The organism is Kitasatospora sp. NPDC058115 (genome assembly GCF_042884635.1).
Lineage (GTDB): Bacteria > Actinomycetota > Actinomycetes > Streptomycetales > Streptomycetaceae > Kitasatospora.
Map to the genome: position 1 here is coordinate 172,242 of NZ_JBHVTL010000001.1, position 115,343 is coordinate 287,584.

The 115,343-nt window shown below is 75.5% G+C and carries 72 protein-coding genes (2 of these 72 cut by a window edge); 32 read left to right on the forward strand and 40 right to left on the reverse strand.

The genetic code is table 11. The features are described 5' to 3' along the window. Positions 1–578, forward strand: the 3' portion of a protein-coding gene (locus tag ACFVVL_RS00645) for a M28 family peptidase (RefSeq protein ID WP_387670263.1). 2,614 nt of this gene lie to the left of the window's left edge; only the last 578 of its 3,192 coding nucleotides appear in the window; its start codon lies beyond the left edge, outside the window; the stop codon is at positions 576–578. A 94-nt stretch (positions 579–672) separates the two neighbouring features. Here ACFVVL_RS00645 and ACFVVL_RS00650 read toward each other — a convergent pair whose 3' ends face one another. Continuing rightward, positions 673–1,173: a hypothetical protein gene (locus tag ACFVVL_RS00650; RefSeq protein WP_387670265.1), complete on the reverse strand. Its 501-nt coding sequence runs from the start codon at positions 1,171–1,173 to the stop codon at positions 673–675. Between the two features lie 86 nt (positions 1,174–1,259). Between ACFVVL_RS00650 and ACFVVL_RS00655 the strand changes: the two genes are divergently transcribed. Continuing rightward, positions 1,260–2,576 (forward strand): cytochrome P450, encoded by a 1,317-nt coding sequence (locus tag ACFVVL_RS00655; protein WP_387670266.1) that lies wholly within the window; start codon positions 1,260–1,262, stop codon positions 2,574–2,576. Between the two features lie 36 nt (positions 2,577–2,612). On the opposite strand, the gene ACFVVL_RS00660 is transcribed toward ACFVVL_RS00655, so the two are convergent. Next, positions 2,613–6,176, reverse strand: coding sequence for a tetratricopeptide repeat protein (locus tag ACFVVL_RS00660; RefSeq protein ID WP_387670268.1), 3,564 nt, complete (start codon positions 6,174–6,176; stop codon positions 2,613–2,615). Beyond that, positions 6,173–6,640 (reverse strand): hypothetical protein, encoded by a 468-nt coding sequence (locus tag ACFVVL_RS00665; RefSeq protein ID WP_387670270.1) that lies wholly within the window; start codon positions 6,638–6,640, stop codon positions 6,173–6,175. Before ACFVVL_RS00665 ends, ACFVVL_RS00660 begins: the two co-directional genes overlap by 4 nt. 214 nt (positions 6,641–6,854) lie before the next feature. Here ACFVVL_RS00665 and ACFVVL_RS00670 point away from each other — a divergent pair, with 214 nt between their 5' ends. The 3 genes from ACFVVL_RS00670 to ACFVVL_RS00680 all read left to right on the forward strand — a co-directional run bounded on the left by ACFVVL_RS00670 (position 6,855) and on the right by ACFVVL_RS00680 (position 9,459). Further along, positions 6,855–7,475, forward strand: a complete 621-nt coding sequence (locus tag ACFVVL_RS00670) for a LysE family transporter (RefSeq protein WP_387670272.1) — start codon at positions 6,855–6,857, stop codon at positions 7,473–7,475. A 572-nt stretch (positions 7,476–8,047) separates the two neighbouring features. Beyond that, on the forward strand, positions 8,048–8,668 hold the full coding sequence (locus tag ACFVVL_RS00675; protein ID WP_387670274.1) for a DJ-1/PfpI family protein: 621 nt from the start codon (positions 8,048–8,050) through the stop codon (positions 8,666–8,668). Between the two features lie 347 nt (positions 8,669–9,015). After that, complete coding sequence (locus tag ACFVVL_RS00680) at positions 9,016–9,459, forward strand: hypothetical protein (protein WP_380297372.1); 444 nt, start codon at positions 9,016–9,018, stop codon at positions 9,457–9,459. Between the two features lie 94 nt (positions 9,460–9,553). Here the strand turns inward: ACFVVL_RS00680 and ACFVVL_RS00685 are convergent, their stop codons facing one another. Next, on the reverse strand, positions 9,554–11,062 hold the full coding sequence (locus ACFVVL_RS00685; RefSeq protein WP_387670276.1) for an APC family permease: 1,509 nt from the start codon (positions 11,060–11,062) through the stop codon (positions 9,554–9,556). A gap of 72 nt (positions 11,063–11,134) precedes the next feature. Next, positions 11,135–12,334 (reverse strand): amidohydrolase, encoded by a 1,200-nt coding sequence (locus tag ACFVVL_RS00690; RefSeq protein ID WP_387670278.1) that lies wholly within the window; start codon positions 12,332–12,334, stop codon positions 11,135–11,137. Between the two features lie 160 nt (positions 12,335–12,494). On the opposite strand from ACFVVL_RS00690, the gene ACFVVL_RS00695 reads away from it, so the two are divergent. The 3 genes from ACFVVL_RS00695 to ACFVVL_RS00705 all read left to right on the forward strand — a co-directional run bounded on the left by ACFVVL_RS00695 (position 12,495) and on the right by ACFVVL_RS00705 (position 14,160). Then, positions 12,495–13,151, forward strand: a complete 657-nt coding sequence (locus tag ACFVVL_RS00695) for a GntR family transcriptional regulator (RefSeq protein ID WP_380293572.1) — start codon at positions 12,495–12,497, stop codon at positions 13,149–13,151. A 137-nt stretch (positions 13,152–13,288) separates the two neighbouring features. Next, a complete protein-coding gene (locus tag ACFVVL_RS00700; RefSeq protein WP_380293570.1) occupies positions 13,289–13,726 on the forward strand; it encodes a hypothetical protein in 438 nt (145 codons plus the stop codon). Then, positions 13,723–14,160 carry a hypothetical protein gene (locus ACFVVL_RS00705; RefSeq protein WP_387670281.1) on the forward strand — a complete coding sequence of 146 codons (438 nt, stop codon included), beginning with the start codon at positions 13,723–13,725 and terminating at the stop codon, positions 14,158–14,160. The genes ACFVVL_RS00700 and ACFVVL_RS00705 overlap by 4 nt, the downstream gene beginning before the upstream one ends. Positions 14,161–14,223: 63 nt before the next feature. Here the strand turns inward: ACFVVL_RS00705 and ACFVVL_RS00710 are convergent, their stop codons facing one another. Continuing rightward, entirely contained in the window at positions 14,224–16,419 is a 2,196-nt protein-coding gene (locus ACFVVL_RS00710) for a transglycosylase domain-containing protein (RefSeq protein WP_387670283.1), read from the reverse strand. A 335-nt stretch (positions 16,420–16,754) separates the two neighbouring features. Here ACFVVL_RS00710 and ACFVVL_RS00715 point away from each other — a divergent pair, with 335 nt between their 5' ends. Beyond that, positions 16,755–17,696, forward strand: coding sequence for an ROK family protein (locus ACFVVL_RS00715; protein ID WP_387670285.1), 942 nt, complete (start codon positions 16,755–16,757; stop codon positions 17,694–17,696). A 262-nt stretch (positions 17,697–17,958) separates the two neighbouring features. Here the strand turns inward: ACFVVL_RS00715 and ACFVVL_RS00720 are convergent, their stop codons facing one another. From ACFVVL_RS00720 to ACFVVL_RS00730, 3 genes are all read right to left on the reverse strand, one after another. Then, complete coding sequence (locus ACFVVL_RS00720) at positions 17,959–18,555, reverse strand: acyl-CoA thioesterase (RefSeq protein ID WP_380293562.1); 597 nt, start codon at positions 18,553–18,555, stop codon at positions 17,959–17,961. Further along, positions 18,552–18,857, reverse strand: coding sequence for a hypothetical protein (locus ACFVVL_RS00725; protein WP_380293560.1), 306 nt, complete (start codon positions 18,855–18,857; stop codon positions 18,552–18,554). The genes ACFVVL_RS00720 and ACFVVL_RS00725 overlap by 4 nt, the downstream gene beginning before the upstream one ends. 272 nt (positions 18,858–19,129) lie before the next feature. Continuing rightward, positions 19,130–20,116 carry a DUF6528 family protein gene (locus ACFVVL_RS00730; RefSeq protein ID WP_387670288.1) on the reverse strand — a complete coding sequence of 329 codons (987 nt, stop codon included), beginning with the start codon at positions 20,114–20,116 and terminating at the stop codon, positions 19,130–19,132. Positions 20,117–20,271: 155 nt separating this feature from the next. On the opposite strand from ACFVVL_RS00730, the gene ACFVVL_RS00735 reads away from it, so the two are divergent. Further along, positions 20,272–22,662 carry an excinuclease ABC subunit UvrA gene (locus ACFVVL_RS00735; protein ID WP_387670290.1) on the forward strand — a complete coding sequence of 797 codons (2,391 nt, stop codon included), beginning with the start codon at positions 20,272–20,274 and terminating at the stop codon, positions 22,660–22,662. Positions 22,663–22,742: 80 nt separating this feature from the next. On the opposite strand, the gene ACFVVL_RS00740 is transcribed toward ACFVVL_RS00735, so the two are convergent. Both ACFVVL_RS00740 and ACFVVL_RS00745 read right to left on the reverse strand, forming a co-directional pair. Beyond that, a complete protein-coding gene (locus tag ACFVVL_RS00740) occupies positions 22,743–24,137 on the reverse strand; it encodes an NAD(P)/FAD-dependent oxidoreductase (RefSeq protein WP_387670292.1) in 1,395 nt (464 codons plus the stop codon). Positions 24,138–24,247: 110 nt separating this feature from the next. Then, complete coding sequence (locus tag ACFVVL_RS00745; RefSeq protein WP_387670294.1) at positions 24,248–24,841, reverse strand: hypothetical protein; 594 nt, start codon at positions 24,839–24,841, stop codon at positions 24,248–24,250. A gap of 119 nt (positions 24,842–24,960) precedes the next feature. On the opposite strand from ACFVVL_RS00745, the gene ACFVVL_RS00750 reads away from it, so the two are divergent. From ACFVVL_RS00750 to ACFVVL_RS00790, 9 genes are all read left to right on the forward strand, one after another. After that, the gene (locus ACFVVL_RS00750; RefSeq protein WP_387670296.1) at positions 24,961–25,299 is read left to right on the forward strand and encodes a hypothetical protein; all 339 of its coding nucleotides are present in this window, start codon (positions 24,961–24,963) and stop codon (positions 25,297–25,299) included. Between the two features lie 497 nt (positions 25,300–25,796). Beyond that, positions 25,797–26,765, forward strand: coding sequence for a TauD/TfdA dioxygenase family protein (locus tag ACFVVL_RS00755; protein WP_387670298.1), 969 nt, complete (start codon positions 25,797–25,799; stop codon positions 26,763–26,765). 28 nt (positions 26,766–26,793) lie between these two features. Continuing rightward, positions 26,794–28,017: an ROK family protein gene (locus ACFVVL_RS00760; RefSeq protein ID WP_380293546.1), complete on the forward strand. Its 1,224-nt coding sequence runs from the start codon at positions 26,794–26,796 to the stop codon at positions 28,015–28,017. A gap of 57 nt (positions 28,018–28,074) precedes the next feature. After that, complete coding sequence (locus tag ACFVVL_RS00765; protein ID WP_387670300.1) at positions 28,075–29,658, forward strand: ABC transporter substrate-binding protein; 1,584 nt, start codon at positions 28,075–28,077, stop codon at positions 29,656–29,658. Positions 29,659–29,675: 17 nt separating this feature from the next. Continuing rightward, positions 29,676–30,620, forward strand: a complete 945-nt coding sequence (locus tag ACFVVL_RS00770; RefSeq protein WP_380293542.1) for an ABC transporter permease — start codon at positions 29,676–29,678, stop codon at positions 30,618–30,620. A 3-nt stretch (positions 30,621–30,623) separates the two neighbouring features. After that, positions 30,624–31,490, forward strand: a complete 867-nt coding sequence (locus ACFVVL_RS00775; RefSeq protein WP_380293540.1) for an ABC transporter permease — start codon at positions 30,624–30,626, stop codon at positions 31,488–31,490. Then, entirely contained in the window at positions 31,487–33,109 is a 1,623-nt protein-coding gene (locus ACFVVL_RS00780) for an ABC transporter ATP-binding protein (protein ID WP_387670303.1), read from the forward strand. Before ACFVVL_RS00775 ends, ACFVVL_RS00780 begins: the two co-directional genes overlap by 4 nt. Continuing rightward, positions 33,106–35,442, forward strand: a complete 2,337-nt coding sequence (locus ACFVVL_RS00785; protein ID WP_387670305.1) for an arylsulfatase — start codon at positions 33,106–33,108, stop codon at positions 35,440–35,442. The genes ACFVVL_RS00780 and ACFVVL_RS00785 overlap by 4 nt, the downstream gene beginning before the upstream one ends. Positions 35,443–35,506: 64 nt before the next feature. Continuing rightward, positions 35,507–36,142, forward strand: a complete 636-nt coding sequence (locus tag ACFVVL_RS00790) for a 4'-phosphopantetheinyl transferase (protein ID WP_380293534.1) — start codon at positions 35,507–35,509, stop codon at positions 36,140–36,142. Between the two features lie 199 nt (positions 36,143–36,341). Here ACFVVL_RS00790 and ACFVVL_RS00795 read toward each other — a convergent pair whose 3' ends face one another. Next, positions 36,342–36,899 carry a response regulator transcription factor gene (locus tag ACFVVL_RS00795; RefSeq protein ID WP_387670307.1) on the reverse strand — a complete coding sequence of 186 codons (558 nt, stop codon included), beginning with the start codon at positions 36,897–36,899 and terminating at the stop codon, positions 36,342–36,344. 252 nt (positions 36,900–37,151) lie between these two features. Between ACFVVL_RS00795 and ACFVVL_RS00800 the strand changes: the two genes are divergently transcribed. Further along, positions 37,152–37,739 (forward strand): hypothetical protein, encoded by a 588-nt coding sequence (locus tag ACFVVL_RS00800; RefSeq protein WP_387670309.1) that lies wholly within the window; start codon positions 37,152–37,154, stop codon positions 37,737–37,739. A 21-nt stretch (positions 37,740–37,760) separates the two neighbouring features. After that, complete coding sequence (locus ACFVVL_RS00805; RefSeq protein ID WP_387670311.1) at positions 37,761–39,062, forward strand: sensor histidine kinase; 1,302 nt, start codon at positions 37,761–37,763, stop codon at positions 39,060–39,062. Here ACFVVL_RS00805 and ACFVVL_RS00810 read toward each other — a convergent pair. Beyond that, positions 39,042–40,004 (reverse strand): polysaccharide deacetylase family protein, encoded by a 963-nt coding sequence (locus tag ACFVVL_RS00810; protein WP_387670313.1) that lies wholly within the window; start codon positions 40,002–40,004, stop codon positions 39,042–39,044. The genes ACFVVL_RS00805 and ACFVVL_RS00810 overlap by 21 nt on opposite strands. A gap of 200 nt (positions 40,005–40,204) precedes the next feature. Here ACFVVL_RS00810 and ACFVVL_RS00815 point away from each other — a divergent pair, with 200 nt between their 5' ends. Continuing rightward, complete coding sequence (locus ACFVVL_RS00815; RefSeq protein ID WP_387670315.1) at positions 40,205–41,779, forward strand: CehA/McbA family metallohydrolase; 1,575 nt, start codon at positions 40,205–40,207, stop codon at positions 41,777–41,779. Between the two features lie 209 nt (positions 41,780–41,988). Beyond that, on the forward strand, positions 41,989–42,498 hold the full coding sequence (locus ACFVVL_RS00820; RefSeq protein ID WP_387670317.1) for a hypothetical protein: 510 nt from the start codon (positions 41,989–41,991) through the stop codon (positions 42,496–42,498). A gap of 295 nt (positions 42,499–42,793) precedes the next feature. On the opposite strand, the gene ACFVVL_RS00825 is transcribed toward ACFVVL_RS00820, so the two are convergent. From ACFVVL_RS00825 to eccD, 13 genes are all read right to left on the reverse strand, one after another. After that, positions 42,794–43,390 carry a sigma-70 family RNA polymerase sigma factor gene (locus tag ACFVVL_RS00825; RefSeq protein WP_380298664.1) on the reverse strand — a complete coding sequence of 199 codons (597 nt, stop codon included), beginning with the start codon at positions 43,388–43,390 and terminating at the stop codon, positions 42,794–42,796. Between the two features lie 269 nt (positions 43,391–43,659). After that, positions 43,660–44,817 (reverse strand): S8 family serine peptidase, encoded by a 1,158-nt coding sequence (locus tag ACFVVL_RS00830; protein WP_380296579.1) that lies wholly within the window; start codon positions 44,815–44,817, stop codon positions 43,660–43,662. A 350-nt stretch (positions 44,818–45,167) separates the two neighbouring features. Beyond that, on the reverse strand, positions 45,168–48,548 hold the full coding sequence (locus ACFVVL_RS00835; RefSeq protein WP_387670320.1) for a right-handed parallel beta-helix repeat-containing protein: 3,381 nt from the start codon (positions 48,546–48,548) through the stop codon (positions 45,168–45,170). 55 nt (positions 48,549–48,603) lie between these two features. Further along, entirely contained in the window at positions 48,604–50,130 is a 1,527-nt protein-coding gene (locus ACFVVL_RS00840; RefSeq protein WP_380296581.1) for a hypothetical protein, read from the reverse strand. Positions 50,131–50,236: 106 nt separating this feature from the next. Continuing rightward, positions 50,237–73,057 carry an EndoU domain-containing protein gene (locus ACFVVL_RS00845; RefSeq protein WP_387670322.1) on the reverse strand — a complete coding sequence of 7,607 codons (22,821 nt, stop codon included), beginning with the start codon at positions 73,055–73,057 and terminating at the stop codon, positions 50,237–50,239. Between the two features lie 58 nt (positions 73,058–73,115). Next, complete coding sequence (locus tag ACFVVL_RS00850) at positions 73,116–73,430, reverse strand: hypothetical protein (RefSeq protein WP_380297861.1); 315 nt, start codon at positions 73,428–73,430, stop codon at positions 73,116–73,118. Beyond that, entirely contained in the window at positions 73,423–73,866 is a 444-nt protein-coding gene (locus ACFVVL_RS00855) for a YbaB/EbfC family nucleoid-associated protein (protein WP_380297859.1), read from the reverse strand. Before ACFVVL_RS00855 ends, ACFVVL_RS00850 begins: the two co-directional genes overlap by 8 nt. Before the next feature lie 98 nt (positions 73,867–73,964). After that, positions 73,965–76,205: a hypothetical protein gene (locus ACFVVL_RS00860; RefSeq protein ID WP_387670325.1), complete on the reverse strand. Its 2,241-nt coding sequence runs from the start codon at positions 76,203–76,205 to the stop codon at positions 73,965–73,967. Positions 76,206–76,298: 93 nt separating this feature from the next. Beyond that, entirely contained in the window at positions 76,299–76,712 is a 414-nt protein-coding gene (locus ACFVVL_RS00865) for a hypothetical protein (RefSeq protein WP_380289326.1), read from the reverse strand. Between the two features lie 5 nt (positions 76,713–76,717). Continuing rightward, a complete protein-coding gene (locus tag ACFVVL_RS00870) occupies positions 76,718–77,023 on the reverse strand; it encodes a hypothetical protein (protein ID WP_380289324.1) in 306 nt (101 codons plus the stop codon). 46 nt (positions 77,024–77,069) lie between these two features. Further along, the gene (locus tag ACFVVL_RS00875) at positions 77,070–77,423 is read right to left on the reverse strand and encodes a hypothetical protein (RefSeq protein ID WP_380289322.1); all 354 of its coding nucleotides are present in this window, start codon (positions 77,421–77,423) and stop codon (positions 77,070–77,072) included. Between the two features lie 129 nt (positions 77,424–77,552). Next, complete coding sequence (eccB, locus tag ACFVVL_RS00880) at positions 77,553–79,013, reverse strand: type VII secretion protein EccB (protein WP_387670328.1); 1,461 nt, start codon at positions 79,011–79,013, stop codon at positions 77,553–77,555. Positions 79,014–79,132: 119 nt separating this feature from the next. Next, positions 79,133–80,506 carry a type VII secretion integral membrane protein EccD gene (eccD, locus tag ACFVVL_RS00885; protein ID WP_387670330.1) on the reverse strand — a complete coding sequence of 458 codons (1,374 nt, stop codon included), beginning with the start codon at positions 80,504–80,506 and terminating at the stop codon, positions 79,133–79,135. Positions 80,507–80,756: 250 nt separating this feature from the next. On the opposite strand from eccD, the gene eccCa reads away from it, so the two are divergent. Beyond that, positions 80,757–84,821 (forward strand): type VII secretion protein EccCa, encoded by a 4,065-nt coding sequence (gene eccCa / locus ACFVVL_RS00890; protein ID WP_387670627.1) that lies wholly within the window; start codon positions 80,757–80,759, stop codon positions 84,819–84,821. A gap of 117 nt (positions 84,822–84,938) precedes the next feature. Continuing rightward, positions 84,939–87,950: a hypothetical protein gene (locus tag ACFVVL_RS00895; protein WP_387670332.1), complete on the forward strand. Its 3,012-nt coding sequence runs from the start codon at positions 84,939–84,941 to the stop codon at positions 87,948–87,950. 1,001 nt (positions 87,951–88,951) lie between these two features. Here the strand turns inward: ACFVVL_RS00895 and ACFVVL_RS00900 are convergent. Continuing rightward, positions 88,952–89,692 (reverse strand): hypothetical protein, encoded by a 741-nt coding sequence (locus ACFVVL_RS00900; protein WP_387670334.1) that lies wholly within the window; start codon positions 89,690–89,692, stop codon positions 88,952–88,954. A gap of 688 nt (positions 89,693–90,380) precedes the next feature. On the opposite strand from ACFVVL_RS00900, the gene ACFVVL_RS00905 reads away from it, so the two are divergent. Next, complete coding sequence (locus ACFVVL_RS00905; protein ID WP_387670336.1) at positions 90,381–93,320, forward strand: BTAD domain-containing putative transcriptional regulator; 2,940 nt, start codon at positions 90,381–90,383, stop codon at positions 93,318–93,320. Here the strand turns inward: ACFVVL_RS00905 and ACFVVL_RS00910 are convergent. Then, positions 93,309–93,833 (reverse strand): hypothetical protein, encoded by a 525-nt coding sequence (locus ACFVVL_RS00910; protein WP_387670338.1) that lies wholly within the window; start codon positions 93,831–93,833, stop codon positions 93,309–93,311. The two genes, ACFVVL_RS00905 and ACFVVL_RS00910, sit on opposite strands and share 12 nt — an antisense overlap. A 271-nt stretch (positions 93,834–94,104) precedes the next feature. Here ACFVVL_RS00910 and ACFVVL_RS00915 point away from each other — a divergent pair, with 271 nt between their 5' ends. Next, positions 94,105–95,100: an EamA family transporter gene (locus ACFVVL_RS00915; RefSeq protein ID WP_387670340.1), complete on the forward strand. Its 996-nt coding sequence runs from the start codon at positions 94,105–94,107 to the stop codon at positions 95,098–95,100. On the opposite strand, the gene ACFVVL_RS00920 is transcribed toward ACFVVL_RS00915, so the two are convergent. From ACFVVL_RS00920 to ACFVVL_RS00935, 4 genes are all read right to left on the reverse strand, one after another. Further along, positions 95,039–96,499, reverse strand: coding sequence for an SMI1/KNR4 family protein (locus ACFVVL_RS00920; protein WP_387670342.1), 1,461 nt, complete (start codon positions 96,497–96,499; stop codon positions 95,039–95,041). The two genes, ACFVVL_RS00915 and ACFVVL_RS00920, sit on opposite strands and share 62 nt — an antisense overlap. A 93-nt stretch (positions 96,500–96,592) precedes the next feature. After that, positions 96,593–99,166, reverse strand: coding sequence for a BTAD domain-containing putative transcriptional regulator (locus tag ACFVVL_RS00925; protein WP_387670344.1), 2,574 nt, complete (start codon positions 99,164–99,166; stop codon positions 96,593–96,595). A 137-nt stretch (positions 99,167–99,303) separates the two neighbouring features. Then, a complete protein-coding gene (locus ACFVVL_RS00930) occupies positions 99,304–99,696 on the reverse strand; it encodes a hypothetical protein (RefSeq protein ID WP_387670346.1) in 393 nt (130 codons plus the stop codon). 106 nt (positions 99,697–99,802) lie between these two features. Further along, complete coding sequence (locus ACFVVL_RS00935) at positions 99,803–100,321, reverse strand: DinB family protein (protein WP_387670348.1); 519 nt, start codon at positions 100,319–100,321, stop codon at positions 99,803–99,805. 380 nt (positions 100,322–100,701) lie between these two features. On the opposite strand from ACFVVL_RS00935, the gene ACFVVL_RS00940 reads away from it, so the two are divergent. Beyond that, a complete protein-coding gene (locus tag ACFVVL_RS00940) occupies positions 100,702–101,514 on the forward strand; it encodes a class I SAM-dependent methyltransferase (protein ID WP_387670350.1) in 813 nt (270 codons plus the stop codon). A gap of 102 nt (positions 101,515–101,616) precedes the next feature. Here ACFVVL_RS00940 and ACFVVL_RS00945 read toward each other — a convergent pair whose 3' ends face one another. Further along, on the reverse strand, positions 101,617–103,617 hold the full coding sequence (locus tag ACFVVL_RS00945; RefSeq protein ID WP_387670352.1) for a flavin monoamine oxidase family protein: 2,001 nt from the start codon (positions 103,615–103,617) through the stop codon (positions 101,617–101,619). Positions 103,618–103,877: 260 nt separating this feature from the next. Between ACFVVL_RS00945 and ACFVVL_RS00950 the strand changes: the two genes are divergently transcribed. Continuing rightward, the gene (locus ACFVVL_RS00950) at positions 103,878–105,302 is read left to right on the forward strand and encodes a condensation domain-containing protein (RefSeq protein ID WP_387670354.1); all 1,425 of its coding nucleotides are present in this window, start codon (positions 103,878–103,880) and stop codon (positions 105,300–105,302) included. An 80-nt stretch (positions 105,303–105,382) separates the two neighbouring features. Here the strand turns inward: ACFVVL_RS00950 and ACFVVL_RS00955 are convergent, their stop codons facing one another. The 6 genes from ACFVVL_RS00955 to ACFVVL_RS00980 form a co-directional block, all read right to left on the reverse strand. Then, positions 105,383–106,906 (reverse strand): M1 family metallopeptidase, encoded by a 1,524-nt coding sequence (locus ACFVVL_RS00955; RefSeq protein ID WP_380289294.1) that lies wholly within the window; start codon positions 106,904–106,906, stop codon positions 105,383–105,385. Between the two features lie 176 nt (positions 106,907–107,082). Further along, positions 107,083–107,964 carry a sulfurtransferase gene (locus tag ACFVVL_RS00960; RefSeq protein WP_387670357.1) on the reverse strand — a complete coding sequence of 294 codons (882 nt, stop codon included), beginning with the start codon at positions 107,962–107,964 and terminating at the stop codon, positions 107,083–107,085. 97 nt (positions 107,965–108,061) lie between these two features. Continuing rightward, entirely contained in the window at positions 108,062–109,138 is a 1,077-nt protein-coding gene (locus ACFVVL_RS00965) for a class I SAM-dependent methyltransferase (protein ID WP_380289290.1), read from the reverse strand. 94 nt (positions 109,139–109,232) lie between these two features. Beyond that, positions 109,233–110,894 carry a beta-N-acetylhexosaminidase gene (locus ACFVVL_RS00970; protein WP_387670359.1) on the reverse strand — a complete coding sequence of 554 codons (1,662 nt, stop codon included), beginning with the start codon at positions 110,892–110,894 and terminating at the stop codon, positions 109,233–109,235. A gap of 200 nt (positions 110,895–111,094) precedes the next feature. Beyond that, complete coding sequence (locus tag ACFVVL_RS00975) at positions 111,095–111,421, reverse strand: hypothetical protein (protein WP_380289286.1); 327 nt, start codon at positions 111,419–111,421, stop codon at positions 111,095–111,097. A 153-nt stretch (positions 111,422–111,574) separates the two neighbouring features. Beyond that, positions 111,575–112,477 (reverse strand): polysaccharide deacetylase family protein, encoded by a 903-nt coding sequence (locus ACFVVL_RS00980; protein WP_387670362.1) that lies wholly within the window; start codon positions 112,475–112,477, stop codon positions 111,575–111,577. Between the two features lie 229 nt (positions 112,478–112,706). Here ACFVVL_RS00980 and ACFVVL_RS00985 point away from each other — a divergent pair, with 229 nt between their 5' ends. Beyond that, the gene (locus ACFVVL_RS00985) at positions 112,707–113,561 is read left to right on the forward strand and encodes an SAM-dependent methyltransferase (RefSeq protein ID WP_380295182.1); all 855 of its coding nucleotides are present in this window, start codon (positions 112,707–112,709) and stop codon (positions 113,559–113,561) included. Between the two features lie 85 nt (positions 113,562–113,646). Here ACFVVL_RS00985 and ACFVVL_RS00990 read toward each other — a convergent pair whose 3' ends face one another. Then, positions 113,647–114,516, reverse strand: a complete 870-nt coding sequence (locus ACFVVL_RS00990; RefSeq protein WP_387670364.1) for an Fpg/Nei family DNA glycosylase — start codon at positions 114,514–114,516, stop codon at positions 113,647–113,649. A 118-nt stretch (positions 114,517–114,634) separates the two neighbouring features. On the opposite strand from ACFVVL_RS00990, the gene ACFVVL_RS00995 reads away from it, so the two are divergent. Continuing rightward, positions 114,635–115,132, forward strand: a complete 498-nt coding sequence (locus ACFVVL_RS00995) for an SRPBCC family protein (protein ID WP_387670366.1) — start codon at positions 114,635–114,637, stop codon at positions 115,130–115,132. An 87-nt stretch (positions 115,133–115,219) separates the two neighbouring features. Continuing rightward, on the forward strand, positions 115,220–115,343 hold the 5' end (the start) of the coding sequence (locus tag ACFVVL_RS01000) for a hypothetical protein (RefSeq protein ID WP_387670368.1). The gene runs 536 nt beyond the window's last position; only the first 124 of its 660 coding nucleotides appear in the window; the start codon lies at positions 115,220–115,222; its stop codon lies beyond the right edge, outside the window.

Genomic DNA, 115,343 nt, shown 5'->3' on the forward strand with positions numbered 1-115,343 from the left:
CCTGCTACCACTCGTCGTGCGACACCACCAGCAACATCAACGCCACCGTGCTCGACCGCAGCGCCGACGGCGTCGCCTACACCCTGTGGAAGACCTCGGTCGGCGGCGGCCCCAACCCGGGCAACGACTTCTCGGTCGGCGTCAACCCGGCCACCGGCTCGGTCAAGCCGGGTGAGTCCACCACCGCCACGGTGAGCACCCAGACCACCTCCGGCTCCGCCCAGACGGTGAACCTCGCCGTATCCGGCGCGCCGGCCGGGGTGACCGCCACGGTCAGCCCGTCCTCGGTGCAGTCCGGCGGCTCCGCGACGCTCAGCATCGCGGTCGGCTCGTCGGTCCCGACGGGGACGTACAACCTGACCGTGACCGGCACCGGCTCGGTCTCCCACACCAGCAGCTACTCGCTGGTGGTCACCTCCGACCCGGGCCCCGGTGGCGGCAGCTGGACCCCGGGCACCACGTACCAGGCGGGCGACGTCGTCACCTGGAACGGCGTCAGCTACCGGTGCCTCCAGGGCCACACGGCCCAGGTGGGCTGGGAGCCCAACATCGTCCCGGCCCTCTGGCAGGCGATCTGAGCGGACCGGATCGTCTCCGGGACGGGATAAGGGCGGTGCCGCGGTTCGTCGAGGGGGACGGACCGCGGCACCGCCGCCTTTTCCGGCGGCGGGCTCACCAGGAGCAGTCGGCCTCGCCCTCGATCGCGGCCCCGGCGACCAGCGCGTAGTGGTCCCCGGCCGCGCGGGCGTCCGGCGGACCGACCCGGAGCACGGTGGGGCCCGCGGCGGTGTGCCGGGTGTAGCAGGCCTCGCCGATCCGGGTGGCACGCCCGGGCGTCCAGCCGCGGGCGGTCAGTTCGGCCGCGTAGTACTCCTGGACCCGGACCGGGCTGCCGGGGTGGTCGTAGCCGACGGCCGCGACCAGCAGGTTCTCGCCGTCGCCGTCGACGCACTCGGTGGAGACGGCCTCACCGTCCGGCCTGACCCCCGCGGGCGCCAGGCGCAGCTCCTCCAGCCCGGCGAGGCCGGCGAGCCTGGCCTCCTGGCCGCTGCCGCAGCGATCGCCGTCCCGCAGGACGAGCACCCCGAGGCCCGCGGCGGCCAGGGAGGCCGCCAGGGCCGCGGCCGCCAGGGGCACGAACCGGACGAGGAGTTTCTGACGGCGGGTGGGCACTGCGGACGCTCCGGGACTCGGGGGGACGTGTCCGGGTGACCCTAAGGCACGGCGGAACGAACGGCCCCTGCCGTAGAGTCGGCGGTGTGACCGCCACCACGAACCCCGGCTCCCCGTCCGCAGGGCCCGTGCCCGAACTGCCGCCCGAGGCGGTCGAGGAGTGGCGCACCGAGGAGGCCGAGCTGATCGAGCTGCTGGCCCGCACCCGGCAGCGGCTCGGCGGCGTCGCCGCGTTCCGGATCGGCCCGCGGCCCACCGTCCTGGTCACCGACCCGGAGGCCGTCCAGCACGTCCTCGGCCGGCACCCCGAGCGCTACGTCAAACGCTCGCACCGCGCCCGGGCGATCGCCGGGGACGGCGTGCTCTCCGCGACCGGCGACGCCTGGAAGCGCCAGCGGCGCACGCTCCAGGCCCAGTTCACCGGCCCCGGGATGCGCCGCTACGAGCAGCGGATCGCCGCCGCGGCCCGTCGCACCGCCGACCGCTGGGCCGGGTACGCCCGCACCGGGGAGCGCGTGGACATCGGCGAGGAGATGCGCCACTTCGCCCTGGACACCATCTGGCGCGCGCTCACCGGCCACCCGCTGGACGCCGCCACCGAGCGCGAACTCGACCGCATCACCGCCGTCGTCGCCGCCCTCCCCCAGCTGCCCGACGGCGACCACGCCCGCGACGCCCTCGCCGGCGACCTCGCCCGGATCGACGCCGTCGCCCACGCCGCCATCGACGCCGCCCGCCGCCGCGAGGACGGCCCGGACGGCCCCGGGGTGCTGCGCGACCTGCTCGACGCCGCCGAGGAGCACCCCGAGTACACCGACCGGCTGATCCGCGACGAGCTCGTCACCCTGCTGGTCGCCGGTCACGAGACCACCGCCACCACCCTCACCTGGCTGCACCTGCTCCTCGACGCCCACCCCGAGGCCCGCGCCCGGGCCCTCGCGGCCGGGCCCGAGGGCTCGCCCGAACGGCGCGAGGCGGTGCAGGCGCTGGTCGGCGAGACCCTCCGGCTCTACCCCTCGGCGTGGATCCTCCCCCGGCACGCGCTCGCCGACGACACCCTCGCCGGTCACCGCATCGAGGCCGGCACCGACCTGCTGGTCTGCCCCTACCTCACCCACCGCGACCCGGCGCTGTGGCCCGACCCGGAGCGCTTCGACCCGACCCGCTTCACCGGCGGCGGCACCCGCCCCGCCCACCTCGGCGCCTACTTCCCCTTCGGCCTGGGCGCCCGCGCCTGCCTGGGCACCCAGTTCGCCCTGCGCGAGTCCGGCGCCCTGCTCGAACTCCTGCTCCCCGCCCACGAGGTGCGCTTCCTGAGCACCCCGCCGGGCGCCGCCTACGGCCTCACCGTCCGCCCGGACGGCCCGACGCCCGCCGTCCTGACGGCGACCGGCGGCCGCTGAGCGCCCGGCCTCCCCGGGCGCGGACGCCCGCGGTCCTCAGCCGCGCGGGTCCCGCACGCGCGTCAGCAGCGACCGGGCGGCCCGCAGCTTCCCGCCGTACTCCTGCGGCTCGCCGTGGGCCAGCCGCTCGAAGATCCGCACGCCCTCCAGCGCCGCGTCCAGGGCATCCGGTGAAGCCGCCCTTCCGGCGTGGATCAGGGCGGACACCAGGATGCCCAGCGCCAGGCCCAGGTCGTCCGGCCGGCGGGTGGAGGAGTCGCCCGCACCCGGCGCGCGGTGGACCGCGACGGCTTCGCGGGCCGCAACGACCGCCTCCCGCGGCCGGTCCGCCGCCAGCAGGACGCCGGCGAGGACGCCGAGGGAGCGCCCGTAGCCGGGCCGGTGGGCCGCCGGCTCGGTGCCGGCCAGGTCCTTGCGCACGGCGACGCTGCGCCAGGCCGGGGCCACGGCGTCCCCGGGCCGCCCCATCGCCCCGAGCAGGGAGGCGAGGGTCGCCAGGGACATCGCGTAACCGGGTGCGTGGGCGGCCGCGTTGGCCGTCACCAGCCGGCTGCGGAGGTCGACGGACTCCCGGGCCAGGTCGAGCGCCCGCTCGAACCGGCCCACCTCCGGCAGCCGCGCCGACAGGTTGTTCAGCGCCATCGCGAGCCCGGGCCCGTGGGCGGCGAAGTCCTCCAGCGCCAGCTCCCGGTAGAGGTCCGCGGACTCCTCGGCCGCGTCCACCGCCGGCCGGGGCAGGTCCGCCCGCCACAGGGCGATGCCGAGACTGTTCAGGCCGTTGGCCAGAGCCGGCCGGTGCACGGCGGGGTTCCGGCCCGCCAGAAGGCGGAGGACCTCCACCGCCTCCCGGGTCCTGGCCAGCGCGTCCTGCGGCTCGCCGACCCACCACAGCAGCTCCCCCAGGCTGCCGAGCGCGGCGCCGAGCCCGGACGCGTGGGCGTCGGGGTCCGACTCCACGAGCCCGCGGCCGAGCGCCACGGCCTCCTCCAGCAGCGCGACGGCCTCGTGGCGCCGGCCGCTGCGGGAGAGCAGGGAGCCGAGCCGGCGCAGATCGGCGGCCAGGGCCGGGGTGTGGGTCGCGGGGTCGGCCTCGGCGAGCCGCCGGGAGATGTCCACCGCCTCCCGCGCCCTGATCAGGGCCTCCTCGCGCTGTCCCGCCTGCCACAGTGACTCGATGAGGTCGGTCAGCGCCGCGTTGAGATCGGACTCGAAGACCGCCGGGTTCGCCCCGGCCAGCGGCCGGTAGGTCTCCACGGCTCCTCGCGCCCGGGCCACGGCCTCCTCGCTGCGCCCCGTCCTCGTCAGGAGGAAGCCGAGCCTGGCGGCCACCCGGGCGTGGTTGGGGGCGTAGCGCGCCGGGTCGGCCTCGGCGAGCCCCCGCAGGATCGCCTCGGCCTCCCGGACCGGCTCCAGCGCCTCCCGGTACCGGCCGACCGTCGACAGCACGGCGCCGAGGCCGTCCAGCGCGGCGGCGAAGCCGTCGCCGTAGGCGCGCGGGTCGGCCTCGCCGAGCGGCCGGTGGAGCGCCACCGCCTCCCGGGCGGCGGCCAGGGCCTCCGGTACCCGGTGCGCCGCGGAGAGCCGGTCCGCCAGGACGCTCAACCCCCCGGCCAGCGCGGCCCGGAGGTCCGCGGCGCCGGGATCGGCCGCGAGCGACCGCCGGAAGAGGCCGGTGCCCTCCCGGGCCGCCGACAGGCCCTCGCCCGAGCCCCCGGCCCTGGGCAGCAGGCCCGCCAGGCACACCAGGGCTCCCGCGAGCCCCCGCTCGTAGGTGTCCGGGTCCGCCTCCGCGAGCAGCCGCCAGACGGGCAGGGCGTCCTGGGCGACGGTGAGCGCCTGGGCGTCCATGCTCGCGTTCGTCAGCCGCAGGACCAGACCCTGCCGGACCACGGCGTGCGCGACGGGGTCCTGGGTGCCGGAGAGGCGGTGGACGGCCAGCCGGAAGGCGACCACGGCGGCGCCGGAGTCGAGGTCGGTGTGACGGCCGGCGGGCAGCCGGGCCTCGACGGCTTCCAGCACCTCCCGGGGCAGGTCGGGCAGGTCCGCGAGCGCGGCGAGCGCGGCGCCGCCCGCGCGCACCGCCAGCACCGGCCGGGCACCCAGCAGCGGGGCGATCTGCTGCTCCGTCAGATGGGGCCAGCGGGCGGCGGCGGCCGACAGCACGGTCAGGGCGGTCCGGGTCCAGAGCCGCTCCTGCTCCGAATCGCCGGTGCCGAGCAGCCGGGCCGGGACGACCGTCAACCGGGGGTCGGGCTCGTAGGTGCGCACCGTGCGCTGACCCGGGACCGAGAGGGCGAGGAAGTCCTCGGCCAGGCGGTCGGGGTACAGCGGTTCGAGGAAGGTCGTCGCGCCGCCGCCGTCCGGACCGGGACGGGTCTCGGTGGACTCGGGGTAGGCGGTGGCGTGGTCGCGGAGCAGCCGGTCGGGCGGGAACGGCGCGCCGCTGCCGGCCGTCGCCCGGGCGACCGCCTCCAGGGCGTCGTCGTGGGTCTGGCGCCCGATCAGGGCCGCGACGTAGACGCCCCGGCCCAGCTCGATCTGGTCGGCGCGGGTCCGGCCGTGCCGGTGGAGGTCGCGCCAGTAGGCGCCTTCGCGGGTCAGCAGATGGGCGGAGACCTGTGCGGGACTGGCCAGTTCGGGAAGCGCGGACCCGTCGCGCCGGCTCCGGTGGACCGCGTCGACCCAGGCCAGGGCCGCCATGTGGACGGCCAGTGCCTCACGGAAGCCCTCGTCCTCGGCCACGGACCGGGGCGGCGGAAGGTCGTCGAGGCCGGTGATGCGCAGGGCCTCGGCGAAGCGGGTGCACGCGGCCGTGAACAGCGCGAGGGGGGTGTTGCCGTCGGTGCGGTCCGGCCCGGTGGATCCGGTGGTTCCGGTAGGTCTGGTGGTGCCGGTAGGTCCGGTGGTGCCGGTGGTCCCGTCGGCCAGCGGGCCGAGCTCCAGTCGGCCGGTGTCGAACTCCATCCGCTCCAGGTCGTTGCCGGCCAGGGTCTGCCACCACACCCCGGCCGCCCGGGCGACCAGCAGCACTCTGGTGCGGTCCGGTTGGCGGGTCGCGTCCGCGCACAGTTCCAGCAGGTCGGCCGCGGGCCAGCGGTCGGCGTAGTCGACGACCAGCAGCGTTCCGGTGCCGCCCGGGACGGGCGCGCCGTCCAGGCGGCCGGGACCGCGCTGCGGCCCGTCGGCCGGGTCGCTCGCGTGCCGGGCCTGGAGCACCCGCCAGCCGAGCGCGTGGCTCCTGCGGGCGAACTCGGTCGCGAGCCGCGTCTTCCCCTGGCCGCCGGCCCCGTGCAGCAGCAGCGCCGACACCGGCTCACCGCTGTCGCGCCAGGCCGCCAGTCGGGCGAGCTCGGACCGGCGGCCGGTGAAGTCCACGACCTCGAAGCGGGAGTGGAGCAGCCGCGCGGGCTGCAGACGGGCCCGCTCGACCGACAGCACCCGGCGGTCGAGCGGGAAGGCGTCCAGCTTGTACAGCGGGCGTTCGTTGTGGACGGTGATGTCGACGTCCCCGGAGACGTCCTTGATCAGGAAGACCGAGCCGTGGACGACCGAGTCCGCCACCCACTGGTCGCCCTGCCGCAAACGCTTCCGGCCGATCACGCCTCGACCTCCACATCGCCCGTCACGCCGTCGATCTGCACGACCGAACCCCCGACCGCGGAACGCTCGACGAACTGGCCCCCGGCGGCGGCCGGGGTGGCCACCGGCGCCGCTCCCGGGGGCGGGGACGGGGGCAGGGGCGGGGGCGGGGCGGCCGGTCCGTTGCGGACGGTCATCCTGACGTTGCCCCGCGCCCCGGTGATCTGGACGACATCGCCGCCCACGCTGCTGCCGACGACGGCCTGCCGGGACACCTCCCGGCGCCCCTCATCCCCGGCGGGGGACCTGCCCCGGAGCGCCGCCAGTCCGCCCGCGACGGCCCCCGCGGCCGCCCCCAGGGTCAGCCGCGCCCCGGCGTCGCGCACCCCGCGGAGCGGCCCCACCGCCCCCACGAGGATCCACACGGCGGCGAAGGCCAGGACCGCGACCAGCCCCGCCACCCACCATCTCCGTCCCTGCCTCATCCGGCTCTCCCCCTGTCCCACGAGACCGCCCGCTCCTCGCGCCCGGTGTGCGCGCCCGGCATGCACGCCGACGCGCCTCGGCGGAATCCCACTTATCCCGCACTCGCCGGACAGCGTCAAACCGGCGGAAATGCGGTGGCCGGCCGCGCCGTTCGCGGCTACGCTCCCGGCTCTCCGACGTCCGTGCCGCCCCGTCAGAACGGACCGCACCGCCATGACCGATGCCCTGCTCTCCGGGCTCCTCGCCGGCTACGGCGTCGCCGTGCCGGTCGGCGCGATCTCCGTGCTGGTCGTCACCCTCGCCTCGCGCGTCTCGCTCGGCCGGGGCCTGGCCGCCGCCCTGGGCGTCGCCACCGCCGACGGCCTCTACGCGCTGGTGGCGGTGCTCGGCGGTGCGGCACTCGCGCCGGTGATCGCGCCGGCCGCGGGCGTGCTGGAGATCGCGGCCGCCGGGGTCCTCGTGCTGCTCGCCGTCCACGGCCTGCGCGCGACCGTCCGCGCCCACCGGCTGGAGGGCGGCGCACCGCCACCGATCGCGGCCTCGCCGTGGCGCACCTACGCGACCCTGCTCGGCCTGACGCTGCTGAACCCGCTCACCGTGGTCTACTTCACCGCCCTGGTGGTGGGCGGCCGCACCGGCCCGGGCCCGCCCGGGCCGGGACTGGTCTTCGCCCTCGCCGCGTTCGCCGCCTCGGCCGGCTGGCAGACGCTGCTCGCGTGCGGCGGCGCCCTGCTGCGCCGCACCCTCACCGGCCCCCGCGCCCGCCTCCTCACCGGCCTCGCCGGCAACGCCGTCGTCCTCGCCCTGGCCCTCCGCCTCGCCCTCACGGCCTGAACCGACAGCGGGCCGAACCACCTCGCCGGGGGCACCTCGGCGGCGGGCGGCAGAGCGGAACTCCGAGAGCGGGCCACCGCAGCGGCGGCTCCGGCGGGCGTACCCGGCAATGGCAGCGACACCGGCAACAGGCAGGCCCGTACAAACAGTCAACCGACCAGCAACTCCATCCGAAAGCCGGCGCCCTCGACGGCGCAGGCGTGCGCGGCGGCCGCGATCGACGGAAGAAGGGAACCGACCGGCCCAGGGCACCTCGGCGGCAGGCGGTAGGGCGAGCCACCGCAGCGCGGCAGCTCCGGCGGGCGTACGGGTCGGCGGCGACATCGGGGCCCTTCACGCAATCAACTGGCCGGCCACGCCGGGAAAATCGTGCTGCCCCCCGTCGACACGGCGATGACCGACGGTCGCGAGGGCCCCCGGCCTGGGCCGCCGACGCCGGGGTGCGCGGCCTCGTGCGGGGAACGCCGCCCGGTGGGCGCCGTCGGTGCCGCCCCGCCCCGCGCGGCCGCAGCATCGGGCGTGACGGCTGACGGGCGGGACGCCCGGAGCGGGTGGCGGCTATGCTGCGGCGCATGGACATCGTGATCCCGCTCTTCGAAGGTTTCGAACCGCTCGACGCGATCGGCCCCTACGAGATCCTCGCGCTCGTGCCGGGTGCCACCGTCCGCTTCGTCACCGGCGAACCGGGCCTGGTCCGGGACACGTTCGGGGCGCTGCCGGTGCACGTGCCGACCGCGTACTCCGAGGTGGAGCGCTGTGACGTCCTGCTGATCCCGGGCGGCGGCGGCATCCGGCCGATGCTCGCGGATCCCGCCTTCCTCGACTGGGTGCGCCGGATCCACGCCGGCACCCGGTTCACCACCTCGGTCTGCACCGGTGCCGTGGTGCTCGGCGCGGCCGGTCTGCTGAAGGGCCTGACCGCGACGACGCACTGGTCGGCGACCGCCGAACTGGAGTCCCACGGCGCCGTCTACACCGCCGACCGGGTGGTCCGGCACGACCGGCTGATCACCGCCGCCGGGGTCTCGTCCGGCATCGACATGGCCGTCCGGCTCTCCGCCCTGCTCACCGACGAGACCACCGCCCAGGCGATCCAGCTCTACGCCGAGTACGACCCGCAACCCCCGTTCGACACCGGCTCGGTGGCCAAGGCCCCGGCCGAGGTGCTCGAACGGGCCGCCACCCTCGGCTGAGGCCCGCCGCCCCGGCGGTTCCACCTCGCCGAGGTGGCGGGCCGGCGTCGACCTGGTGACGCCCGACATCGGGCTGGGGGCTGCACGCACACCCGGCTCGCCCACGGCGATTCCCTCGGACGGCCCGGCTCGTCGGGGCCCACGGTGGGGTCCCCCGCTCTGCGCGCCCCCACCGGCGCGCGGCCGGAGCGTGCGCCCCGGGCGCGCGCCGACACCCCCGCTGCCGGGGAGGCGCGGGGCGGGAGACGGGTAGGACAGTGGAGACCGGGAGCGGTGCCGCAGCGCGAGCGCCCCTCCCACGAACCGTTGCCCGCCCATCCTTCCATCGTTCGCACAAGGACGTGCCCATGAGCGACGACCCCTCCCAGCTCGCCGTCATCGACCAGATCCGCGCCGCCGGTGAGCACGCCGAGCGCCTGCTCCTCGCGTCGGGGCGCCCGGCCCCGGTGCGGACCACCCCGGACCGGGCCGCGCCGTGGTTCCGGGAGACCCGGGCGGTGATGCTCCGCGCCGAGGGGGACGGCACCCTGCGCCACTGCGGCCACCTGGCGGCCCCGCAGCCGACCGTCGTCCTGGCGGAGGCCGCGGACCGGCTGGTCTGCTGGGACTGCTACACCAAGGCGCAGGCGCTGCGCAGGTGCCACCTCTGCGGACGGGCGGCGGGGACGCGGTCCCCGGACGGCGGCGTCGAGGCGGTGGTCCGCGGCCCGGCGGCCGTCTACTCGCGCATGGTCTGCCGGGCCTGCGCCGAACCGGCCGGCCCCCGGGGCACCTTCGGCAACGGCCGCTGACCGGCCCGGCGGCAGGGGCGGCAGGGCGGGTGCCGGGAGCCGGGATGCTGCCGCTGCCTCGACGCCCGGCCGCCCCGCCCGGGGCGGGCGCGGCTCAGCCGCGTTCGACGTCGACCTCCGTCAGCCGGGCGAAGCGCTCGGGGTCGGTGCGCCGGATCCGCCGGGCGACCAGGTAGCCGGCCAGTGCCACGAGCGGCAGCGGGATCAGCAGGAGCGCGTTCACCACGCCCGAAGCCCCGGTCAGCAGGCTGAAGTTGAAGACGGCGAGCACCGTCAGCAGGGCCAGGCCGGCGGCCGCCAGCAGCGGCGCCCAGACCACCCGGAAGGCCGACATGCCGCGCCGGTCGCGCCGGAAGAACGCCCAGACCGCCACCGCCGCCAGCGCCTGCATCGCCATGATGCCGAGCACGCCCACGCTGTTGGACCAGAGCAGCACCACCAGGTAGGGGTCGGCGGCCAGCACCGCGCCCAGCAGGATCACCAGGGCGTTGAAGCCGCTCTGCACCAGGACGGCGGGGCCGGGCGAGCCGGAGCGCTCCGAGATCCGGCCGAGCCGGCGGGGCAGCAGGCCCTCGCGGCCGAGCGCGTAGAGGTAGCGGGCCGCCGCGTTGTGGAAGGCCAGGGCCGAGGCGAAGGCGCTGACCACGATCAGGACATGCATCGAGTCGGAGAGCCAGAGGCCGACGAAGCGCTCGGCGGCGGTGAAGGTGAGGTCCGGCCCGTCGGCGGCGCGGGCGGCCGCGACGGCGGCGTCGGTGCCGTACGCGCCCATCACGATCCAGGTGCCGAGGGCGTAGAAGAGGGCGAGGAAACCGATCGCGATGAAGGTCGCCCGGGGCACCGTGCGGCGCGGGTCGCGGGCCTCCTCGGCGTAGATCGCGGTCGCCTCGAAGCCGGTGAAGGCACCGATGACCAGCACGAACATCCCGGCGACGCCGCCCTGGGTGAGCAACGAGGGGTCGAAGGAGACCGGGTCGAGGGCGGCCGTGCCGCGCTCGGCGAGCACCCCGCCCTCCATCACCAGCAGCGACAGCACCTCCAGGACCAGCGCCACGCCGAGCACCTTGGCGCTGAGCGTCACCTTCAGCCAGCCGAGGACGCCGACCACCACCACGCAGACGCCGGACAGCAGCCACCAGGGCACGTGCGCACCGGTGCGCTGCTCGATGTGCCCGGCCGCGAAGTAGCCGAACGCGGCGGCCACGCCGGGGGTGATGAGGTTGTAGCAGACCACCGCGACGTAGGCGGTGATCACGCCGAGGGTGCGGCCGAGGCCGCGTGCGACGTAGGCGTAGAAGGCGCCCGCGTTGCGCACGTAGAGGCTCATCGCGGTGAACCCGGCGGCGAACAGCACGAGCAGCGCGCCCGAGATCAGGTAGGCGGCGGGGGCCGAGGCGCCGCCGACGCCGATGGCGAACGGCGCGATGCCCGCGAGGACGGTCAGCGGCGCGGCGGCGGCGACCACGAAGAAGACCAGGTCGGTGGTGCCGATCCGGCCGCCCACGAGACGGCCGGGCGCGGACGCGTCGGCGGCGCGGGAGGTGGGGGCGGCGGTGGCGGTGGCGGCGGAGGCGGGCCGGGTTCTTTCCGCGGAGGAGTTCACGGTGGGGGGCGTCCTTCCAACAGGGGTGGGGCAGGGGGCCGGGGGTGGGGCCCCGGCGGACCGCGCGGGGCGTCAGCGGGTGCGGTCCAGCACGACCCGGCCGCCGTGCAGGACGAGCAGCCGTTCGGGGTGGGCGGCGACCGCCTCGGGGACGGAGCCGGCGGCGACCGCCACCAGGTCGGCCCGGGCACCGGGCGTCAGGCCGTGGTCGGCGAGGCCGAGGGCGGCGGCGGCGTGCGAGGTCACCAGGTCGGCGGCGAGCCGCAGGTCGCCGTCGGTCATCAGCTCGCCCTGGAGGCCGATGATGGTGGCGCGTTCGAGCATGTCCCCGGTGCCGTAGGGCCACCAGGCGTCGCGGATGTTGTCGGAGCCGGCGAACACCCGCACGCCGAACTCGTGCAGCAGCTTGACCGGCGGCATCGACCGGCTCGGGCCGTTGGTCATGATCGCCACCCCGGCGTCCGCCAGCTTCCGTGCGGTGCCGAGGAGTTCGTCGAGGCCGAGGTCGCCCAGCGCGTACGCGTGGCTGACCGCGACCCGGCCGCCGAGGCCCAGGGCCGCGGTGCGGTCGGCGATGTCGCGCAGCTGGGAGGCGCCGACCGGGCCGCCGTCGTGGAGGTGGATGTCCACCCCGGCGCCGTGGCGCCCGGCGAGGCCGAAGACGACGTCGAGCTGGCCGTCGACGTCGCCGTCGAACCCGGCCGGGTCGAGGCCGCCGATCAGCTCGGCGCCCTCGCGCAGGGCCGCGTCCAGCAGGTCCGCGACGCCGGGAGCGGTGACCACGCCGCTCTGCGGGAAGGCGACCAGCTGCACGCCGATGACGTCGCGGACGCGCTCGCGCACCTCCAGCAGGGCGTGCAGGTGGTCGAGGCCGGTGTCCGGGTCGACGTCGACGTGCGAGCGGACGTGGCCCGTGCCGAGCGCCGCCATCCGCCGGGCCAGCGCCTCGGCGCGCTCCGCGACGGGGGCGCGGCGGGCGACCTCGCGGCGCTGGACGCGCTCGGAGGCGATCTGGGTGCGCAGGTCCGCGGTGGGGCGGTGCGGCTGCCAGGGCGCGCCGAGGAAGGTCTTGTCCAGGTGGGCGTGGCCGTCGACCAGGGCGGGCAGCAGCAGCGCGCCGCCCAGGGAGACGGCCGAGGGGGCGCCGCCGCCGGCGTCCGGCCGCCGGGCGGCCACCGGGGTCAGGGCGGCGATCCGGCCGTCGGCGAGGTGGACGTCGGCCGTGCTGCCGTCGGGCAGCGTGGCGTCGAGCAGGAGGTCGGGGGTGATCACATGAGCGTCCAGGATTCGGGGGCCGCGGGGCCGCGGACCGGGCGGGGGCCTCAAGCTATCTGGTATACCGAATACCAAACAAGGGGTATCGGCCGCCGATCTGAAATGATCTGGGCAGCCCCGACGACCAGGCGCAGCCCCCACCCGACTGGAGCCTCCGATGACCGATACGCCCGGCGACGCCCACCAGTCGCTCCGGGACCTCGTCTACGTCCGGCTGCGCGAGCGGATCATCGAGGGCGAGTACCCCGCCGGCCGCCGCCTGGTCGAACGCGAGCTGGCCGAGACGATGGGCGTCTCCCGCGTCCCCGTGCGCGAGGCCGTCCAGCGCCTGGAGAGCGAGGGCTTCCTCACCGTCCAGGCCCGCAAGGGCGCGGTGGTCGCCGGGTTCGGACCGGCCGACGCCGAGCACTTCTTCGCCGTCCGGGAGTCCCTGGAGGCCCTCGCCGCCAGCCTCGCCGCCCAGCACGCCACCCCCGCCGGGCTGAAGAACCTCGAACGCATCCTCGCCCGCACCCGCCGCGCCGCCGAGGCCGGCCGGCTGCGCGAGACCGTCGGCCTGAACGCCGACTTCCACCGGGCGATCGTCGAACTCTCCGGCAACCCCCTGCTCCAGGAGATGATGGCCCCGCTCGACGGGCGGCTGCGCCGGCTGTTCCGCCTCACCTCGGGGCCCGAGAGCAGCACGCCGATGTGCACCGAGCACGAGCAGTTGCTCGCCGCCCTCCGCGCCCGCGACCCCGAGGCCGCCGCCGACCTCGCCCGCCGCCACGTCGCCGGCACCCGCGCCTTCGCGCTCACCGCCCTGGGGAGCTGAGCCGGGCGGGGGCCGCCGGGCTCCCAGGGTTCTGGGATGGGCAGCGGCACCGCCGGTCAGCAGAATTGGCGTAGACCACTGGAACCCCCACCGCCGGGCCCCGGTCCAGGCCCGCGCCCGGCCGACCGGAGGCACGCATGCTGCGAAGACTCACCTGGCTCCTCGCCCTCCCGGCCCTCGTCCTCGCCCTGGTGACAGGTGTCGCGGTGGGCCCGGCGAACGCCGCCTACGAGCACGAATTCCTCCAGGGCTACGGGCAGTTGATCCCGGTTCCCGCGCCCGTCACGCCACCCGCCAAGTGCACCGCCCGTCAGCTGCACCTGAACCCCGGCACCTATGCCTGGACCCTCAGCACGCCGGGCGGCTTCGCCCCCAGCGAGGACATCCAGGTCCAGGACGGCACCTACGAGTGGACCCTCTGCGTGTTCCCGCGGGCCGTCATGTGGGGCGCGTACACCGAGCTCAGCAAGGTGGGCGGCGGGGCGTACTGGCACAAGGAGACCTCGTTCGACGTCTCCTTCCCGTACACCTACTCCTGGGAGTCCATGCTCTACAACTGGGGACCCCTCCGGTGAGGGCGCGCACGCTCGCCCGGCTGCTCGCCCTGCCGGCCCTCGCCCTGACCCTGGTGGCCGGCCCGGCCGTCACCCCCGCCTCCGCCGTCACCGAGCACGAGTTCCTCACCGGCTACGGGCAGGTGGGGCCGCTGCCCGCCCCCGTGACCCCGCCCGAGAACTGCGTGTACCGGTCGCTGCACCTGGACGCCGGCACCTACTCCTGGACCCTCAACAGCCCGGGCGGCAGCGCACCCGCCGACGACATCAAGGTGCAGGACGGCACCTACGACTGGAGGCTCTGCGTCTACCCGCTCTCCCTCGTCTACCTCATCTACACCAAGATCACGGCCCCCGGGCAGATCGACGGCTTCAAGAAGGAGACCACCTTCTCGACCTCCTTCCTGCACACCGCCACCTGGGGCTCCACGCTCTACCGCTGGGGCCCGCTCTAGGGCGGCCCGTCATGCCGACGTCCCCCGGCCGGCCGGGGGACGTCGGCGCGCGCCGGCCGCCCGTCAGCCCTGGCTGTCGGACGGAGCGTTGGCCGGAGCGTTGGACGGGGCGTTGGACGGGGCGTTCGACGGGGCGTTGGACGGGGCGCCGGAACGCGCGTGGGAGGGAGCGTTGGACGGAGCACCGGAGCGGGCGCCGGACGGGGTGCCGGACGGCGAGCCCGTGGCGTTCGGGTCGGTCCGCGGCGCCGGATCGGGGATGTCCGCCATCGGCAGGGACTGCTTCGGAGCGCCGCGCAGCGCCTGGTTCATGGCGTCCCGCCAGATCGGGCCGGGGCCGTCGGCACCGAACACCTCGGTGCGGCGCTTCCCGTTGATGGTGATGTTGCGCATCTCCACCCCGCCGTCGGGGCCGCCGAGCCAGACCGCGGTGGCCAGCTGCGGGGTGTAGCCGGTGAACCAGGCGGCCTTCTTCTTGTCCGAGGTGCCGGTCTTGCCCGCGATCTGCCGGTCGCCCTCCAGGTGGAGCGCCGCACCGGTGCCGCCGCTCTCGGTCACCCCGTTCAGGATGGTGTTCAGCACCCGGGCCGTGCTCTCGGAGAACGCCGTGTCGCAGCGGGCGGGCGGGATGGCGACGTCCTTGCCGTCGATGGTGCTGATGCCGGTGATCGCGACCGGGGCGCAGTACGTGCCGCCGGCGGCGAAGGCCGCGTAGACGCCGGCCATGGTCAGCGGGCTCACCTCCTCGACGCCCAGGGCCATCGAGGGGACCTCGTCCAGCGGCTTGCCGCTGGCCCGGGCGGTGATGCCGAGCTTGTTGGACATCTGCTTGACCGCGCAGAGGCCGATCTCCTTCTCCATCTGCACGAAGTAGGTGTTGACCGAGAGCGCCATCGCCTGCTTCAGCTGGTACGGCCCCTCCTCGCTCGCGGACTCGTTGGGCACCGCGACCTTGGGCTTGCCGGTGTTCCTCCAGGTGCCCTCGCAGGTCTTCATGTCCGGGTAGTCCATCTTGTTCGGGGACGAGTACTCCTGCGTCGGCGGCAGCCCCGCCTCCATCGCCGCGGCCGCGACGACCGGCTTGAAGGTGGAGCCGGGCTGGAAGCCGTTGCCGCCGCCCATCGCCGCGTCGACGCTGAGGTTGACGACGGTCTGGTTCCTGGCCCGGTCGATCCCGTACGGCCGGGTCTGGGCCATCGCGACGATCTTGCCGGTGCCCGGCTCGACCATGGTCGCGGCGGCCGAGACGCTGTCGGTGACCCGCACGTTGGAGCTCACCGCGTTCTGGGCGGCCGCCTGCTTCTCCGGGTCGAGGGTGGTGCGGATGTTCAGACCGCCCTGGTCCCAGAACTTCTTGCGCTCGGCCGCGTTGGCGCCGAACACCGGGTCCTGCTTGACCACCTGCCGGACGTAGTCGCAGAAGAAGCCCATGCCCGCCTGGGCGACGATGCAGCCGTTCTGCGGGTCCTTGTACGCCAGGCCCAGCGGGGCGGCCTTGGCCTCCGCGGCCTGGGCCTCGGTGATGTGCTTGTTCTCCAGCAGCTTGTCGATCACGACGTTGCGGCGGTTCACCGCGGCCTGCGGGTGCGCCTTCGGGTCGTACTTCGACGGGTTCTGCACCAGGCCGGCCAGGGTGGCGGCCTCGGCTATGGTGAGGTCCTTGTTGGACTTGCTGAAGTAGCGCTGGGACGCGGCCTCCACCCCGTAGGCGCCGTTGCCGAAGAACGTGATGTTGAGGTAGTTGGTGAGGATCTGGTCCTTGGTCAGCTCCTCCTCCAGCCTGATCGCGACCTTCAGCTCCTGGATCTTGCGGCCCAGGGTCTTGCGCATGGCCTCCTGGACGGCCGCCTTGTCGTCGCCGGCCTTCTCGACGTTGACGTTCTTCACGTACTGCTGGGTCAGCGTCGAGGCGCCCTCGGCGGCGGTGCCGCTCTCCGCGTTCTTGCTGATCGCCCGGAGCACGCCCTTGAGGTCGACGGCGCCGTGCTCGTAGAAGCGGGCGTCCTCGATGTCGACCTGGGCCTGCCGCATGTACGGCGACATCTGCTCGGCGGTGATCACGGTGCGGTCGCGCTCGTAGAGCCTGGCGATCAGCCCGCCCTTGGCGTCGAAGATCTGCGTCACCTGGGAGAGCGGCGGGGTCTTGAAGTCGTCCGGGATGTCGTCGAACCCCTCCGCCGTGTTCTTGGCGGTCAGCCCGAGCGCGCCGACGGCGGGCAGCGCCATGCCGGCCAGCAGCGCACCGGACACCACGCTCACGCCGAGGAAGGTCGCACCGTGGCGGACGAAGCGGACCGGCGACTTCCGGGTGGGCCCGGATCCTTCGTCGTCGGACGGTTCCGCTGTCGGGAGAAGATTCGATTCCATACTTCCTTGATGTCCTGAGGGCCGCGAATCGTTGCGCACGGCGGCGGATTTCCGCGCCGGTTCGGGCCGGAACGGCCCGAACGGGCACCGCCGGGGGCAACCCTGCCGCTCGCCCCGGCGGACCGATCCTGTTTGCTGTCCCTGTCCGTGCCCCGCCCCCGCCCCGTCTCCCCGTCCCCGTCCGTGCGTCCGTCCCTGCCCGTGCCCCTCACCCGGAGCCACCCGTCATGACCACACCCTCGCCCGCCGCCGGCCCGCTGTTCGCCGCCGTCGACATCGGCGGCACCAAGATCGCCGGTGCGCTCGTCGACTCCGCCGGGACGCTCACCCACCGCGTCCAGCTGCCCACCCCGGCGCGGGAGCCGGGGGCCGAGGTGCTGGCCGTGGTGCACCGGGTGCTGGACCGGCTGGCCGCCGCGCCGCGGTGGGGCGAGGTCACCGCCGTCGGCCTCGGCAGCGCCGGGCCGGTGGACCTCGCCCGGGGCACGGTCAGCCCGGTCAACATCCCCGGCTGGCGGGAGTTCCCGCTCGGCGCCGAGGTCGCCGCCCACCCCGCCGTCGGCACCCGCCGGGTGGCGCTGGCCGGGGACGGCGTGGCGATGGCCGCCGCCGAGCACTGGCGCGGCGCGGCCCGCGGCGCCGAGAACGCGCTGTGCCTGGTGGTCTCCACCGGGGTCGGCGCCGGCCTGGTGCTGGACGGCGCCGTGCGCCCCGGCCCCAGCGGCAACGCCGGGCACCTCGGCCACATCACGGTCGACCTCGACGGCGAGCCCTGCCCGTGCGGCTCGCGCGGCTGCCTCGAAGGCCTCGCCAGCGGCACCGCGATCGCCCGGCGGGCCCTGGCCGGGGGCTGGCGGCCCGCCGGGGCGGACCGCTCGGCGCGCGCGGTGGCCGAGGACGCGCGGGCCGGGCACCCGGTGGCGCTGGCCGCCTTCGACCGGGCGGCCCAGGCGCTGGCCGCCGGGATCGCCGCCACCGCCGCGCTGGTCGACCTGCGACGGGTGGTGATCGGCGGCGGGGTGGCGACGGCCGGACCGGTCCTGTTCGAGCCGCTCGCCCGTCAGCTGGACCGCTACGCCGCCCTGTCCTACGTCCGCGGCCTGGAGGTGCGCCGTGCCGAACTCGGCACCGACGCCGGGCTGATCGGCGCGGCCGCGCTCTGCCGCTGACCCGGCCCGGAGCGGGCGTTCGGGGGCCTGGGCCGGTCCCGGACCGCTCCGTGCGGACGGGCGGCTTCGGGGCGCCGTGCGTGTGCCCGCCCGGCCGGCGCCCGGCGGCGACGGCGCCGCGGCCGAATTCCCCACCCCTGCTGCCGGGTTGCGGCTCCCCGGGTCCGCCCCGGTCCCGCCCCGGCCCTCCACCGCCCGCACAACCAAGCAGGATCCTGCCCCAGCAGGATCCTGCCGCTCATCGTCGGGGTCGCGGCGGAGGTCAGCGGGCGCGACGCCCGTCCGGCATCACCGACACGCCCCTGGTGAGGGCGGAGGGGTTCGGCAGACGGCGCCGGACCGGGTGGTGCCCGGAGGACGCCGCGGACAGCGATCCGCGCGGCGAGGCGATCGCCACCCGGGGCGGCACCACGGGAGCCGCTTCGTCGGAGAGGAACCCGGAGAGGAACCGGCGCTCCGACGGGCTGAGCGTGCGGGAACGGCCCGAGACCGCGTCCCTGGCGACCACGACCGTCCGTGCCCGCATGAATGTGTGCGCGTCACGGCACACCCTGACCACGACGTGCGCGGAACTGCGCCCGAGTCGTTCGACGGTCAACTGCACCAGCAACGGTTCCGGCCGGTGGTACAGCTGCTCCAGATAATCGATCTCGTGCCGCGCGATCAGGAATCCGGACGGGAATAGCGATTCCCGGACGGCGACCGGGTGGTGGCAGAACAGGTCGTAAATTCCCTCCTGCACGTAGGAGACCAGCCGGGCGTTGTTGATGTGCCCGTTCTCGTCGACGTCGCTCCACCGGGTGGGACAGGCCACCACGTGTGCGCCGACGTCCACCGCCTCGGTGGCTGCCGCGCTCACCGCTGCTCTGCCGTGGAACCGGTGAGCAGCAGCGCCCGGCGCAACCGCGCGTAGTAGACGGCGTGTTCGGACGCCATCCGGGCCGCGGTCCAGCCCTCCTCGGCGGCCTCGGCGGCCGCCTCGACGACCAGGCTGTCGAGGACACCGTCGACCGCCCGGCACAGATCCGCCACCGCCGAGAGGCGGTCGGTGACCTCCGTCCCGCCGAACGCGGCGCGGGCCGGGAAGGCGGCGAGCGATTCCACCGCGAGCCGCAGCTCGTCCACGGTCTCGGACCTGGATTCGGAAACGAAATTTCGCACAGTTCTCTCCCTGAAGGGGTAGGGGTGGGTAGGGGTGGGTTTCTGGATGGTGCGGGCCCGTCGAGCGGGCCCGGATCCCCCCGGCGCCATGGACGCTATCCCAGCCCGGGGCGCTACCGGGAGGTATACGGAACCGGAGCGGAAACTGACCACTATTGGAGTAGTTTGGCGTTGCATAAAATCAGCCGCATCCACCGAATGCCAGCCCGGTCCGGCCCGTTCCCCGCCTCTCCCCCGGCTTCCTCCCCCGGTCGTGCCGCCGGCCCCCGGGGTCATGCCCCGCTCCCCCAACTGGTCCACCAGCGCGCCTTGTAGAGGTGCGCACCGGGCAGCGGGCGGTGGCCGTCCGGGCGGTGCAGGGTGAGCACCGAGGTGCACCAGGAGCAGGGGCCGGCGTGGTCCGGGGCGGCGGTGAGCAGCCGCCCGGTCCCGGGTTCGTCGCCCACGCTCTTGATGTCCCGCTCGGCCCCCTCGCTCCCCAGGCGTATCCGGGTGAAGCGCTCCTCCGCCGGGTCGAAGCGCCACAGGTGCGCCGCCGTGCTCACCCAGAACCGGCCGGGCGCGGCGAGCACCGGTGCCAGGTCGTGGCCGCCGGGTTCGGGCAGCGGCACCGTCCGCTCGGCGGTGAGCGAGGGCGCGGCCGCGGTGCCGCCCACCCGCAGCGCGGTCAGCGCGTCGTCGCCGAGCGCCCACAGCAGCCGGGCGCGCCCGTCCCAGTGCACCCCGTGCGCGCCCGGCAGCCGGTACTCGGCGTGCGCGGTGACGCGCGGGCCGAGCGAGGCGGCGTACAGGCGTATCCAGCCGCCGGAGGAGGCGGCGACGGCCACGTTGCCGTCGGGGAGCAGTTCGGCGCTGTGCGGATTGGCCAGCGGGCCGGTGTCGACGGCCCAGGCGGTGGCGCCGCTCAGGACGTCGACGAGGGCCGCCAGTCCGCCGGAGGCGGTCACCACCAGGTACCGGCGCCCGTCCCGCACCCGGGTCTTCGCCTCGTCCGGGGCCTCCCAGCTGCGGCGCGGGTCGAGGTCGCCGAGGTCGCCGGCGGTGTCCGCGGACCAGGACCAGAGCACCGGCGGCCGGTCGGGCCCGCGACGGCCGGCCGGGCCGTCGGCGCCGCGCACCACCAGCACCCGCCGCGAGGCCTGGTCCACCACGGCCACCGCCCACCCCGGGCCGGCGGCCGCCGCCGGCACCGCACCGGCGCAGACGACCAGCGCCGCCAGCGCCGACGCCGTGCGCCACAGCCGCGCCCGCTTCGCCACCGCCGGCACCTCCCGTCGTCCGTCCCCCGCCACCACCGTGCGGCGCGCCCCCGCCGGCCGCCAGCGCGCGGCCTCCGACCGGCCTAAGCCCCCGCCTGTCGTACCCGGCTGGTTAGATCGGAACCGAGGGCACCGCGAGAGGAACCGGAGAGACGATGACCACGGGCACGAGGGCCGGCGCGCAGACACCCGAACCGCACGCCGCCGACACCCATGACCTGATCCGCGTGCACGGCGCGCGCGAGAACAACCTCAGGGACGTCAGCATCGAGATCCCGAAGCGCCGGCTGACGGTGTTCACGGGCGTCTCCGGCTCGGGCAAGAGCTCCCTGGTGTTCGACACCGTCGCGGCGGAGTCGCAGCGGCTGATCAACGAGACCTACAGCGCCTTCGTCCAGGGCTTCATGCCGTCGGTGGCGCGCCCGGACGTGGACGTGCTGGACGGCCTGACCACGGCGATCATCGTCGACCAGCAGCGGATGGGGGCCGACCCGCGCTCCACCGTGGGCACCGCCACCGACACCAACGCGATGCTGCGGATCCTGTTCAGCCGGCTCGGGCGGCCGCACATCGGCTCGGCCAAGGCGTTCTCCTTCAACGTCGCCTCGATCAGCGGGGCGGGCGCGGTCACCGTGGAGCGCGGCGGCACCACGGTCAAGGAGCGGCGCAGCTTCAGCATCACCGGCGGCATGTGCCCGCGCTGCGAGGGCCGGGGCTCGGTCTCGGACATCGACCTCACCCAGCTCTTCGACGACACCAAGTCGCTCGCCGAGGGCGCGATCACGGTGCCCGGCTACACCGGGGACGGCTGGATGACCCGGATCTTCAGCGGCTCCGGCTTCCTCGACCCGGACAAGCCGATCCGCGACTACACCGAGCAGGAGCTGCGGGACTTCCTGCACCGCGAGCCGACCAAGGTGAAGGTCAACGGCATCAACCTCACCTACGAGGGGCTGATCCCCAAGGTCCAGAAGTCCATCCTCGCCAAGGACCGGGAGGCGATGCAGCCGCACATCCGGGCGTTCGTGGACCGCGCGGTCACCTTCGCCGCCTGCCCCGCGTGCGACGGCACCCGGCTGACCGAGGCCGCCCGGTCCTCGAAGATCGCCGGGATCAGCATCGCCGACGCGTGCCGGATGCAGATCAGCGACCTCGCCGCGTGGGTGCGCGGCCTGGACGAGCCCTCGGTGGCGCCGCTGCTCACCGCGCTGCGCCAGACCCTGGACTCCTTCGTGGAGATCGGCCTCGGCTACCTCTCCCTGGAGCGGCCGGCCGGCACGCTGTCGGGCGGCGAGGCGCAGCGGGTCAAGATGATCCGCCACCTCGGTTCCTCGCTCACCGACGTGACGTACGTCTTCGACGAGCCCAGCACCGGTCTGCACCCGCACGACATCCGGCGGATGAACGGCCTGCTGCGGCAGCTGCGGGACAAGGGCAACACGGTGCTGGTGGTGGAGCACAAGCCCGAGGTGATCGCGATCGCCGACCACGTGGTGGACCTCGGTCCGGGCGCGGGCTCGGCGGGCGGCACGGTCTGCTACGAGGGCCCGCTGGAGGGCCTGCGCTCGGCGGGCACGGTCACCGGCCGGCACCTCGACGACCGGGCGTCGGTGAAGGAGTCGGTGCGCACGCCCACCGGCAGGCTGCCGGTCCGCGGCGCCCGCGCGCACAACCTCCGCGACGTCGACGTGGACATCCCGCTGGGTGTGCTGGTCGTGGTCACCGGTGTGGCCGGCTCCGGGAAGAGCTCGCTGGTGCATGGTTCGATCCCGGCCGGGGAGAACGTGGTCTCCGTCGACCAGAGCCCCATCCGCGGCTCGCGGCGCAGCAACCCGGCCACCTACACCGGTCTGCTGGAGCCGATCCGCAAGGCGTTCGCCAAGGCCAACGGTGTGAAGCCGGCCCTGTTCAGCGCCAACTCCGAGGGCGCCTGCCCGACCTGCAACGGCGCGGGCGTCGTCTACACGGACCTGGCGATGATGGCCGGGGTGGCCACCACCTGCGAGGACTGCGAGGGCCGGCGGTTCGACGCCTCGGTGCTGGAGTACCACCTCGGCGGGCGGGACATCAGCGAGGTGCTGGCGATGCCGGTGAGCGAGGCGGAGGCCTTCTTCGCCGCCGGCGAGGCCCGGGTGCCGGCCGCCCACCGGATCCTGACCCGGCTGGTCGACGTCGGCCTCGGCTACGTCAGCCTCGGCCAGCCGCTGACCACCCTGTCCGGGGGCGAGCGGCAGCGTCTGAAGCTGGCCACCCACATGGGCGACAAGGGCGGCGTCTACGTCCTCGACGAGCCGACCACCGGGCTGCACCTGGCCGATGTCGAGCAGCTCCTCGGGCTGCTGGACCGCCTGGTCGACTCCGGGAAGTCGGTGATCGTCGTCGAGCACCACCAGGCGGTGATGGCGCACGCCGACTGGATCATCGACCTCGGCCCGGGGGCCGGCCACGACGGCGGCCGCATCGTCTTCGAGGGCACCCCCGCCGCGCTGGTCGCCGCCCGCAGCACCCTCACCGGCCAGCACCTCGCGGAGTACGTCGGCGCCTGAGCCCGCCCCTGGGCCGCCGGGGCCCGGCCGGTCACTCGGCCGGGCCCCGACGGCCCGGCTACCGGGCCCCGGCGGCCCGGCTACCGTCCGGCGACGGTGTCGGCGAGGCGGGCGAGGGGCGAGGTGGTGGGGCGGCGACGGCCGGACTCCCGGCGGTCGGCCGCGTGGTAGGCGGCGTAGAGGGCGTGCACGCCGAGCCAGCGGAGGGGTTCCGGCTCCCAGCGGCGGACGGTGTGGCCGACCCAGGGCAGGCGGGTGAGCTCGGTGTCGTGACCGAGCACCAGGTCCCGCAGGGTGCGGCCGGCCAGGTTGGTGGTGGTCACCCCGCTGCCGACGTAGCCGCCGGCCCAGCCGAGGCCGGTGCGCCGGTCGAGGTCCACGGTGGCGCACCAGTCGCGGGGCACGCCGAGCACCCCGGCCCAGGCGTGCTCGATCCGGGCGGAGCGGGCGGCGGGGAAGAACGCGTGGAGGACGTCCCGGAGTTGGCGGACGGTGGCGGGCTGGGTGGCGCCGTCGACGTCGGTCCGGGAGCCGAAGCGGTAGGGGACGCCGCGTCCGCCGAGGGCGATCCGGTCGTCGGCGGTGCGCTGGGCGTACATGTAGGCGTGGGCGAAGTCGCCGAGCACCTCGCGGCCCTCCCAGCCGGCCTCGGCCCAGAAGGACGCCGGGAGCGGCTCGGTGGCGATCATCGCCGAGTTCATCGGCAGCCAGGTGCGCCGTTCCCCCGCGAGGCCCGAGGTGAAGCCCTCGGTGGCGCGCAGGACGTACCGGGCGCCGACGGTGCCGTGCGGGGTGACCGCGCGGGGCGTGCGGCCGCCGTGGATCGCGGTCACCGGCGTGCTCTCGTACAGCTCGACGCCCAGCCGCTCGACGACGTCGGCGAGACCGGCGGCCAGCTTGGCGGGCTGGACGCGGGCGCCGTGCGGGCTCCAGACGCCGCCGAGGGCACCGTCGACCCGCAGCCGTCCGGCGGTCTCGGCCGCGCTCAGCTCCCGCACGCGGTCGGGGCCGTAGGAGCGCTCGGTCTCGGCGAACGCGCGCAGCCGGGCGAGTTGGGCGGGGGTGCGGGCGACCTCCAGCACGCCGCCGCGCACCACGTCGGCGTCGATGCCCTCGGCGTCCAGGGTGTCGGCGACCTCGCCGACCGCCGCGTCCATCACCCGCTGCATCGCGGCGGCGCCGGCCCGGCCGTGGCGGCGGGCGAAGGCGCCGCGCCCGGCGAAGCCGTTGTAGAGCCAGCCGCCGTTGCGCCCGGAGGCGCCGTAGCCGCAGAAGCGCTGCTCCAGGACGGCGATCCGCAGACCGGGTTCGGCCTTCTTGAGGTAGTACGCCGTCCACAGACCGGTGTAGCCGCCGCCGACCACGCAGATGTCGACCTCCCGGTGGCCGGGCAGCGCCGGTCGCGGCTCGGGCAGCCCGAGCCGGCCCCACCAGAAGGACACCCCGCCGTTCACACCCGTGTCTCCGGATCCCACGGACCCCGACCTCCGCCTCGCGCCGACCGTTTCCCGGGACGGTACGCCCGCGGGCCGTCCGCGAACCAGCGACAGCCTGCCAGGATCCGGGGTCCGGCCCGGGCACCCTGTCAGGAGAGCAGGCGGTCGAGGACCTCACCGGCCGGCTCGTCCTCGCCCGATTCTCCGGCGGCGCAGCGGGTGTCGAAGGCGGCGTCGCGGGCGCGGGCGAGGGTGGCGGCGTCCAGGGCGGGGTCGAGGAAGGCCGGGCGTCCGGGGGTCAGGTGCAGCAGGACGGTCCCCTCGCTCCAGTCGGTGGTGAGTTCGACGAGGCCGGTGTCGTCGCCGGCCATGGCGTCGGCCAGGCCGCACAGGACGGTGAGTGCCTGGATCATGCCGGGGAGTTCGAAGTCGACCCGGGTGTCGAGGTCGAGGGCGAGGGAGCCGGTGGGCGCGTCGTGGCGGAGGGTGAGTGCGCCGTCCTCGTCGAGGTCGTGGAGGAAGGCCGCGTGGTCGCCGTCGGTCCAGCGGTCGCACTCGGCGAGGGCGGCGGGCAGTTCGGCGCGGTAGCGGCGGCGCAGGGCCTCGTCGTGCCAGGGGGCGCAGAGGCCGGTCCAGTCGGGGCCGGGCCGGGTGGAGGCCGGGGCGACGGGTGCGCGCAGGTACGCCCGCAGGCGTGCCGTGTCGATGGTGACCGCCGCCGTCACCGTCAGGTACCGCGCCATGTCCGTCCGCCCCTCCACCGGTGTCCGCTGCCGGGGTCGATCCTGCCCGCCCCCACCGACAGTCGTGGGCGGGGGCGGGCGGGCCGACCGGGATGCTCCCGCCGAAGGGGGGACGGCACGTGACCGCACGGCTCTCCCGCGCGTTCGGCAGGGTGCCCGTTCCCACGCCCCCGGAGGCCCTCGTGCGCACCCTCGCCCAGCTCGCCGCCCTCACCGCCCTGCTCACCGCCGCCCTCACCGGGCCCGCCGCCGCCTCGTCCACCGCCACGGCCACCTCCACCGCCACGGCCACGGCGGAGCCCGGCACCGCGGCCGGCACCGCGCCCGCCGCCGTCGCTCCGGAGCCCCGGGAGGTCAACCAGGGCTACAGCATCCCGGTCGGTGCCATCACCGACCTCGGCGCGCTCCCCGTGCTCGGCGGCCTCGGCCTGGACTTCGCCCGTCTGATGGGGGTGTGACGCCCCCTCACCGCACCCCGCGGGGCCCGTCCGGAGGAGCTCCGGGCGGGCCCCGCCGCCGTCGGCCGGGTTTCTTCCGCTGCGAAAGTTAGTAATCCCGACACGCCCCCGACAGGCGGGAACACGCCGTCGCAGTCGTCCCGTCATCGCCCGACCATCGCCCGCAACACGGCGTCACACGCCCGCAACGCCCCTTCCCACCAGGCAGGACGGGTGATTGACAGGGAGGCACGGGCTTCAGCACGATGAGCGCCGAGCCACTCGCAGCGCCCCGGACCCGGAAGGAGGGCCGATGAGCACCGTTCACCGCACCGTCCCGGCCCTCCGCCGCCGTCGCTGTTGTCGCGGGGCACTCGCCCGCTGATCCCGGCCGCCCGGCCGTCGCACCTCCCCCGGCACCCGTGTGCCGTTCTCCGCAGCACCGCCCTGCCCGCTCCCGCCGGCCCGGGGCGGTCCCGCGCATCCCCATTCCCCTCCACGAGAGTCGAGGAACCGCCATGTCCACCGCCATCTCCACCGTCACCGACCTCCGGCTCACCCCCGCCGCCGGCCGGATCGGCGCGATCGTGCACGACGTGCGCCTCGGCGGCGACCTGCCCGCGGCGACCGTCGCCGCGATCGACGCCGCGCTGTACGAGCACAAGGTGCTGTTCTTCCGCGGCCAGCAGCACCTCGACGACGCCGGACACGAGGCGTTCGCCCGTCTGCTGGGCCAGCCGGTCGGCCACCCCACCGTCCCGGGCGCCGACGGCCGGTACATCTTCGAGCTGGACGCCACCAAGGGCGTGCGCGCCAACAACTGGCACACCGACGTCACCTTCGTGCCCGCCTACCCCAAGGCCTCGATCCTGCGCGCCCTGGAGCTGCCGCCGGCCGGCGGCTCCACGGTGTGGGCCAACACGGTGGCCGCCTACCAGGACCTGCCGCAGCCGCTGAAGGTGCTGGCCGAGTCGCTGCGCGCCGTGCACACCAACGACTACGACTACGCGGCGAGCCTCGCGCTGCGCCCCGAGCTGGCCGACAACGCCGAGGTCGCCAACCTCTTCCGCAAGGTGTTCGTCTCCACCGCCTTCAAGACGGAGCACCCGGTGGTCCGCGTCCACCCGGTGACCGGCGAGAAGAGCCTCCTGCTCGGTGCCTTCGCCCAGCGGATCCAGGGCGTCTCGGGCGCCGACAGCAAGGCGCTGATCGAGCTGTTCCAGCGGTACGTGGAGCGGCTGGAGAACACCGTGCGCTGGGACTGGCAGGTCGGCGACGTCGCGATCTGGGACAACCGCGCCACCCAGCACTACGCCGTCAACGACTACGGCGACGAGCCGCGCCTGGTGCGCCGGATCACCCTGGACGGCGACCTGCCGACGGGCGTGGACGGCACGCCGAGCCGTCTGCTGGAGCCCGCCGACCCGCCGCGGGTGGCCGGGCTGGTGCCGGCCGAGGAGCTGGAGGCCGAGGCCGCCGGGCGCTGACCACCACCGACTCCAGGGAGGGCGAGGGATGTTCACCGAGACCGGCGCACCGGGCGGAACCGCCACCGCCGCCCGGCCACGCACCGGGGACGCACGGCGGGACGTCAACGCCGCCGCCGTCCTGCGGACCGTCCTGGACCACGGTCCGGTGGCCCGCAGCCGGGTCGCCGCGCTCACCGGCCTGAGCCCGGCCGCCGTCTCCCGCCAGGTGGTCGACCTCACCCGACTCGGGCTGCTGCGCGAGCGGCCCGAGTCGGCCACCCCCGGCGCCGGAGCGGTCGGCCGGCCACAGCTGCCGGTGGACGTCGACACCGACCGGATCGCGGTGGCCGGTCTGCACATCGGACTGCCGTCCACCCACTTCGCCTTCCTCGACGCACGCGGAAACGTGCTGCACCAGCGCGAGTTGAGCCACCGGGGCCGCACCGGACCGACCGTGCTGCGGCCGCTGCTGGCGCGGCTGCCCGGGCTGCTGGCCGCCGTCCCGGACGGCCGCACCGTCGTCGGCCTCGGCGCCGTCACCGGCGGCGCGGTCGACCGCGAGCGCGGTGTGATTGTCCGTCATGATCCCCTCAAATGGCGGGATGTTCCGCTCCGCGGGCTGCTGACGGAGGCCTCCGGGCTGCCGGTCCAGGTGGACAACCACGCCCGGGCACTGACCCAGGCGGAGATCCTCTTCGGGCACCCGGCGGCCCGCCGCTCGGTCGTCCACCTGTTCGTCGCCCATGTGGTGGACGCGGCCCTGGCCGTGGCCGGCACCGTGCACATCGGTCCGGCCTCGCCCACCGGGGACCTCGCCCACCTGCCGGTGCCGGAGAGCGACGCGCTCTGTCCCTGTGGCCGGACCGGCTGCCTGGCGGTCGCCGCCTCGGACACCACGCTGTTCGAGGCGGCGGCGGCCGAGGGGATCACCGAACGGCCGGACCGCGCCGCGCTGGTGGCCGCCGTCCAGGCCGGCGACCCGCGGGCCGACCGGCTGGTGCGGCGGCGCGCGGAGATCATCGGCCGGGCGCTCGCGCTGCTGGCCGACGTCGTCAACCCCGACCTGCTGGTGCTGACCGAGCACTTCTCCTGCCTCGACCCGGTCTATCTCGACGTGGTGCGCACCGAGTTCGCCCGCCGCTCGCGGCTGCGGCGCGACGCCGGTCTGGTGGTCGCCCAGCGCCTCGGCGCCGATGTGCTCGCCGTGGCCGCCGGGATCCCCGCGCTCGGCGCCGTGTACGCCCGCCCGGTGCACGCCCTGACCTCCTGAACAAGCCCCCGCCACCGACCCGACCCCGCAGACCCCTTCCCGCAGAGGACCCCACTCGTGACCAGCCTCCCCTCCGCCTCCCCGCTCTCCCGCCGGGCGCTGCTCCGCGGCGGCCTCGCCGGCGCCGGCCTGCTGGCCCTGGCCGCCTGCCGCTCGGCCGCCGACACCGCCGCCGGCCGGACCGCCGGCGACGCGGCGGGACCGCGGCGCGGCGGCGTCCTCACGGTCGGCGCCAGTGTCGACTTCACGCCCGCCCTGCTGTTCGCCCAGAGCGCCAACACCCTCGTCCAGCGGCTGGTCTTCAACACCCTGACCCGCTACGACGACCAGCTGAAGCCGCAGCCCGAGCTGGCCACCTCCTGGCAGGTCGCCCCGGACGGCACCGGCGTCACGCTCAGGCTGCGCGAGGACGTGACCTTCCACAGCGGCCGCCGGTTCACCGCCGACGACGTCGTGTTCGCCGTCAAGAACCTCCAGAACCCGGCCCGCTCCGCCCAGTTGCGCTCGACCGCGGCCGCCGTCACCGACTTCCGCAAGAACGGCGACCACGAGCTCACCCTCGTCCTCGCCCACCCGGTGAGCAACCTCTTCGACCTCTTCGAGTTCATGATCATCCCGGACTCGGAGACCGTCGAGGAGGCCTTCGCCGGGACGAAGCTGGTCGGCACCGGCCCCTACACCTTCACCGAGCGCAAGCCCGGCAGCTCGCTCACCTTCGCCCGCAACGAGAAGTACTGGAACCCCGGCCGCCCCTACCTGGACGGCGTCGAGATCCGGGTGATCCCCCAGAGCGACTCACTGCTCTCCTCCCTGAAGACCGGCCAGACCCACCTCTCCTACCACGTGCGCGGCAAGGACCTCACCGCCCTGCGCAGCGACCAGCAGTTCCGGGTCACCTCCTACGACACCGGCGGCGGCGCGTACTACATCGGCGCCAACCTCACGGCCGAGCACGTCGGCGACAAGCGCGTCCGGCAGGCCATCGCCTGGGCCGTGGACCGCGAGCGGCTGGTCCAGCAGGCGCTCGGCGGCTCCGGCACCGTCTCCGCCACGCCCTGGCCCAAGTCCTCCCCCGCGTACAGCGCGGAGGCCGCCGCCCACTACCGCCACGACCCCGAGCGCGCCCGGCAGTTGCTCAAGGACGCCGGACTCTCCGGCATCACCCTGCCGTTCGCGCACAGCAACGACCCCGGCAACACCGCCGTCGCGCAGATCCTCCAGTACGACCTCAAGCAGGTCGGCATCGAGACCGTGCTGCAGCCCACCGACTCGCCCACCATGCAGAAGCAGCTGATCGCCCAGGCCATGCCCGCGCTGTGGACGCTCAGCCACGGCTTCGCCCAACTCCACCCCGCCACCCTGGCGGTGAGCGCCTACCCGTTCAACGAGGCGAAGAACAGCTCGCACTTCTCCTCGCCCGCCTACACCGACATCGTGCAGCGCGCCTGGAAGCGGCCGGACAGCGACAGCGACGAGGCCAAGGCGCTCTACCGGCAGATCACCGACACCCTGCTCGACGAGCAGTTCGTGATCGACCTCGCCATCGCCGGCCTCAGCGAGGTCGCCGGCGGCAAGGCCCGCGGCGCCACCCTCAACAAGTTCGGCTACCTCAACCTCGACGACGCCTACCTCACGGCCTGAGCGGACGGCCCGAACCCATGCGAACCTTCCTCCTCAAGCGGCTGCCCTCCGGGCTGCTCGTCCTCCTCCTCGCCTCCTTCCTGGTCTTCCTCATCCTCCGGCTGATCCCCGGCGACCCCGCCACCACGCTGGCCGGCCCCGACGCCGGACCGCAGGCCGTCGACGCGATCCGCGCCCGGCTCGGGCTCGACGAGCCGCTGGTGACCCAGTACCTGCGCTGGCTCGGCGACCTGCTCACCGGCGACCTCGGGCCCAGCTACTCGATCGGCGGCCAGGTCTCCGAACTGATCGGCGACGGCCTCGGCGCCACCGTCCAGCTCACCGCCGCCGCCCTCCTGCTGGTCGTCCTGCTGGCCCTGCCGCTCGGCGTGCTCGGCGCCACCGCCGAACGCCGGCCGGTCGCCGCCGCCGTGCGCGCCTTCACCACGGCCGTGCTGGCCGTGCCGCCGTTCGTCACCGGCGTGCTGCTGGTGCTGCTGTTCGCGGTCACCCTCGGGCTGCTGCCCGCCGGGGGCCACGAGTCCCTGCTCGACGCCCCCGACCTGGCGCTGCAGTACCTGCTGCTGCCCGCCGTCTGCCTCGCCCTGCCCAGCGCCGCCGTGCTCGCCCGCTACCTCACCGACGGCATCCAGCGGGCGCTTTCCGAGGACTACGTGCGCACCGCCACCGCCGTCGGCGTCTCGCGCCGCCGGATCGTCTGGCGGCACGCCCTGCCCAACGCGCTGCCGTCCGCCGTCACCGTGCTCGGCCTTCAGGTCGGCCACCTGGTCGCCGGGGCGGTGCTGGTGGAGCGGATCTTCGCCTGGCCCGGGCTCGGCCAGCTCGTCGAGCAGGGCGTGCTGCGCCGCGACTACCCGGTGGTGCAGGCCGTGCTGCTGCTGGTCGTCGCCGGCTACGTCGCCGTCCAACTGCTCACCGACCTCGTGTACGCCTGGCTCGACCCCCGGATCCGGTGGGAGTAACCGATGACCGCCCTGACCGCCCCCGCCCCCTCCCCGGCGCGCCCCGCGCGCGCCGCCGTCCGCAACCGGTACCTCGCCGGGCTGCTCACCGCCCGCGGGCTGACCGGGCTCGTCCTGGTCGGCACCGTCGCCCTGGCCGGGCTGCTGGCCCCGCTGCTCACCGACCACGACCCCGACGCCCAGGGCCCGCTGGCCCTCGCCGGGCCGAGCGCCGACCACCCGCTGGGCACCGACGACCTCGGGCGGGACCTGCTCAGCCGGGTCCTGCACGGCATCACCACCGACCTCGCGCTGACCTTCGGCGCGGTGCCGGTCGGCGCGCTGCTCGGCTGCTCGCTCGCCCTGCTCGCGGCCACCCACCGCTGGGCGGACACCGCCGTCCAGCGCGCCTTCGACCTGGTGCTCGCCTTCCCCGGGATGATCCTGGCACTGGCCGTCACGGCCGTGCTCGGGCCGGGCCGCTGGCCGGTGTTCATCGTCATCGCACTCGCCGAAGTACCGCTGTTCGGGCGCCAGTTGCGCTCGGGAATCCTGGTCCAGCGGGAGCGCGAGTACGCGCTGGCGGCCCGGGTCGGCGGCGCCACCCGGGCCCGGGTGCTGCTGCGGCACGTGCTGCCGAACGCCGTCGACCCGCTGATCGTGCAGACCGCGGTGGCACTGTCGGTCGGCGTGTTCATCGAGGGCGCGATGAGCTTCCTCGGGCTCGGCGTGCGCCCGCCGGAGCCGACCCTCGGCTCGATCCTCAGCCAGTCCGTCGGCTACCTCGCCACCCATCCGACCTTCGCGGCCGCCCCACTGGCCGTCACCACCGCACTGGTGCTCGGCTTCACGCTGATCGCCGAGGCCCTGAACCGGGGGATCCGCCGATGACCGGCCACCCTGACCGCACCGTGCTGCGGGTCACCGACCTCTCCGTGGCGTTCGACGGCACCACCGCCGTGGACGGCGTCGGCTTCGAACTCGCCGCCGGGGACACCCTCGGCCTGGTCGGCGAGTCCGGCTCCGGCAAGTCCACCACCGCGCTCGCCCTGCTGCACATGCTCCCCGACGGCGGGCGGATCACCGGCGGCTCGGTGGAGCTGGCCGGCCAGGACCTCGCCGCCCTGCCCGAGCGCGCCCTGCGCGCCGTACGCGGCCGGCGGATCGCCATGGTCTTCCAGGACCCGATGTCCTCGCTCAATCCGGTGCTCACCGTCGGCAAGCACCTCGACGAGGCCCTGCGGGCCCACGGCAACCGGCCGGACAAGCGCGAACGCGCCGCCCGCGCCGTCGAGTTGCTCGACCTGGTCGGCATACCCGACGCCGCCGGACGGCTGCGCGACCACCCGCACCAGTTCTCCGGCGGCCAGCGCCAGCGCATCATGATCGCCCTCGCGCTCGCCAACGACGCCGAGGTGCTCGTCGCCGACGAGCCGACCACCGCCCTCGATCCGACCGTCCAGCAGCAGATCCTGCGCCTGCTCACCCGGATCAACCGGGAGACCGGCACCGCCCTGGTGGTGATCAGCCACGACCTCGGGGTGATCGCCCAGACCTGCCGCCGGCTGCTGGTCATGCGGCACGGCCGGGTGGTCGAGTCCGGCGCCACCGCCGACGTCCTCACCGCACCGCGCCACCCCTACACCAAGGAGCTGCTGGCCGCCGTCCCCCGGCTGGAGGCGCCCTCGGAGGCGGCCGCCAACAGCGTGCCGGGGCCCGAGCCGCTGCTCACCGTCACCGGCCTGCGCAAGACCTACGGCTCACGGCGACGCGCGGTCACCGCGCTGGACGGCGTCGACCTGGTGCTGCACCCCGGCGAGACGCTCGGCCTGGTCGGCGAGTCCGGCTCCGGCAAGTCCACGCTGGCCCGCGCACTGGTCCAGGTGCACGCCCCGAGCGGTGGCGAGATCCGCTTCCGCGGACGGGAGTTCGGGCGCGGCGGTGAACGCGGAGCCCGGCGCGAGCTGCAGCTGGTCTTCCAGGACCCGTACGCCTCGCTCAACCCCCGGATGACCGTCGGCCAGATCGTCGCCGAGCCGCTGATCGCCCACGGCCTGGGCGACCGCCCCGCGCGCGCCCGGCGGGTCGCCGAACTGCTGGAGCAGGTCGGCCTCGACCCCGAGAGCGCCGACCGGCACCCGCGCGCCTTCTCCGGCGGCCAGCGCCAGCGCATCGGCATCGCCCGGGCGTTGGCGCCCGAGCCGAGCGTGCTGATCTGCGACGAGCCGGTCTCCGCCCTGGACGTCTCGGTCCAGGCCCAGGTGCTCGACCTGCTCGCCCGCCTCCAGCGCGAACTCGGCCTCGCCCTGCTGTTCATCGCCCACGACCTCGCGGTGGTCCGGCAGGTGAGCCACCGGATCGCCGTCATGCACCGCGGCCGGATCGTCGAGACCGGTCCGGCCGACCGGGTCGTCACCGCGCCCGAACACCCGTACACCGCCGAACTCCTGGCCGCCGTCCCGCGCCTGGAGACCAGGCCCGCCGCCCTCACCACCCGGAGCACCGCATGACCGAGACCCCGCCCGGCACCGCCCACCGCGACCCGTACGCGGGCTTCCCCGGCACCGTCGGCCGCACCTTCCGCGAGTCCACCCCCGCCTGGCCCCGGCGGGTCCGCCCGCGCGAGGGCGCGCCCAACGTCGTCGTGGTCCTGGTCGACGACCTCGGCTACAGCGACATCGGCCCGTTCGGCTCCGAAGTCCCCACCCCGGCCCTGGACGGCCTCGCCGAGCGCGGCGTCAAGCTCGCCAACTACCACACCATGCCGCTCTGCTCCCCCGCCCGGGCCGCCCTGCTCACCGGCCTCAACCCGCACCGGGTCGGCTACTCCTTCGTCGCCAACGCCGACCCCGGCTTCCCCGGCTACGGCATGGAGATCGCCGACGACATCCCCACCCTCGCCGAACTGCTGCACGACGCCGGCTACGCCACCTACGCCGTCGGCAAGTGGCACCTCACCCGCGACTCCGCCTCCAACGCCGCCGACAACCGCGCCAACTGGCCCCTGCAGAAGGGCTTCGACCAGTACTACGGCGTCCTGGAAGGCCTCACCAGCCTCTTCCACCCGCACCAGCTCGTCCGCGACAACAGCCCGCTGGACATCGACGAGCTCCCCGACGACTACTACTACACCGACGACATCACCGACCGCGCCATCGACATGGTGACGTCGCTGCGCGCCCACGACGCCGACAAGCCGTTCTTCCTCTACCTCGCCCACAACGCCGTGCACGGCCCGCTGCAGGCCAAGCCCGCGGACCTCGCCCGGCACCGGGGCCGCTACGACGGCGGCTGGGACGAGCTGCGCGCCGCCCGGTTCGCCCGCCAGCTCGCCGCCGGACACTTCCCGCCCGGCACCGAACTGCCGGACCGCAACGCCGAATCCGGTTACGAGGTCGGCCCGTGGAGCGAACTCGACCCCGCCCGGCGGCAGCTGTACGCCCGCTACATGGAGGTCTACGCGGCGATGGTCGACAACGTCGACCAGAACCTCGGCCGGCTGCTCGACACCCTCGCCGCGCTCGGCGAACTCGACAACACCATCGTGGTGTTCACCTCCGACAACGGCGGCACCGGCGAGGGCGGCGCCGAGGGCACCCGCAGCTACTTCAGCCGCTTCGTCCACCACCCCGCCCTCCCGGAGGACTGGAACCCCGACGTCGAACGCGAGATCGAACTGATCGGCGGCCCGCGCTCCCTGGTCCACTACCCGCGCGGCTGGGGCATGGCCTCCAACACCCCGTTCCGCCTCTACAAGGGCCAGACCCACGCGGGCGGCGTGCGCGTGCCGTTCGTGCTCTCCTGGCCCGCCGGCCTCCCGCGCGCCGAGGGCGACCCCGGCGTGCGCACCCCGTACCAGTACGTCACCGACCTGCTGCCCACCCTGCTCGACCTCGCCGGCGTCGAACGGCCCGAGCGGCGCGCCGGGCGGACCGTGCAGTCCCTGGACGGCTTCAGCTTCGCCCCCGTGCTGCGCGACCCGGCCGCCGGCTCCACCCACCCCGAGCAGTACTGCGAGATGACCGGCAACCGCAGCTACTACCGCGACGGCTGGAAGCTCGTCACCCTGCACCGCCCCGGCGCCCCCTACGACGACGGCGAGTGGGCACTGTACGACCTGCGCACCGACCCCACCGAGATCCACGACCTCGCCGCCGAACACCCGGGCCTGGTCAAGGAGCTGTCCGAGGCGTGGGAGGCCGCCGCCTGGCGCAACGGCGTCTTCCCGCTCACCGACGGCAGCGGCGCCCTCGCCCGCCGCCACCCCGACGACGCCGGGCTGCGCCGCCCGCTGCGCCTGCTCGCCGGAACGCCCGAACTGGAGCGGTACCGCTCCTCGCGGCTGATCTCCTTCCGCTCCTTCGCCGTCGAGGTCGAACTCGCCCACCACGGCGCCGGGGACGCGGGCGTCCTGGTCTCGCACGGCGACCAGGGCGGCGGCTACAGCCTCTACGTCGAGGACGGCCGGCTGCACCTCGCCTACAACCAGTACGGCGAACTCTTCGAGGCCGACGCCGGACCGCTCGCCCCCGGCGCCCGCCTGGTCGGCGTCGAGGCGACCGCCGTGGCCGGCCTGCGGTGGGAGTTCCGCGTCCTGGTCGACGGCGAGGAGACCGGCCGGCTCGGCCCGGTCCACCAGCTCATCGGCATGGCCCCGTTCCAGGGCATCAGCGTCGGCGTCGACCGCAGGTCGCCGGTCTCCTGGCCGGTCTACGAGCGCCACCGCTCCTTCCGGTACAGCGGCGAGCTGCGCGCCGTCACCTACCTGCCGGGGGACCCCGCGCCGGACGACCCCGCCGTCGTGGCGAGCGCGCTGCGGGAGGCCGCCGCCGCCTTCGAATAGCGGATCATCACGCTATCCTCCGGATGGCTCGTGTCATCCGTCGTCCGTCCTGTCCGGGGGAACAGTGATCAACGAACTCCTGCCCGCGCCCGTCGTCGTCGAGACCGCCTACTCCGACCCGCCCGAGGCCCGCCTCGAACCCGAGGAGCAGGCGGTCATCGCCCGCGCCGTCGCATCGCGGCAGCGGGAGTTCACCACGGTCCGCCACTGCGCCCGCCTCGCCCTCACCCGCCTCGGCGTCCCGTACCGCCCGCTGGTCCCCGGCCTGCGCGGCGCCCCCGGCTGGCCGGAGGGCGTGGTCGGCTCGCTCACCCACTGCGCCGGCTTCCGCGCCGCCGCCGTCGCCCGCGCCGGGGACGTCCTCTCCGTCGGCATCGACGCCGAGCCCGCCCTCCCCCTGCCGGAGGGCGTGCTCGACGCCATTGCCCTCCCGGCGGAGCAGGAGCGCAACGGCGCGCTGTTCGCGTCCGACCCCGGCACCCCCTGGGACCGCATCCTGTTCAGCGCCAAGGAGTCCGTCTACAAGTCCTGGTTCCCGCTCACCCGGCGCTTCCTCGACTTCTCCGAGGCCGACCTCACGCTCCGCCCCGACGGCACCTTCACCGCCACCCTCCTCGTCCCCTCGCCCCTGCCCACCCTGGCGGGGCGCTGGCGCGTCCACGACGGGCACCTCGCCACCGCCATCACGGTCCTGCGGTAGACGGCACGGCGGCGGCCCGGACGGCTCCAGGCCCTTCCTCCGGGCTGCCGCAGGGCAGTGGGGTTCGTTCGACCCCGGGGGGGCGGGGTGAGCACGGAGATCGCCGGGCCGTCACCCCGCACCCCGGCCGGCCGCAACGACCTCGCCCACGCGATCGGCGCGTGGAACGGGCGCACCTCACGAGCCGGGGGCGCAGCCGTCAGATCCACCCGTGGTGCCGAGCCCGCCGGAGGGCGGCGGCCGGGGTGGTGGTGCCGAGTTTGGCGGCGGCGGAGGCGAGGTGGCGGGCGGCCGGCGGCGGGACGGGGCTGCCGGTGGCGGTGAGGTCGAGGGCGTCGAGTTCGTCGGCGGTCAGGACGGCGGTGTCCGGGGCGAGGGTGTCCGGGTGGAGGTAGCGGCCGCCCCGGTGGACGGTGCGGACGGCGTGGGCGAGGTCGGCGGCGGAGCCGCTGCGCGGCAGGTAGGCCCCGGCGCCGGCGCGCAGGGCGCGGCGGAGGTCGCCCGGGCGGTCGTGGGTCGTGAGGATCACGGTCGGGCAGGCCGGCAGCAGCGACGGGTCGAGACCGGGTGAGCGCAGCGCGAGGACGGCGACGTCGGGGCGGCGGCGCGCGGCCAGGGCCAGCGCGGCCCGGGCGGAGTCGGCCTCGGCGACGACGGTGAGGCCCTCCTGCAGGGCCAGCAGGGCGGCCAGGGCGGTCCTGCGGCCGGGCTCGTCGTCGGCCAGCAGGAGGCGGAGGGCGGGGAGGCGCTCGGTCATGCGGTTCAGCCTTCCAGCGGCCCCGGGGCGACAGAAGTGCGTGCACTCACCGAGGGTGATGAGGATTCTCAGCACCGCTCGGTGACAAATGTCATGACGGCCGATCACACGATGCGGGCACGGACGGGAAGTCCGCAGGTCGGGGCGAAGGTGGGGCCGCAGGCTCATGCTCCTGGGACAGGGTCGGGGCCAGGGTGGAAGCAGGTCCCCCGCAGAGACCGGAGCGGGCCGGAACGATTACGAGGAGTAACAATGAGTCATGAATACGTGACCGGAGTACCCGCTCTTCACGTCTCCGTGCACGCCTGGACGCCCGGCGAGGCGCCCGGCGAGCCACTGGCGTACGGGTTCATGGTCGGTCCGGCGAGCGTGCTCGTCCCCGACCCGCCCGAGGACGTGGCGAGCCCCTGGAAGAGATACCTCGTCCGGATATCCCGTTCACCCGGGGCCGACGACGCGACCGAGACGATCCCGGTCGGGGGGATCAGCCTGGCCGCGGTGAACGATCACGAGGTCATCACGGCCGCGGCCGTCCTGACGCTGGTCTGGCCGACGGAGTTCGAGGTCGCCGACGTGAGTTCCACGCCGGTGAAGCTCGCCGAGCTCCTGACCCGCCACCACGGCGACCAGTGGGCGGCCTACGCCGACCTCGGTCTCCGGGTGGCACGCCCGAAGAAGGCGTCCGGTCCGCAGGACACCTGGTGGCTCGGCCGTGCGGACGGCGTCGTCGTCGTCCGCAGCGTCGAGCGTTACGCCTGGGGCACCTGCGGCACCAGTCCCACCTGTGGGCACCACTCGGCGCCGAGGTCGGGCGTCGGCTACCCGACGTCGGCGGACTGAGCGGATCGTGGAGCGACCGCGATGACCACGACGACGCCGCAGGACCGGCCGCAGACCCCACCCCCGGGCCTGCCGCCGGACCGTCCGCGGGACGCCCGCGCGCCCGACGGCGCGCGGGCCGTCGGCTGGCAGGACGTGGCACTGGCCCTGGCGGCGATCGTCCCGGAGCTGTTCTACTTCGGCACCGTGATCGCCCCCTGGGCGAGCTGGCAGCAGCGCTTCTGGATGGTCGTCCTCGCCGTGGGCGAGGCCGGCGCGCTGGTGCTGCGGCGGCGGTGGCCGGTCGCGGTCTTCGCGGCCGTCTGGGTGATCTCCGCCGGTTCCGACATCCTCTCGATGACCGGGGCGCTCGACTACGTCCCGTGCTTCGGCCTGATGATCGCCCTCTACACCGTCGCCGCGCAGTGCCGCCGGCCCGTCGCGCTGACGGCCCTCGGGCTGACCCTCGTCCCGCTCGGACTGGCGATCTCCTACACCGTCACCGACTACGAGGGCCCCCGGGTGGTGTCCGTGCTGGTCGCGAACCTCGCGTTCTACGTGCCGGTGACCCTGGTGGTCTGGGGCTTCGCCAGGCTCAGCCGGGCCGCCGAGGACGCCGCCGAACGCCACCGGCAGGAGGTCGCCGACACCCGCCGGCGGGTCACCCAGGAACGGCTGCGGATCGCGCGGGAACTGCACGACATCGTCGCCAACGCGGTGGCCGTCATGGTGATGCGGGCCGAGACGGCGAAGGTCACGGCGTTCGAGGATCCCGCGCGCGGGGAGGCCTTCGGGCACATCGAGAACCTGGGGCGGGCCACCATGGCCGAGCTGCGGCACATGCTGCGGCTGCTGCGCACCGCGGAGACCCCGGTCGAGGAGGAGTACAGCCACGGTCTGGGCGATCTGGAGCGGCTGCTGAGGGACGTCCGCGAGGCCGGCGTCGACATCTCCCTGGAGACCCGGGGAACGCCGCTGCGGATCGACGACAGCGTCAGCCAGACCGCGTACCGGCTCGTCCAGGAGGCGGCCACCAACATCACCAAGCACGCCGGTCCCGGCACCCGGGCCGTCGTGCGGATCACCTGGGACCGGGCGCTGCTCATCGAGGTGGTGGACGACGGGGCCGGCCGTGCGCCGGACGGGGAGCAGGACCTGTCGACGGGGCACGGGCTGCTCGGTCTGCGCGAGCGGGTGGCGCTGTACGGCGGGCTGCTGAGCGCGGCGCCGTACGGCCCCGGGTTCCGGGTCGCGGCGGCGCTGCCGGTGTCCACGGCGATCGGGACGGCACCGGGCGGCGGGGTCACCCGGACGTCAGGGACGTCAGTGGAGGGCGTCGGATAGCCGGGTGAAGGTGCGGCCGGCGGACAGCAGGGCGGGGAGGGCCGCGGCGACGCCGCGGGCCGTGCCGGAGCCGGGCCGGTTCATGTGGGCGATGACGATGCCGCCCGGGGCGGTCCCGGCCAGTTCCTGCCGGACCTGGGCGGCGGGGAGGGTGGCGCCGCCGTCGGCGTTGGTGCTGAACCCGGCGACCTGCTGGCCGAGGTCGGCGGCGATGCGGGTGGCGACGTCGTCGTAGTGGGCGGTGCCCGAGCGGAAGAAGCGGGGCGGGCGGCCGAGGAGCGCGGTGAGCTTCGCGAGGTTGCCGGCGATCTCGTCGTGGACCTCGCCGGGGTCGCGGGTGCCGGCGATGCCGTAGGCGGAGCGGCCGGTGACGGAGAGGGGGCGGTGGGCGGTGCCGTGGTTGGCGATCTCGAAGAGGGGGTCGGCGGCGAGGTCGTCGAAGACGCCGCGGTTGGCATCGATCCAGCGGGCGTTCAGGAAGAGGGTGGCGGGGACGCCGTGGGCGCGGAGGGTGTCGATGAGGGCGGCGTCGTAGCCGGAGCCGCCGGAGCCTCCGCAGGCGTCGAAGGTGAGCGCGACGGCGGGGGCGGCCGCGGCGGGGAGGAGGGTGAGCACGCCGGGGACGTCGAGGCCCCAGGCGGTGGGGACGGCGTCGCCGTAACGGGCGACGACGGCCGCGCGGGTGGGGAGGGTGGCGGAGGGGGTGGGGGTGGGCGTGGGGGCGTGGGTGGGCGTGGCGGGGGGCGTCGGGATGGGGGCGGGAGCAGAGGTGGGGGCGGGCGTGGGCGTCGGGGTGAGGGCCGGGGCGGGAGGGGCCGTGGTGGGCGTGGTGGCCGTGGTGGGCGGTGCGGCGGTCGGCGGCTGGGCGCCCGGCGTGGGCGCGCAGCCGGCCAGGGCGGTGCCGGCCGCGGCCGCCAGGAGGGTCCGCCGACTGAGTGCCATGAAAGCTCCGAACCTGTCCGACCGTCAGGGACCACCGATCCACGCCCCTCCATTCAGGGCCGCCGAAGCCGCCCGTGCAAGCGGGCGCGGCCTTCACGGGGCTGCCGCACGGCCGTGGGGCCCGGCTCACCGGGGGTTCACCGGGGAGGGTACGGGACTCCGCTGACATCCCGACATCCCGGCGAGAGCGGAGGCTTCCGATGACGGAGCAGGTGCACGACGACAGGGCGTTGCCGGGCCGGCGCGGCTTACTGGCGGCAGGGGCGCTGGGGGCGGTGGCGGCGGCGACGGCGGGCGTCGCCCGGGCGGCGGACGGGGCGGAGGCGGCGGCCGGGGCCGACGGGGCCGAGCGGACGATCACGCTGACCGGCACGCTGCCGACCGGCGCGCCCGACTTCGTCCTCCTCCCCTTCGACGTCCCCGCCGGTGTCCGCGAGATCGCCGTCTCCTACCGGTACGACAAGCCGGCCGTCCCGCCCGGCACCCCGGGCAACTCCTGCGACATCGGGCTCTTCGACGAGCGCGGCACCGACCTCGGCGGGCGCGGCTTCCGCGGCTGGTCCGGCGGCTTCCGCACGGAGTTCGCGGTGAGCCGGGAGCAGGCCACCCCCGGCTACCTGCCGGGCCCGGTCCGCCCGGGCCGCTGGCACGTCGTGCTGGGGCCGTACCAGGTGGCGCCGCAGGGGCTGGAGTACCGGGTCGACGTGACGCTGCGGTCCGGCGCGCCGGGCGGCGAGTTCACCCCCGCCTATCCGCCGGAGCGTGCCCGGGGACGCGGGCGGGCCTGGTACCGCGGCGACTGCCACCTGCACACGGTGCACTCCGACGGGCGCCGCCAGCCCGCCGAGGTGGCCGCGGGCGCGCGCGAGGCGAAGCTGGACTTCATCGTGTCGACCGACCACAACACCACCTCCTCGCACGGCGTCTGGGGCCCGCTGGCCGGTCCGGACCTGCTGATCCTGCTGGGCGAGGAGGTGACCACCCGCAACGGCCACTGGCTGGCGCTGGGGCTGGAGCCCGGTCGGTTCGTCGACTGGCGCTACCGCTCGCGCGACGGGGCCTTCCCCCGGTTCGCCCGTCAGGTGCGGCGGCAGGGCGGTCTGGTGGTGCCGGCGCACCCGTACTGCCCGTACGTCGCCTGCCAGTGGAAGTTCGGGTACGAGGACGCGGACGCCGTCGAGGTGTGGAACGGCCCGTGGACGTACGACGACGAGTCTGCGGTGGACACCTGGGACGCCCAGCTGGCGGTGGCGCTGCGCGACGGGCGGTCCTGGCTGCCCGCGATCGGCAACAGTGACGCGCACAGCGTCCCGCAGGTGATCGGCTCGCCACACACCGTCGTGTTCGCCGAGGACCTCCACCGGGACGCCGTGCTGGCGGGCCTGCGCGCCGGCCGCAGCTGGCTCGCGGAGTCGGCGGCCGTCCAGCTGGAGTTCACCGCGACCGGCGCCGGCCGGCAGGCCGGGATCGGCGAGGAGCTGTCCGTTCCGCAGGACGCGCCGGTGGACGTGCGGCTCGACGTCTCCGGGGTGCCGAACGGCACGGTGCGGTTCCTGACCGACGAGGGCCAGCTGCACCAGGAGTCGCTGCCGGCCGACGGCGCGGGCACGGTGGTGTGGCGGACCACGGCCTCGCTGGCCGCGTTCGTCCGGGCCGAGGTGCGGCACCCGAAGGCGGACGGGACACCGGGCCGGGGCAACTCCATGGGACCGGACCTGCCGTGGGGACCGATGGCCGCGCTGACCAATCCGATCGTGCTGCGGGCCCGGAGGTAGCGGGGAGGCGGCCGGGAGGCGAGGGGACGGCGGGAGGTCCGGGGAGGGGAGGACTCCGGGGTGTGCGGTGGACTAGGTTGATCTCCGACAGCAGTCACTCGATATGACGAGACGGTCGGCTGTCCGTATGCCGGGTTCACCCCGCGCACGCTCCGGCCGTCCCGCCCCGGCTCCCCGTCCGTCCCCGGCCCGCGAAGGGATCAGCAGCTGTGAACCGTACGACCGTAGGTGGGCCGGAGCTCGGAGGCGGACGGGGGGCGGGCAGCGTGGTCGTCCTCTCCGACCCGGCCGCCGGCGCCGGGAGCGGCGCGGTCGCCCCGCTGGTCGCGGCCGCGCTCTTCCCGAGCGTCCACCTGCGCGCGGAGGACTTCCGGCGGGCGGTCCGGCAGGGCTACGTGGAGGCGGACCGGCCGGAGGCGCGGCGGCAGAACCTGACCGCGCTGGCGGCCACCGCGCAGGCGGCCTTCGCCTTCGCCGCGGGCGGCTACCAGGTGGTGGTGGAGGGCTCGGTCGCGCCCACGGCGCTGGACACCTTCCGCCGCGAGAGCCGGGCGACGGGGGCGGCGCTGCACTACGTGGTGCTGCACGGGGGCGCGGTGGCCGAGACGGACGGTCCGGCGGCCGACGGCGACGACGACGCGGCCGTCAGCGCCGCCGAGGCGACGGCCGGCACGGTGCTGGCCGGGCTGCGGCGCGGGGCGTACCTGCTGGGGTGGTGACCCGGCCGCTCGGCCGGCTCGGCCGGGCCTGCCGGGCCTGCCGCGCGCGGAACGGCGTGCGGAGCACGAAGGGCGGCCCGCCGGTCCGGGGATGACCGGGGGCCGCCCATGCGGCCGGCCGCCCCGGCGTCCGCGCTCCCACAAGGGCGGAGGCCGGGGCGGCCGTCGGCCCGGCGCCCGCACGGGGGAACGGGCGCCGGTGGCGGTGCCGCCACCTTGGTCTACGGGCGGCGGGGCGGGAACGGTTCACCCCGGCGACCGGACGGTGCGGGGGCCGGGAGGTCCGGGGCCGGGATCAGCCGGCCCAGGCCATGCCGTGCGCCTCCAGGATCGGGCGCAGGGCGCGGACGGCGTAGAAGTTGCGGGACTTGACCGTGCCGACCGGCACCCCCAGCACCCGGGCGACCTCGGCCATCGATCGGCCCTTCATGTGCAACTCGACCAGTACGTCCCGGTGGTGGGGCTGCAGCTCGGCCATCGCCGCCGCCATGTCCCGGGCGACGAGCACCTCGTCGTAGGGGTCGTGGGTGCCCGCGTGGTCCTCGGGGGACTCGTCGGCGACCTCCTGGGCGCGGGCGGTCTGCATCCGGTAGTGGTCGATGGCGATCCGGCGCGCCACCGTGAACAGCCACGGGCGGCTGTACTCGGGGCCGCGGTGCATGGCCGCCGGGTTCTGCCAGGCCCGCAGCAGGGTCTCCTGGACGATGTCCTCGGCCTTGCCGCGGTCGCCGCTGGTCACCCGGAGCATCGCGCGCAGCAGGTAGCCGCCGTGCAGCCGGTACAGCTCGGCGAGGGTGTCCTGGTCCAGGGTGGGCCGGGGGGCCGGCGGGGCGACGGGCCCCCCGGCGTCCTCGGTGGTCGTCCCGGCGTGGGCGGTAGCGTCGATGGCCACGGCTGTTGAGCCCCTTACGACATTCGTCATTCGTCGGTACCCCGGTCGGTGGTCGGGTACCTGGTTCGATCGCTGTCTCGGCGCGCGGGGGCGGGCCACGGCGGGCGAGCCGCTCTCCCGGGCGTGGCCACGCTGGCAGCCGTCGCCAACGGCGGGCCAACGGCACGCCAACGCGGGCGCCGGCGGCCGGGTTGGCGCGGGGTTGGGGGCGCCTTCGCGGGGCGCGGGCGCGGGGCCCGGGCCGTCGCACAGCCGGGCCGGCCGGGCCGTCACTCCGGGCGGCGCCCGCCCCGGTTCCGTCCGGCGCGCACCGCCGCCATGGCCAGCGCCACCAGGGCCGCACCGCCCAGGCCCGTCCCCGCGACGGCCGTCGCCAGGCGCCGGGACGAGCCGTCCGCGGGCGGCGGGACGACGACCGGCTCGCCGGCCTGCGGCCCGCCGCCGTCCGCCGGGGCCTCGGGAACGCCTCCGGAGGCGCCGGACGCCACGGCGCTCACCGGGTCGACCGTGCCCCAACCGACGGCCTGATCGGGCAACGCGGTGCCCGGCCGGTAGGCGGTCGCCCGCAGCCGCTCGGCGAGCTGCTCGACGGTCAGCGACGGCGACCGGCCGAGCACCAGGGCCGCCGTCCCCGCCACCAGCGCGGCGGCGTAGCTCGGCCCCGAGGCGGCGAAGGTGCCGCCGCCCGGTCCGGCGGCCAGCAGTGCGTCGCCGGGTGCCGCCAGATCCACCCGCGAGGCCCGCCCGGCGGGGGCGGCGACGGCGGGGGCGGCGGTGCCGGCCGAGGTGGCGGCGCCCGCCGGGGAACCGTCCGCCGCGAGCGCGGCCACCGCGAGCACGCCGGGGTACCCGGCCGGATACACCGGGGCCGCCACCGACTGGCTGTCCGGTCCCACCGGCGCGACCAGGAGCATGCCCTTGGCGGTGGCGTAACCGACCGCCTCGGCCAGCACCGGCGCCGGCTCCGGGATCGGCGCCGCGACCACGGCGATCCGCGCGCCGCCGTCCGCCGCCGCGCGGATGCCCCGGGCCAGCAGGTCGGCGGTGGTGCTCCCGGCGTCGTCGGTGACGGCCACGGCCAGGACCTTCGCCCCGGGAGCGATCCCGGACGGAGCGCCGTCGGCCGTCCGGCGGCCGGCGATCAGGCTCGCCAGGACGGTGCCGTGCCCGACGCAGTCCCGCCCGGCGTCGCCCTCACCGTGCAGTCGCGGCCCGAGCGCGAGCCGCCCGGCCAGCACACCGGAGGCCGCCCCGGCGGCCGCGTCCACCCCGGACCCGATCACCGCCACCGTCACCCCGTCCCCCCGCCCCAGCGGCCACACGGCCTCCGGCCGCAGGTACGTCTGCGCCCACCCGGCCCGGTCCGCCACCTTGCCGGAGGGCTTGCGGCACCCGTTCTGCCGCACGTCGGGCACGGTCTGCCCCATCACGGGCAGCTCCCCGCCCGGCGACGCGCCCCCGGCCGCCTGCCCCGGCGTCGCCGCCGCGACCGTCGGCGGCCCGCCGGGCACCGGCGCCGCGAGGAAGCCCCCCGGAGAGCCCGCCCGGCCCACCCCGAGGGGCGCGGCGGCGGGCAGCAGCCCCGCCCGTCCGCTCCCCGCTCCCCCACCGCCGGCCGCCGCACCCACGGCGGACAGCGGGTGCGCGGAGAACGACGGGGCGGCCGACGGTACGGCAACGGCCGCCGACGGGGAGAGGGCCACGAGGCCGCAGGCCGTCGCCGCGACGACCCGCAGGCCCGGGCGTGGGGCGGGGGCGGGGCCGGGGCGCGGGGTGGTCACGCCGGGGTGGCGGTGCGGTCGGTGGCGATGTCCTCGGGGAGCAGCAGGCTCAGCTCGGACAGGTCCGCCACCTCCAGGCGGCTGAGACGCCCGGCCTGACGGGTGATCATGCCCTCCAGGGTCTGCCGGGCGAAGCGGCCGTTGCCGAAGGTGCGGTCGCGCGGGACGGTGGCGAACAGCCGTTCCAGGGCGGTCAGGGTCTCCGGTGCGCACGCGTATCCGGCGGACTCGGCGTGGTTGCGCACGATGGTGACCAGCTCGGCGTCCGCGTAGTGGCCGAAGTCGATCTGGCGGGAGAAGCGGGAGGCGAGGCCGGGGTTGGAGGAGAGGAAGTGCCGCATCTCGTCCTCGTAGCCGGCGACGATCACCACCACCTCGTCGCGGTGGTCCTCCATCAGCTTCATCAGGGTGTCCACGGCCTCCTGGCCGAAGTCGCCGCCGCCTCCGTGCCGGGGCGTCAGGGTGTACGCCTCGTCGACGAACAGGACGCCGCCGCGCGCCCGCTCGAAGGCCTCCTTGGTGAGCTGCGCGGTGTGGCCGACGTAGCGGCCGACCAGGTCGGCGCGGGCGGTCTCGACGAGCTGGCCGCCCGGCAGGACGCCCAGCTCGGCCAGCAGCCGCCCGTAGAGCCGGGCGACCGTGGTCTTGCCGGTGCCGGGCGGGCCCGCGAAGACCAGGTGGTGGCTGATGGTGGCGGTCGGCAGTCCGGCCTCCTCGCGGCGGCGGACCTGGCGGAGCAGGTTCACCAGGTCCTCGACCTGGGCCTTCGCGGCGGGCAGGCCGACCAGGGCCCGCAGTTCGGCGAGCGGCTCGGTGCCGTCGGCCTCCTTGGCGGGCGGTTCGAGGTCGACGCCGACGTCCCCGGGGACGAGCAGCGCGAGGTCCTCGTCGCTGATCTCGGCCTGCTCGGCGAGACGGGTGGCCTGCCGGTCGACCATCTCCTCGAAGACCTTGCGCGCCGAGCGGCCGTTGCCGAAGTCCGCGCCGCGCGGCATCTGTTCGAAGAGCACGGTGAGCGCCGCGCCGGTGCCCTCGGCCAGTTCGTAGCCGTGGCCGGTGGCGGCGCGTTCGACGATGGTGACCAGCTCGTCGACCTCGTAGTTGGCGAACTCCACGGTCCGGCTGAACCGGGAGGCGAGGCCCGGGTTGGAGGCCAGGAAGTCGCCGATCTCGGCGGAGTAGCCGGCGACGATCACCACGATGTCGTCGCGGTGGTCCTCCATCAGCTTGACCAGGGTGTCGATCGCCTCGCGGCCGAAGTCCGGGCCGGAGCCGGATCCCGACCCGGCCGAGAGGGTGTACGCCTCGTCGACGAACAGCACCCCGCCCAGCGCCTGCTGGAACACCTCGGTGGTCTTGATGGCCGTGCCGCCGATGATCGAGGCGACCAGATCGGCCCGGGCCACCTCGGTCAGGTGCCCGCTGCGCAGCACGCCCAGCTCGGCGAGGATGGCGCCGTAGAGGCGGGCGACCGTGGTCTTGCCGGTGCCGGGCGGGCCGGCGAAGACCAGGTGGCGGCTCATCGGCAGGGCCGGCATGCCGGCGAGTTCGCGGCGGCGGGCCAGCTTGTTGAGGTTGACCAGGGTGGCCACCTGCTCCTTGACGCCGGCCAGGCCGACCAGCGACTCCAGCGCCTCCAGCGGGCCGGGCGGCGCGGCCGGGGCGGCGGCGCGGGAAGGGTCGGCGCCCGGTTCGGCGGCGGGGTCCCCCGGCGCGGCCGGGCCGTTGGCGGCGCCGGTCCCCTCGGCGCGCGGGCCGCCGGGGGCGGAGCTCGCGGTGCCGTGCGCGTCGGGCAGGCCGTTCTCCTCGCTGGTGAGCTGCTCGACCGCGAGGCGTTCGTTCGGCGTGGTCTGCCGCAGGCCCGAGCCCCGGTTGCGGGAGAGCGTGCAGCCGGTCAGCCGGACCGCCTCGGTGGAGTCCATCCGGACGCCGTCGCCGATGTTCTCGGCCGCGTCGAGCTGGGCGAGCGCGGCCCGCCCGCCGGCGCCGATCCGCACGCCGTGCCGGCGGTTGCCGTGGCTGCGGACCCGGGTGCAGCTCAGCTCGCCGCCGTCCTCGACGGCCAGGCCGTCCTCGCCCGAGCCGCTCACCTCGCAGTCGCGCAGCGCGGCCCGGCCGACCTTGCCGACCACCACGCCGCAGCTCCGGGAGCCGCGGACGACCCCGGCGCCGACGAAGGTGTCCGCGCCGTCGGTGATCCGCAGGCCGGCCCGCCCCGCGTCGGTCACCTCGACGCCCTCCAGCCGGCCGCGGCCGTCCCGGAGCACCTCGACGCCGTCGGCGCCCGCACCGGTGACGGTCAGGTGCCGCACCCGGGGGTTGGCGCCGCCGCCGATGGACAGCCCGGACCCGGTGGCGTCGCGGATCTCCAGGCGGTCGATGTCGGCCGCGCTCTCCTCGGCCAGTTCGACGCCGGTCCCGCCGCTGTTGCGCACGACGGTGTTCTTCAGCACCGGCCCGGAGTGCTCCCCGACCCAGATCCCGGTGCCCTGCGCGTCGGACACCTCACAGTGCTCGAACTGCCCGCGCGAGCGGCCGGTGATGTGGATGCCGTGGCCCGCGGTGCGGGCGGTGGTGCAGCGGCGCAGCTCGGGGTCGGTGCCGGCGGCCAGCGCGATGCCGTGGCCGGTGGTGGCGCTGACCGCGCAGTCCTCCAGCACGACCCGCGCGGCGGAGCTGATGTACACGCCGATGGTGGCGTCGCGCACGGCGGTGCGCAGCAGCCGGGTGGTGGAGCGCTCCTCCAGGGCCACGGCGGGTTTGTCGGTGACCGAGATCTCGCAGTCCTCGAAGGTGCCGCGGGCCTCGCCGTTGGCGCAGATGCCGTTGCCCCGGGCGTCGCGCAGCACGCAGTTGCGCAGCAGCGGGTTGGCCCGCTCGCCGACCACCACGGCCGAGGTGCCGAGGTGTTCGACGACGCAGTCCTCGATCACGCTGGTGCCGGTGGAGGTCTCGACGATGCCGGCGCCGGCCGGGTTGGTGACCCGGCAGTCGCGCATCGCGAGGGAGCCCTGCTGGCGGGTGAGGACGGCCGTCCAGGAGCTGCCGACCACCTCGCAGTCGGAGAGCGCGGCCTGCCCGCGCGGCACGTCGACGGCGGGCAGTTCCTCGTCCTGGCCCTGCACCACCAGACCGGTGAGCTGCACGGCCTCGGCCACCACCTGGACGACGCAGCCGCGCCGGGCGGTGATCCGGACGCTGCCGCGCGGCTCCTCGGCGGTGATGGTGACCATCTTGGTGATCACCAGGTTCTCCTCGTAGCGGCCCGGCCGGACGGAGATGACCGCCCCGCTGCGGGCCGCCGCGAGTGCGTCGCCGATCGTGCGGTACGGGCCGCCGCGCTGCTCCGGGCACACCGTCAGCACATGGCGCGACATGGCCTTCCTCTCCTGGGGGTCTTCGTCGGTCGGGTGGGGCGGGGCGGGGCGGAGGTCAGGAGGCGGTGCAGTCGGCGCTGACGGCGGAGGCCGCGATGTGCGCCTTGTCGGTGGCGCTCCCGCCCCAGTCGACGCCGCGCGAGTGCAGCATCACGGCGATCTTGCCGCCGCTCACCGGGAAGCTTCCGACGTCCACCCAGCGCCCCCGGTTGTTCGTCTGGTTGATCGTGAACTCGCCGATGGTGCCGCTGTTCGGCGTGGAGGTGTTCTGGACGGTGTAGTAGGCGGGCGCGCCGCCGACGGCCTTGACGTCCGAGTTGTTCGGCACGTGGACGGCGATCTTGCAGCTGCCGGCGGTGACCGGGGCGGTGGAGAACGTCCAGACCACCGCGTTGCTGCCGTCGTCCTTGGTCGCCGAGCCGGACATCGGCATCGAGACGTACTTGCCGTTGCAGCCCGAGCCGCTGAAGCCGCCCGTCGACTGCTTGAGCCAGCCGGTGGAGCCCTGCTCCCACCAGCCGTGCTGGGCGTAGGCGACCGAGGAGGTGCTGCAGTTGGATCCGCCGACGGCGGCGTAGGTGGCCTTGGCGGCGGCGGGCGGCGGAGCGGGCTGCTGGGTGGCCGGCGGCGGGGCGGGCTGCTGGGGAGCGGGCTGCTGCGGCGCCGGCTGCTGGGGAGCGGGCTGCTGCGGGGCCGGCTGGGCCGGCGCGGGCTGCTGGGGCGCCGGCTGCTGGGCGGCGGGCTGGCCGGCGGCCGGCTGCTGCTGGGAGACCGGCTGGCCCGCGGCCGGCTGCTGCGTCGTCTTGCCGGAGCCGCCCTGCGGCGCCGCGGTCACGGGGGCCTTGGCCACCGGCGCGGTCCCGACGGCCGGCTGGCCGCCCGGCACCGCCGCGGTCGCGGGGGAGCCGCCGAGGGCGATTCCGGGGACGGTGCCCGCCCCCTCGGCGGGCGGCGCGGTGGCGGCGCCGGGCTCCCCGGTGGCCGCCGGGTCGGTGGGCGCGACGGTCGGTGCGACGGTCACCGGCGGCTCGGTGGGCACGGGCGGCGCCGGGACCTCGCCGATCTCCGGGCCCTCGACGAGCTGGGTGTCCGGCTGGTTCACGCCGAGGTTGTCGCGCTTGTCCTTGTCGGCCCCGTCGGTGATCAGGAACGGCAGGCCCATCAGCACCACGCCCGCCGTCGCGGCGGCGACCAGCGCGGGCCGCTTGAACCGGCGGCGGCCGGGCTGTTCGGCGGGATCCTCGCCCTCCGGGTGCTCCGTCCCGGCGAGGACGGGCTCCAGCGCCCCGGGATCCTCGCCCGGGCCGTACCCGGGGTCGGGTTCGGCGGCGGCCGCGACGGCGGCCGCGACCGTGACCGGCGGGACGGCGGAGCTCGCCTCCGGCGTCACCGGCCCGTACTCCGGCACCGCGACCTGCTCGGTCGGCGCCTCCGCCGTCGCGGGCACCGCGGCCACGGCGGCAGCGGCGGCACCGGTCGCCGGCGCCGCCGCCGGCTCCTCCTCCATCTCCCAGTCCATCGACGGCAGCTGGATGCCCGCCGCCCCGCCCCGAGCCCCGTTCCCGCCCGTACTCGTGCTCACCGCAGCTCCTCGGCCTCGCATGCAGTCCCCTGTCGAAGGGACCACCCGGCCGACAGGACCTCGGGTGCTCCCACTCCGTCACTACGGACGGGCCCGGCCGTGGGGTTCACGCGCCCTGCCCGCCGTTGTCGCCCGACTGCGTCAGGGTGGCGAAGATGCTGTCCTCCAGGCTGTCCAGCGGCTCCAGGGGCGCGTGCTGCGGCGGCAACGGCGACGGCGGGGTGGTCACCGGGGGCGCCTGGACCTCCACCCAGGAGTCGTCCGACCGCTCGCTGCGGGAATCCGTCAGGTCCGAGTCGACCGACACGTTGTCCGAGTCGTCCCCCAGTCGCACGCCCGGGTGCCGGTAGAAGTCCTCCTCGCCCTCGTAGAGCCGGGCCGTGCGCCAGGAGGTGCCCGAGGCGTCGCGCCCGTGCGGCGGATCGGAGAGGTCCTCCTCGCCCTCGTACAGCCGGGCCGTGCGCCAGGAGGTGCCCGAGGCGTCACGCCCGTGCGGCGGATTCGGCTGGTCCGGCAGGTCCGGCAGGTCCGGCAGGTCCGAGTCGACCGACACGTGATCCGGCTCGTCGCCCAGCCGTTCGCCCGGGTGGCGGTAGAAGGTCGAGGGGTCGAGCGGCCGGCGCGGCGCCGTCACCGTCGAACCGCCCGGGCCCGCCTGCTCGTTCGGCAGGTCCTCCGAGGAGACGCTGCTGCGCCGCGAGGAGCGCGAGGACGAGGAACCGTCCGACACGTGGTCGGCCCGGCGGCCCGGCGGCACCGGCGGCAGCTGCCCCAGGTGCGGCGACTGCCCCGTGGGCTCCGGGTGCTCCGGCGTCGCCCGGTCCAGCCGTCCGGCGTCGTCCTGCGGCAGGTGCGGGGGGATCACTCCGGCGTCCAGGTCCTCGTTCACCACCGGCTCCTGACGCTCACCCTCCTCGACCGCCTCGTGCACGGTGAGGTCGCGAGGCGCTTCCTGCTCCACCACCTCGTTCACCACCGACTCCTGACGCCCGCCCTCCTCCACCACCTCGTCCACCGTGAGGTCACGAGGCGCCTCCTGCTCCAGGTCCCGGACCACCCCGCCGCCGTCCACCGGCTCGCGCCGCACCGTGGTGGTCGTCGCCTCGGTGCCCGGCGGCCTGCTGCCGAGCCGGAAGGAGTGCACGGCGCCCGTGGCCCGGCCCGGGGCGGCCCCGCCCGCCTGCGGCACGGTGGTGGTGCCGGCCACGACGACCATGTCCACCTCGTGCCCGAGCCCCCGGGCCAGCCCGCGCAGCCGCTGTTCCAGTGCGCGGGCCTCCCGCAGGGCCCGCCCCGGCGGCACGTCCAGGGTGATCTCGACCAGCGGCGGCCGGTCGTCGCCCTCCGCCCGGGGGGCCCTCGCCCGGAGCGTGTCCGCCTGGAGGACGGTCGTCCGGACCTCCCGGAGCAGCGTGGACATGGACGTCGCGTCACCGGCGACGACCCTCAGCCTGACGTCCGGAACGGTCGGCCGGTGCAGGCTCAGGTCCGGCTGCCGCTCCCTCGGCGGCTGCGGCGCCTGCCCCTCCCCGTCCTGCTGCTGGACGCCCGGCTGCCGTTGCCGCAGCCGCTCCTGCTCCGACTGCCGCTGGGTCAGCACCTCCCAGTGGGCGTTCAGGTCCCCCACCGTCAGGGTGTCGTCCGCGCCCGCCAGCTCGACCAGGTCCTGGAGACGGCGCCGCTCCACGGGCGGCACCGACCGGCGCCCGGCCGCCTCGCGCAGGCGCTCGAAGGGCGTGCCGTCCGCGCCGTCCGCGGCCAGGTCGATCATCCGGTTCAGGCCCCGCAGCCAGCGCTCGCCCCGCTCGCCCGAGGCGGTGAGCGACTCGGGGAGCAGCTTCCGGGCGACGTGGCCGACCCGCAGGAGCCGGGCGTGGTGGTCCGCCTCGCCGAGGTCCAGCCCCAGCGCCCGCGCCACCGTGGGCAGCGCGTCCCGCGGCGCGCCGTGCAGGCGGAGTTCGCCGTTCTGCGTCTGCTCGTCGAAGCGCAGGAAGGCGTTGTGCGGCACGTCGGCCCTGGTGGTGTCGCCCACGGGGATGTCGATCTCGACCGCCATGAGCTCCTTGCGGGGCAGGGTCCTGCCGTCCTTGTGGTAGACCACCTCCACCTCGACGAATCCCCGGTAACGGGCGGTCGTGGTGGCGATCTTGGCGTTGTTGACGATCTGGCCGCCCTCGACCGTCTCGATGTCGGTGCGGTGCTCGTAGGCGTTGTCGACGTAGAGGCCGCCGCGGAGGGTGGCGAGACCGGCCACGAAGGTGTCGGGGCTGACGCCGCCCGCGGTGAGGCGGTTGGCCACGCGGACCGCGCGCTGGGCCCGGATCCCGTCGGTGACCGAGGTCGTGTTGGTCGGGTTGGCCTCCGTCCTGCTGTCCGTCCGGATGAACTCCAGTTCCCTGACCTTCATCCGGACCTCCACCCGGACGTCGCCGGCCAGGTCGGTCCGGCCCACCACGAGGGTGGAGTTGCCCGGGCCGTCCTTGAGGGTCGGCTCGTCGGGGCGCGGGGGCACGACGCCGCCCTCCGGCACCGGAGCGGCGGGGTCGTGCGGGGTGTGCGGGGTGACGAGCCGGCTGGCGAGCGCCACCGGGTCGATCATCCCCTCCACCATGCCGCGGATCCGGTCCCAGTCGCCCGATCCCAGGAACGCCTCGGCGCCCTCCGTCAGTTGCTGCCGGGCGTGCGGGGTCATCCCGACCGCGCGCACCACGTCGGTGTCGGCCAGGCCGTGCGTCCACACCCGGGCGGGGGGCACCTGGGCGCCCGGGGCCGCGGTGTCCCCGACGACCGGCAGGTCGTCGGTCAGTCCCCGGCGCAGCTCCGCCCCGCGCGGCGCGGTGGCGGCGTCGAAGACCTTCCCCGGGTTGTCCGGCGGATTGCCCGGCACGTTCTCCCTGGTCTCCGCGACGTCGATGACCACGTCCATGCCCAGCTCGCGCCGGAAGTAGGCCCGCTTGGTGACCAGGACGTGCCGGCCCTCGGTGCTGACCAGGTCCCTCCACTCGACCGAGAAGTGCAGGCTCGCCTCTCCGGTGAAGACGTTGCCGACGGGCTTCACCTTGGTGGTGTTGCCGGAGCCGGTGCGGTTGTTCCACGTCTCGCGGGTGCTGTTGCCGGTGGAGACGGCCAACGTGTCACCGGCGTAGAACAGCCCGGTCGACACCGCCACGCCGCCGCGCACCTGCTGGGCGGAGCCGGTGCCGCCGCCGGTCGCCCCGTCGGCCGCCGAGTGACCGTGCTCGACCTGCGTCCCGGTGTTGAACTCGGTGGTCGTGGTGTTCCCGGTGTGGGCCAGCCGCTTGACGGACGCGCCGATCCTGACCGTCACGCCCCCGTCCGCGACCACCAGTTCGCGTCCCGACATCATGGCCTTGAGCTGGTCGTGCAGGTTGTCCGGGCCGAGCGCGTCGTACAGCTTGTGGCGCAGGCCGGACCTGCCCGCCCCGTGCAGCCACTTCTCCAGGTTCCGCCCGCCGAACTCCCCCGGGTCCCCGTTGCCGCGCAGGACGGCCTTCCCGAAGTCGGCCGCCGCCTCCCCGGCGTTCCGGTTGCCGGGCACGTACACGTTGGTGACCACGTCGGAGGAGCCGAGCACGTGGTCCTGCCAGACCCGGTCCGGGACGGTGCGCAGCGTGGTTGCGGTCGGCGCGTCGTACTGCGGGGTGACGACCTCCGCCTCCATGGTGATCGGGCCGAGCTTCGTCGTGCTGGGGATCAGCCCGCCCGCCCAGCCGTGGATCTCCACCCGGTAGTCGACCACGGCGTCGGACACCACGGCCGTGGAGACGTTCTTCGCCCGGTTGACGGCGGTGCCGGAGCTCTGCAGGTTGCCGCCGGTGGCGGTCTCCTGGCGGTAGGAGTAGTCGCCGGTCAGCGTCACTCCGGGATTGCCGCCCTGCTCCTTGCGCACCCGGCCGCTCAGGCCGAGCAGGCCGGTGACCCGGTCCCGGATGTCCCGCATGACGCCGTGGCCGGTCCGGTTCTGGGTGCCGACCTCGAACTCGGCTCCGTTGATCGTGTACTTGACGACGGGTTCCGACCGCAGGGCGGCCCGGACGACCACCTCGGCCGACCAGCCCGGGCCGGCGACCGGCACCTTGAGCACCCCGCCCCGGGTGAGCTGGGACAGCTTGGCCTGCATCGCGTTCGCCCCCAGCTCCTCGCGCAGGGTCCGCTCCAGCGAGTCGGAGACCCCCCCGCGCCACTGGAAGCGGTCCTTGAGCGCCGCGCGGACGTCCTGGTACAGCCGGTCCCCGCCGGGCGTGCCCTCGTCGTTCCGGAAGGCCACCACGGAGGCGGCGCCGAGCTCGTTGCGCGGCAGGACGGTCGGGGTGTCGGTCGCCGCCCTGGTGTGGGCCTTCACGCTGTACTCGGCGCTGATGTCCCCGGTGACGGGGGGCGTGTCGTGCAGGCCGCCCTCCAGGACCACCGTCAGCCTCATCGTCCCGCGGTGGACGTCCTGCTCCTCGCGCATCTTGCTGTTCGCGTAGAGCTTGTCGTTGGCGTCGGAGCGGACGCCGCCGCGGACCCTGATCTCCTGGCTGAGCTGCACCTGGCCGGCGGGCATCTCCCGGACCGGGGCGTAGCCGACGGCCCCCTGCTTGATGTCGAACCGGCTGGTGTACCGCTGCTCCGTGGTGAAGGAGCTGGACTCGTTCTGCCGGCTGAGGTCGGCGGCCTTGCTCCGCCGGACCAGCTGGGTGTCGACGAGCTCGGCCCTGACGGTCACCTTGACGCCGCGCTGCGCCAGCGCGGCGAGCGCACCGGTCAGCTTGTCCCGGTCGAAGGCGGTCAGCTCGAACGCGTCCCCGCGGCTCATCGCGCCGAGCTTGGAGGCCAGCGAGGGCTGGGTGAGGACCTGCATCACCTCCGCGCGGATCTGCGGCCACAGGTTCCCGTACCGCCGCTTGCCGGTCTCCTCCAGCGTCCGGCGGACGTCGTCGAGCGGGCCGATGTCGCGGATGACGGCGGACTCCGGCAGGCGCCGGCGCCCGGGCACGGGGGCCGCCGTCACCTCGTTCACCAGCAGGTCCGACTGCGGCATCAGCGTCCGGAACCCGAGCGGCACCCGGACCGGGTCGCCCAGCCGCTCGTCCCCCCGGTGGACGACCACCTCCAGGTAGCCGTCCCCGTCGAGGACCGCGCCGTTCTCCTTGGTCTTGGTGGTGACCGCGGTCTCCAGCGTGCGGCCCGTCACGACGACCTTGTCCCGGCCCCACCGCTTCCCGAAGCCGGCGGAGACGTTCACCTCGTCGGTGCCGATCCGGCCGCCGCCCTGGAGCTGCAGGAAGCCGCTCACCACCTTGCGCCGGAGCCGGGTCACGACCGAGCCGGCGCCGGTGTTGAACTCGGTGTCCTTGGTGGTCGCCACCAGGCGCATGCCGAGGCTGCCGGCCCTCACCTCGGCCCAGACGTCGCTGCCGGGCACCCGGACGATCACCGACTCGCCGTTCGTCAGGCCCTTGAAGTCCTGCTGGAGGCGCCGGAAGCCGAACTCGGCCACCAGCCGGTCCGACAGGGTGCTCCCGTGGAACCCCAGCGCCTCCTCGGCCCGGGCGATCCGCTCGGCGGCGGCCTTCTCCCGGTCGGCGCGCTCGCGGCGGGCGGTGGCGTCGAGAGCGGCGTCGTCCTCGGGGGTCCGCTCGCGGACGGTCCGCTCGTGGACCTCCTTCTCGTCGAGGACGCTCCGGCGCAGCGCCTCGACCACGCCCACCATGGCCTGCCGGTGCGTCGGCAGGTCGTCGGTCCGCAGCGGGCCGAGGTTCCCCAGCTCCGTGGACCCGCCGGCGGCCTGGCGCGCCGCCGCATGCACCTGCGGCTCGCCCTTGACGTGGACGTCCAGCATGATGTTCGAGGAGTGCAGCCGCTTCTGCGCCAGCAGAGCCGGGTCGAGCTCGCCCAGCAGGTTCGCCCGGATGTCGGACTCGGCGGGGGGCCGGGTCTCGCGCTGCGGGACGCCGACCTCCAGCGGCGTCGTCAGGAGCCGTGCGTCGTCCGGGTCCAGCCGGGGCGGCAGGGACTCGGTCTCCCGCTCGCCCTTGGGCCGGTAGCCGACGTCGACGAGCAGCTTCCCGCGGAAGACCTCGGTGACCTCGGTGGTCTTGGCGCGCGAGAAGAACTTCGAACTGGTCGTCAGCTCGTCGGCGTGCGCCCGGTCGCGGTTGACGCCGAAGGCGTCCAGCGCCGCCCGCACGACCTTGAAGGCGTCGCCCCGCCCCTGGATGCCCAGGCCGAACGAGCGGCTCGCGCCCTTCGTCCCGCCGAGCGTCACCACCCGGTCGCCGCCGCCCTCGTACTCGAACTTCGCCTTCTGGGAGTGGTGCACCAGGCCCGCCACCTCGCCGCGCAGGGTGATGGTCCCCTGGTGGGCGTCGGTCCCGACCGGGATGTGCAGGACGTCGCCGCGCGACAGCGCCGAGACGAGGGCGCGCAGGCTGGTGCCGCTGAAGACGCTCTCGGCGAGCGCCCGGGCGAAGGACGCCCGGTTCGGGGTCCCGGCGGGGAGGGCCTCCTCGATCTTCGCGCCGAGCTTCGCGACCAGCACGGTGTCCGGCTCGCCGAGGCTGGTCACCATGTGCGCGCCGGAGAGCACTCCGCGGTCGAGGACGGACTTCGGCGGCCGGGGGCCCGGGTCGACGACGGCGTCGGCGCCGACGAGGGCCTCGGCGGCGTGGACCGGTGCCGGGACGATCGTGAGGTTCTCGTTCCCGCCCGGGGCGCCGGGGTTCTCGTTCCCGTTCGGAAGGAGGGCGTCCTCGTTCCCGTTCGGGAGGCCGGAGCCCTCGCCGCCGTCCCGCGCGACGCGCTTCCCCTCGCGGATCTCCGCGGCGCGGCGCCGCGCTTCCTCCAGTTGCTCGGGCGTCCTCGGCTCGTCCTCGGAGTCCTCGTCCTCGTCGGACGGGCGGCGCACGACCTCGACCTCGTCCTCGTCCTCGTCGGACGGGCGGCGCACGGCCTCGTCCTCGTCGGCCGTGGACTTCGCCTCCGCCTCCTCGTCGGCCCTGCGCTTCTCCTCGGCGCGGCGCCGCACCTCGGACGCCTCCTCGGCCGTCTCCCGCAGGAGGCGTTCGTGCTCCTGGCGGCGCTCGGCGGCGGCGACGGTCGAGTAGCCCTCGCGCTCGTCGTGGTCGAGCCGGACCGGGCGCCCGCCCGCGGGGCCGAACTCCAGGACCGTCTCGTGCTCGTTCCGGACCTCCACCAGGCTGACCCGCAGGTCCAGCGCGGCGGCCGTGAGCACGGCGAAGGCGTCCCGCACGGTGCGCGGGTCGTGCACGCCCTCCCAGCCCTGCTCCCGGTGGGCGGCGAGCTGTCGGTGCGGATCCTGCACGAAGACCGTCCAGTCCACCGGCTCGTACCCCGTCCGGCGGGCCCAGGCGGTGTACAGCTCGTACGCCTCCCGCCCCAGCTCCGGCTCGTCCCGGAACCGTGCCTCGACCAGCTCCTGCAACGCCCGTTCCGCGGCGGCCGGTTCGGCGGCCAGCCGCCCGGCCTCCTCGTCGCCGAACAGCCGCCGCAGCAGCCCCGGGTCGTCCTCGACGAGGGCGCGCAGCATCGACGCACCGGCCGGCTCCTCGTCCGGCCGGACGGCGTTGCGGGCGACGAGGCCGACGGCACTCACCGGGGCGTCGTCGGCGGGCGGGCCGGGGTGCTGCTGGGAGGTGGGGAACGCTCCGGGGGCCGGCGCGAGCGGCGGTACGTGGAGCTGCGGGAGGTCCCGCTGGTCGCCGATGCCGCGGTAGGAGATGATCCGGCCGTCGACGACCTCGATCTCCAGGTGGACGCCGTGGAACTCGTCGTAGATCACGGCGGTGTCCCGCGGGCCGAGCCCGTGGCGCTCGACGAGCCGGGACACCGCCCAGCGCGCGTCGCGGGCGGTCCATTCGCGGGGCAGGCTCTGGTCGGCGGGCAGGCCGCGCGGGTCCAGGTCCAGGGCCGTCCGGGTGAACCGGAAGTCCATGGCGTCGACGGCCCGCTGGGTCTGCCGGTCCGTCCCGGCGGTGACGGCGGGCGGCTGCTCGCCCGGCCGCAGCGGGCCGGGTTCGCGCAGGTCCGCGGGGACGCGCGGGGCGCCCTCGGTGGTGTGCAGGTCCGCGAGCACGTCCACCCGGGTGGGGGCGGACTCCTCCAGGCGGGAGGCCGTCTCGTTGAACACGTCGAGGTCGTCGCGGTGGGCGAGCGGACCGAGCAGGAGCCGCAGGCTCTCGGCGGTGTCGACCACCAGCAGCTCGGCGGGCTCCGGCAGGGAGTCCCGGTCGACGATCACCCGGGCGTAGGGGTCCGGGTGGTCCTCGTGGAAGTCGAGGCGGACGCTGACCAGGGCCTCCGGCATTCCGTCGGCGTCCGCGGTCTCCCGCACGCGCTCGCGGACGTAGGCGTCCACCCGGCGCTGGAGTTCGCCGGTGGCGGCGTGCCGTTCGGCGGTGGTCAGGTGGCCCTCGACGGTCACGTTGACGGGGAGGACGATCTCCAGGCCCAGCTGTCCGGAGTCGAACAGCACCCGGGAGACGGTCAGCGTGCGGCCGTCCAGGTCGAGTTCGGGGCCCCGGGCGGTGTGCCGCACCCGGTGGTCGTCCCAGGCCCGCAGGGGCGGCGCGGGCTGGTCCGCGGCCGGGCGGTGGGCCAGGTGGGCACCGTCGCGGGAGAGCCCCTCGATGCGGACGCCGTCGGCCTCGCCCACCCAGTAGTACGTCCGGCCGTCCTCCAGGAGGACCCGCCGCTCGACGGGGACGCTGTCGTGCGCCTCGTCGACGCGGTCCAGCAGTTCCGCGGAGGACCAGCTCCGCGGGTACATGGTGCGCAGGCCGTCGTCGTCGTCCCGGACCCGCCAGCGGGTCGGGAAGTCGGCGAGCGGGGAGGTCGGCGCGACGGTCGGGTCGAGGAAGGCGGCCCGGGCCCGGTAGGTGCCGTTGTGGATCGGGGGCTCGGTCTCGACGATCCGGGCGCCGTGGGCCAGCAGTGCGCTCTGCGCGTCGGCCGGCGGGAGGCCGAGCTCGTGGTGCAGCCCGGTGAGGTTCCGGCGGTCGCCGTAGCGCGCGATGTCCTCGGCGCGCTGGCCGAACGTCCCGTAGCCCCGGGCGGGATCGTCGGGGGTGGGGCGGTGGGGGGCGTGGCGCGGCGGGTCGACGTCCGGCTGCTCGTCGCTCGGGCGGAAGGAGAGGAACTCCCCGGCGCGGATCTCGCCCTCGATCCGGACCCCGGCGTACTCACCGGTCCACCGGTGACGGCTGCCGCCCAGGTGCACGATGTCATTGGTGCCCAGGGCGTGCAGGTACGCCTGCTCCGCCGCGTACACCGCGTCCTCACTGGTCCAGTTGCGCGGGAACATCCGGCGCCGGCCGCTCCCGGGAACGATCAGGTCGTCCGCGGCCGCCGAGACCGCGTCCAGCCGCCGGGGCCTCGGCAGGGTCGAGGCACCCTCCCCCGAGAAGTCGGCCACCACCACACCGTTGCGCTCCACCCGCAGCACCCGCCCCGGCCCCGTACGGTCCGAACCCGCCGGAGGCAGCAGATGGCCACCCGGGTTACGGGTGTCACCGAAGGTCGACGTCTGCAGGGCGTCCCGCCCGAAGGCGGCCCGACGCGGCAGGTCACCCCGCACCGGCGCCCCCGGCCCCGTCTCCGGACCGAAGGCGTCCTCGATCGCCCGGCCCAGCTCCCGCAGGTGCCGCGGCGCGAGCGTGAACCGGAAGTCCGTGTCGTCGGAGATGATCCCGGCGTCCTGGTCGAAGCGGATCCGGTTGTTGCCGGCGTGGGTGCCGCCCATCAAGGTGCCGTCGAGGTGCGAGGGCCGGGGGCGGATCTCCCGCACCACGACCGAGGACTCGCCGTCCTCGTCGGTCGTCTCCACCCGGACGCGCCGCTCCCGGTACTCGTCGGGCAGGCCGAGCAGGTGGCCGAACTCGTGCGCCAGCACGGTCCGTTCGGTGTCCAGGCCCCAGAGGCCCGAGTGCTCGCGGATCCGTTCCCCCGGGGCGGGGGTCCGGACCTCCACCTGGTGGTGCGCCCGGCCCGGGTCGTCGGTGAACTCGACCCGCACCACCAGGGCATCGCCGTCGGGAAGGCGGTGGCCGGTGTTGTAGTACTCGTCGACGCCCTGCCGGGCGCGCCGGCGCAGGTTCCGCAGGGCCGCGCTGTGGTCCTCGCCGGCCGGCAGGCCGGAGGTGTCGAGGTGGATCCGCACCACGACCTCGACCGCCGGCCGGCCGTCCACCAGGACGGCGCGGTTGGCCTGGAAGCCGCGGAGGCGGGTCGCCGTGCTGCTGTGCAGCGCCGGGTCGGCCGGCGCCTCGACCTCGACCGTCCGCAGGACCCGGACGATCGCCAGGTTCGGCGGCGGCGCCTCGTGGGCCGGGCGCACCCGGCCCGGCGCACCGTCGCTGTCCGGGCGGGAGTCCATGTCGGCGTCGGCGTCGGTGTCGGTGTCGTGGACCGACTCCATGTCCACGGACCGGGTGTCGGAGCCGTCGTGCACCGACTCCATGTCCTCGTCCCCGGGCTCCCGGTCCAGGTCCAGGTCCATGGCCTCGTCCTCGTCGACGCGGTGACGGCCGTCGAAGGGACCGGACTCGTCCTCGCCCCCCGGGGTGCGCGGCAGCGAACCGCCGTCGTAACCGAGCGTGCGCGGCAGCGACCCGCCGTCGTAGCCGGGCGTGCGCGGCAGCGACCCGCCGTCGTAACCGGGCGTGGTGGGCCACCCGTCGCTGTCGTCACCCGGCGTCCTCGGCCAGGTGCCGTCCTCGCCCCCCGGGGTGCGCGGCGGCGAACCGCCGTCCGACTCCGGCGGGCCGGGCGCGAACAGCCGCTCGGCCGGGCCCGGGACGACCTGGCGTCCGGTGCCGCGCTCCGGCAGCCGGACGGTGAACTGGGGCGGTGGGGTGTGGCCCTCGACGAGGGCGAAGTCGACGATCCGGTACTGCTCGTCCCGCATCACGGTGATCTCGGCACCGGCGAAGACCACCCGCACCCGGAACCCGCCCTCGACCAGTTCCTCCTCCCCCGTCCGCCGGCCGTTGGCGGCCGCGAAGAGGCGCTCCGCCGCCGTCCACTCCCGGGGCAGGCCGCGACCGGCGTCGGCGCGCAGCTCCGGGCTGACGTGGCCGGGCGGCACCGGGCTGAGGGACATCGCGTCGATGGTGGCGGGGCGCCGGCCGGCGCCGGAGGCCGTCGGCTCGGTGAGCGGGGCGGACCTCGGCGCGTCCGGCGGCAGGACGACACCGGGCTGGTCGTCCGTCGGACGGTGGATCAGGTGCCGGCCGTCCCGGGTGAGGCCCTCGATCCGGACGCCGTCGTCGCTGACACCGGTCCAGTGGACGGCGCCGTTCACCCGGCGGTCGTCGGCCCGGTCGCGGTTGCGGTGGGCCTCCTCGACGGCGTCCAGGACGTGGTCGGCGTGCCACTCCCGCGGGTAGAAGGTGTTGGACGGGCTGTCGGCGCGCACGTGCCAGCGGGACGGGAACGCCTCCGCCGGGGCCCGCGGAGCGACCACCGGGTCGAGGAACCAGACCTGGGCGCGGTAGGTCCCGTTGGGGTGGGCGGCGAAGGGGGTCCCGATCCGGATGCCCCGGCGCTGGCCGGCCTGGTCGACCAGGGAGGCGGTCCCGTCACCGGCCCAGGACCGCTCCGGCGGCTGGTGGTGGACGCCGGTGAGGGTCTGCCGGTCGCCGTAGCGCACCAGGTCGCCGGACCGATGGTCGAAGCCGGTCGGGAACGGGTGCCACGGAAGGTGCGAGGCCACGCCCAGACCGCTCTGGTCGTCGGACGGGCGGAAGGCGACGATCTCGGGGACCTCGACCCGGTGGCCCTCGGCCCGGTGCTCGGCCCGCAGGTCGACCCGGCCCTCGATCCGCACGCCGCCGTACTCGCCGGTCCACGTCCAGGAGTTCGGGCCGCGCTCGGTGAACGCGTCACCGCCCCGGCGCAGCGCGTGCTGGTAGGCCTGTTCCGCCGCGTAGACCGCGTCGTCGGCCGACCAGTGCTCCGGGAACATGGTGCGCCCCCGGGCCCGGGCCGCCGCCGACACGTCCAGGTCGCCCGCCGGCCCGGCCGGGTCGGCGCCCACGCCGTCGGCCGGGCCGCCGAACACCCGGAAGGTGCCGTTGCGGTTCTCCGAGCCCGGGATCCGGGTCGGCTGCGGCCGGTCGGCGCCGGGTGGCGGGAACAGGTGGCCGCCGCCGTCGCGCCCGCCGCCGAAGGTGCGCCGGCCGGTGCCGCCGAGGTCGCCGTACAGCGCGATGCGCCGGGCGTCCGCGTTCACCCGGGGCCGCGGCGGGCGGGTGCCGTCCCCGGCGGGCCCGCGGTCCGTGCCGAAGGCGGTGTCGATCACGGAGCCCAGCTGCCACAGGTTGCGCGCGCGCAGGACCGGGCGGGGGTCGGGGACGCCCGGGACGGACGCCCGGTAGTTGGTGTCGACGGCGGTCCGGTGGCGGCGGTCGCGGGTGTAGGAGCTCATCAGGCCGCCGTCGAGGGCGACCGGGCGGCGGCGGTCGGGGCGGGAGGTGCTCTCCCGGTACTCGTCGGCCAGTCCGAGGTGGTGGCCGAGCTCGTGGACCAGGGTCGTGGCCGGGGTTCCGAGGTCCCACCGGTCGTGGCCGGCCCGGATCGGGTCCGGGTGGACCTCGACGGTGCGGTGCGCGGCGGCGGGGTCGGGCACGAACTCCACCCGTACCCGCAGCCGGTCGCCGCTGGGCAGCCGCTGGTCGCCGTTGTGGGTCTCGGCCAGCCCGGCACGGGCCCGGTCGACCAGTTCGTCGAGCCGGCGCACGGTGCGCGGGTCCGCCAGGTCCAGCCGGCTGACGTCCAGGTGCACCCGGACGGTCACCACCGACTCGGTGTCACCGTCGGCGAGCCTGATCCGGCTCACCGAGAACCGCTGGAGCTCACGGGCGTCCAGGGCGTGGTCGAAGGGGTCCGTCGGTGGGCGGACCTCCCGGGTCGCGAGCAGCTGGTGCGGCTCGGGGCGGCGGCCGGTCAGCTGCTGCGGCATGCGCTGGTCCGGCTGGCCCCAGAAGTCGGTGATGCGGCCGTTCTCCGTCCGCACCGTCAGCCGCACCCCGCCGAAGGTGCCGTGGCGCAGCTCGGGCGCGGCGGTGCCGCCGGGCGGCACCGGTCCAGCCGGGACGCGGTGCGCCGAGCCCGCGACCACGCTCGCGGCGTAGCGGGCCTCGTCGGCGGTCCACTCGCGCGGCAGGTTGCGGCCCTCGGTCGGGTGGTCCCAGGCGTCGGCCGTGAAGAACTGCCGACGGCCGTCGAGCATCCCCTCGCCGGACACGGTGCGCGGCGGTTCCGGCGCCTGGGGCTGCCGCTCGGAGGCCAGGACCTCGGCCAGCCGGCCGGTGCCCGCGGCCTCGTGCAGCCGGGGCACGGCCTGCTGGACGGTGGGGTCCTGCCCGGGCACGAGCCGGACCTCGGTGGCGTCGGTGTCCCGGGTGAACTCCAGCCGGAGTTCCAGGCGGGTGGGGCTGCCGGCCCGGTGGCCGTCCAGGTACTCCTCGGCGGACGCCCGCAGCGCGGCCTGGGCCTGCCGCAGGTCGGCGGCGGTGGTGCCCTCCGTGCCCACCAGCCGGACCCGGGCGGTGACCCGCAGGACCTCCGAGCCGTCGAACATGAGGTCGCGGCGGACCCGCACCGGCCCGAGGCCGTTCAGCGCGACGTCCTCGCCCCGGCGGGCCGTCGTCGCGGCGGGGCCGTGGTAGTCCGGGTTGTCGTAGCCCTGGTACGGGGCGGGGCGGTGGTAGTAGAGGGTGCCGTCGGGCCCGAACCGGCCCTCGATCCAGACGCCCTCGGACTCGCCGAGCACCACCCGCGAGCCGTCGCCCTCGTGACGGACGAGGACGGGGTGGCCGAGCGCGGCGGTGACGTGCGCGGCGAGATCGGCCTCGCCCCAGTGCTCGGGGTAGTACACGGTGCCGGGGTCGAGCGCGGAGCGGTGCCAGCGGGAGGGGAGCTGCGCGGCCGGGGCACCGTGGCCGACCGCCGGGTCCAGGTGCACGGCGGCGATCCGGACCGCGCCGCCGGGCAGGACGGTCCGCAGTTGGTCGCCCACCGTGGCGGGCGGGCGGCGCGGGGCGCCGGTCACCGTGCCGTCGAGGTCGGCGGACTGCCAGGCGGAGGCCCCGGCCCGGCGCGGGGCCGCCGTCTCGGAGCTGGTGTGGTGCGGCCCCGCGCCGGGGTCGGGGACGAACGGCGGCACGTGCAGCTGCGGCAGCCCGCGCTGGTCCCCGACACCGGTGACGCGGACGATCTGGGCGTCCTCGACGTGGACCTCGACCATGACGTCGCCGATGGTGCCGCGGACGATCTCGCCGACGGTCGAGCCGTGCCGGCGCTCGTGGTCCTCCAGGATCCGCAGCGCGGCCCAGCGGCTGTCGAGGGCGTTCCACTCGTGGGGCAGGCTCCGGTCGGCGGGCAGGTCGCGCGGGTCGGCGGCGAGCGCCCGCTCGCTGAACCGCACGTCCATGTTCGCCAGGTGCCGCACGCTCTGCTGGTCCCAGCCGGGGACGACGGCGGGCGGCTGCTCGTTCTCCCGCAGCGGGCCGGGTTCGCGCAGGTCGGTGGGGACGCGCGGCCCCCCGTGCACGGCGAGCAGCTGCTCGACCGGGGTCGCGAGGTTGCCCAGTTCCCGGGTCTGCCAGGCGAACACGCGGTGCGGGCCGGAGAGGGCCAGCGGGCCCAGGAGGGATTCCGCGTCCGACAGGCCGTCGGGGCGCAGCAGCATGGAGGAGAAGACCTCGCCGTGCGGCGGGTCGAAGTCGAGCCGGACGGTGACCAGCCGGGGCTGTCCGCCGGGCCCGGCCGCCTCCAGCATCCGCTCCCGGACGTAGGTGTCCACCCGGTGCTGCATCTCGGCCCGGGCGAGCAGGGGCATGTGGGCCGGCAGCGGGCCGTCGACGACCGTGCGCACCGGCACGGTGATCCGCAGGCCCTCCTGCCCGGAGTCGAACAGCACCCGGGCGACCGACAGCGGCTGGGTGCCCAGCCAGACCCGGGTGTCCGGGGAGCTGCCCACCTCGCGACGGGGCTGCCATTCCGCCATGGGCTGGATGTCGGACGGGCGGTGGGCCAGGTGCAGGCCGTCGCGGGAGAGCCCCTCGATGCGGACGCCGTAGGCCTCGCCCGCCCAGTGGTAGGTCCGGCCGTCCGCCCGGTAGATCCGCCGCTCGACGGGGACGCTGTCGTGCGCGGCGTCGACGGCGACGGACAGGCCGTCGGCCGTCCAGGTCCGCGGGTACATGGTGCGCCCGGTCCCGGAGCTGCGGAAGCGCCAGCGGGTCGGGAAGTCGGCGAGCGGGGAGGTCGGCGCGACGGTCGGGTCGAGGAAGGCGGCCCGGGCCCGGTAGGTGCCGTTGTGGATCGGCGGGCTGGTCTCGACGATCCGGGCGCCGTGGGCCCGCAGCGCGCTCTGCGCGTCGGCCGGGGAGAGGCCGAGCTCGTGGTGCAGTCCGGTGAGGTGCTGGCGGTCGCCGTAGCGCGCGATGTCCTCGGCGCGCTGGCCGAACGCGCCGAAGACGCCGTCGAGGTCGTGGCGGTGGGGGGCGTGGCGCGGCGGGTCGACGTCCGGCTGACGGTCCGACGGGCGGAAGGAGAGGAACTCCCCGGCGCGGATCTCACCCTCGATCCGGACCCCGGCGTACTCACCGGTCCACCGGTGACGGCTGCCGCCCAGGTGCACGATGTCATTGGTGCCCAGGGCGTGCAGGTACGCCTGCTCCGCCGCGTACACCGCGTCCTCACTGGTCCAGTTGCGCGGGAACATCCGGCGCCGGCCGCTGCCGGGAACGATCAGGTCGTCCGCGGCCGCCGAGACCGCGTCCAGCCGCCGGGGCCTCGGCAGGGTCGAGACACCCTCCCCCGAGAAGTCGGCCACCAGCACACCGTTGCGCTCCACCCGCAGCACCCGCCCCGGCCCCGTACGGTCCGAACCCGCCGGAGGCAGCAGATGGCCACCCGGGTTGCGGGTGTCACCGAAGGTCGACGTCTGCAGGGCGTCCCGCCCGAAGGCGGCCCGACGCGGCAGGTCACCCCTCACCGGCGCCCCCGGCCCCGGACCGAGCGCGTCCTCGATCGCCCGGCCCAGCTCCCGCAGGTGCCGCGGCGCGAGCGCGTCGGGCACGACGGTCCCGTCCGACATGAGCCCCGCGTCCTGGTCGAACCGGACCCGCCCGCGGGTCCGCGTGGCGCTGCCCATCAGGCTGGCGTCGGCCGTGACCGGCCGGGGGTGGATCGGGTCCTCGACGACGACGGTGTCGCCGTTCCCGTCGGTCCCCTCCTCGCGGACGCGCCGCTCCCGGTACTCGTCGGGCAGGCCGAGCAGATGGCCGAACTCGTGCGCCAGGGTCCGTTCGGTGCTGCCCAGGTGCCACTCGTCCTGGGCCTCGCGCCCGGTCCCCTCCAGGACCTCGACCCGGTGGTGCGCCCGGTCGGCGTCGACGAACTCGACCCGGGTGACCAGGATGTCGCCGTTCGGCAGCCGGTGCCCGGTGTTGTAGTAGCGGTCGATCCCGCGCTGTGCGCGTTCCTGCAGCTCCTGGACGGCCCGGTCGCGGTCCGGGGTGTGCGGCAGGCCCGCGGCGTCGAGGTGGATCCGCACCACGAGCTCGACCGCCGGGCGGCCGTCCACCAGGACGCCGCGGGCGACCTGGAAGCGGCGCAGGAAGGTGGAGTCGCTGAGGTGGCGCGCCGGGTCGGCGGGCGGGCGGACCTCGACCGGGTCGCGGAGCTCGGCGAACCGCAGGTCCGGTGCCGGTGCCTCGTCGGCCGGGCGCACCCGGCGCGGCGGCTGCGGCAGGGGCTGGTCGAGGTCCATCTGCCCGGTGGCCGGGTGGGCGTCGTCGAAGGTGCCGTCCCACTCCATCGACTCGTCCTCGGCGATGAGGTCCAGGGTGTCCGCGCGGGACACCTCGGACATCGCGTCGTCGGCCTCCTCGGAGCCGTCCTCGGAGTCCTCGTCCTCGCCGCGCCGCGAGGAGGTGTCGGAGTCCTCCTCCGACCCGGGGTCGTGCGGCGCGCGGCGGGGCTGTTCCGCACCACCGGCGGGGGCCTTCGGCCGGCGGGTGCCGCGCTCGGGCACCGGCACGTCGAGCTGGGCGGGCGGGGTGTGGCCGTCCCGGACCGAGAAGTCGGTGACCTTGCCGTCCGCGTCCCGCAGCACGGTGATCTCGACGCCGGCGAAGACCACCGTGCCGCGGGTGCCGCCGTCGTCGAGAGCCGTGTCGTCGCCGAGCCTGCGGCCCTTGTGCACGGCGTGGCGCTGTTCCTCGGCCGTCCACTGCGCGGGCAGGCCGCGCCCGGCGTCGGCGCTCAGGTGCGGGCTGAACGCGTCGTCGGGCACCGTGCCGGGCGGCATGCCGGAGGTGACGGCCGGACGCCTGCCGGTCCCGGGCAGCCCGGGCTCGGTGAGCGGCGCGGACCTCGGCGCGTCCGGCGGCAGGACGACACCGGGCTGCTCGTCCGCCGGACGGTGCGCCACGTGCCGGCCGTCGCGGGTGATCCCCTCGATCCGGACGCCCTCGCCGATGCCGGTCCAGTGGACCGCGCCGTCGACGACGCGGTCGCCCGCCCGGTCGCGGGCCGTGTAGGCCGCGTCGACGGCCCGGAGGACCAGCGCGGGCCGCCAGTTCTCCGGGTAGAAGGTGTTGAGCGGGTGGTCCGCGCGCTTGAACCAGCGTGAGTCGAACGCCGCCATCGGGGCGGCCGGGTTCACCGCCGGGTCGAGGTACCAGACGGTGGCGCGGTAGGTCCCGTTGGGGTGGACCGACGTGTGGGCGCCGATCCTGACGCCCATCCGCCGGCCGGCCAGCTGCCCGTCGGGCGAGGCCGACCCCACGGCCCCGGACTGGCTCGGCGGCTGGTGGTGGACGCCGCTCAGGGTCCGGCGGTCGCCGTAGCGCAGCACGTCCGCGGCCCGCTGGTCGAAGGTGTCGGGCTGCGGGTGCCAGGGCAGGTGCGGGGCGGGGCCGAGTCCGCCCTGGTCGTCGGACGGCTTGAAGGCGACGATCTCCGCCACCCGGACCGGGCCGCGGGGGCCCTGCTCGGTGCGGACCTCGATCCGCCCGTCGATCCGCACCCCGCCGTACTCGCCGGTCCACGTCCAGGAGTTCGGACCGGACTCGGTGAACGCCCCGTCGCCCCGGCGGCGGGCGTGCTGGTAGGCCTGCTCGGCCGCGTAGGTCGCGTCGTCGGCCGACCAGTGCTCGGGGAACATGGTGCGCCCGCGGGCCCGGACCGCCGCCGACACGTCCAGCTCGCCCGCCAGCCGGTGCTGACCGGCGCCCACGCCGTCGGCCGGGCCGCCGAGGACCCGGAAGGTGCCGTTGCGGTTCTCCGAGCCCGGGATCCTGGTCGGCCGCGGATCGCCGGAGCCGGGCGGCGGGAACAGGTGGCCCCCGCCGTCGCGTCCGCCGCCCGGCAACCGCATGCTGTCGCGGTTCAGGCTGCCGTGCAGCGCGATGCGCCGGGCGTCCGGGTTCATCCGGGGCCGCGACGGGTGGGTGCTCTCCGGACCGGGCCCCCGGTCGGCGCCGAAGACCTGGTCGATCACGCCGCCCAGGTGCCGCAGGTTGCGGGCGCGCAGCACCGGCTGCGGGTGGGTGGTGACCGGGCCGCCGGGCAGGTTGTCCATGTCGATGACGGGCCGGTCGAAGCCGTCGCGGATGTAGGAGCCCAGCAGCCCGCCGTCGAGGTAGACCGGGCGGAACTTGGCGCCGTCGGAGCGCTCGCGGTACTCGTCCGCCAGCCCCAGCATGTGGCCGACCTCGTGGGCGGCGACGACGGCCGAGGTGTTCAGGCCCCAGGTCCGGTGGTCCGCGCGGTCCTGCTGGGCGTGGACCTGCACGGTGTGGTGCGCCTTGGCCGGGTCGGTGACGAACTCGACCCGCACCCGCAGGCGGTCGCCGCTGGGCAGCCGCTGGCCGATGTCGTAGACCTCCGAGACCCCGGTCCGGGTCCGCTTGACCAGCTCCTTGAAGCGCTTCGCGGTGTCCTGGTCCGTGAGGTCCAGCGCCGAGGTGTCCAGGTGCACCCGGACGGTGACCTGCGACTCGGTGTCGCCGTCGGCGAGCCTGATCCGGCTCACCAGGAAGCGCTGCAGCACCCGCTCGTCCATGGTCCGTTCGAGGGCGTCCCGGGGCGGGCGGACCCGGTGGGTCCCGAGCACCTGGTGCTGTTCCGGCCGGGGCGCGGCCAGCTGGTCGGGCATCCGCTGGTCCGGCCGGCCCCAGAAGTCGGTGATGAGCCCGTTCTCCACCCGCACCGTGAGCTTCACCCCGGCGAAGGTGCCGTGACGCAGCTCGGGCGCGGTGCTGCCGCCGGGCGGCACCGGTCCGGCCGGGACGCGGTGCGCCGAGCCCGCGACGACGCTCGCGGCGTAGCGGGCCTCGTCGGCGGTCCACTCGCGCGGCAGGTGGCGGCCCCGGGTCGGGTCGTCCCACACCGACGGCTCGAACAGCGACTTCCGGCCGGCGAGCATCCGCGGGCCGCCGGTGACGGTCTCCGGGGGCGGGGGCGCCTGCTGCTTCAGTGCGGCGAGGGTCGCGGCCGGCCCGTCGGCGTCGGCCCGCTCGTGCAGCCGCGGCACGGCCTGCCGGAGGGTCGGGTCCTGGCCGGGGGCGAGGCGGACCTCGACGGCGTCGCCGTCCTGGGTGAACTCCAGCCGGAGGCGGGTGCGGGCCCCGCCCTCCCCCGGTCCGGCCGCGAACTCCGAGGCGGCCCGCTCCAGCCGCGCCCGGGCGCGCAGCAGCTCCTGCTGCGTCATCTGCTCGCCGCCCACCAGCTTGACCCGGGCGGTGACTTCGAGGCTCTCCGCCCCGTCGTGCATGAGGTCGCGGCGGACCTGCACCGGCCCGAGGCCGGGCGGGCGCACCTCCTCGCCGCGGCTCGCCGTCAGTGTTCCCGGGGCGTCGTAGCGGGGGTTCTGGAGCGACTGGTACGGGGCCGGGCGGTGGCCGAGGAAGCCGCCGTCCGGCAGGTACATGCCCTCGATCCAGACGCCGCCCGACCGGCCCAGCCGGTAGTGGACGCCGTTCGCCTCCCGCTGGAGGATCGGGTCGGCGAGCGCGGTGGTGACGTGGTGCCGGAGCTGGGTCGCGGTCCAGCCCTTGGGGTAGTAGACGGCGCCGGGGTCGAGCACGGAGCGGCTCCACCGCGAGGGGAACGCCGAGGCCGGCGCGCCCGGCCGGACGGCGGCGTCCAGCTCCGCCCGGTGGACGCGGACCGTGCCGTTGGGCAGCACCTCCTGCCACTGGCCGCTCGCGGGGGCCGGCGGGCGGCGCGGGGCGCCCCGGAAGGTGCCGTCCGGTTCGGCGGGGTGCCAGGGGTTGTCCGGGCCGGACCGGAGCGGCGGCGCCGGGGTTTCCTGCGCGACCGGGGCGTCCGGGGCGGCCGCGGCGGTGTCGCCGGCGGGGGTGGGCGGCGGCACGGGCACGTCGGCGTCCGGCTGCGGCTGCGGCTGCGGCGCCCTCGGGTTGGCGCGCTCGCCCGGGGCGGGGGCGGTCTCGTCGCCGACGGGGGTCCGGGGCGGCGCGGCGTCGTCGGTCGCCCGGCTCGGCGCGGTGTCCTGGCCGAGCAGCGCCGAGGCCAGGCTCGTGGTCGGCCGGGGGGCCGGAGGCGCCGGCTCCTGCACCGCGTGGCGGCCGGACCCGTCGGTTCCGGCGGGAAGGTCCTGGGCGGTGCGGTGCGGGACCGCGTGGTCGGTGGAGGCGGTGGGGACGCGTGCGGAGGAGGTCGCGGTGGCGGTCCGCTCGGTGGTGGTCCGCTCGGTGGTGGCCTCGTCCGTCGTGCCGGTCCGCCGGCGGGGGGCGGTCGCCGCGTCGCCCGAGGACTCCGTCGACACCGGGGGCACCGTGCCCGTGCGGCCCGGGGTGCTCCGCTTCGGCGCCTCCGGGGCCCTCTGGTCGGCGGACTTCTGGTCCTGCGCCTTCGGGTCCGGCGCCTTCTGCTCCTGCGGCGTGTGCCCCGGCGTCCTCTGCTCGGACTCCTGCGTCGGCGGCTTGGGCGCGACGGACGGTGCGTCGTCGTCCGACTGGACCTTCACCGGCGCCCCGGCACGCTCCTCGCGCGCCGTCGGCAGGTCCTCGGTGCCGTGGCCGACGGTCCGGGTGAGCGACTCCTGCAGCGCGGCGAGATCGCGGGCGCGCTCGTCCGCCACGAAATCGACGTAGGGCAGCAACTGCTGCATCCACTCGGCGACTTCGGGGTCGGCCGGCGGGGTCCTGACGTCGATGCCCGAGGCGTGCGACAGACCCTTCGCGACGTCGTCCAGCGAGTTGATGCGCAGGCCCCTGGCGAACTCGAAGGCCTCCGGGTGGCCCATCCGGGGCACCGGGAACGGCACGATCTTGCCCGACGCCATGCTGGCGATCGCGGCGAAGCTGATCGGGTGGTAGAGGGGGAAGTACTTGGACGCCCCCTGCTCGACGGCCTTGAACTGGGTCCGCTGGACCAGGTCGGCGTAGCCGTGCATCAGCGGCGCCGCGCCGAGGTGCATGACGTGGCCCATCATCGCGGTCATCATGCCGCCGACGAAGCTGCCCGCGGTGACGGTGAACTCGTGGTTCTCGCCGAAGATGAGGTTGTAGAAGCCCTCGCTGAGCACGTTCTGGGTGCCGGACTGGATGTAGTTGCCGAGCCCCAGGCCGAGCTGGAACATCTTGTTGCCCTGCGTCAGACCGTCGGCGAGGTCCGGCAGGTGCTTGCCCAGGGCACTGACCTGATGGGCGGTCAGCCCCTTGGCGACGTCCTGCTGGAGGACGGTGTCCAGCGCCTCGGCGAGGCCCTCGCTGGCCGCGCCCCTGAGCGGGACGGTCTGCCGCGCCTTGCCCACCCACTTCTCGGCGAACTTCTCGCCCAGCTCGCGGCCGAGCGCCGCGGCCTCCTTCTTCCCGAGCTGCTCGCCCAGGTGCTTGACGAAGGTCTTCTCCATCTCCTTGACGAAGGTGTCGCCGAGCGAGCCCTTGGTGGTCTTGCCGAAGCCCGCCTGGAGCTGCTCGGTGGAGGCCTCCATGAGGTTGCCGAGGTCCCGGGCGAAGGCGCGGGCCTGCGTCTTCTTCAGGGCCTCGTCGGCGAGGCCCTTGGAGGTCTCCTTGCCGATCGTGCCGAGCGCGCCCTTCTCGCCGGACGCCGCGGCCGCCTCGGCGGCGGTCTTCAGCGTCCCCTTGAGGCTCTTCAGCTCGCCGTCCACCAGGTAGTCGCTGAGCTTGTCCGCGAGCAGCCGGCCACCGCTCCTGCCCAGCAGGCGGCCCAGCAGCTTGCCCAGGCCCAGGCCCAGCAGGTCGAGCGGCCCGCCGAGGACACCGCCGATGACGCCGAACAGCACCGCCTGCTTGGTGTACTCCTTGTCGATCTCCTTGCGGTTGCCCTGGCCGATCTGGAGGTTCTGGATGATGCCGTCCATCAGCAGACCGCCGACGATGCCCGAGAAGGTGTGCATCGCGATCGTCTTCAGCAGGTACTTCATCAGGGCCGTCAACGCGGCCTTGGTGAGCAGCTTCTTGAGCACCAGCCCGGAGAGGCTGGTGCCGAAGCTGAACGGCGCCCAGAAGATCGCCAGCGCGATCTCGACCAGCAGCTGCACCAGCTGGGCGATGGCCATCCACTTGGTGTACTCGACCGCGTTGGCCACGTCCCCGGCGCAGTCCGCCAGCGCCTTGGCGGTCTTGCCGGCCGCCGACACGTAGTCGTCCCCGCCGGTCCGGCCGATGAACGAGTTCATCTGGTAGGCGAACGAGGTGGCGGCCTGGCCCTTGAACTGCCGGGCGCAGGAGACCGCGACCCGCTCGATCAGCGCCCGCAGCTCGGGCATCTCCTTGGCCAGCTGCTCGTAGGCGTCCCGGACCTCGCGCAGGTCCCCCTCACGGATCTCCGGCCAGGGCATGCCGGTGATGATCGTGAAGAACCGTGCGGTCGATTCGTTGACCTCGATCGAGGAGTGGGCCACGGGGACTGCCTGCCGTTTCCGGTCGGTGCGCGGGGTCGGGCCGTCGGCTGCGGGTGGATCAGAAGCCGTTGGCGAGGTCGCGGGCGTGGTCGCCCGCCTTGTCGAGGGTGTCGGCCAGGAGTTCGCCGTTCTCGCCGACCGAGGACAGCGTGCTGCCGATCCGCACGATCAGCTCGTAGAGGTTCTTGGTGCCGTCGTCGACCTGGCCGTGGTACTGCTTGCCGATCTCGTCGTTGCCGCCCACCCGCAGGTTGATCTCGTTGATGTGGGTCGCCTCGGTGTTGAGCTGGGTGACGAAGTCCTTCAGCTCGAAGAACTCGGCGAAGCTCTTCTTGAGCATCGCCGTCTTCGCGGTGGTCCCCGAGTCAGCCACGGAACTCCTCCTGCCGGCCCGGCCTCGCCTTCTTCCTCTCCTCGTCCTCGTGGCCCGGGCGCATCGCCCAGAGCGGTGCGAGGATCTCGTCGAGCTCGCTGCCGCCGGTCATCGACAGCCGCAGCGTCTCGCCGATCCCGTCGAACCGGGAGATGCGCTCGGCGACCTGCCGGCCGACGTCGGCCCGGGCCTCGTTGAGCACGTCGGTGAGGACCTTGGCGAGCTCGGCGGGGGCCATGTCGCGGTAGTCGTTGGTGTGGAAGGTCATCGAGACGACCTGGCCCTGCGAGCCGACCTTGACGGTGACCATGCGGTCCTTGGAGGTGACCGAGCCGGTGAGCTCGTTCATCTCCTGCTGCATGGCCTCGGCCCTGGCCAGCTCGGTCTGCATGTCCGCCATCGCCTGCGCGATCTGGTCCGCGAACGGGTTGCTCATGTGCTGTTCCTCGTCTCCGCTCCTCGGGTGCCGGCCACCGGTGGCCGGGTGTCGCGCCGCCGCCGGGTCGGGCGGGCGGGGCGGCACCCGGCCGGCGGTCAGCGTCCGATGACGCCTTCCACGGCACCGGACTGGGTGCCCCACACTTCCTCGTCCTCCGCCAGCCAGGTGGTCCGGCGGCGGTCCTTCTCGTTGCCCGCGCCACCGGCGCCGCCCATGCCGCCGCCCGGCGGCATCATCGACGGCATCCCGCCGGAGGTGGTGGGCGTCTGCCGGCCGGTCAGGGCGGCCTGCTCCTGGGCCGCGGCGCGGGCGGCCCGCTCGGCGGCGGCGCGCTCGGCGTTGGCCTGGTCGACCGCGGCCTTGGTGGCGGACGGGTCGCCGCCGGCGGCCAGCGCCCGGTTGCTGAGGCCGCCGCCCATGCCGGTGATCATCGGGCTGCCGCCGAGGCCGAGCGAGCCCGCGCCGCCGTAGCCGCCGGAGCCGAGGCCCATCGTGTTGTAGGAGTAGCCGCCGGCGCCGAACTCATTGGGCGTCAGCAGGTCGTCCTCGCCGCTTCCGCTGCCGCTGCTCCCGGCGGAGTAGCGGTCGGCGAGCAGCTGCCGGTACTGCGAGACGGTGTTGCCCTGGCCGTCGCGCAGGATGCCGTCCGGGCCGATGGTGTAGCCGGGGCCGGCCACCATCGGGTTGCCGTTGGAGTCCAGGACGGGGTTGCCGCTCTCGTCGACGATCCGCCCGTCCTTGGTGATCACGGAGGTGGGGGGCACGACCACCGGCCGGTTCGACCCGGTCCCGCCGGGGAGCAGGCTTTCGGGCAGCGGGCCGTTGTTGAGGCCGGGGAAGGGGTTGCCGATCAGGTCGGGGCCGCTGCCCGAACCGGTGCCGCCGCTGCCGAGGTTGGGGCTCGGCGTACTGCCGCTGCCGCTGCCCCCGCTGCCGAGGTTCAGGTTCGGGGTGCTGCCGCCGCCGCTGCCGAGGTTCGGCAGGCTCCCGCCACCGTTGCCGAGGTTGAGGTTCGGTGAGCTGCCGCCGCCGAGGCCGCCGTTCCCCCCGGTGCCGCTCCCGCCGCTGCCGCCGCCGGCGCCGGTGATGTCCTTGATGTCCGGACCACCGGGGATGTCCTTGGTGCCGGGACCGCCGCCGTCCTTGTCGCCCCCGCCGCTGCCGGTGCCGAACTCGTCGATCTTCTTGTTGATCTCGTCGATCTTCTTGTTCGGGTCGTCCGTGCCCCCGTCCTTGGTGGGGTCCTTCGTCGGGTCCTCGGGGGCCTTCGGGTCCGGCATCATCAGCGGGAACGGCTTCAGCGGCCTGGCGGCGTTGGTGATGCCCGCGTAGTGCTGGCCGATCGCGGTCAGCGCCTTGTCGGCCGCGTCGTCCAGGACCTTCACGACCTGGGCGACCCAGATCTCCCGGGCCCGCTTGTCGACCTGCTTCCAGAAGTCGGCCGACGTGGGATCGCCGAACGGCGCCCCGGTCACGGTGATCCGCAGGGAGTTGAGCACGCCGTTGGCCTCGATCTGGCCGTAGGCGTCGGACGCGCCGTTGGCCGGGTCCTCCTTGCTGTGCCAGGTCGGGGTCCGGTCGCTCGAATTCACGATCTTCAGCGTCGCGCCCTTGAGCCCCTCCATCAGCGCCGCGGTGACCGCGTTCGTCGGCCAGGCCAGGGGCGTGTCCCACCAGGCCTTGAAGCCCGTCCACAGCGCCCGGATCTGGGTCTTGAGGGTCTCGTCCACCGGGCGCAGCAGGGCGTCGATCCCGGCCAGGCGGATCATCCTGTTGTCGGCGTCCAGCTCGTTGCGGAACGCCAGCAGCAGGGTCCGCAGGGCGTTCGCCGCGCTGCCCTGCCAGTCGCCGTCCTCCTCCCCGATGCCCCTGACCCACACGGTCTCGATCTTGGAGATCCAGCCGTCGAGGAAGAAGCTGAAGTCCCGGAGGTTGTCGGCGGCCTTGGTGAAGAAGGCCGGGTCGAGCCGGTCGTTGGCCTTGACGGAGCCGTCGTAGAACTGTTCCAGCGGCTTGCGGCTGGCCGTCCACCCGGCGAACTTGGCGCCCGGACCGTCGAGGTTCGGGTACTGCACGCTGGTGCCGACGACGTAGCTGCCGTGCTTCACCGCCGAGCTGCCCCGCTCGCTGTAGGTGAAGTACCAGGCCACCCAGCTGTCGAGCTTCACGTCGGTGCCGTCGCCCGCGACGCCCTGCCAGCCGGCGTGGACCACCTGCTTGCGGACGTCGGTGTTGACCCACGGCTTCTCGTCGTCGACCACGTCCCCGCGCTTGGTCGGAGCCTTGTCGGCCGACGACCCGAGGAAGGTCAGCGCGTCCTCCCAGATGTACACCATGGCATCCCTCTCGCGGCCGTGCCCGACCTGGCGTGGCGCGGGGCCGGCCCGTTCCCGGGCCGGCTCCGCGGTGGTGGCGGGGTCCCCGCCCGGTTACTTCGTGCCGGTTCCGGTGCCGGAGCCGGAGCTCAGGGTCCGGTTCGCCACCTTCATGAACTGTGCGTAGTCCAGCGCGTCGTCGAGCGCGTTGTTCAGGTAGCGGTCGGCGAGCTGGAGGTCGACGACCAGGGTCTCGAACTGCTCGACGACCGTCGTCAGCATCTTGGCGATCGAGTCGTCATAGGCCTTGAGCGTGGTGGCCAGGGTGCCCGGGGCGGTGAAGTTCCCGGAGTTGTTGCCGACCAGCATCGGCGCGGTGCCGTCGGCGAGGGCCTTGAGGTCCCGCACCGGCAGCGCCAGCCCGACCTCCCGGAGGAACACCTTGATGGTCTCCTCCGGGAACTTGGCGAGGAAGCCGTCGGTGATCTTGACGGTCCCGCCGTCGCCCTTCTCGTCGTCGTCCGCCACGCCGGTCAGCCCTTGACGTGGTCGAAGTGGGTGCTGGCCCGCATGTCCGCGTCGTGGATCGCGTCGCGGATCTCGGTGAGCGCGACCTTGGCGCTGTCGATCTTGGCGGTCATCGCCGTGTCGGAGGCCTCCAGCGTCGTCGCGAGGGCGCCCGCCGCGTCCGAGAACGCACCGACGAGCTCGACGCCGATCTTGCTCCGGAGGTACTCCCTGAGGTCCTTCATCTGGGCCTGCATGGTCTTGGAGTGGGCGTCGAGGTCGTTGATCGCGGTGTCGACGCCGGCGTAGTGCAGTGACATGTGCCCGGTCATGGCGGGTTCCCTTCGGTTCGGGTGGTCGGTTCGGCGGACGGCGGGGTCACTTCGGGTTCAGGACGCCCTCGACGTAGTCCGCGGGGCCGCCGCCGCCGTCGCCGAGGCTGTTGCGCGCGACGTTCAGGGTGTGGTCGCCGGTCGCGGTGAAGATCTGGCTGGTGTCGCCGAACTTGCCGTGGAAGGCGTCGTAGTCGCGGCTGACCGCCGCGTACTGGTCCAGCCAGGCGTTGATGTTGTTCTGGAAGGTGGTGCTGGCCGCGCCCTCGAAGCTGTCCTTGATCGCCGTGTTGATGTCCTCGATGTACATGGCGGTGGCCTTCATCGCCTCGTACTTCGCCTCGACCTGGGTCCTGATGTCCTGAAGGGCCTGCTGGCTGACCGTCGTCTGCTGGACCACGTGAGTACCTCCTCGGTGCCGCCGGCCGCTGCCGGCCGGCGCGATTCGCCGCGGGCCGGCCGGACCGGCCCGCCAGGGTGAACGGGACGGCTCCGCCGGGTGGTTCACCCCCCGCGGAGCCGGGCCGGCTCAGCGCGTGCAGCGCCCCTCGCCGGTGACCGCGGGCTGCACGATGCCGCCCGCGAGCGGCGCCGGGTCGAGGCTGGGCCCGGTGGGCAGCAGCGACAGCACCCGCCCGGGCACCGCCGTCGGCGCGGTCTTGGCGTAGCCGAGCCGTTCGGCCACCGCCGGCGAGGCGAGCGGGTACTTCACGCCGGTGTCGGTGACCAGGTACAGCGTGCTGCCGAAGCCCGCCCCGGACACCGCGCGGACCAGGGCGCCGCCGCCCGGGCGCACCGCGATCCGGTCGGCCGGGGTGCAGCTGGGCAGCACGCCGGGCTGGAGCACCGGGGGCAGGCCGAGGACGGGCGCGGCGTCCAGCACGGACACGTCCAGGTCGCCGCCGTCGGAGGCCGGGCGGAGCGCCGCACACAGGGCCTGTTCGGACCGGGGCGCCAGCAGCGTCGGCGGGCGGCCGGGCAGGCCCTCGGGGGCGAAGGCCGCCGCCGCGGAGGCCGGCGCGGCGTGCGCGGCGAGGTCGGCCGCGCCGACCGGGCCGGGCGTCACCTGGCCGCTGCCGTAGGCCTCCTGCTGGGTCCGGGCATCGCCCTGCAGCAGGGCGAACTGGGTGGCGGAGACGGCCACCAGGCCCTGTTCCGCGAGCAGGTACCGCTCCTCGCCGGTGCCGGTGAACAGCTGGCCGACCCGGGTGGGCCGGCCGGAGAGCGCCGGACCGTCCTTGCCCCGGCCCGGCACGTCCGGCGCGCGCAGTTCCGGCCCGGCCGGGAAGGCGGCCAGGAAGGAGGCGGTGACCGGGGTGGGCACGGCGGCGGACCAGCCGAGCGCCCGCACCGCGCCGCCCGCCGCGTCCGCCGTGAACCGGCGACCGTGCCAGAGCAGGTGGACGGCGCCGTCCGGGCCGCTCACCAGGACGCCCTGGTCACCGGCCGGGCGGCCGGTCCGGCCGGTGCCGATCGCGACCGAGAGCTGCGGTGCGGGCCTGGCCGCCGCGGACCCGGCGCTCGTGGCGCGGATCGTGCAGAGCAGCCAGTCGGCGCCGGCCGCGGCCGTGGCCGTGGGCAGGCCGTCGGGCGCGCCGACGATGCCGACCGGGGTGCCGCGCGGGGCGCCGTCCAGCGAGCGGGCCGACACCTGGTCGACCTTCAACTGGCCGCCGGCGAGCAGCCGGGCGCTGGCCTCGTTGAGGACGGGGTGCAGCAGGCCCTGGGCGTAGACGTAGCGGGCGCCGCTCTCCTTGACCACCACCAGGGTGCCGGACTGCTTCCAGCCGCTCGCGCCGCCGGGCCTGATCAGGCCGTAGACGCCGGCCCCGGCGCCGATCAGCAGGGCGACGGCCAGGCCGATCGCGGCGCCGCGGTTGGTCCGGCCCACGGGGGTGTCGGGGGCGTCCGGCTCGGCGCGCAGGACGCCGGCGGCGACCCGGCTCATCACGAACAGGTGGGCCTGCACCTGGTCGCGTCGGGACTGCATGGCGGTGGTCCTCCTGGGTGCGGGTGCTCGGTCCGGCGGTTCGGTGGTCCGGCGCAGCGGGACGGGGCCGAGGGCGGGGGCGGGGCGGAGCGGGGCCGGGGGCGGCGCCGGGGCGGGGCTCAGCCCGCCAGGCCGCGCATCGTCGCGTAGAAGCCGAACACCTGGAGCGCGAGCGGCAGCAGGGCGAGCGCGGCGAGCGAGTGCAGCAGGTCCCCGGCCCGGCCCCAGTAGGGCAGCAGCCGGCGGCCGGGGACCGTCCAGGCCGCCACGCAGAGCCCGGTCGCGGCGGCGAGCATCACCACGAACACGACGAGCCGCGAACCGGGCGCGGCGTCCCAGCCGGTGCGCGCGACCAGCAGCGCGAGACCGATCGCACCCGGCAGCAGCAGGGCGAGCCGCTGGCGCAGCCCGCCGATGTCCCGGGCGTGCAACAGCAGCAGCACCGCGAGGTCGGCGGCCATCGTCGTCGGGCCCCAGCCGCCGTCCCGGGCCAGTGCCAGCAGGGCGAGCGTGACCGCGCAGGCGGTGCCGACCGCGATGAAGAACCCGGCCAGGAAGCTGTCCGCGACCAGGCTGCGGGCGAGCACGTCCTCGGCCGGGAACGGCTCGATCTCCTCCTGGAGTTCGTCGGCGTTGCGGGGCAGCGCGGGCAGCCGCAGGCCGGCCAGCTTGAACGCCAGGCCGGGCACGAAGGCGCCGAACAGCACCGCGACGGCGGCCACCGCCGCCGCGATGTGGGTCGTCGGCGCCCCGGAGGCGGCGAGCGCCCCGGCGCCGAGGGTGAGCGAGGACGTCACCAGGAGCCCGGCGAAGAACGGTCCGGAGCCGACCAGCGCCAGTGCCAGCACCGTGGCGCCGACCGCCGCCGAGCCGCCCGCGAGCAGCCGGGCCGGGCCGGTGACGCCGGGGACCAGCGCGGCGGCCGCCGCCGCGTGGAGCACACCGACGGCGGCCAGCGCCGTGCCCGCCGTCGGGTCGTCGAGCAGCCGGGCCGCCGCCGTCCCCCCGGCCAGCAGCAGCACCGCGGCGACCGCCGCCGCGGCGCAGCGCGGGCCCTCCGGTCCGGGCAGGGCGAGCAGCAGCAGGCCGCCGGCCAGCGTGGCGACGGCGAGGGCGAGCGCGAGGCGCCGGGTGGCGGCGGGCCGCCAGGAGTCGCCGCGGGCCGCGGTGCCGCTGCGCACGCCGTCCACCAGGTCGTCGAAGTGCACCTCGGGCAGCGCCGCGCGGCCCGGGCGCAGGAACAGCTCCTCACCGTCGGTCAGCCCGAGTTCCTCAAGGGTCCGTTCCTCGTCGAGGGGTGCGGCCCCGAGGCGCTGGAGGACCCAGCCGGAGTGCTCGGTGCCGCTCTCCGCGACCTCGGGGCCGGCGTAGCCGAGGACGGCCGGCAGCAGGTCGGCGAGGACGACGTCGCCGGGCAGGGCGAGTTCGAAGGCGGCGCCGGGGGCGCGGAACCTCAGCCGTACCAGTCCTGTCGCCGCCGTGGTGGTGCTCACCTGTCGCGTCCTCCCGTGGAATCGGCCTGCCGGTTCTCCCGTCCCACAGGTACGGCCCGCGGCGTGCCGCCGGTTCACCCGTCCCCCGGGGCGCGGTGAACCGACGGGGTCCCGCGGGCCGTAGGCCCGAGTGCGGTGCGACCCGAGCCGTCGGGCCCGCCGCCACCGGCGCCGGCGGCGGCGCCGCGAGAGGAGAGCCCCCTTGAGCGTGGTCCTGGTCGATCGTCCGCCCCGGCGCCCCGGACCGGCGATGCCGGACGGCGAGCTGCAGTTGCAGGAACCGCCGGTGCTCCCGGAGCAGCAGAGCGGCATGTCCAACATGATCGCCATGGCGCCGATGGCGCTGAGCTCGCTCTCGATGGTGATGATCTTCCTCAACCCGCAGTCCGGCGGCGGGCCGCTCACCTACGTGGCGATGGGCATGATGGGCCTGTCGGCCGTCGGCATGCTGGTGACCCAGCTGATCCGCGGCGCCAGCGACCGCAAGCGCCAGCTGCGCGGCGAACGCCGCGACTACCTGCGCTACCTCTCCCAGGTGCGCCGCCAGGTCCGCCGCCACATCGTGAACCAGCGCCTGGCCCTCGCCTGGCGCCACCCCGCGCCGGACGCGCTCGGCACGCTGGTGCGGACCTCGCGGCTGTGGGAGCGGCGGGCGGCCCACCCGGACTTCGGCGACGTGCGGATCGCCACCGGCGCCCAGCGCCTCGCGGTCAAGCTGGCCCCGCTGTCCACCCAGCCGGTCGAGGACCTGGAACCGCTGTGCGCGCACGCGCTGCGCCGCTTCATCCACGCCTACGGCTCGATCGCCGACCAGCCGATCGCCGTCCACGTGCGCGGCTACGCACACATCCTGCTGCGCTGCGAGCACCCCGCGCCGCCGGCCGACCCGGCGGACGGCGAGGAGCCGGACGTCCCGCCCGCACCCGCCGGGACGGAGCCCGCCGAGGCCGCCGACCCCGGCCCGGCCCGCGCGCTGGCCCGGGCGATGATCGCCCAGCTCGCGTTCTTCCACGCCCCCGACGAGCTGCGCATCGCGGCCGCCGTCGCCCCCGGGCTGCGCGAGGAGTGGACCTGGCTGAAGTGGCTGCCGCACGCCCTGCATCCCACCGAGACGGACGGCGCCGGCCCGGTGCGCCTGGTCGCCGACTCGCTGCTGGAGCTGGAGCAGGTGCTGGGCCCGGAGTTCTCCGACCGCCCGCCCTTCGAACCGGAGACCCAGCCCGGCCGGGACGAACCGTTCACCCTGATCGTGCTGGACGGCGTCAAGCTGCCCGCCGGCAGCCGCGCCCTGCTGGCCGGCTACCGCAACGCCGTGCTGCTGGACGTCTCCGGGGCGGTGGAGTGGAAGCACGCGCCGTTCCGGATGCGGCTGCGGATCACCGGCGACCGGCTGGACCTCGTGACCGCCGACCGCAACCGGCGCGACGAGATCACCCCGCTCGGCCGCCCGGACGCCCTGAGCACCCCGGCCGCCCGCCGCTACGCGACCACGCTCGCCCCGTACCGGCTCGGCGACGCGATGGACGTCTCGGAGCCGCTCAGCACCGACTTCGACCTGACCTCGCTGCTGGGCGTCAACGACCTGTACCAGCACGACATCGCCCGCAGCTGGGCCGAGCGTCCGCGCGGGCGGCGGCTGCGGGTGCCGATCGGCGTCGGCGCGGACGGCAAGCCGGTGGAACTCGACATCAAGGAGTCCGCGCAGGGCGGCATGGGCCCGCACGGCATGCTGATCGGCGCCACCGGCTCCGGGAAGTCCGAGCTGCTGCGCACGCTGGTGCTGGCGCTCGCGCTCACCCACTCCTCGGAGACGCTCAACTTCGTCCTGGTCGACTTCAAGGGCGGCGCCACCTTCCTCGGACTGGACGCGCTCCCGCACACCTCCGCGGTGATCACCAACCTCGCCGACGAGGCCGCCCTGGTCGACCGGATGCGCGACGCCCTGCACGGCGAGCTGAACCGCCGCCAGGAGCTGCTGCGCGCGGCCGGCAACTACAGCTCGCTGCTGGACTACGAGACGGCCCGGGCCGGCGGCGCCCAGCTCGACCCGCTGCCGACGCTCTTCGTGGTGGTCGACGAGTTCAGCGAACTGCTCACCGCGCACCGCGACTTCATGGAGCTGTTCATCATGATCGGCCGGCTCGGCCGCTCGCTGGGGGTGCACCTGCTGCTCGCCTCGCAGCGCCTGGACGAGGGCCGGATGCACGCGCTGGAGTCCCACCTCTCCTACCGGATCGGCCTGCGCACCTTCTCCGCCATGGAGAGCCGCGGCGTGCTCGGCGTGCCCGACGCCTACCAGCTGCCCTCCCAGCCCGGCAACGGCATCCTGCGCAGCGACATCGCCACGCTCACCCGCTTCAAGGCCGCCTACGTCTCCGGCCCCTACCGCCGCCGGCGGGGCGCCGTCCAGCAGGCGGCCGTGGCCGGGCAGATCGTCGCGTACGGAACCGAGTACATCGCGCCGCGCGACCCCGACCCGGAGGTGCTGGCCGCCGAGGAGGCCCGGGAGGCCGCCGAGGAGGACGCCCCGAACCTGCTGGACCTGGCCGCCGCGCGGATGCTCGACGCCGGTCCGCCCGCCCACCGGGTCTGGCTGCCGCCGCTGGACACCCCGCCCACCCTGGACGAGCTGCTGCCGCCGCTGACCCCCGGGCCCCGGCACGGCCTGGCCCCCGACGGCCGCCCGGCCGTCGGCACGCTGACCGTCCCGGTGGGTGTGGTGGACCGCCCGTTCCAGCAGATGCGCGAACTGCTCACCGCCGACCTGTCGGCCGCCGGCGGTCACGTCGGCGTCGCGGGCGGCCCGCAGAGCGGGAAGAGCACCCTGCTGCGGGCCCTGATCACCGCCCTGGCGCTCACCCACACCCCGCAGGAGGTCCAGTTCTACTGCCTGGACTTCGGCGGCGGAACGCTCTCCTCGCTGCGCGGGCTGCCGCACGTCGGCGGCGTCACCGGGCGCCACGACCCGGAGCGGATCGGGCGCACCGTCGCCGAGGTCAACGGCATCATCGCGCGCCGCGAGGTGCGCTTCGCGCAGCTGGGCGTCGACTCGATGGCGACCTTCCGCCGCCGCAGGGCCGCCGGCGACCCGGAGCTCGCCGACGACCGCCACGGCGACGTCTTCCTGGTCATCGACGGCTGGGGCACCCTGCGCCAGGAGTTCATGGACCTGGTGACCGCGCTGGCCCCGATCGCCGCCCGCGGCCTCAACTACGGCGTGCACCTCGTCGTCTCGGCGGCCCGCTGGGGCGAGATCACCGCCGGTGTGCGCGACCAGTTCGGCACCCGCTTCGAGCTGCGCCTGGGCGACCCCATCGACTCCATGATCAACATGCGCGCCGCCGAGACCGTCCCGCACAGCCCCGGCCGCGGCCTCACCAAGGAGCGGCTGCACTTCCTCGGCGCCCTCCCCCGGATCGACGGCCAGGGGGAGTCCGACGACCTCGCCGACGGCATCGCCGACCTCGTCGACGCCGTCAACGAGCACTGGAGCGGCCCGCGCGCACCCGAGGTGCGGATGCTGCCGCTGCTGCTGGACGCCGCCTCGCTGCCCGCGCCCGAGGGCCGGCTGCGGGTCGCCCTCGGCCTGGAGGACACCGCGATCGCGCCGCTCTGGCACGACTTCGAGGAGTCGCCCCACCTGCTGGTGGTCGGCGACAGCGAGAGCGGCAAGACCAACCTGCTGCGCCTGCTGATCGCCGGGATCACCTCCGCCTACACCCCCGCGCAGGCCCGGATCATGCTCGTCGACTTCCGGCGCGGGCTCTACGAGAGCGTGCCGGAGGAGTACCGGCTCGGCTACGCCGTCTCCGTGGACGTGCTGCGGCAGGTCGTCACCGGCGCGGCCCGCGCCATGGAGGCCCGGCTGCCCGGCGAGGAGATCAGCCCGGCCAGGATGCGGCTGCGCGACTGGTGGACCGGGCCGGAGCTGTTCGTCGTCGTCGACGACTACGACCTCGTCCCCGGCGCGGCGGGCCCCGGCCCGTTCGGCCCGCTCCTCGAACACCTGGCGCAGGGCACCGAACTCGGCCTGCACCTGATCGTCGCCCGTTCGGCGAACGGCATCGGCCGGTCCTACAGCGACCAGCTGCTGCGTCGGCTCCAGGACGTCAACACGCCGATCACGCTGCTGTCCTGCCCGCCCAGCGAGGGCACGCTGTTCGGCAGCGTCAAGCCCCGGGTGCTGCCGCCCGGCCGGGGCCTGCACATCACCCGGCGCCGGACGGTGCAGGTGCAGACCGGGCTGATGCCGGAGCCCGAGCCGGAGCCGGAGGCCGGGGCCGAGCCGGAGGCGGCCGGGGCGGCGGGGGCCTGACGGGACGGGCGCGCGGGCGGGGGTTCGGCGGGTCGCGCGGCGGGGGTTCGGCGGGTCGCGCGGCGGGGTTCGGCGGGCGGTGAACCGGGGGCGCGGTGGGGGCCGTAGTCCAGGACGATGAGCCTCTCCCGCACCGGTGCGCGCTCCGGCGAGCCCGCGCCCCCGGCCGAGCCCCGCCGCCGCTTCGGATTCCGGCGCGGGCCGCAGCACGCGCTGCCCGCCGGGCCCCCGCCCGCCGAGGTGCCCGCGCCCGCGCCCGCGCCCGGACCGGCCCGGCCCGCGCTGCCGGCCACCGTGTCCGGCAACGGGTCCGGCGTCGGGTCGGCCACCGCACCCGCCGTCGCGCCGGGCCCGGGCCCGTCGGTGCTCCGCGCGCTCGGGCCCCACTTCGTGATCGCGGCGTCCACCGCCCGCGAGGACGAGCTGACCGCGGCGATCGGCGCCCTGCGGCCCGTCCCGGACGCCGTCGTCGTGGTCGCCGCCGCCCCCGACTCGGCCAAGGTGCTGCGCGACCGGATGGCCGACCTCGGGGTGATCGCCCGCGCCCGCGGCGCCGCCCACCTGGTGCTCGCCGCCTCCGGGCTGGCCGCCCTCGCACCCAACGGCCGCCGGCCCGCCGAGGTGGTCGCCGAACGCGCGGGCGTGCCGGTCGTCGCCCCGGACGGTCTGGTGGAGATCACCCCGGCCGGCAACCTCAAGGTCACCGACCCGGCGGGCGCGGTCGAGGCGTCCTCGTGGTGGCGGTGCGAGGCGGGCCAGGCGCCCCGCCGACTGCACAGCACCCTGGGCACCGCCGCCCCGGTCGAGGCACCGCCCGGCCCCGCCCCGGCCGGCGTGGCCCCCGTCGCCCCCACGCCCGCTCCGGCCTCCGCGGCCGCTGCGCACTCCGCGGCCGCCGTCAGGGGCCGGGCCGAGGCCGTACGGGTCCTGCGGCTGCCCGCCGGCTTCTGGCTCACGGACCCGGCCGACCCGTCCACCGCACCGCTGCCCGGCCTCCGGCTGGCCGCCGCGCCGCCCGGCAACGCCGTGGTCCTCATCGGCACCCCGGCCCGGCCGGTCCTGCTGCCCGAGGACTTCACCGAGGCCGTGCTCGCCCTGCCGCTCGGCACCGACCGCCCCCTGGTCAGCGCCCCCTGGGCGGCCCCCGACCAACTCGCCGCGCTCAGCGGAGCACTGGCCGCCCGCACGGCCCGGCCGGTGCAGGCCGCCATCGGCCTGCCCGTGCTCGGCCCCGGCGGCCCCACCTCCCGCGTCCTGGACCGCGACGGCCGGGCGGGCTGGGAGCCGTTCCTGCTGCGTCTGGCCACCGCCCCCGGCGCCCCCACCAGCCCCGCCGCCTGGCGCAACGGCGGCGCCGACTGGCGGACCGACGGGCCGGCCGTGTTCCGGGCGTTCCCGTACTGGGCGCTGGAGGCCGTCCCCGCCGGACTCTGGCTGCGCCCCGAACCCCCGCACGTGCTCACCCCGCGCTTCCGGCGCCCCGAGGCGGCCCGCCCGCTGCTGATCGTCGGCGAGCGCGACCGCCCGGTGCCGGCCGACACCTTCGAGGAACTCGGCGCCCTGCTCGACCGGCTCCCGGCGGCCGGCGCGGAGGGCTTCGGCCTGCTGGTGCACGGGCTGCTGGAGCCCGCCGCCGAACGCGTCGGCCGCTTCGTCGCGCGGATGCACGAGCTGGAGTGGCTCGGCACCGAACAGCCGCTGAACGGGCCGCCCGCCGTGGCCGCGGTCTCGTACGGCATCGGCCGGCCGACCGCCGCCCCGACGCGCCCCGCTCCGATGGCCGCCCCGACGCTCCCTGCCCCGACGCTCCCCGCCGCGATGCGCCCCGCTCCGGCCGCCCTCCCCGAGGCCCGCACCGAGGGGCGCACCGAACTCCCGGCCCCGCACCGGGTGCCGCCCGTGCCGGAGGCCGAAGCCGAGCCGCCGGTGCGCCATCAGGTGCCCGCCGTCCCCGAGCCCCAGGCCGAACCCCAGGCCGAGCCCGACGCCGAGCCCGAGCCCCGGGCCGAGCCCGAACCCGCGCCGCGGCCGGTCCCGCTGCCCACGCCCGTCCGGGCCACCGCCGCCCCCGCCACCGGCAGCACCGCCGATGCCACCCCGGCACCCCGTCGGACGCCCGCGGCCGCCCATGCCGTCGCCACCGCCGGCGGGGGCACCGTCGGCGGCGAATCCCGTCCCTTCCGCACCCCGGAGGTGCCCCCGGCGGCCCCGGCTCCTCCGGTTCCTCCAGCACCTCCGGTCGAGCCCGCCGAGGCGCCCGAGCCCCTCCCTTCCCCGTCCCCTGCCCCGGCTCCGCCGCCTCCGCCGGTTCCCTCCCCGACCGCCCGCGTGTTCGGCCCCGACGACGGCCCCGCACCGGTGACCGCGACCGGCGCCGCCGAACGCGACGCCGTCCGGACCCTGCTCGGCGACCACTACCACCGCTGCACCGGGCGCCTCGAACAGCTCGCCACCCGGCTCCCCGGTCTGCGCTCCACCGCCCACGACGACTTCAAGCCCGATCTGGCCGCCGTCCTGCTCCACCACACCGACACCGGCGTCCCCACCACCCGCGCCGGCCTCGTCGCCGCCGCACGGTCCGGCGACGAGGCCCTGCAACCGTTCCTGCGCTGCCTCGGTGCCGGCCTGCGCCGCCTCCCGAGCCACCACGGTGCCGTCCTGCTCGGGGCCGATGCGGCGCTGGACCCGGAGTCGGTCCTCTCCCACTACCCCACCGGCCGTCAGTTCCGCGAACCCGCACCCCTGGCCGGCCTGACCGCCCCGGGCTCCGAAATCCCCGGCTCCTCGGTCGAGTTCCTCATCTGGTCGGCGACCGGCCGACGCACCTCCGTCTTCGACTCCACCGACAGCCCGCCCCAGGCCGCATTCCCCCCGGAAACCGCGTTCACCGTGGTCGGCGTGGTCCCCTCCGACGGCGACCGCCCGCCCTGCGTCCTCCTCCGCGAATCGGGCGGCGACCCGTCCGAACGCAACCGCAACGCCCTCTCCCGCCTCCGCGCCTGGCTGGAACGCCGCGCCGCCATGCCCCCGGCCGAACGCCCCCGCGCGGACTCCCCCGCCCGATTCCACCTCACCCCGGGCCTCGCCCTCACCACCCCCGAGCCGCCCGAGGATCCCGACCCGCAGTGACGCCGGCCCGCTCGTCGGCCGGCGTCCCCCCTCCTCCCCCCCACAACCGCCCCATGCCACCTGGCGACACGACATCGGGCCGCCCTCGCAAGCCTTCACCACGAGTGCGGCCGCCGGGTCGGCCGGCCTTCACCCGCTCAAGAGGCGACGGGCCTCCGACGAGGCCCTGACCAACCCTTAGGCCGACCAGCCACAGCCGCCGAACGCCACCTCGCCCTACCGGCCGACCACCCGCCCGGAAGCCGTCACCACCAGGGCGACCGGGCCCGCCGCCACCGCCGGGGCGGCGGGCATGGCGGCCACGGGTGCCGCCAGTTCCCCACCTGCCCAAGCAGCCAACCGCCCTGCCTCAGATACCGTCACCACCGCCAGAAGAGCGAGCACGACGGCCAGCCCCACCGCCACCCACTCAACCAGCCAAGCGCCCAAGCCTCGGACGCCATCCCCTCCGCCAGGAGAGCAAGCGCGGCGGCAACCCCCCACCGACTCCCCACCCCGGCCATCCGGCCAAGCCTCAGAAGCCGCCGCCAGGAGAGCAAGCGTGGCGGCCATCCACACCACCAACTCACCACCCCGCCCGGGCCTCAGAAGCCGCCGCCACCGGCGAGAGCGAACAGAACGGCCACCCCGACCTACCGGCCGACCACCCAAGCCTCGGAAGCCGCCGCCACCGGAGCGACCCGGCCGACCACCACCACCGGGACGGCGGGATCGGTGGCCACGGACACCGCGACCTCCCCCACCCCCGCCAACTTGCCACGCCTCAGAAACGGTCGCCACCAAGGCGACCCGGCCCGCCACCACCGCCGGGAGCGGAGGCACGGCAGCCAACCCCACCGCCAACTCCCCACCCCACTCAACCAGCCAACCGCCCCGCCTCAGGCACCGTCACCACCGCCAGGAGAGCGAGCGCAGCGGCTGACCGCATCACCACCCCTCACCCCGCCCGGGCCTCAGAAACCGCCGCCACCGGCGAGAGCGAACAGAGCGGCCACCCCGACCTACCGGCCGACCGCCCAAGCCTCGGAAGCCGTCGCCACCGGGGCGACCGGCCCCGCCGCCACCGCCGGGACGGCGGGCATGGCGGCCACGGGTGCCGCCGGTTCGGCCGGCAGCACCCGGCCCATCGACAGCCGGGCCGGCTGGGGCTGGACGTTCCCGCAGGCCCTGAGCACCGCCGGGACGACGCCCACGTGGTGCCCGGCGGCGACGGCCGGCACCTCGCCCCCGCCCGTCACCGGGCGCCCGGCCTGGGCGGGGACGCCGGGAAGCGCGGTCACGCCGTGCGTCGGCACCGCCGGGGCCCGGCCCCCCGCCGCTCCGAAGTCCGTGCCGGAGCTGGTCCGCGTCTCCCCGCGCGTGCCCGGCGCCGGCCCCGCCGCGGGGGACGCCGACTCGCCCGTGCGGTCGGTGACCGTTCCGGACAGCCGCAGGATCAGGTTGCGTTCGGTGGGGTCGCCGTTCGGCCAGTCGCAGTCCTTGCTGCGCACGATCCGGCTGCGCGCGCCGCTCCGCGAGGTCTGCCACGGGTACGGCAGCACGCGGACGTTGGGCCGCCAGCCGACGCCGGGGACGCAGTGCTGGAGCTCCAGCTCCCACTCCTCCGCCCGCACGTCCAGGGAGGCTCCGATCCGCCCCTCCAGCACGAAGGTGCCGTACGGGGTGTGCACCACCACGCGCTGCTCGTAGTAGGCGTCCTTGTCGAGGACCGTGATCCGCAGCGGCCCGTTCATTCGCAGCATGATCGCCCTTCCCGGCGGTCGAAGACCCGCGGAACCGCCACAGCCCCGCCACCCTGGTCGACGGCGCATCCGGAGGCCCGGGTTCACGGGCCGTCGGCCGCCGCACCGGCCGGTGAACCGGCGGCCGCACCCCGGCCGTTGAACAGCGGACACGGGTCGTTCCCGTCCGGTGCGCCGCACCGGGGCGAGCGGCCACGGAGCCCTGCGCACCGGTTTCCCCTTCGGGCAGGCGGGCCCTCCCCATCGTGCACACCTCCCGAACCGCCGGGCAGGCGCCCGGCACCGGACGGCCGGCCACGGTTGGGACCCTGGTCCCAGGCCGGACCACCGCCCGTCCACCGCGAGGCCGCCCGCACCACCCGTCACACCCGCCACAGCGCTTCCCGACGGGCGGACCCCCGGGCCGGGCCCCCTCTGGTTTGCACCCGGAACACACCTGCCCGGCCGTGCCCCGACGCCCGGGGCCGCAACCCCGGCCCCCCGGCCCGTCGTCCCCGACCAGGAGGACCGCCGCCGACCCGCCGCCGCGGGGACGACGGACCGGCTCCCGTCAACCCCCTGACGGTCCGATCCCCACCATTCCCGAAACCGTGCACCGAACGTCACAAACCGCACTTTCAGCGTGGCTAGACTGCGCCCCGCACAGGGACGGAGACCCTCGTCCACCCGCTCTCACCTGGGAGAATCCGTGTTCGTTCGGCTGCTGGGCCCGGTGGAACTGCGGACCGCCGACGGCCGGTCCGTCGAGCCCGCCGCCGCCAAGCGGCGCGCCACGCTCGCCCTGCTGGCGCTCGAACTCGGCCGCACCGTCCCGGTCGGGCGGTTCTTCGAACTGCTCTGGGGGGACACGCCCCCCGCCCAGGCGCGGGCGGCGCTCCAGGGGCACATCGCCGCGTTGCGCAAGCTGATCGCCGGCTCGGACCTCGTCCTGTCCACCCGTCCGCCCGGCTACCGGCTGGACGGCCCGGACCACGCGGTGGACTCGCTGCTGTTCGGTCAGCTGGTGGCCCGGGCCGCGTCGGAGAGCACCCCCGCCGGTGACGAGGCGGCGGCGGGGCTGCTGCGCCGGGCGCTCGACCTGTGGCACGGTCCCGCCGCGCTCGCCGACCTGCCGGAGACCGACCTGCGCGACGCGCTCGCCGACCGCCTCCGCAAGGACCGGGCACTGGCACTGGAGGCCTGGGCCGAGCGGCTGCTCCGGCTCGGACGGGGCGCGGAGGCGGTGTCCGAACTCGACCGCGCGCTGGAGGCGGAGCCGTGGAACGAGCCGCTCGCCGCCCTGCTGGTGCTCTGCCTGAGCCAGGCCGGCCGCCCCTGGGACGCGCTGAACACCTACCACCGCACCCGCCGCCGGCTCGCCGCCGATCTCGGCGTCGGCCCGGGCGCCGCCCTGCGGTCGGCGGTGTCCGGGCTCCTCTCCGACGATCCGGCCCGCCGCCCGAGCGGCGCCGCGCCCGCCGGCATCATCGGCCTCCCCCTGCCGGACAGCACCACCGCGGCCGCCCCGCGCTCGCCGCGTGCGGCGTCGACGCCGACCCTGTTCCCGAGCTGCAAGCCCGGCCTCCGCCCCGCGGCCGCCCGACCTGCACCTGCACCCGCACCGGCAGCGGCAGCGGCACCGGCACCGGCACCGGCACCGGCACCGGCACCCGATCAGCTTCCGCGCCCCGCCGCCGGATTCGTCGGTCGCACCGCCGAACTCCGGCGCCTCGACGAGCAGCTGAAGGGCGGAGGAAGCGCCGGTGCACGCGTCGGCGTCCTGGTCGGCCCGCCCGGCACCGGAAAGACCGCCACCGCCGTGCGGTGGGCGCACGGCGCGGCCGCGGCCTTCTCCGACGGGCGGCTCTTCGCGGACCTCAACGGCTTCGGCCCCGGCCGCCCCGTCGACCCCTCCGCCGCGCTCGCCCGGTTCCTGCGCGCCCTCGGGGTCCCGGAGGCCGAGTTGCCCGGGGAACGGGCGGCCCGGGCCGCGCTCTACCGGTCGCTGACCCGCAACCGCCGCCTGCTGGTGGTGCTGGACAACGTCCGCGACGCCCGGGACCTCGCCGATCTGCTGCCCTCCGGCCCGCACGGCGCGGCCCTGATCACCAGCCGCAGCAGCCTGGAGGACCTGGTGGTCACCGAGGGCGCCGCCCCGCTGCGGCTCGGCCCGCTGCCCGCCGAGGACGCCCGCCGCCTGCTGGAACACCTGCTCGGCGACGCCCGGGTGGCCGCCGAGCCCGAGGCCGCCGACCGGCTGGCCGAGCTCTGCGGCCGGCTGCCGCTCACCCTGCGGATCGCCGCCGCCCGGCTGGCGACCCGTCCGGCCTGGGCGATCGGCGACCTGGTGCCCGAACTCGCCGACGAGCGCACCAGGTTGCAGGCCCTGGAAACGCGGGGAAGCACCAGCATCCGCGCCGCACTCGATCTGACGCTCCGTCATCTACCGGGCACCGCAGCCCATCTGCTGGCGCTGCTCGCCGTCCACCCGGGCACGGAGACCGACGTCCCGGCGGCCGCCGCGCTGCTCGGCGCCGACCCCGCCGAGGCCGGCGGCGCGCTCGCCGCCCTCGCCGCGCACCACCTGCTCACCGAGATCGCCCCCGGCCGCTACCGCCGCTGCGACCTGGTCCGGTTGTACGGCGCCGAACTCCTCGACGCCCGGCCGGTGGCGGAGCGGACCGCCGCCACCGCCGCCCTGGCCGACCACTACCTCGCCGCAGTGGCCCACGGCGCCGCCCTGCTGCAGCCCGCCCCCGGACGCCGCACCGGCCCCGCCGCCCGGCCCCGCTTCCCCACCGTCCGCTCGACCCTGGACTGGTTCCAGGCCGAGGAGCCCGCCGTCCGGGGCCTGGTCGCTGCCACCGACGAGACCGGCGACCCGCACCGCGCCTGGCAGCTCGCCTACCGCGCCGACGGCCTCTACTACAGCGTCGGCCGGCACACGGACCGGCTGGCCTGCCTGCACACCGGGCTCCACGCCGCCGGCCGCACCGGTGACCCGGCGGCCGTCGCCGCGATGGAGGCCGTCACGGCCCGCGCCCTGAGCGGCCGGGGCCGGACGGCGGAGGCGCACCGGCTGGCCCGGCGCGCGGTCGACCGCACCTCCGGGACCGACGACACCGTCCGGGTGCAGGCCCTCACCGTGCTGGCCGTGACCACGGCGGCCGGCGGGCGGCCGGCCGAGGCGGTCCGGCTGGGCGAGCAGGCGATCGCCCTCGCGGAGGCGCACGGCCACGCCGAGCACGCCCCCTACGCGCTCAGCAACACCGCCGGCCTGTACGGCCTCGCGGGCGAGCCGGTGCAGGCGCTGCGGCGCGCCCGGGAGGCCCGCGCGCTGCTCGCCGAACACCCGATGGCCGTCTTCCACCTCTCCGCGATGATCAACGAGGCACACGCCCTCCAGCTGCTCGGCCGGTCCGCCGAGGCGGAACGGGCCTGGCGGCAGACCCTGGAGCGCTGCCGCCTCGCCGGAGCCGTCCATCTGCACGCGGTCGCCGAACGGCACTTCGCCGACTTCCTGCTGGCGGCCGGCCGCGCCCCGGAGGCCGTCGGCACGCTGCGCGCGGCCCGCGGCCTGTACGGGCGCCTCGGTGACACCACGGTCGTCCGCGAGCTGGACGAGCGGCTGGCGACGTTAGCGGGCTGAGGGCGCTCCGGGGTCCGCCTCCCGGTCCGTCTCCCGGTCCGCCGCCGGGGAGTCCGCCGCGACCGCCGCCCCGGCCGGAGCGACGACCGCCGCCCCGGGCTCCCCCAGCAGTTCCGCGGTCAGCACGGCCACGCCGTCCTCGCCGAAGCGGTGCAGCAGCAGCGCCACCCACTCCACCGCCTGCGCCCGCTCCAGCGCCGTCCACCGCGCCGCCGAGGGGTGCTCGTCGACCACCAGCGCCTCGGCGATCATCCGCAGCCCGTCCGGGACCACCGTGCGCGGACCGCGCCGCCCCAGGCCGTCCACGGCCAGCCGCCGGGCGGCCGCGACCACCACCGCCCCGTCGGCCGGTGGCACCGCCCACCCACCGCCGGGCCCACCTCCGCCGGGCCCGCCGTCGTCGTCCTCGGCCGGCTCGGCCGCGAGCCACCCCGCGACCAGTTCCCGGACCCCTGCCTCACCCGCCGTTTCCGCCATGGCCGCCAGCTTGCCAGCACCTCGTCCTGTGGTCATCACCGTCACGGTGACGAGTACGGCTGCCGCCCCGCCCCGCGTTCACCACCGGTCCCCGGCCGGGACGGCGCGGACGGTAGCATCGCCGCATGACCTCGTACTGGCACGTCGTGCTGCCACCGCTGTCCGCCTGACCGGGCGCACACACCGGCACGCCTGATCCCGCGACCCCGGCCGGCCCGCAAGGGCGCCGGGGGTCCGTGTCGTGCGCCCGTTCCGAATCCAGTCCGCCTGCCGGAATCCCGGAATTCGACAACGGAAGTCCACGACTGTGCCGAACCGCACCTCCACGCCCGCACCCGCGGGCGGCTCCCGCACCGCGCCCGCCACCCCCGCACCGGCCCGCCGTCCCGGCGCCCTCGCCGGTCCGCTGCCCGTCCTCGCCGCCGCCGTGCTCTGGGGCACCACCGGCACGGCCGGTTCCCTCGCCCCCGCCGGCGCCCCGGCGGCCGCGATCGGCTGCGCCGGACTGGCCCTCGGCGGGCTGCTGCTCCTGCTGTCCGACCGCACCGCCCGCTCCCTGCCCAGAACGTGCACGCCCCGCGAACGGCGGCTGCTGCTCCTGGGCGCGCTGGCCGTGGCCGGGTACCCGGTCACCTTCTACCCCGCCGTGGCCCGGACGGGCGTGGCGGTGGCCACCGTGATCGCCCTGGGCAGCGCCCCGGTCTTCACCGGCCTGCTGGCCTGGCTCACCGGCGGCCCCCGGCCCACCGCCCGCTGGGCGGGCGCGACCTCGACCGCCGTGCTCGGCTGCACCCTGCTGGTCCTCGGCCCGCAACTCGGCGGCGGCACCGCGATGGACCTCCCCGGCGTCCTGCTGGCGGCCCTCGCCGGTCTCTCCTACGCGGTCTACTCGCTGGTCGGCGGCCGGCTGATCGCCCACGGCCACCCGTCGGCCGGGGTGATGGGGGCGATGTTCGGCGCGGCCGCCGTGCTGGTGCTGCCCGTGCTGCTGACCGGCGACCCCCGCTGGGCGGCCACCCCGCGCGGTGCGCTCGTGGTGCTGCACCTGGGCGTGGTGACCACCTTCCTCGCCTACCGCCTGTTCGGCCGGGGCCTGCGCCACACCTCCGCCCAGACGGCCACCACCCTGACGCTGGCCGAACCCGCGGTCGCCGCCGTCCTCGGTGTCGCCGCCCTCGGCGAACGCCTCACCGCCGTCTCCTGGACCGGCCTCGCCGTCCTCGTCCTCGCGCTCGCCCTCCTCACCGCCCCCCGCCGCCGGATCCGCCGCCGCCCTCGACCCCGCCCCCGTCCCCGCCGCTGAGCGATCGGCCCTCGGCCGCGGACGGGCCGAGGCGGCCCTCGACGGTGGTGCGGGTGATCAGCGGCCGGTCCCACAGCGCGAGGACGGCGTTGGCCACCGCGACGAGTTCCGACGGCCGCTCGTCGCCGCGCACCTCGACCGCGGCGGCGGACAGCCCGGGCGGGACCGCCCCGGCGTCCAGGAGCACGCGCCACTCGTCCGGCCCGAGGGCGAGGTACTCCAGCCCCGGCAGGCCGGCGACCTCCAGCGGATCGGCGAGCGTGCCGGGGCCGGCGACGAGGGTGCGCACCCTCGGCAGCCCGGCGATCGGCGCGAGGCCGAGGGGCGTGCCGCCCGGCCGGCCACCGCCGAGGATCCGCACGACCTCCAGCTCGGGGTGCGCGGCGGACCCGAGCGCGTCCGGCCCGTGCCCGCCACCGGTCACGGCCGTCACCGCGGCCGTCACCGCGGCCGGCCGCGGCTCCGGCGGGCCGGCGTCCCGGACACCGCGCTCGAAGCGGTTCAGGACCAGCCCGGTCAGGGACTCGCCGTACAGCTCGGCGCCGATGCTCTCCTCGTGGCCGATCAGGACGACCTGGCCGAGGTGGCCCCCGGGGCCGGGCGTCAGGTCGACGGCGAAGGTGTCACCCCCGTTGCTGCCGAAGGCGATCCAGCCGGGCGATCCGACGAGCCCCTGGACCGCCGCGCCGGGCGGGGTGGCGACCGCCGTCGTCGCCGCGTGCCACCACTCGCCCCTCCGGAAGGTCGGGTCGAAGGTGAACAGGTGCTCCAGGGAGGAGAGTTCGCAGCCGACGGCGGACTCGGCGGCCTGCTGCTCCGCGAAGTCGGCCTCCCAGTCCCCCGATCCGTCCGGTCCGGGCGGGAAGACCCTGGTCACCCGGTAGAGGGCTTTGAGCTCCTCGGGCAGGGCGACACCGAGCCGTTCCTCGGTGGCGGCGATCTCCTCCTCGGTCACGCCGACGGCGTCGGGGAGCCGCTCGCGCAGCGTCCGCTCCAGCAGCTCCGGGTCCGCGGACGCCGCCGGCCCCGCGCCGGGCACCGGTTCGGGCCGGCGGCGCCAGGGCTCGGCCACGGCGCCGTCGACCAGGACGAGCGTGCCCCGGCCCGGGCTCCGGGGGCCGGGCGGGAGCTCCACGGCGGGGCCCGTCTCGCACACGTGCAGCACGGTCCCGCCGTCCGGTGCGGTCTCCGCCGCGAACACCACCTCCCGCACCCCCGCCTCCACGAGCGCACGCTGCACCGGCGCCGCCGCCCGGTCACCGGACTCCCGGTCGAGGGGCAGACTCCAGGACGCCACCGCGACGCTTCCCGTCATCGCACCGGTGCGGGCGGCCGGGCGGCCGGCCCGCAGGAGCGTCAGCAGCGGCTCCCAGGTGGCGAAGGCGTGGAGCGCGGGCACAGGAGTCCTCCGGGGCGTTCGACGGCCGTCGGCGACGGCCACGGTGACCGTACCGGCCGCCACCGACAGCCGTCCGCCGTCCGCCGCCGACCCTCACGGCTCCAGCGCGGCGAGGCGGCGCGCCAGCGCCGGGTCGGTGCGGCCCTCCGCGGTGTGCAGGGCGAGGGCGCGCCGCCAGCAGTCGGCGGCGGCCCCGGCGCGGCCGAGTTCGGCGAGGACGGCCCCGTTGAAGTCGAGGGCGAGGAGGGCGAGCCGGGTGTCGCCGCGCTCCTCGGCGACGGCGAGTGCCTCGCGCGAGGCGGTGAGCGCCTCCTCCACCCGGCCGAGGACCCGCAGGGCCTCGGCACGGCTGAAGCGGAGGGTGCCCTGGAGCGGGTCGCCGGGGTGGTCGCGGACCAGGCCGAGGGCGCGGTCGGTGTGGGCGAGACCGCGCTCCGCCTCCCCCGCCCGGTACAGGCAGTGGGCGAGGTGGTCCAGGGCACGGGCGGTCGCCGGCCCGTCGCCGCCGGCCTCGCAGGAGGCGACGACGCGCTCCAGGACGGCGATGGCGTCGTAGTTGCGGCCGGACGCGGCGAGGGTGCCGGCGAGCGCGGTGAGGCAGCGGTCGCGGACGGCGGCGTCCTCGACGTCCCCGGCGTCCGCGACGGCCCGTTCGGCGACCGCGGCGGCCTCGGTGAAGCGCTTGCGGGACACCAGGGCGAGGCCCAGGTCGGTGCGCAGCCGCAGCCGGGCGGCCCGGTCCCCGAGGCGCTCGGCCGCGGCAAGGCCCTCCCGGGCGAGTTCCTCCCACCCGTCCAGGTGGGCGCCGTCCTGGTAGTGCAGCGGCCCGCAGCCGTGGGCGAGCCGCCAGACGCCGGCGTCCAGTCCGTCCGCGGCTCCGGCCCTGACCAGGGCGGGCAGGGCGGGTCGCACCCGGCGGAACCAGTCGGCCGCAGCGGCCCGGTCCCCCGCCGCGCCCTGCCCGCCGGAGACGGCCCCGGCGGTGTCCGCCCATGCGTCCAGCAACCGGCGCAGCGCGGCGGTCCGCTCCACGGCCGGGAGCCCGTCGGCGAGTTCGGCCGCGTACCGGCGCACCGGCCCCGGCCGCACGAACCACTCCGGCCCGGCCTCCTCCACCAGCCGGGCGGCCGCGAGCGCCGCCAGCACCTCACGCGCCCGGGGCGCCGCCAGCTCCCCCAGCGCGCCGACGTCCCCCGCGTCGATGCCCGACCCCGGCAGCAGGCCGGTCAGCGCCAGGACCCTCGCGGCGTCCGGCGGCAGGGCCCGCCGGGCGACCCGCAGGGCCGCCGCCACCCCGTCGTGCCCCGCCCGCCGCTCCCGTTCCAGCTCCGCCGCCAGCGCGGCGACGCTCCCCCCGCCGGCCGCGAGCCGGGCGCCCACCACCCCGACCGCGAGCGGACGTTGCTCGCCGAGCGCGGCCAGCCGGGCGGCGGCCTCCGGCTCCCGGGCGATCCGCCCGGCTCCGGCGGTCGCGGCGAGCAGGCCGGCCGCCTCCGCGGGGGCCAGCGCGCCGAGCGGCAGCGGGACGGCGCCCTGCCGGGCGACCAGGCCGGCGGCGAGCCGGGCGCGGCCGGTGACCAGCACCAGCACCTCGGGGTGACCGGGCAGCAGCGGCTCGACCTGCTCGGCGGAGCCGGCGTTGTCGAGCAGGAGCAGCAGCCGGCGTCCGGCGGTCAACGCGCCCAGCAGGGACGTGCGTCCGGTGGTGTCGCCGGGGAGGTCGTCCGCGCCGAGGTCCCGCAGCAGCACGGCCAGGGCGGCGCCGGGGGCGAGCGGGGCGGTGTCGTCGTCGCCGTGGAGGTCCACGGTGTGCCGGCCGTCGGGGAAGCGGTCGGCGTGGCGGTCCGCCCAGGCGCGGGCGAGCCGGGTCTTTCCGACGCCGGCGGGGCCGGTGAGCAGCAGGGGACGGCCGTCGGAGGTGTCCACGGCCGCGTCCAGGCGGGCGAGTTCACCGTCACGGCCGATGAATTCCCGTGAATCGGCCGGGGGTTCGCCCTCAGGACCGGAACGCTCCAGGCACCGGGCGAGCAGCACGGCGGCGGTCCTCCGGCGCGGCTCGGCGGCCAGCAGTGCCGTCAATTCGGCCACCGCCTCCGGCATTCCGCCGTCACCCGCGCCGGGCCGGGCGAGCGCTTCGACCGCGAGCCGTTCGACGGCCCGCCACCGGGCGGCGGTCAGCCGCGGCCCGGCCTCGGCGGCCAGCCGGGCGGAGCCGCAGCCGTCGAGGGCGGGGCCGCGCCACAGCGCGAGCGCGGTGCGCAGCAGGCCCGCAGCGTCGGCGAGCGGCTCACGGTCGACGGCGGCGCACAGCCGCGCGAAGCGGTGCGCGTCGACGGCGTCGGGGTGGCCGAGCAGCGCGTAGCCGTCGCCCCGGGAGACCAGGTGGAGGCCGTCCGGGTCCTCGGCTATCGCACCGGCGGGCGCCGCACCGTCGGCGGCGGCCGCGAGCAGTCGGCGCACACCGGTGACGTGCCCCTGGAGCGCGGACCGGGCGGTGGCCGGCGGAGCGGCGCCCCAGAGCAGGCCGGTCAGCCGCCCGGCCGGAACGGTCCGTCCGAGCTCCAGGGCGAGCGCGGCGAGCAACGCGCGCCGCTTCGGCCCGGGTTGCGGCAGTGCCCTGCCGTGGTCGTCCTGGAGCTCGAACCGTCCGAGCAGATTGATGCGCACTGCCGCTCCCCACCGCGTTCCGATCAGTCGATCAGGGGGAGAGCATAGGGAATGTCTGGATTGGTCCACACCTCTCCTGGTGAGCGGCCGTTGTCCCGAACTGCGCCACCCCTGGAGCCCCATGACGAACCGTCGCCTCAGGCGTCACCCCGGCGGGAGCCGGCGGGGCGGTGTGCGCGACGGCCCGGCGCGGGCACCTGCACGTCGCCGACGGGACCCGGGCCCCCACCCGGCACCCCTCCACGGCCTCCCGCACCGAAGCCCTCCGGCGAGCACGGCACCAGCCCCGCCACCGGGCCGAGCCCGGCGCCGGGCGGCCGGGGGAGGCCGGCCCGCAGGCCGACGACCCGGAGGTCGTCGGAGACCCGGCGGATCCGCCGGTCGGGCCCGGCCTCGACCGGCCGCTCGACGTCCGCCCCGGTCCGGCAGCCGTCGAGGTCGTGCAGGGTAGGGACCAGCGCGACCGTGGCGGGCAGCTCGGCGGTCCGGGTGACGGCGCTCCCGGCGCTCCCGGCCCTCCCGGCGTTCACGGGGGCGATCCTCGCAGCGGCCACCGACACCCACCGCCCGGCGCACCCGCACGTCCTGACCGCCGGTCACCAGCGGGGTGCGCTCGGCCCGGTACCCGGCGGCGGGTCAGGCCCCGACCGAGCCGTCGACGGCCTCGCGCAGGAGGTCGGCGTGCCCGTTGTGCCGCGCGTACTCGTGCATCAGGTGCAGCATCACCAGCCGCAGCGAGACCTCCGCCTGCCAGCGCGGCTGGTACCCGGTGACGTCCAGCGACGCCGCCTCCCGCTCGATCCGCCGGGCGTGCTCGACCTCGGCCTCCCAGGCGGCGAACGCCTCGGCCCGGTCGGCGCCGCTCGCGTCGTACGCGGCCTGGTAGTCGCCCTCCGGGGACCAGAGCAGCGGGATGTCCTCGCCGTTGATCACCCGCCGGAACCACGTCCGTTCGACCTCCGCGAGGTGGCGCACCAGGCCGAGCAGCGTCAGGGTGGACGGCGGGCTCGACGCCAGCCGCAGCTGTTCGTCCGTCAGTCCGGCGCACTTCATCGCCAGCGTCGCCCGGTGGAAGTCCAGGAACGCCCGCAGCGTCTCCCGCTCGCCGCCGGTCAGCGGTGGTGCGATCCGTCCGTCCCCCGTGTCCGTCCCCATGCCGCTCCCCGTTCCACTCGTGTCCGAACGATCCGGCGAGCAGTCTCCCAGGGCGCACGGCCGCCGCGCCGGTCAATTTCTCCGGCGCGTAGGGCCCGAAGGGGGTACGGCGGGGGCACCGGGCACGCCGCGCAGCGGTAGGGTGCGGGGGCGAGGGAGCCGATGCCACGACAGCAAGCATGCTCATCATCCCGTATCACTCACCACCCGATTGGCCTGCGTGTTGTCGCGCGAAACCCCTTCCTTCGGGTAGTTCCGTTCTGGGCATGTTTGGGTACGTACAGCGGCGCGCGCCCGCGGAGCCCGGAGCACCGGCTCTCCCGCCCGTCGCCGCCCCCCCATCGGCCGCCGCCACTACACACGAGGAGCCCGAGCGAGCCATGAGCCAGGACCGCATCCCCGGACCGGTACGCCAGACCTACGGTGCCGACGATCTGTCACGGGCCGCCGGCTTCGGCGGTGGATTCATCAACTTCGGTGACTGGAGCGGCATCCGCACCACCGCGCCGACGCCCGAGGACCGGGTCCGCAGCCAGGAGGACCTCTACCGCCGGGTGCTGCGCGCCTTCCCCGGTCCGCGGGAGTCGCTGCGGCTGGGCGAGGTGGGCTGCGGGCGCGGGCTGGGCGCGGCGCTCGCGCTCTGCGAGTTCCGTTTCGCGGCGGTCACCGGCGTCGACATCCACCCGGACCAGATCGAGCGCGCCCGCGCGGTCAACGCCAAAGCGCTGGCGACGTTCCCGGACCGGCTGGCCTACTCGCTGGGCTCGGCGGACGACCTGCCGTTCGCGGACGCCTCGCTGGACGGCGTGTACTCGGTCGAGGCGGCGCAGCACTTCCGGGAGCTGACCGGCTTCGCCCGCGAGACGGCCCGGGTGCTGCGGCCGGGCGGGCGGCTGGTGGTCACCACCTTCTTCACCGCCGCGGGGCCGGACGTCGCCGAGCGGCTCAGCATCCTGCTCGGCAGCTTCGCCAACGGCCTCGACGTCGCCCACCCGCTCGACGCGTTCACCGCCGACCTCGCGGCCGCCGGGTTCGGCGACGTCGCCACCGAGTCGATCGGGACGGACGTGTGGCCGGGGCTGGACCGCTTCCTGGAGGGCGCCGTCCCGCCCGGCCACTGGACCCGCAACTTCCTCGGCGCCTGGCGCGACGGCCTGCTCGACTACCACCTGGTCACGGCCACCCGCCGCTGACCCGCGGCCCCACCCCCACCCCCCACTCCCCCGTCCCTCGTCCCTCGCCCGGAGCGATCCCCGCACTCCACGGGGATCGCCCCGCCCCGGAGGGCCGCCGGCTCAGCCCTGGTGGACCAGCAGCGCCGTCCGGACGGCCGATTCGAGCGCGCCCTCGACCCAGGCCGGCTTGGTCGAGGTGTGGTCCCCCGCGAAGTGCAGCGGCCCCTCCGAGCCCGGGATGTCCGGGAACAGCTCGGTGTGCTGGCCGGGCAGCAGCACCGAGGCCTCGCCGTACGCGTAGTGGTCGCGCACCCACGACTGGGTCTTGGCCTTGGTGGTGAAGAAGACCTCGCAGCGCCGCCCGAAGATCGCCTGCACCCCCGCGAGCGCCCGCAGGTAGCGCTCCTCGTCGGCGTACGCGTCCCACTTGAGCGCGTCGTCCGACCAGCTGTAGCTGGCGAGCACCACGCCGCCGTCGCTGCCCTCCATCGGGTGGGCGTGCTCGAAGTAGACGAACCGGTTGGCGTTGTCGCTCACCGACCCGCCGCCGCGGATGTGCGAGGCCGCCGGGTCGGCGCCGAGCGGGCGGAAGTCCGCGAAGCACGTCCTGAGGTCCTCCGGGACGGTCACCCCCAGCTGCCGCACCGAGGCGTGCGCGCCCAGGTAGCGGCCGTCGGGGACCAGTCCCGCCCGGTAGCGCTCGTAGAGCCCGGCCTCGATGCCGTCCAGCGACGCCTTCCACTCCTCCTCGGTGAACTCCCACCAGCGGCGGGAGAATTCGAGCAGTACCTTGGTGGCGGCGTCGTAGTGCAGTTCGGTGATCGCCCGCCGCTTGCCGTAGCCGAGCGGTGGGTCGAAGGCCACGTGCCGCAGCCCGGCGAACGGGACGGTGATGATCGCCTCGTCGCCCTCGAAGACCTCGGTGACCCCGCCCCGGCCGCTCTGGCAGTCCTCGGAGACGGTGTGCACCCGGACCCTGCCGTCCTGCCGGTCGACCCGCACCGCGCGCCGGTCGAACCGCACCTTGCCCTTCACCGCCGCGTAGAGGGCGTCGACGAGCCGGGCCGTGCCGCCCTTGATCTCCCAGAACTTCGTCCTCGGGTCGATCAGCGCGGCGGACAGGAAGCTGTGCACGAAGGAGAGGTGCAGCCGTGAGGTCACGTTCTGGATGGTGCCGACGAGGTCGATGGTCCGGATGTCCAGCCCGGCCCCCTCGGTGAGGTACCGGTACATCGACCAGTGGCCGTACTGCCGCAGCACCTCGGCCCAGCCCTCGACGAGCGCCGCGCCCTCCTTGCCCCGGACGAGCCGCAGCGCGGGTTCGAGGGCGTCGGCGTAGATGGCGGCGGCGGTCCTGCCGAGGTCGGGGCCGGTGACGCCGAAGCTCCCGTTCACCTCCCTGGGGTCCGCCTCGTAGTCGGCGCGGCGGACGTGCAGGCCGTTGACGTGGATCCAGGCCCGGTTGGCCCGGACCGTCGGGTTCTCCACCTCCACGTCCACCAGCAGGAACTCCTGGCGCGGGAGGTCGTACTTGTCGAGCAGCGCCATCACCAGCGGGTGGCTCTCGGGCAGCCGCATCGCGCCGGCCTCGGCGTACTGCTTGGGGTCCGCGAACGGCTGCTGCCCGTTCTCGTGGCCGCCGCCGCGGAAGGTCTTGATCCGGCCGCCGACCCGGTTGCCGTTGGCCTCGATGACGACGACGTCGTGACCGGCCCGGTTGAGCAGGTCGGCGGCGAGCAGCCCGGCCGGTCCGGCGCCGACGACCAGGACGCGCTTGGTGGCCCGTGCGCGTGCCGTCGGCAGGCCGTCCCGGACGATCTTCAGATAGCCCGGGACGAGCGGCCGGTCGTGCTCGTCGTAGACGGCGATCGCGCGGGCCACCGTCGTGTACGCCTGCTCGTCGGTGCCCGGCGGCGCGGCGGCCGGGGCGAGGGCCGGCGCCGCGGCCGGGGCGAGCGCGCCCGCCGGCACGGCGGAGGCGGCGGTGAGCCCGGCGGCGAGCACCGAGGCGCCGGTCACCGTGACGACGGAACGCCGCGAGGGTCCGGCGGGGAGCGCCCCGCCGTCGGGGGTGGTGGTCGTGCTCTTCGTGGCGCGAACGCTCACGTCTTCAGTGGTCATGACGCACCACTCTTGGTGCCCACACGACGCGACGGAACCGACATCACCCGGACGAGAACATCAACCACTCGATCGGATTCGGACCCATCTGTTGCATTGACGGCCGGCCGCACCCGCCGGGCGGGGTCTCGACGGGTGTCGGGGCGGTGCAGCAGACTCTCCGGGACGGCTCCCACCGCGCCCCATCCACACCATCCGAACCATCCGAACCATCCGCATCGCCCACCGAGTTCGAACCAGCGCATCGGAGAACCACCACGGTGACCACGAGTCGACAACTGGAGATCCCCTTCACCGCCGGCCGCCGCGGCAGCGGACCCGCCACCTGGGGCCAGCGGGCCATCTGGGGCGTCGTCAACCGCGCCGCGCCCGCGGACCGGCCCCGCTTCAACATCACCACCGCCGCCCCGCTCGATCCGGGACTCCCGCTACCGGCGGTCCTGGACGCCCTCGGGCACCTGCTCCACCTGCACGACTCCCTGCACACCCGGCTGCTGCCCGGGCCGGACGGCACCGGCCTGCGCCAGCAGGTCGATCCGGAGGGCCGGCTCACGGTGCACGTCCGGGACTGCGCGGCCGGCACCGGGCGGGAGGAACTCACCGCCGTCGGCGACGCCTTGCACGAGGAGCTGGCCGGGCTGCCGTTCGACTGCGCCACCGAGTGGCCGGTCCGGGCCGGCCTGGTGGTGGCCGACGGCCTGGTCCGGCACATCTCGCTGGTGCTCTCCCACACGGCGGTGGACGGCACCGGCATGGGTCTGCTGGTCCGCGACCTCAGCGAACTCTCGCTGGGCGCGGGCCCGGAGGACATCCGGGCCGCCCGATCGCCCCAGCAGCCGCTGGAGGAGGCCGCGTTCCAGACCTCGGAGCGCGGCCTGAAGCGCGACGCCAACGCCCGGGCGCACGCCCTGCGCAAGCTGCGCGCCGCCCCGGTCCGGCTGTTCCCGGAGCGCGGCGCGGGCCACCCGGCCGGAGGTACGGCCGGGGACACGGCCGCAGGTGCGGCCGGGACCGGCTCCGGCGAGCGGTTCCCCAACGCCGTGCTCAGCTCACCCGCCCTGCTGCGCGCGGTCGAGACGGTCGCCGCCGCCCACCGGACCGGCTCCTCCACGGTCCTGCTCGCGGCCGCCGCCGCGATGACGGCCCGGCTGGCCGGCCGCCCGGACGCGGTGCTCCAGGTCGTGGTCAACAACCGCTTCCTGTCCGGCCTGACCGACGCCGTCAGCGTGGTCGCCGGCGACGCCCTGTTCCATCTCCACGACGCCGACGGCGACTTCGGCCAGGCGGTGGGCCGCACCCACGCCGCGTCGATCGCCGCCTACCGGCACGCCTACTACGACCGGGACCTGCTGGACGCGGAGATCGAGCGCCTCACCGCCGAGGAGGTGCCGCTCGCCGACCGCTCCTGCGTCTTCAACGACACCCGCGACCTGCTCCCCAGCTCCCTGGCCGCCCGGGCCGCACCGGTCCCCGACGAGGCCGGGCCCACCACCCTCGACTGGCCCGTCGACTTCGACCCGCGCCCCGGACTGACCTACGCGCTGGACGCGCTGAGCACCCCCACCGCCCTGCAACTCGCCATGACCGCCGACCCGGCGGTGCTCCCCAGGCCCGCGATGGAGCGGTTCCTCCGCGGCATCGAGGAGTTGATCCTCACCGAGGAGAAGCGCACCGCCCAGGCCTGAACCGAGCACCGGGGCCCGTCCGTCCGCTCACGTCCGGACGGCCGGGCCCCGGCACCGCTAGCGGGTATGACGGGCGGTCATCACCGGTGCTCGTGCTCGTGCACCGTGTTGGTCTCCTGGATCTTCTTCCAGGACTTCGGCTCCGGCCGCGCACCCGGCCGGGCGCCCGGCGCGAGGCTCGCCGCGGCCGGCGCGGCCCCGATGCCCGAGGTGCCCGCCGCCGGCTTCCCCGGGGTGTACAGCCAGGTGTTGAAGAGCGCACCCAGCGGCTTGCCGGAGATCCGCTCGGCGTACGCCTGGAACTGCGGGATCGTGGCGTTGCCGTACTTGCGCTCGGTCGGCCAGCCCTTGAGGATCCTGAAGAACGCGTCGTCGCCGACGGCGTTGCGCAGCGCCTGGATCGCGATCGCGCCCCGGTCGTAGACGGCGCCGGCGAACTGGTGGTCCGGCCCCGGGTCGCCCGGCTTGATCGTCCAGAACGGGTCGTCGGCCGGGTAGATGTCGTAGATGAAGTCGGCCAGCTCCTGGGTGGTGCCCTCGTTCTCGTGGTCCGACCAGAGCCACTGCGAGTACCGGGCGAAGCCCTCGTTGAGCCAGATCTCGCTCCAGCGCTGCACGGAGACGCTGTCGCCGTACCACTGGTGGGCCAGCTCGTGCACCACCACGGAGGTGTTGGAGCCGCGGGCGAACTGCGCGGGGCTGTAGAAGATCTGCCCCTGGGTCTCCAGCGCGTACCCGGTGGGCACGTTGGGCACGTAGCCGCCGACCGTGTCGAACGGGTAGGGCCCGAAGACGCCGCTCAGCCAGTCGACCAGCTCGCCGGTGCGCTCGACGCTCGCCCGCGCCGCACCCGCGTTGGCGCCGAGGTCGGGGCTGTAGGCGGTGATGACGGGCAGCCCGCCCGGGGTGGTGTCCTGGCGGAGGTCGAACTTGCCGACCGCCAGGGTGGCCAGGTAGGTCGCCTGCGGCTTGGTCTGCCGGTAGTTGTAGCGGGTCCAGCCGGGCCGCTGACTGGTAGTCAGGGTGCCGTTGCTGATCACCTGGGTGCCGTTCGGCACCAGCACCGAGACGTCGAAGGTGGCCTTGTCGGTGGGGTGGTCGTTGCTCGGGTACCACCAGGCGGAGCCCTCGGGCTCGTTGGCGGCCACGCCGCCGTCGGCGGTGCGGATCCAGGCGGAGTAGCCGCCGCGCTCGACCTCGCCGGGCTTGTCGGCGTAGCGGACGACGACGGTGATCGGGCTGCCCTTGGCGATCGTCCGGGCGGGGGTGATCTGCAGCTCCTGATCGCCGGAGGTGGCGAAGGCGGCGGTGCGCCCGTTGACCAGCACCTCCTTGACCTGGAGCACGAAGTCCAGGTTGAACCGGGTGAGGTCCTGGGTGGCGGTGGCCAGGATGGTGGTGGTGCCCTCCAGTTCGTCGGTCGCGGGCTGGTACTTCAGCCGAATGTCGTAGTGCGACACGTCGTAACCGCCGTTGCCGGCGTACGGGTAGTAGGGGTCGCCGATGCCCGCGGCGCCCGGGCCGGCCTGGGCGGCCGAGGCGGGGACGGACAGGAGCAGGGCGAGCGCGCCGGCGGCGGCAGAGACGATCAGCCTCTTGCGCACGGGGGTCCTCCACAGGGTCACTGGGACAACGGGTCGGATCGATCCTTGTCCCAACGGCCCCTGCCCTACGCCTGAACAATGAGATGTTCATAAGAAGATACAGGCCGACATCAGGGCGCCGCCGAACGGTGACGGCCCGTCATGAACTTCCGGCGGGCCGTCATACACCGTATGGTTCAGGACCTCTGCTCCCCCAGTGCGACCGGCGCCCGCACCAGCGAACCGTACTCGGTCCACGAGCCGTCGTAGTTCTTCACGTGCGGGTACCCCAGCAGCTCGCTCAGCGCGAACCAGGTGTGCGCCGAGCGCTCGCCGATCCGGCAGTAGGCGATCACCTCGCGCTCCGGCTCCACGCCCTGCCCGCCGTACAGCACCCGCAGCTCCTCCGCCGAGCGGAAGGTGCCGTCCTCGTTGGCCGCCCGCGACCAGGGGATGTTCACCGCGCCGGGGATGTGGCCGGGCACCTGTGCCTGCTCCTGCGGCAGGTGCGGCGGGGCCAGCGCCTCGCCCCGGTACTCGGCGGGCGAGCGGACGTCCACCAGCACCGCGTCCGACCCCGGTTTGGCGAACACCTCCGCCTTCGCCAGCACCTCGTCCCGCAGCGCCCGCACCTCCGGGTGCTCGGGCCCGGCCAGCCGGTAGGGGCTGTGCTGGTAGTCCATGACCTCCTCGGTCAGCTCGCGCTCCTCCAGCTCCCACTTCTTGCGCCCGCCGTCCAGCAGCCGCACCGGGCCGAAGCCGCGCAGCCGCAGCAGCCAGTAGGCGTAGGCGGCGAACCAGTTGTCGTTGCCGCCGTAGAGGACCACCGTGGTGTCGCCCTCGACCCCGGCGGCGCGCAGCAGGTGCTCGACGCCCTCGCGGTCGGCGTAGTCGCGGCCGACCGGGCTGTGCAGGTCGGTGGTCCAGTTCCAGCCGACCGCGCCGGGCAGGTGGCCGCGGGCGTAGGCCCCGGTGTCCTCGTCCACCTCGACGATCCGGACCGTGCCGTCGTCCAGGTGGTGCGCCAGCCACTCGGTGCCGACCAGCGCCTCGGGGTGTGCGTAGCCGTTGTCGGTCATCGCCGCCCTCCCTTCACGCGGGGACCCTTCGAACCTACGTCCGCACCCCCGCCCCCGGCCACCCGTGCCCGGGGCCCGCGGTATGCGGTCAGTACATCTAGGCCGCGACCGGCAGCCGGGCCACGTAGTACTGGTTCAGCGGGTCGCCCTCGATCCGTTCGACGTCCACCGAGCCGAAGCCCGCCTCGGCCAGCATCCGGCGGGCGGTCTGCTCGCCCCACACGGTGCCGAGCCCGGCGCCGCCCTCGCCGAGCGAGACCGTCATGCAGTAGAAGGTCGAGAAGGTGTACAGCGCCGGGGCGAGCGGGTGGCCGATGTTCTCCTCCAGCCGGCTGCTGGCCGCGATGTCGCCCATCAGGAAGACGCCGCCGGGCCGCAGGACGGCCGCGACGGCCCGCATCGTGAGGTCCGGGCGGGCCAGGTCGTGGATCACGTCGAACGCGGTGACCAGGTCGTAGGAGCCGGTCAGCGAGGCGGAGTCGGCGAGCTCGAAGCGGGCGTTGTCCAGGCCGTGCGCGGCGGCCTCCGCCTTGGCCGTGCCGATGCCCTGCTCGGAGATGTCCAGGCCGGTGAACCGGCTGGCCGGGAAGGCCTCGGCCAGCACGTTCACGGCGTGGCCCTGCCCGGTGCCGAGGTCGACCGCGTCGATGCCCTCGCGCAGCCGTTCGGTGAGCCCGGGCACCAACGGCACGATGACGTCCGCCAGCGCCTGGTCGAACACGGCGGCGGTCTCCTCGCCCTGCAGCGACTGGAACCTCGGGTAGGCGGAGTACGGCAGCCCGCCGCCCTTGTGGAACACCTCGACGATCCGCTCCTCGACCTCGCCCATCAGGGCCAGGAACTGCATCATGCCGGCCAGGTTGTCCGTCCCGGCGGCCCGGGTCAGTGACGCGGCGTGCTCGGGCGGCAGCAGATAGGTCCGCCGCTGCGGGTCGTAGTCGACGAACCCGCCGACCACCATGGCGCCCAGCCACTCGCGGACGTAGCGTTCGTCCAGCCCGGCGGCCCGGGCGACCTCCTCACTGGTCGACGGTGCGAGGCCGGCCATGGTGTCGAAGAGGCCGGTCCGGTGGCCGATGCTGGCCATGAATCCCAGGCAGGCGTCGTTGAGCACCTGCACCACACGACCCGCGAACTCCTCCTGTTCCGCCGGGTCCGGTTCCCGTTCGGACATCGTTCCTCCTGCGCCGTCTCGGGATCTGCGCGAACCCCCTCTCGTCACGCTACGCCGCCACCGGCCGATTCCCCACCCCGTTCACCGCCCCCGTTCACGGCGCGGGCCAGGGCACCTCCCGGCGCTTCTCGTAGCGGTACCCGGCGGCCTCCCAGCGCGCGCCCTCCTCCGCGAGGCGGCTCTTGAAGCCGTCCCAGGAGTGGCTCTCCCTGCTGGACCAGCCCAGCTCGGCGAGGGCGGGCAGCCGGGGCAGCAGCATCAGGTCGAGGTCCTCCGGGGTGTCCAGGGTCTCCGTCCACAGCGGCGCCTCGACACCGAGCACGGAACCGGCGGGCAGCGGCAGCAGGGTGTCCGGGTCCCACGAGTAGGCGGTCCAGACGTCGATGGTGCCGGCCCAGACCAGCCCCAGCGGGTAGCCGGCCTCGTACTTCATGTCCAGGTAGCTGCGGCCGGACGGCGACATGATCACCTTGGCCCCGCGCTCGGCGGCCTCCTGCAGCTCGACGTCGCGCCCGGCCCGGCCGTCCCAGAACTGGAGCACCCCGACGCCGCCCGGCGCGGCCTGGTTCCAGCCGACCGGCGTCTTCCCGGCGGCCACCACCTGGTCGTTCACCCGCCGCACGAACGCCGCGTACTCGGCCGGGGACATCTTCTTCACCTCGTCGCCGCCGAGGTGCAGGTAGGGACCGGGGGTGAGCCGGGCCAGCTCGGTGACCACGTCCTGGGTGAAGGAGTGGACGGCGTCGCCGGTCGGGCAGAGCGTGGAGAAGCCGACCTCGATCCCGGTGTACGGCCAGGGGCGGGCGCTCCGGGTGCAGTCCAGCTCGGGGTAGGAGGCGAGGATCGCGTTGCTGTGGCCGGGCAGGTCGACCTCGGGGACGACGGTCAGGTACCGCTCCTGGGCGTAGCGGACGATCTCCTGGTAGTCGGCGGCGGTGTAGAACCCGCCGGGGGTGCCGTCGACCTCGCTGATCGCGCCGACCTCGGTCAGCGCGGGCCGGGACGGGATCTCGATCCGCCAGCCCTGGTCGTCGCTCAGGTGCAGGTGGAGGTGGTTGAGCTTGTAGAGGGCCAGGCGGTCGATGAACCCCTTGACCTCGGCGGGGGTGAAGAAGTGCCGGGCGACGTCGAGCATGGCGCCCCGGTAGCCGTAGCGCGGGTGGTCCTCGACGGTGACCGGCGCGACCGTCCACTCCGGGCCGCCGGTGACCGGGCGCGGGCTCTCGATCTGCGGGGGCAGCAGCTGCCGGAGGGTCTGGGTGCCCCGGAAGAGGCCCTCGGGGGCGCGGGCGGTGATCCGCACACCGGTGTCGTCGGCGGTGAGCCGGTAGCCCTCGGTGCCGGTCGCCTCGGGGAGCGCGGGGTCGAGCAGCAGGCTGATGCCGTCGGCGCCCGGCTCGGCGGCCACCGGGAGCGGCAGCCCGGTCGGGCGGCGCAGCGCCTCGGCGAGCTGCTCGGCGATCCGCCGCACCTCGCCGGCCTGCCGCTCCACGGCCTCGGCCCCGGGCACGGTGCGCACCACGGTGCGCTCGGTGATCCGGTAGCCGGGGCCGGAGCCGGCGGCGACGGAGACCGGTACCGGGACGATCCGGTCGGCGGTGCGCGGGCCGGCGGGTACCGCGACGGCCCCCGGCTCGGCGTCCTCGCCGCCCACCGCCCGCTGCACCCCGAAGCCGATGGCGGCGAGCAGCAGGACGACGGCGAGGACGAGCACTCTGCGGGCCCGGGCGGAGAGCCCGGCGGTTCGAATCGGCACGGTCGCTCCCGGTGTCATCACGCGCTCCACCGGCCGGTGTTCACGGCCGGTTCACCGGAATGGTCTCAACCAATCGCCGGCTTGTCCCGTGCTTCGTACGAAATCGCTTCGCAGACCGCCGGAAGGCCGGACACCGGGCGGGAGCGGAGGCCGGGAGCGGAGGCCGGGACCGGAGGCCGGGACCGGATCGCCCGCGGGGATCAGGAGAAGACCACCGACCGGACCAGCAGCCGGTTGCCCGCGCGCCCGCCCGGCCGCAGCGCGAAGTAGGTGGCTCCGGTGCAGCCGGCTTCGAGGAAGGCGGTGGCGGTCGAGGCGGTCCCGTTCGCCGGCGCGTACGCCGGCTCCTCCTCGGTGGCCTCCGGCAGGTCGATGCACGCGTGGCTCTTCGGGTCGATCAGCGCACCCGTGAAGTCGGAGCCGTACTTGTAGCGGAATTCGCCGTCGGCGGCGTTGGCGGAGACCGGGACGGCGAGGACGAGCATGATCGCACTGACGGCGGCGAGCAGGGCGTTGCGCAGACGCATGACGGGTGGCCCTTTCAGGCGGTACTCGGTGGTACCTGGGGAATTGGTGCGAGATCACCCTAGAGGCCCAAAAACAGGGGAAACGGTTCTGCTAATCCATCCTTTCGGGTGGTTTAAGCGTATTTCCCGCGACTTTTCCATTCGACCATTTGCTCACCCCGGCGGGGCGGTGAAGTGGTAGCCGGAGTCGATCAGCACCGGGAGGTAGGTCTTCAGCGCCGCCACCGTCTGCGACCGGTCCCCGCCGCCGTCGTGGTTGAGCACGATCGCCCCGGGGCGGACGTCCCGGAGGATCCGGTCGGTGATCACGCCGGTCCCCGGCCGGGCCCAGTCCCGGGGGTCGACGGACCAGGCCATCGGCCGCATGCCCAGTTCGGCGCTCACCCGCAGGGCCGTGGAGGACCAGTCGCCGCCCGGCGCCCGGAACCAGCTCGGCACCTTGCCGGTGGTCCGGTGCAGCAGGTCGGAGGTGCGCTCCAGTTCGTCGCGGACCTTGCCCTCGGAGAGGCTCCGCAGATCGGGGTGGGTCCAGGTGTGGTTGGCGATGTGGTGGCCGCGGGCGGCGATCTCGCGGACCAGGCCGGTGTGCTCGGTGGCGTTCTCGCCGATCAGGAAGAAGGTGGCCCGGATGCCGTACTGCTCCAGCAGCGCCAGGACGGTCGGGGTGTGCCGGGGGTCGGGTCCGTCGTCGATGGTGAGGGCGACCACCCGCTGCCCGGCGTCCAGCTCGTACACCGGCCGGCTCTCGCCCCCCGTCGGCGCCCGCGCGGGCGTCGGAGCGGCCGGGGCGGGGGCCGACGGGGCGGCCGAGGGGGAGGGCGAAGGGGCGGGCGCCACCGCCGAGGGGGTCGCCGCGCCCGCAGCGGCGGCGGACGGGGCGGCGGCCGTGGCCGGGGCGGCGGCAGCGGCGGCCGGGGGCGCCGACGCGACGGCGGACGGACTCGCGGCGGCGGAGGGGAGGTCCGGCACGGCGTCGGGCTCCGGGGCGGACGCCGCCCGGGCCGCCCGCACCACCTCCTCCGCCCGGCCGCAGCCGGACAGTCCGAGCAGCGACATCCCCGCTGCGACCAGCAGTAATCTTCGCGAAGTAATCTGACGATCAGACAGCATGGCGGATATCTCCCCCGTTCATCGGGCCGCCTCCCAGCGGCAACCCCGACGGGCTCGATCACCACCCCAACGGCCCATGTCACGACCGGTTCACCGACCCCGTGACCGGATTCCCGTCAGGCCCGCTACTCTGACCTCTCCCAAGTGTGATGATCTGTCTTCAGAGGACGTGGCCATGACGACGAATCAGGATCCCGCCGAGCGCTCCGCCGACGACGACGCCGAGCTGAGCCAGTGGGAGAAGTACGGGGTCGACACCAGTACCCCGCACTCCGCCCGCGTCTACGACTACTGGCTCGGCGGCAAGACCAACTTCCCGCCGGACCGCGCGATGGGCCAGGCGATCGAGCAGGCCGTGCCGACCATGAAGGCGCAGGCCAAGGAGAACCGCGGCTTCCAGAAGCGCGCCGTCCGCCACCTCGCCGAGCGCTACGGCATCCGCCAGTTCCTCGACCTCGGCACCGGCATCCCCACCTCGCCGAACACCCACGAGATCGCCTCGTCGGTCAGCCCCGGCACCCGGGTCGTCTACGTGGACAACGACCCGATCGTGCTGGCCCACGCCCGCGCGCTGATGGTCTCCACCCCGGCCAGCCGCACCACCTACATCCACGCCGACCTGGGCAAGCCCGCCGAGCTGCTGGCCGACCCGGCCCTCACCTCGACCCTGGACCTCTCCCAGCCGGTCGGCCTGCTGATGATCGCGGTGCTGATGCTGATCGCCGACGAGGACGACCCGTGGGGCAAGGTCGCCGCGCTGCGCGACGCGCTGCCCTCCGGCAGCTACCTCGCGCTCACCCACCCCACCCAGGACTTCAACGAGGCCGCCGTCGCCCAGGTGACCGCCTCCGCCCGGGCCGCCGGGATGACCCTGGTGCCGCGCAGCAAGGAGCAGGTCACCCGGTTCTTCGACGGCTGGGAGCTGATCGAGCCCGGTGTCGCCCCGGTGATGTCCTGGCACCCGGAGGGCGAGCAGCCCGAGGACCCGTACGCCGCGTACTACTGGGGCGGGGTCGCCCGCAAGCTCTGAGCCACCCCCCGGTCCACGGCCGCCACCGGCCCCGCCCACCCCCACCGGGCGGGGCCGGCCCGCAGGCCGCCCGCGGCGCCGGGCCTCACTTCAGGAGCCGGGACAGCCGCCGGTCCGCCAGCGGCTTGCCGCCGGTCTGGCAGGTCGGGCAGTACTGCAGCGAGGAGTCGGCGAAGGACACCTCCCGCACGGTGTCCCCGCAGACCGGACAGGGCTGCCCGGTCCGCCCGTGCACCCGCAGGCCCAGCTTCTTCTCCGCCTTCAGCTCCCCCGCCGCCAGCCCGCGCGAACGCTCCACCGCCTCGCGCAGCGTCGTGCCGAGCGCCTCGAACAGCCGCTCCGTCTCGGCCTCCGAGAGGTCCGCCGCCAGCTTGTACGGGGACATCCGCGCCGCGTGCAGCACCTCGTCCGAGTAGGCGTTGCCGACCCCGGCCAGCACGCTCTGGTCCCGCAGCACGCCCTTGATCCGGCGCCGCTCGCCGCTCAGCAGCGCACGGAAGCGCTCCAGGCCGAAGCCGGGGTCCAGCGGGTCCGGGCCGAGCCGGGCCACCCCCGGGACCTCCGCCGCCTCCCGCACCAGGTACACCGCGAGGCCCTTCTTGGTACCCGCCTCGGTGAGGTCGAAGCCGTCCGCGTCCGGGCCCTCCAGCCGCACCCGCAGCGCCAGCGGGTTGCGTCCGCCCGGCCTCGGCGGCAGCGCCGGCAGGCCCTCCTTCCAGCGCAGCCACCCCGCCCGCGCCAGGTGGACCACCAGGTGCAGCCCGCCGGCCTCGATGTCGAGGAACTTGCCGTGCCGCGCGACCGGGCCGACCGTCCGGCCGGCCAGCGCGGTCACCGGCGGGTCGTAGGTCTTCAGCGCGCTGATCGCCACCGGCTGGACCTCGGCGATCACCCGCCCGGTCAGCCGCTCGGAGAGATAGGCGGTCAGCGCCTCGACCTCGGGGAGTTCCGGCATGCGCCCAGTCTCCCGCAGCCGCCCCGGCCCCGCCCGCCCGCCGCCTTTGCCGTCCACCGGCCTGCGGCGCAGGCTGGAGGGGTGGACCGCGCGCCAGCCGAGGAGGTCCGGCTCCGCCATGAGCACGCTAGAGGAACAGATCGACATCGAAGCACCGGTGCTGGCCGCCTGGGAGCAGCTGCACCGGGTCCACGACTACCCGCGGTTCGTCGACGGCGTCCGCCGTGCCCAGCCGCACGGCCGCAACCTCGCCCACCTGGAGGTGGAGATCGCCGGCACCGGGCTCGACGTCGAGACCGAGATCACCGACCGCGGGCGTGGCCGGGTGATGACCTGGCGCACCCTGGACGGCCTGCCGCTGAACGGCGCCTTCGCGCTGCGCCCGCTCGACCGCGCGCACACCCGGGTGCAGCTGCGCGTCGAGTACGACCCGGAGGAGGTGCACGAGGTGTTCGGCGGGCCGCGCGGCTTCGCGCTCGCCGGGGCGATCGAACGCGCCGTGCGCAGCGACCTCGCGCTGTTCCGGGAACTCGTCGAGGCCCGGGTGGCGGCCGCCGCCGCACCGCCCCCGCCGGTCGTCGAGGCACCCGGCACGGTGACCGTAAACGGCATATAAGCGCAGCTCAGGGGCGGCGGTGAGGATCTTCACAGCGGTCCGCCGGACCCGCCGTCCGGCGGTCCTCCTGTGGCACACTCGGGTCCCATGAGCACGGCCCCGCTCCCCAGGACGCTGCGCGCGGCGATCTTCGCCGCGCTGCTCGTGCTGCTCGCGGGGCTCGGACAGGTCCTGGTCACCGGCCGTCCGCTGCCGCTCGGCACGCTGGCCC

Coding starts and splice junctions, on each gene's coding strand:
- ACFVVL_RS00665 (WP_387670270.1), bottom strand. CDS start 6,640: ATGAGGCAGGGACGGAGATGGTGGGTGGCGGGGCTGGTCGCGGTCCTG.
- ACFVVL_RS00670 (WP_387670272.1), top strand. CDS start 6,855: ATGACCGATGCCCTGCTCTCCGGGCTCCTCGCCGGCTACGGCGTCGCC.
- ACFVVL_RS00675 (WP_387670274.1), top strand. CDS start 8,048: ATGGACATCGTGATCCCGCTCTTCGAAGGTTTCGAACCGCTCGACGCG.
- ACFVVL_RS00680 (WP_380297372.1), top strand. CDS start 9,016: ATGAGCGACGACCCCTCCCAGCTCGCCGTCATCGACCAGATCCGCGCC.
- ACFVVL_RS00695 (WP_380293572.1), top strand. CDS start 12,495: ATGACCGATACGCCCGGCGACGCCCACCAGTCGCTCCGGGACCTCGTC.
- ACFVVL_RS00700 (WP_380293570.1), top strand. CDS start 13,289: ATGCTGCGAAGACTCACCTGGCTCCTCGCCCTCCCGGCCCTCGTCCTC.
- ACFVVL_RS00715 (WP_387670285.1), top strand. CDS start 16,755: ATGACCACACCCTCGCCCGCCGCCGGCCCGCTGTTCGCCGCCGTCGAC.
- ACFVVL_RS00735 (WP_387670290.1), top strand. CDS start 20,272: ATGACCACGGGCACGAGGGCCGGCGCGCAGACACCCGAACCGCACGCC.
- ACFVVL_RS00745 (WP_387670294.1), bottom strand. CDS start 24,841: ATGGCGCGGTACCTGACGGTGACGGCGGCGGTCACCATCGACACGGCA.
- ACFVVL_RS00755 (WP_387670298.1), top strand. CDS start 25,797: ATGTCCACCGCCATCTCCACCGTCACCGACCTCCGGCTCACCCCCGCC.
- ACFVVL_RS00760 (WP_380293546.1), top strand. CDS start 26,794: ATGTTCACCGAGACCGGCGCACCGGGCGGAACCGCCACCGCCGCCCGG.
- ACFVVL_RS00770 (WP_380293542.1), top strand. CDS start 29,676: ATGCGAACCTTCCTCCTCAAGCGGCTGCCCTCCGGGCTGCTCGTCCTC.
- ACFVVL_RS00775 (WP_380293540.1), top strand. CDS start 30,624: ATGACCGCCCTGACCGCCCCCGCCCCCTCCCCGGCGCGCCCCGCGCGC.
- ACFVVL_RS00780 (WP_387670303.1), top strand. CDS start 31,487: ATGACCGGCCACCCTGACCGCACCGTGCTGCGGGTCACCGACCTCTCC.
- ACFVVL_RS00785 (WP_387670305.1), top strand. CDS start 33,106: ATGACCGAGACCCCGCCCGGCACCGCCCACCGCGACCCGTACGCGGGC.
- ACFVVL_RS00795 (WP_387670307.1), bottom strand. CDS start 36,899: ATGACCGAGCGCCTCCCCGCCCTCCGCCTCCTGCTGGCCGACGACGAG.
- ACFVVL_RS00800 (WP_387670309.1), top strand. CDS start 37,152: ATGAGTCATGAATACGTGACCGGAGTACCCGCTCTTCACGTCTCCGTG.
- ACFVVL_RS00805 (WP_387670311.1), top strand. CDS start 37,761: ATGACCACGACGACGCCGCAGGACCGGCCGCAGACCCCACCCCCGGGC.
- ACFVVL_RS00810 (WP_387670313.1), bottom strand. CDS start 40,004: ATGGCACTCAGTCGGCGGACCCTCCTGGCGGCCGCGGCCGGCACCGCC.
- ACFVVL_RS00815 (WP_387670315.1), top strand. CDS start 40,205: ATGACGGAGCAGGTGCACGACGACAGGGCGTTGCCGGGCCGGCGCGGC.
- ACFVVL_RS00830 (WP_380296579.1), bottom strand. CDS start 44,817: ATGGGGCAGACCGTGCCCGACGTGCGGCAGAACGGGTGCCGCAAGCCC.
- ACFVVL_RS00835 (WP_387670320.1), bottom strand. CDS start 48,548: ATGTCGCGCCATGTGCTGACGGTGTGCCCGGAGCAGCGCGGCGGCCCG.
- ACFVVL_RS00855 (WP_380297859.1), bottom strand. CDS start 73,866: ATGAGCAACCCGTTCGCGGACCAGATCGCGCAGGCGATGGCGGACATG.
- ACFVVL_RS00860 (WP_387670325.1), bottom strand. CDS start 76,205: ATGGTGTACATCTGGGAGGACGCGCTGACCTTCCTCGGGTCGTCGGCC.
- ACFVVL_RS00870 (WP_380289324.1), bottom strand. CDS start 77,023: ATGACCGGGCACATGTCACTGCACTACGCCGGCGTCGACACCGCGATC.
- eccB (WP_387670328.1), bottom strand. CDS start 79,013: ATGCAGTCCCGACGCGACCAGGTGCAGGCCCACCTGTTCGTGATGAGC.
- eccCa (WP_387670627.1), top strand. CDS start 80,757: ATGCCGGACGGCGAGCTGCAGTTGCAGGAACCGCCGGTGCTCCCGGAG.
- ACFVVL_RS00895 (WP_387670332.1), top strand. CDS start 84,939: ATGAGCCTCTCCCGCACCGGTGCGCGCTCCGGCGAGCCCGCGCCCCCG.
- ACFVVL_RS00900 (WP_387670334.1), bottom strand. CDS start 89,692: ATGCTGCGAATGAACGGGCCGCTGCGGATCACGGTCCTCGACAAGGAC.
- ACFVVL_RS00910 (WP_387670338.1), bottom strand. CDS start 93,833: ATGACCACAGGACGAGGTGCTGGCAAGCTGGCGGCCATGGCGGAAACG.
- ACFVVL_RS00935 (WP_387670348.1), bottom strand. CDS start 100,321: ATGGGGACGGACACGGGGGACGGACGGATCGCACCACCGCTGACCGGC.
- ACFVVL_RS00940 (WP_387670350.1), top strand. CDS start 100,702: ATGAGCCAGGACCGCATCCCCGGACCGGTACGCCAGACCTACGGTGCC.
- ACFVVL_RS00945 (WP_387670352.1), bottom strand. CDS start 103,617: ATGACCACTGAAGACGTGAGCGTTCGCGCCACGAAGAGCACGACCACC.
- ACFVVL_RS00960 (WP_387670357.1), bottom strand. CDS start 107,964: ATGACCGACAACGGCTACGCACACCCCGAGGCGCTGGTCGGCACCGAG.
- ACFVVL_RS00965 (WP_380289290.1), bottom strand. CDS start 109,138: ATGTCCGAACGGGAACCGGACCCGGCGGAACAGGAGGAGTTCGCGGGT.
- ACFVVL_RS00975 (WP_380289286.1), bottom strand. CDS start 111,421: ATGCGTCTGCGCAACGCCCTGCTCGCCGCCGTCAGTGCGATCATGCTC.
- ACFVVL_RS00980 (WP_387670362.1), bottom strand. CDS start 112,477: ATGTCGCTGCTCGGACTGTCCGGCTGCGGCCGGGCGGAGGAGGTGGTG.
- ACFVVL_RS00985 (WP_380295182.1), top strand. CDS start 112,707: ATGACGACGAATCAGGATCCCGCCGAGCGCTCCGCCGACGACGACGCC.
- ACFVVL_RS00990 (WP_387670364.1), bottom strand. CDS start 114,516: ATGCCGGAACTCCCCGAGGTCGAGGCGCTGACCGCCTATCTCTCCGAG.
- ACFVVL_RS00995 (WP_387670366.1), top strand. CDS start 114,635: ATGAGCACGCTAGAGGAACAGATCGACATCGAAGCACCGGTGCTGGCC.